We start from the raw sequence: 112,955 nt of genomic DNA, 5'->3' as shown, positions 1-112,955 counted from the left end.
GGCCGAAGCGGCTCGCGCACCGGGCACTGTGTCCCGTCGGGCAGGAGGCAGCCGTCGGCGCCGAGCTTCACGATCACTTCGCGGCAGCCCATGCGCTGCCAGTGGGCCGCGACCTCGAGCGCGCTGCCGGCGCCGCAAAGCTGCACCTCGTCATCCAGCGTGGGCAGGCCGATATCCGCAAAGGCGATCGCCTTGTCGCGCGCCCGGATCGCGGCTTCCGGCGTTTCCCAGAGCCGAGGGCGATAATTGCCATCGAACGCGACGATGCCGCCACGATCGCGCACCTTGCCGGCCAGGCGAAGCAGATCCTGCCTCCCTTGCGGCGGAAGGACCGCCAGCGAGATCAGCGAGAAATAGAAAAGGTCGGCCGTTTCAGCCGCCGCGATGGCCTCGTCGATGGCGTAAACCTCGAACATGGCCCGGGCGGCGCTGTTCTCACGCCAATAGGTGAAGCTGCGCTCGCCATCGGCGTCCGTGGTGATGGCGTAAAGGCCGGCCTGCCGCGTCGGGTGCGTGACGATCAGGTCGCAATCGATCCCCTCCGCCTGCCAGCGCGATCGCAGTTCCTCGCTGAAGGGATCGCTGCCAAGAGCAGTCATGTAGCCCACCGTGTGCCCGCCGCGGGCGAGGTGAACCGCCGTGTTGAGCGTATCGCCCCCATAGCCCATCTGCCAGAGCTCGCCCGCGCGGGAGAGTTCCAGCATGGCCTCACCGAGGCAGACGATCCTTGCCATTCGTCAGGCGCCCCAGTCCAGGCTCACCAGTTCCACATCGTTCCGTCTTCGAGCCGCGCGACCGGAAGGTATGCGGGCTTGTAGGGATACTTCGCGGCGAGATCCTCGTCGATGTCTACACCGTGGCCCGGCGTCTCGCCGCAGATCAGGTGCCCGTCCTCGAAGCGGTAATCGTGCGGGAAAACCGCGTCGGTTTCCTCGGTATGGCGCATGTACTCCTGGATGCCGAAGTTGGGTACCCAGGTGTCGAAATGCAGCGCGCAGCCCATGGTCACCGGCGACAGGTCGGTGGCGCCGTGGCTGCCGGTGCGCACCTGATAAAGCGCCGCGAGGTCGGCGATGCGGCGCATGTGCGTGATGCCCCCGGCCCCGACGATGGTGCAGCGGATATAGTCGATGAGCTGGTTCTGGATCAGGTCCTTGGCATCCCAGATCGTGTTGAAGATCTCGCCCACCGCAAGCGGGGTCACGGTGTGCTGGCGCACCAGCTTGAACGCCTCCTGGTTTTCCGCCGGCGTGCAGTCTTCGAGCCAGAAAAGCTGGTAGGGCTCCAGCATCTTGCCCAGGTTTGCCGCTTCCTGCGGCGTATAGCGGTGGTGTCCGTCGTGCAGGAGGTGATGGTCGAAGCCATACGTCGCGCGCAGCTTCTCGAACATTTTGGGGACGTAATTGAGCGCCTTGCGGGTCTCCCAGCCGGTGACCGATGGCAGCGCCGCGTCCGCCGGTTCGTAGTACAGCTTTCCGCGCCCCACGCCATAGGCGTCCTTGATGCCGGGTACGCCGGTCTGTGCGCGGATCGCCTTGTAACCCATGTCGATGTAGTGGCCCACGGCCTCCACGGTTTCGTCGATGTCCGACCCGTTGGCGTGACCATAGACCATCACCCGGTCACGGCTCTTGCCGCCCAGCAGGTCATACAGGGGCATGCCGGCCATCTTGGCCTTTATGTCCCAGAGAGCCATGTCGACCGCCGCGATCGCCCGCATCGTTACCGGGCCGCGCCGCCAGTAAGCGCCGCGGTAGAGATATTGCCAGATGTCTTCGATCCGGCGCGGGTCCATGCCGATCAGGCACGGGATGACATGCTCTTCCAGATAGGCCACAACCGCGTGTTCGCGGCCGTTGAGCGTTGCATCGCCGATGCCGTATACCCCCTGATCCGTATGGATCTTGAGCGTGACGAAATTACGTCCGGGGCTGCAGACGATGACTTTGGCTGTTTCAATCTTCATGTTCGTTCTCTAGTCAATCAAGCAGCCGGGGCCGGCGCCTTACGCATAGTGCATTTACCACTTGCAAGAAAGTGGTCCGACCGCAATAGGAAGATTATGTCGATGTTGGATCCTGACGGGAAACTGCGTGGGGGGAGCGCTGGATTTCAGGCGATTGCTCGCAATGAATCGCGGCTCTACAAGCGTATTGCCGGCGGGCTGATCGAAGAGTTCCAGTCAGGGGTCTATGCGGTCGGCGACAAGATGCCGGCCGAACGCGATCTGGCTGTCCGCATGGGCGTGAGTCGCCCGGTGGTGCGCGAAGCAATGCTCGCTCTCGAAGTGCTGGGCCTCATCGAAGTCCGCATCGGCGCCGGGACGTTTGTTGTCCGCTTGCCCGGCGAAAGCGATGCACCGAAATTCACGATCAGTCCGTTTGAACTGCTTGAGGCACGGCTGCTTTTCGAAGGCGAAGCCGCGGCGCTCGCTGCCCTGCACATCACGGATGAGGAAATCGCCGAGCTTGACGGGCTGGTCGAGGCAATCCAGCAGCAGAACGAGCACCGCCTCGCCGAGGAAAACGCCGACATGGCGTTTCACATGACGATCGCACGGGCGACCCGCAACCTTGCGGTCGTGAAGACGGTTGAATCGCTCTGGTTGCAGCGCTGGAGTTCGCCGGAGTGCAAGTTACTGCTTGAACACGCGCGGACGGCAAATATCCTGCCGGTCGTGGAAGAGCATTCGGCCGTTGTCGAGGCTCTGAGGACGCGCGACCCGAAAGCAGCCCGGGCGGCGATGCGCGCGCATCTTGAAGCGGTTATCAATCACCTGCTGTTCGCGGTCGAGGAACAGGCCCTGGCCGAGGCCCGCAGGTCAGTTGACAGCCAGCGGCGGCGTTTTGATGGCATGTCGCAGATATGATGAGAGTACAGGTGTGACAAACAAGGCGCTCAGTCTCGATCCCGACCGGCTGCTTCCCGTCGAAAGCCGGACGCGGGCTATTGCGCGCGCGCTTTACAAGGAAGTGCGCGATCTCCCCATCATCAGCCCGCACGGCCACACCGACCCGGCGTGGTTCGCGACCGATGCCCCGTTCGGCAATGCCAGCGAATTGCTGCTGCAGCCTGATCACTACGTATTCCGCATGCTCTATTCGCAGGGTATCGCGCTGGAGGCTCTGGGCATCGGATCGGGCGGTGAAAGCGTTGATCCCCGCGAGGCATGGGGCCTGCTGGCGGCGAACTATTACCTGTTCCGGGGAACGCCCTCGCGCATGTGGCTCGACTGGGTCTTCGCAGAGGTATTCGGCCTTGATGTACGCCTCACGGCGGAAACCGCCGATCTCTATTACGACACCATAACAGAGGCGCTGGCCCGGCCGGAATTCCGCCCTCGGGCCTTGTTCGAGCGCTACCGGATCGAAGTTCTAACGACGACCGAAAGCCCGCTGGATACGCTCGAGCACCACCAGACAATCCGCGACAGCGGTTGGCGGGGGCGTGTGCTCACGGCGTATCGTCCCGATCCGGTGATCGATCCCGAATTCGAGGGCTTCCAGGCCAATCTCGATCGTCTTTCGGAACTGACCGGAGAGGATTGCCGCACGTGGCAGGGCTATCTTGCCGGTCATCGCCAGCGCCGCGCATTCTTCGCGCGGATGGGGGCGACTTCAACCGACCATGGGCATCCCAGCGCGGCCACAGCGGACCTTTCCCCCCCGGAGGCAGAAGCGCTGTTCGCGGTGGTGTCCGCCGGCCGGGCGACGCCGGCACAGGCCGAGCTGTTCCGCGCGCAGATGCTCACCGAGATGGCGGGCATGAGCCTCGACGACGGGCTCGTGATGCAGATTCATCCCGGATCGTTCCGCAACCACAACACGTCGCTGTTCGAACGCTTCGGGCGGGACAAGGGCGCCGATATTCCGGTGGCGACCGAATATGTCCGGGCACTGCAGCCGCTGTTGTCGCGTTACGGCAACGAGCGCGAACTGACGATCATTCTCTTTACGCTGGACGAGACCGCCTATTCGCGCGAACTGGCGCCGCTGGCAGGCCACTATCCGGCATTGCGTCTCGGCCCGTCCTGGTGGTTCCACGATAGCCCGGAAGGCATGCGCCGCTTTCGCGAGCAGGTGACCGAGACGGCCGGCTTCTATAACACCGTGGGTTTCAATGACGACACGCGCGCCTTCCTCTCGATCCCGGCGCGGCACGACGTCGCCCGCCGGATCGACTGCGGCTTCCTGGCGCGCCTGGTGGCCGAGCACCGGATGGAGGAGGAGGAGGCCGCGGAAGTCGCGGTGGATCTCGCCTACAATCTGCCCAAGCAGGCGTACAAGCTGTGAGGCTTTCGTCAGCGAACGCCGCCCGGCTGAGCGCAGCCGTTTCCCGCTTCGATTACGACCGCGATGCCCAGAGAGTCGGCATCGTCCATTTCGGTATCGGGGCATTCCACCGCGCTCATCAGGCCTGGTACACGGACCGGGCCATGGATGCGGGAGACCGCGACTGGTCGATCCTGGGCGTGTCGCTGCGCTCGGCAGGCGTCGCGGAGCAGTTGAACCCGCAGGATGGCCTCTACACCGTAACCGAACGTTCGGGCGCCGGAGCCGCGACGCGGCTGGTCGGTGCGGTCCGGGAAGTGCTCGTCGCGCCGAGCAGCCGAGCCAGCCTCGCCGCCAGCCTGATTGCGCCTTCGACGCGGATCGTCAGCTTCACCGTCACGGAAAAGGGCTATTGCCGCGCGCCTGACGGTTCGCTCGACATCGCCTTGGCCGATGCCGGGAGCTTCTATCCTATCCTTGCCGACGCCATGCGCGAGCGCCGCGCTTCCGGCATTGGCGGGCTGACGTTGATGAGCTGCGATAACCTCTCGGAGAACGGCAGGCAGTTGCAGCGGCTGATGGCCGAGTATCTGGCCGCGCGGGAGCCCGGTCTGCTCGACTGGTTCGAGGCGGAATGCTCCTGTCCATCGACGATGGTCGACAGGATCGTTCCCGCGACGACCGGCGAAGACCGCGACACGCTCGCCGATACGATCGGCCTCGTCGACGAGGCCGCCGTCTTCACCGAACCGTTCAGCCAATGGGTGATCGAAGACAGCTTCGCCGCGGGCCGGCCCGGCTGGGAAGCCGTCGGCGCGCAGCTCGTTGCCGATGTGGCGCCCTATGAGACCGCCAAGCTGCGCATGCTCAATGGCGCGCATTCGGCACTCGCCTACATCGGTCTGGAGCGCGGCCACGAATTCGTACACCAGGCCGTCGCCGATCCCGCGATCCGGCCCGTTGTCGAGCAGCTGATGCGCGGAGAAGCCGCGCCGACGATCGCGGCGGGGCCGGGGCAGGATCTCGGTGCCTATGCGGGTTCGTTGCTCGAACGCTTCGCTAATCCGGCGCTCAATCACAGGCTTGAGCAGATCGCGATGGACGGCAGCCAGAAGATTCCGCAGCGCTGGCTGGAAACGCTGGCGGCGCGAAGTTCAGCAGGTCAGGCTTCGCCTTCGGTCATGATCGCGCTTGCGGCCTGGCTGCGTCACGTGCGCGGCGATGCCCGCAGGGTGGATGATCCACTGGCGCCCAAGCTCGCCGAAGCATGGCGCCAACACGGTGCCGAAGGGATCGTCGGGTGCCTTTTTGCGCCCGGCGGGATCATGGCCGGGAAGTGGCAACCGAGCGAGGGCGACAAGTCAGTCCTGACGGCGTCCCTGACCGGTATGAGATAACGGGTGTGGCCGGCCCCGCTCAGGTGCGGGGCCGCCCAGGACTATTTCACCACTACGCGGACCCGGTCGAGATCGCTTATGCGGGCATAGGGCGTGGCCTTGTCGCCTCGCCGCTGGGATGTACCTTTCAGAACAGGAAAATACACGCCCGGCTTGTCGAAGGTGTGCGTCACGGAAACCGTAACCTTGTGTTTTCCTGCGGGCACTTGCGACTGGACCGGGAAGGTTCCTTCCCCATCGAAATCCCATTCCGCAGCGATGATTGACCCTGCGCTCGGCGGGACGGCGATCGTGCCGGTCAGCCGCACCGTTTCGCCGACAGAGACGTCGGCCCGCTCTCCGCCGCCGACGGTGAGTTGAACGGTCAGCTGAATGCCCTTGCGTTCGGCGGCTGTCTCGGGCGTGATCACCTGACCATCGACAATCCGGTATTGCGTGCTGGCCGGGGGCTTCACACCTTGCTCGGCCCAGGCCGCTACGTCGCGCAGCGCCTGCTGCAGAACCGGGACGTAGCTGACGATTTGTGTCTTCGCCTCGGTGGTCGGCTCGTCGCCGTGCAGCGCATGACCGGTGTACCAGAGACGGACCTGATCGTCGGCCTTGTCCCCGTGATAGGCCGCAACGCGCTTGCGGTACCAGTCAGCTTGCCACGGCATCGCTTCGCGGTCCCACAACGAGGCGACGATTATCAGCTTCTCGTCCACTTCGCCCGTCATCCGCGAACCCGAGGTTGACTGAACGAAGAGCGGTCCCAGCAGCATGGGCCGCTGCGGATAAATGGGCTTGCCCTGAGCGTCGCGGAACTGGTCCCATACCGGGAAATCGGGGCCGGGCACCTGATGGCGGTGGTAGCTTTCCATCGCCAGAAAGTTGGAATTGTCCACGGTCACCTTGTCGCCCGCGGCAATCTGGCTGGCGATCGCGGGGTTCACGATGCCCAGCATCACGACGTCGCCCCGCAGTGTGTTCAGCATCAGCCGCTGGCCTTGCCCTGCTCCGCTTTCCACGATCAGTTCGCCGCCGAGCATGTACTTTGGCGGTGGCGTCTCGGAGAGCCGGTATCCCACAATCCGTCCGGCTTCTTCGGGCGGTCCCTTGAACGCGGTGTCGACGCCTCCACGATCCTGTGGCGCAAAGGGATCGTCCGACAGTCCCATCCTGGCGGCCTCTGCGGCCGTTATGGGCTCGGCAATCGAACTGGTGAATTGGATGCGGTCCTGCGCAAAGTACTCAGGATGATCGCGGCCGAGATAGCCCGGCTTGGTCCAGAAGTCGGTGAAATAGGTGGGGTCTGCAGCGGCCACCCCGCCATAAAGCGCCGCAAAGCCGTGCAGGCCCATGGTCTTGTAACCGAACCAGGACTTCATCGGGAAGCCCATCTTCTCGATCTCGCGCAGAACCGACGCTTCGTAGTCGGTCAGGCCGGCGTAAGGATCACCGCTTCCGCCCGGTTCCAGCGCGTCGATGATCGGCGGGAACTTGTCCCTGAGAACGCGTAGCGCCTGCATCCGGACAGTGAACATGTTGGGGATCGCCATTGTCGAGCCCACCACATAGGGGACCGCGCCGTCCCACACGCCTTGCGTATTCTCGACCGATCCTATCGTGCGGAACGCTCCCCCGGAACCGCCGTAGACATAGCCGTAGGGGCGCTTTGCGGTGCCATAGACCTGAGCGGCGACGTGGCGTGAGAACTGCGCTGCGGCGGCGTTCGCGCGGTACGCGGTGATCGTCGGATCGGGCAGCGCATTCGCGCCCTTGGTCAGGTCGATGGTTCCGCCGCCGTTCGTCTCGACGAAATACGCGCCGCTGTCGGCGGAAAACCCGATCTTGTTGAACTCGCCTGCTGGCATCTGCTGGGCGAGGTTTTCACTGTCGGGAACCGGCGTCACGTGCTGGAAGAAGCGGCCCTCGTATTGGGGAGAGGGCGGAAAATAGAAGGAAAAACGCGTATCGGTGCCGGTGAAGCCGCCATGGATGTAGCGGTGCCGGACCGGGGTATCGCGCCATTCGTCAACGTCGATATATGGCTTTGCGAACAACTCGTCATCGGCCTGGAAGCCGGCCGTGGAAAGGCGCGCGGATGCCTGTTCTGCATCGCTCTGAGCCGTGGCTTCCCTGGCCGTCCCGGCGGTTCCCCACCCTGCGATGGCAAGCATGGATGAACTTGCAAGAACTGCGCGCGCGATTATCGAGGTTGTCGTACGCATGGTGTTGCCGTTTCTCCCGTTATGCGCTGTTCAAGGTTTCGAAACGCACAGGGCCGCCACGCATCAGCGCGGCGGCCCTCATAACATTTCAGAACTTCTTGGACACACCGATTACGAACATCCGTCCGAAGGTGAAGCCGTTTGCGTAACCGTTTTCATTGGGACCGGTTCCGAAAAACACCGGCGGCTCTTCGTCGAGGACGTTCTTGACGTTGAGCGTGAACGCAACATCGCGCAGCAGGGCGCCGCTCGCCGGCACTTCGTATTTGAAGAACAGGTCGAGAGTGGTGAACGAGCCGACATGGTCCTGCACCGGATCGGTCTGCAACGGCTCGATGTCGTATCCTGCGGTATGGTTCACCGTTGCCTGCGCCCGAAGGCTACCGACATCGACCCCGGCCGAAGCGCGCAAATTCAGCTTCGGAGTGTCGAACTCGAGATCGTCAACCACCGGTGACTCCGCGCTCACCTGCGACTTGCGGTTGAGCTGGTAGTTGCCGGCGACGGAAAAATCGACCCCGCCGAACCCGGTGGCGGTGCGGTAGTTCACGCCGAAATCGAGACCGTCGACCTTGAGGACGCCAAAGTTGCCTGTCCGGAAATCGACCAGCTCATACACGAGGTTGCCGTTCTGGATCAGTGCTTCCACGACAGCGCTGCCGCCCGGGGCGAGCATCCCGAAGGCACGAAGGTCATCGGGGCTGATGCCTCCGACATCGGTCTGGATGTTGTCGGGGAAGTTCGTGAAAATCCCCACACCTGGTGTAGGCGTGGAAAGGATGTCCTCGAACTTGACGTTATAGTAGCTCAATTTGAGGTTGAGGCCGGGAATGAAGGGCGGCTCGGCATCGAAGCCGACCGACCAGGTTTCCGCCTCTTGCGGCTGCAGATCGGGTTGCGAACCTGCCAGCGCGACCGTGAAGGAACCCGGGGCCGTCGTATCGCCCGGCCTCGTGAATGCGACGAACGGAAAAGCGCTGATCGTATTGCCCGCAGAGCGAAGCTGATCGAGCGGCGTCGGCGCGGTGAAGGACGTGCCCCAGTTGCCCCGGAACGACAGCCAGTCGATCGGCTTCCAGGTGGCACCGATTTTCGGATTGAACGTGCTGCCGAAGTCTTCGTAGTTGTCATAGCGGGCCGCGAGCGAAATCTCGAGAGCGTTGAAGCCGCCCATGGCGTTGCCCGGGCCGAAGATCGGGATCAGCAGCTCGCCGAAGGCCGAGTAGACGTTACGGTTGTAGGTATCGTAGGGAGTCGACGACAGCGTGCCGATGCGAATATCGTTGCCGGTGCGCAGCTTGAAGGCGTCGTACATGTACTCCACGCCAGCCGCCATGCGCACGTCGCCGCCCGGCAATGACACAACCGATCCTTCGGCGATGAGGCGGAGATTGGTCAGATCGTCGATGGCCTGACCTGCACGCTCGTTGTCGACAATATCGGCGATTACCGCAGGGTCGGACCCGGCAATGTTGAAGGGATCGATCGTCCCAGCCTGTCCCGCCGCATTCAGGCGTGTCGTGTTCGGCGCGATTAACGAAAATTCGCTGTTGCTGCGGCTGTAGTTGAAAAGCCCGCGAAGCTCCCATGTGCTCGTCAGTTCTTTTCTGAACTCGGCATTGACGCCCCATTCCTCGATTTTCGTGATCGATCGGCCGGCGTCGTCTCCGAGCGCCGGTGTGAAGCTAAACGCGCCTGACGCGGTGGGGGTGGCGAAGGCCCCGCCACCGATCGGAATTGCGGGCGGGAAACCAGCCGGTACCGGGAAGGTCGCCGGAAGCCGCGCCTGACCTGTCAGCGGAGATGTCGCAAGAGTGTCGCGGCGACTGTAGAATGCGCGGATATCGACACTCGTGGTGTCATCCAGATCCTGCGACAGGCTCACCAGGCCGCCGTGTCTTTCGACTTCGGGGATGATCGCACTATCGTCGGTCGTATCACAGGCATTGACGCTGCCAGGCACAAAATTCGGGGCGCCGGCTGCGAGGCTAAGAACATTGAAGCCGAAAATGGTGTAGTTCACCGTCAGGTTCGGCAGCTCACACTCGCGGCCGAGCGGCACATAAGGCATGGAGCTGTAGTCGAGACGGCGAATGAAATCCCTGTCGCGTCCGAACAGTTCGTCCGACTTGGAAAAGCTGTACGCGATGTAGGCCGAGCCCGAACCCCAGTCCTTGCCGACCGTGGCGTTCACCGCGGTCTGCCAGTAGTCGTCGGCGAAGCCGTACTGGCCATCGACTTCAACGCCGTCAAAACGGCGCTTTGTGACGAAGTTGATCACGCCGGCAACCGCGTCTGCGCCGTAGATTGCCGAACCGCCTTCCGTGACGACGTCGACGCGCTGAATGGCACCGAGCGGAATGACGTCGGGATCAACAGATGCCTGGCTTGTGCCTGCGGTCGCGATCCGGTGACCGTCGACCAGGATAAGCGTGCCGGAGCTGGCGGCGGCGTTGGGCGAGATGTTGCGGATATTGGGCCGCGTGATCTGGATCTGGTTTACCGCAATCGCCAGGTCGGCCGCGGGTACGCTGTTGAAATAGTTTGTGACCTGCGGCACCGAGGCCAGCAGCTCGTTGGCCGATGAGGAGGCGGTTTCCTCGATACGCTGTTCGCCCAGGTCGATAAGGTTGGAGCCGACCGGCGCCTGACCGCGGATCAGTGTGCCGGTGACGACGATTTCCATGTCGTCCTGCTGCTCGTCCGCACTCTCCTGCGCCAGGACGAGCCCCGGGACGAGAGCAGCAACGGCAACGCTGCTGATCGCTGAAATACGTAATCCAAGACCAATGGAGCTGGTGAACATATTGCCTCCCTCATGTTCTTTCCCTGGCGCGGGCCGGTGCACTTGCAGCCGCTGCTTCGTCTGACAGGCTTGAGATCCCTGCGCCGTGAAATGGCGCTATGGCGGAGTTACGATCCTGTCAAATTTATTTTGCGTCGTAAAATAAAACAGACGCCGCGCTTGTTCCTCTTCGCAAAGTCTGGAAAGCAGCGCCATGCGCATGTCAGATCACGCATTCAATCGCCTGTCCGTGCTCAAGAAGCTGCGTGCCGCGGAGCCCGTGTCGCGAACGGCGCTTGCGCGGCTTACGGGTCTCAACGGGGCCACCATCACTTCCATAGTACGGGACCTGGTCGCGCGCGGCCTGATTGTAGAGGAACAGCTGGCTTCACCCGGTCGCGGGCGGCCCAGGATCAATCTCAGGATCAATCCCGAAGGTGCATTCGTAGTCGGCGCGACGATGACCGATGACGGGGATCTGCTGGCAGAGATCGCCGACCTCAGGGGACATATCGTCTCGTCTCATCGCGATGAGTTGAATTCAAACGGCACCTTGACGGATCTGGCGCAAAAATTCGCCGAGGCGATAGCCAACGCGATCGCGGCGAGCCCGATCCCCGCTGATCGCGTTGCCCAGATTGGCATTGGCCTTCCGGCAATAGTGGACAGCCGCAATGGAACGGTGGAGCATCTTCAGACGTTTACGGGCGCGCCGTTTCCGTTTGCGCTGACAGTCGAACGTGAACTCGGAATTCCGACGCGGGTGGACAACAGCATCAATCTTCTTGCCCGGGCAGAGCACTGGTTTGGCGAAGGCACCGGTGTGGCCGACTTCATGGTTGTTCTGCTGGACCTGGGACTAGGCGCGGCGCGTTATCACGAGGGCCAGCTTCTTCTCGGCAGCCACGGTATCGCAGCGGAGCTCGGCCACACCAAGATCGTGCCGGAAGGGGGGCGGCCGTGCGGCTGCGGAGCGCATGGCTGCCTGCAGGCCTACAGCTCCATCAGCGCGATCGTGTACCAGGCAGCCGAGATTGCGGGCGAAGCGCGCCCGGGGATTCCCGCAATCCGTAACCGGTTCGCGGCGCTGATAGACAGGGCGAGGTCCGGCGACAGGGAGGTCGTCGATCTGATCGCACGCGGAGGGCGCTATCTGGGCCGTGCACTGGCGAACCATATCAACATGCGGGCCCCCGAACGCGTCATCGTTCTCACAAAGAGCCCCGATCTGGTTGACTTCGTTTCCGGCCCGTTCTTCGAGGCGCTGCACCGGGACACGCTTCCGCTTCTGCGGGATCTGGGCAGGGTGACGTTCAAGGAAACTGACGACAGCGCCTTTGCGAGAGGCGCTGCGGCCATGGTTCTGGAGCAGCTCTATGGTTCCTGGTGAGGGCCAAGGGGCGGATGGCCCCATTCAAGCACGGCAAGGAGCGGGCGCGATCTACCGCGCCCAAGGGCCGAGCGTGCCGCGTTCGGGCAGTACCGCCGGGTTCTCGCAACGCACCAGCAGTCGGCGCCTGTCGAAGGGGCCGGGCAGGTCCCAGCCGCCGGTCCACTCGTTGGTAAAGCCCCAGAACCGACCGTAATACTCGGGATCGCCGACCATGACCTGCGGCAGCGGCGCACGACTGTCTATGCCTGCCATGCTTGCCGCCATCAGCGCCCTGCCAAAGCCCATGTTCTGCTTATCGGGCAGAACCGCGACGGGGCCGACCATGATCATGGGATGGGCGCGGCCCTCCGGGTCGGTCAGCGCCACCGGCCAGCACTGGATCGTGCCGGCCAGCATCTCGTTCGCGTCGAGCGCGGCGAAGCTCAGCGCCGGAAGCCAGTCCTGGCCCTCGCGCACCTTGTAGGCGGTGCGTTTGTGTCGCTCGGGTTCGAACGCGCGGTCGAGGAGTTCCTCGATGAGAGCGGGGTCGACATTGTCGAGCGGGATTATGGTGGCATGGTCGGACATCGCGCGCGCCGATAGGTGGGGCACGCGGTTTTGTCGATTCAATTTGCGCTTGCTCAGGCCGCCGGAGTCAGCCTGAGCAAGCGGCCGGCACCCGCTTCATCGCCGTCCTCGAGCAGCCAGAGCGCGCCATCAGGCCCCTGGCGGATCTCGCGAATACGGTGGTCGAAGGGATGGCGCGCTACCTCGACGGCCTTTTCGCCTTCTATCCTGACGCGGACAAGGCCTTTCGCGACCAGCCCGGTGATGATCGCTTGGCCTTTCCATTCGGGGAACGCCTCGCCCGAGTAGAAGATGAAGTCTCCGGGCGCGATAACCGGGGTCCAGCTTATCGCCGGCGCGGCAAGGTCCGGCCGCGTGCGATGGTCGGGGATCGGCCTGCCATCGTAATGTACGCCGTTCGAGACGAGCGGCCAGCCGTAGTTCCGTCCGGGTCTGATCAGGTTGAGCTCGTCACCGCCTCTGGGGCCGTGTTCGAGTCCCCAGAGGCGTCCTTGCTCGTCGAAGTCGAGACCGAGCACGTTGCGGTGCCCGTAACTCCAGATCTGGTTCGTCGGCGAAGGCTTGTCCGCCCAGGGGTTGCCCGGTGCCGGCGCGCCGTCAGGCAGCAGGCGCAGGATCGTGCCGAGCGTGTTGGAAAGGTCCTGCGCCGGCGTCAGCTTCTGGCGGTCGCCCGAGCTGACGAAGAGGTATCGGCCGTCCGGCGAGAAGGCGATGCGGTGCGAGTAATGGCCGTGCCCCGTCACCTTGGGCACCTGACGCCAGATCACCTGCAGGTTCTCCAGGGAGCATTCGGTCTCGCGGGGGCATGCCAGCGTCCCCCTGCCGAGCGCCGCGCCGCGTGTATTGCTTTCGCCTGCCTCGGCCCAGCTCAGGTAGACCACGCGCCCGTCGAGCGTCGGTCCGCTCTGTCCGGGAGCGAACCTGATGTCACCCAATCCGCCCTGACCGCGATCCTCGACGTCGGGTGCGCCGGCAACCGTGCCCAGTCTGCCGTCGGCAAGGCGCAGGCGGATGTTTCCGCGCTTCTCGGTAACGATCAGGGCGCCCGTCGTTTCGTCAAAATCCATGGCCCACGGTTCGTCGAACCGCGCCATCTCTTCCACGGCGAAGGGTGTTCCGGAGGCGGCTTCCGGCCCGGCATTATCCCCGGTCGCGGCCGATCCGCAGCTTGCGACGAGGAGAGGGGCGGGCGATAGCAGGGTCAGGAATGTTCCGAATCTCATGGGCACCTGAATGAGCATTGTTTCGCGACTGGCGGCTCGCACCGGAGGCATCGTCATCGGAGTCGACGAGGCCGGGCGCGGGCCTTTGGCTGGTCCGGTTGTGGCCGGCGCGGTCGTGCTGTGCAAGCCGCGTCCGTCCGGCCTGGACGATTCCAAGAAACTCTCAGCGGCCAGAAGGTTGCAGCTCGAGGAAGTTATCAAGCGTCGCTGCCGCTGGGCGGTGGGAGTGGTCGAAGTCGAGGAGATCGACCGGCTCAATATCTTCGGGGCGACGATGCTGGCGATGACCCGCGCCGTGGCGGCCATTTGCGAGCAACTGGGCGAGGAGCCCGACGAGGTGCGTGTCGACGGCAACCTCACGCCGCAGGGGCGCTGCACGGATTGGCGCTGGAAAGCCCGCCCGATCGTCGGCGGCGATGCGCTCGAACCATGCATTTCCGCAGCCTCCATCATCGCCAAGGAACACCGCGACAGGATGATGCGCGAACTTGCCGAAGCGCACCCGCACTACGGTTGGGAGCGCAATGTCGGCTATGGTACGCCGGAACACGTGGAGGCGCTTCGCCTGCACGGTCCCAGCGTGCACCACCGGCGCAGCTTCGCCCCCGTCGCGCAGCTGGAGATGCCGCTGTAAGCGAGACACGGCATGGTTTCGCCGGAACGGATCGCGCGCGGTTCTTCTGATCTTTTGAGGTCCGAGAATATTTTTGCGTCCGGGTCCTGCCTGCCGCAGTCACCATATATTGAGTCGCATTTCTCTGCCGACACGCAACATGAAGTGCCGGATTCGTTTTGTTCTTCGGCACGGTCCGCCTGAATCGTAAGGGATTCAGGCGAGTCGCGACTTGACGGCGAGTCCCGAAAGACTCAAACCAGAGGCTATCCACAATCTGGTTACATGAGGAACTTCGGAAAAACGCCATGGGGCAGGTACTCGTCAAGGAGAAGATCCGCGCGCGCGCGCCTGCGCCGGTGCCGAAGGAACTGCTGCCGCTGGGCCAGATCATCCCGGGCGACTGCGTGGAGGCCATGCGTACCATCCCGGACGCCAGCGTGGACATGGTGTTCGCCGACCCGCCGTATAACCTGCAGCTTGGCGGCGACCTCTCTCGGCCCGACGGCAGCCAGGTCGATGCCGTTACCGACGAATGGGACAAGTTCGCCAGCTTCGCCGTCTATGACCAGTTCACCCGCGACTGGCTTACCGAGGCGCGGCGCGTGCTCAAGCCAGAGGGGGCGATCTGGGTCATCGGCTCGTATCACAATATCTTCCGTGTCGGCGCGATCATGCAGGACATGGGGTTCTGGATTCTCAACGACGTCGTTTGGCGCAAGGTCAACCCGATGCCCAACTTCAAGGGCACGCGCTTCACCAACGCGCACGAGACGTTGATCTGGGCCTCCATGGGCGAAAAGTCGAAGTACACCTTCAATTATCGCGCGATGAAGACGCTCAATGACGAGTTGCAGATGCGCTCCGACTGGGTCCTGCCGATTTGCGGCGGTCAGGAACGTCTGAAAAAGGGTGGCACCAAGGTTCACCCGACGCAGAAACCCGAAGCGCTGCTCTACCGGGTCATGCTGGCGACGACCAACAAGGGCGACGTGGTGCTTGATCCGTTCTTCGGCACCGGAACTACCGGCGCGGTCGCGAAGCGCCTTGGCCGCGACTGGATTGGCTGCGAGCGCGAAAGCGTCTATCGCGATGCCGCCGTGGAACGCATCGAGATGGCGCTGCCGCTCGACGAATCCGCGCTTCGGACGATGCAGTCCAAGCGCACCGCCCCCAAGGTCGCCTTCGGCACGCTTGTCGAAACCGGCTGGATCGCGCCGGGTACGCAAGTCATGGACAAGAAGCGCCGCTTCGTTGCCACCGTGCGGATCGACGGTTCGCTCGTCGCGGGCGATGCCAACGGCTCGATCCATGGCCTCGGCGCGCAGCTTCAGGGTGCGCCGTCGTGCAACGGGTGGACCTTCTGGCATCTGGAGCACGAGGGCGAGGTCAAGCCGCTCGATGCGATCCGCCAGCTCTACCTGCTCGCGACGGAGCCTTGAGGAAACCCTGCGATACTTCGTCGTGCTGAACCTGTTTCAGCATGACGGACCGAATGGCTAAGGGAGAGCTCATGACCCGCAAGCTCTACATCCGCCCCATCGCCCTTGCCGAAAGCCCGCAGAGCGAGGAGGGCGAGGCCGTGCGTCTCGGCGGCTCGATGGTCTGGGCCAGCCGTTTCGGGGTGATCGTCCGTGAAAATGGCAAAGTCGTCTCGCGCATTCGGACCTCGGCCGCCGGTATTTCCGACGTCATGGCGTCGCTACCCGCCGATCTCGGCGCCGAAGCGCAAGCGCAGTGGACCAACCTGCGGAACGCCCATGCCCCCCTCAAGTGCGGACAGCGCACCATCCGGCTGGATCAGCCGCAGGTCATGGGCATCCTCAACATGACGCCCGACAGTTTTTCCGACGGCGGCGAGTTTCTCGATAACCCGCAAGTTGCCGGCGATCACGCATCCGCCATGCTGGAAGCCGGGGCGGCGATCATCGACGTGGGCGGCGAATCGACGCGGCCCGGTGCAGCTGCCGTCTGGGAAGGTGACGAGATCAAGCGCGTTGTGCCGATGGTGGAGCGGTTGGCGGCAATGGGCGCGGCGATCAGCGTCGACACGCGCCGTCCTGCCGTCATGGAAGCGAGCCTTGCCGCTGGCGCACATATCATCAACGACGTTTCGGCCTTGCGCTACGATCCGCGCAGCCTGGAACTGGCGGCGACTTCCGGCGCGCCGGTCGTGCTCATGCACGCGCCGGGCAAGGGTGAGAACCTGCATGCCGGCGGCGATTATGCCGATGTCGTGCTCGACGTCTTCGACTGGCTGCGCGAATGCCGCGACGGTGCGCTCGCCGCGGGGATCGCGCCTGAAGGGATCGTGCTCGATCCCGGCATCGGCTTTGGCAAGACCCTGGCCGAAAACCTTGCGCTGATGAATGCGCTGCCGCTGTTCCATGCGCTTGGCCATCCGCTCCTTGTAGGCGCAAGCCGCAAGCGGATGATCGGCGCCCTGTCGAACGAAGCGCCCGCGCACCGCAGGCTGGGCGGCTCGATCACGCTTGCGCTCAGGGCCATGGATGCCGGGGCGCATATCCTGCGTGTCCATGACGTTCCGGAAACCGTTCAGGCCGCGCACGTCTGGCGGGGCATGCGCGATGCGGCCCTGACCGATTTTTCCCAGTTGCCGGACGACTGAGGAATTTTCAGCACGCTTCGTTCCGGGCGCGGGATGAAAGCGGCCGGCTTCATCGTTCCTCATCCCTCTATAGGCTGTACCCGCCGTCGCTTACCAGCACTGCGCCGGTGATCGTCGCGGCAGCATCGGAAAGCAGGAAGCCGACCTGCGCGGCGATCTCATCGGCCCGCGCATAGCGGCCGAGCGGCGTTGCCATCTGGCCCATCGCAGAGATTGCCGCCTCCCTGCTGCCCTGCTGCGTGACGAGATCCTGGAACATCGGCACCTGATCCCAGATCGGCGTGTCGACCCCGCCGGGTGCGATGGCATTGACGCGAATGCCCTGCGGCGCGCCTTCCCTGGCGGCAACTTTCGCAAGCTGGATCACGCCGGCCTTGCTCGCGCCGTAGGCGGCTGTTCCCGGCTCGGCCTTGATGCCGCTGACCGAAGCGGTCAGCACGATGCTACCGCCTGTCGCGGCCATGGCGCGCATCGCGCATTGCAGCGAGAGTATCATGCCGTCGAGGTTGGCGGAAAGCACGCGCCGCCACTGCTGGAAATCGATATCCGCGATCGGCGCGGCGTCGGCGCACCCCGCGTTGAGCACCGCGAAGTCGACTACGCCGTGGCTGTCCGCCACCTTCCGCCATAGTCGGGGGTCGGCGACATCACCCGCGAAGCGAAGAACCTCGCCGCCGGGATTGATCCGGTCCAGCCCGTCCGCATCGAGATCGACGAGCAGGAAGCGTGCGGTTCCCCGCGCAGCAAGCCACGCGACGCAGGCCGCGCCTATGCCTGATGCCGCGCCGGTGACGAGGGCGGTCTTGCCACTGAAACAGGGCATGGAAATTCCTTCGAATGACATGGTCCGTAGCGCGGCCATCGGCCGCGGCGGTGAAAAAGTGGCCGCCGTGGCGGTGTCACTGGACCAAGTCTGGAAACTCCCTCGCAGATTATGGCGGATTATCGCGCGATCACGCGGCGTTGTCGATCCCGAGTTCGCTCAGCTTGCGGTAGAGCGTCGATCGGCCGATGCCCAGGCGCCGTGCGACTTCGGTCATTCGTCCGCGATAGAGACCGATGGCGAGGCGGATCACGTCGGCCTCGATTTCCTCGAGCGGGCGCAGGTTGCCGTCTGGCGTGTAGAGCATGACGCCCGAGCTTTCCTGCATCGGGTTGCCGGCCACTGTGGACAAGCCTGTGCCCAGAATGTTGAGAAGCTGTGGAAAGTCTTCCGAGGTGAGCGCGTCGCCGTCGCAGAACACCGCCGCGCGGAACAGCACCGCCTGGAGCTGGCGCACATTGCCCGGCCAGTCGTAGGCGGCCAGCAGCGAGAGCGCGCCCTCTGTGATGCCGAGCTCGCGCAGGCCTGGCTGCTCGCCGATGCGGGCCAGAAAGAAACGGGTGAGCGCGGGAATATCGCCGGTCCGCTCGCGCAGGGGCGGCAGGTCCACCTTGGTCGGCGAAAGGGCCTCGAGCAGTTCGGGCAGAAAGTGGCCGCCGGAGACAAGGTCCTGGAGCGGCAGGTTGCTGGCGGCGATGATCCGCACGTCTATCCGGAAGGAATGACGCGCTCCGATCGGGCGTACGTCGGAGCGCCGTATCGATTCAAGCAGGCGTTCCTGGACGGCGAGCGGCAGGCGATCGACCTCGTCGAGAGCGAGGGTCGCGCCATCGCAATGCTGGAGGGCGCCGATCTGCCGGTCGAAGGCGCCGGGAAACGCGCCCTTTTCATGGCCGAACAGTACCGATTCGATCGAGTTTCCGGGCATTCCGCCGATATTGACGATCCTGAGCGGCAGTTTGGCGCGTGGACTGGCCGCATGCATGGCGCGAACCAGTATTTCCTTTCCCGTGCCGCTTTCGCCCTCGATCAGCACATGGCCGTGCCCACGCGCGGCCTTGGCGGCGACGGCGAGTGCCTTGCGGAAATTGGGCGAGGCCCCGATCATCGATTCGAAATCGGGGTTCGAAGGCATTTTCTCGGTCAGCGGCGCCAGCTCGTCGCGCGGCGTCTCGCGCGTGGTGGCCGAACGGAGGGCCTGCATGAGCCGGTCGGGCGCGACCGGCTTGACGAGATAGTCGGCTGCCCCCGCGCGCATCGCTTCGACCGCAAGCAGCGGTGATGTGCTGGCGGTCAGCATCAGGATGGGAAGGGCCGGACGGCGCGATTTCAGTTCCGAAATCAGGGCGCAGGCGTCATCGCCGGGCACCCACTGGTCCAGGATGATCGCCGAGAGCAACATGCCCTCGCGCGTACCCAGCGTGGCGATCGCGGTCTCCGCGTCGCGCGCGACGATTGTGCGCCAGCCCTCGCGCGAGGCCAGCGCCGAGATCAGTCGGCTTTGCGCAGGCTCATCGTCGATGAGCATGAGAAGGCGCTGTTCCAGGTCCGCCATTTACCCGTTTTCCGTCCTGACCAATTCGGTGTGGTCGCCCAGTGATAGGGCAATCGGGTAAAGACGGGATTAAGCCTAGCATCTGTTTGAAAATTCGTCGTTCGGACAAGTTTCGACTGTATTCGGCTGCTGCGCCGCCCCCCCATCTTGGATCGCGGAAACCGGATCACATGGCTTGGTACTTGAGCCTTGCGTCACTCACGGCTAGAGGACGATCCCGTAATTCACACTTCTATTGGGGGAATGGGTTTCATGGCCTCGGGTAACCACATGAAAGCGGCGCAAGAGACGTATAACGGCTTTATCAAGGCCACGACCTGGGGGACGGCCATCTGTATCGTGGTCGTGGCAGTCGTCGTTGCCCTGATCGCCTGATTTGCCGGTGTCACAAAGCCGGCGGATCGCCGTTCTGAAGGAACGGGCGGCAGGAGAGACGCGTGTTTCGGCAACGCCCGAAACGGTGAAGAAGCTTGTTGCGCTCGGCGCCGAAGTAGCCGTCGAGGCTGGCGCGGGCGCTATCGCCAGCTTCTCGGATGAGGACTATCGGGCGTCCGGGGCGCATGTCGGCCCGGCGGACGAGGTGCTGCGCGGCGCGGACATCGTCTTCGGCGTGCAGGGACCGGAAGCGGGCCTGCTGTCGGGCGTGAAGCCCGGCGCCTGGGTGGTTGCGATACTGGATCCCTTTGTTCGGCGCGATCGGATCGATGCCTACGCGGCGGCGGGTCTGGAAGCGCTGACGATGGAATTCATGCCGCGCATCACGCGCGCGCAGTCGATGGACGTTCTCTCGTCGCAGTCGAACCTTGCCGGCTACAAGGCGGTGATCGCCGCCGCCGATACCTACGGCCGCGCTTTTCCGATGATGATGACCGCCGCCGGCACTGTCAGCGCCGCCAAGGCATTCATCATGGGGGTGGGCGTCGCGGGTCTTCAGGCCATCGCCACCGCCCGCCGCCTCGGCGCCCAGGTCTCCGCGACCGACGTGCGCGCGGCGACCAGGGAGCAGATACTTTCGCTCGGCGCCAAGCCGATCTTCGTCGAGAACGTCGCCGGGATCGAGGGCGAGGGCACTGGCGGCTATGCCACGGAAATGTCGGAGGAGTACCAGAAGGCGCAGGCCGAGCTGGTATCCGGCCATATCGCCAAGCAGGACATCGTCATCACCACCGCGCTGATTCCCGGCCGGGCCGCGCCGCGCCTCATCACCGACGCGCAGATCGCGACCATGAAGCCGGGCAGCGTGATCTTCGACCTCGCGGTCGCCCAGGGCGGCAACGTCGAGGGCAGCGTGGCCGATGAGGTGGTCGAGAGGCACCGCGTCAAGATCATGGGCTTCTCGAACACGCCCGCGCACCTGCCGGCGGATTCCTCCGCGCTTTATGCGCGCAACCTGTTCAACTTTGTCTCGGCATTCTGGGACAAGGAACAGGGCGGGCCGGTGCTCGACGAGGAAATCGGCGATGCCATCCGGCTGACCCGGGGCGGCAAGGTTGTGAATGCGAGGCTTTTGGGGTGAGATGTCCAGCACGCCCGATCCTCCCCCACCGGGGGAGGGGGACCGCCGCGAAGCGGTGGTGGAGGGGGTGCGGCTGCGCGCTCGCATTGAACTGATGCGCAACCATACGGAAAAGGCCCTGCGTTCGGACAAACGGCTTTGGTCGGAGATGTCGCTGCCCGAGGTGCTGCTTTGGCGTGTTCTCAGAACCATGCCGCTGGGTCTCAAGTTTCGTCGCCAGCACCCGATCGGGACATTCGTGGCCGATTTCTACTGCGATTCCGCCAGAACCATCGTCGAAGTTGACGGTATCGCGCATGACATGGGCGCCCGGCCTGCACGCGATGACGTTCGCGACGCCTGGTTGCAGGCAACCGGACTGACTGTGCTTCGAATCCCCGCATCCGACGTTCTGCGCGACCCGCAGCGTGTTGCCGAGTCGATTGTCACGATGTGCGTGGCCGCGCCCCCGCCGTCAGCGCTGCGCGCTGCCACCTCCCCCGAGGGGGGAGGATCTGTTCGGAGCTTTTGAATGGACTTCATCTCGATCCTGTCGATCTTCGTGCTTGCCTGCTTCGTGGGCTATTACGTTGTCTGGTCGGTGACCCCGGCGCTGCATACGCCGCTCATGGCGGTGACCAACGCGATCTCCTCCGTCATCGTCGTCGGCGCACTGGTGGCGAGCGCCGCTGCCGGTAGCCCGCTGGCGAAGTGGCTGGGCCTGGGCGCGGTGGTGCTGGCCAGCGTCAATATCTTCGGCGGCTTCGCCGTTACCGAGCGTATGCTGGCGATGTACAAGAAGAAGGACAAGGGGCCGGCGCAGAATGGCGCGAAGGGGGGCAAGTCCTGATGGAACATGCGGTCAATCCCTGGGTCGCCGTCGCTTATCTGATCGCCGGCGTCTGTTTCATCGTCGCGCTGCGCGGCCTCTCTTCACCGGCGACTTCGCGGCGGGGTAATCGCTATGGCATGATCGGCATGGCCATTGCCGTCGCCACAACGCTGATCACGCATGACATCGCCAGCCTGCCCGAGATCGTCGGGGCCATCGCGATCGGCGGCGGGGTGGGCTTCGTTATCGCCCGGCGCATCCAGATGACGGCGATGCCGCAACTCGTCGCTGCATTTCACTCGCTGGTCGGGCTTGCCGCCGTGCTCGTCGCGGTGGCGGCGTTCCTCAACCCGGGCGCCTTCGACATCCTGGGCGGTGACGGCAACATCCTGGCCGTCAGCCGCGTCGAGATGGCGCTGGGCGCCGCGATCGGCGCCATCACGTTCTCCGGTTCGGTAATCGCCTTTGCCAAGCTCAACGGCAACATGAGCGGCGCACCGATCCTGCTGCCGGCGCGCCATGTCATCAATCTCGGTACTCTGCTGCTGATCCTCGCGCTGACCGCCGGTTTCGCCGTGGCCGCGAACGCGGGACCGGGCGAGAACGGGATGTTCTGGGCAGTCGTCGCGCTGTCCTTCCTCATCGGTTTCCTGCTGATCATCCCGATCGGCGGTGCGGACATGCCGGTGGTCGTTTCGATGCTCAACTCCTATTCGGGCTGGGCGGCGGCGGCGATGGGCTTCACGCTGCACAATACGGCGATGATCATCACCGGCGCGCTGGTCGGTTCCTCGGGCGCGATCCTCTCATACATCATGTGCCGGGCCATGAATCGCAGCTTCATTTCGGTGATCGCCGGCGGTTTCGGGGCCGAGAACGGCGGCGGAGGCGGCGGCTCGGCGGAGCAGCGCCCGTGGAAGCGCGGCTCGGCCGAGGACGCGGCCTTCCTGATGAAGGAAGCCGGAAGCGTCATCATCATCCCCGGATACGGCATGGCCGTCGCCCAGGCGCAGCATGTGCTTCGCGAGATGGGCGACCTGCTCAAGGAGGAAGGCGTCAACGTGAAGTTCGCGATCCATCCGGTCGCGGGCCGCATGCCGGGCCACATGAACGTCCTGCTCGCCGAGGCCAGCGTGCCCTATGACGAAGTCTTCGAGCTGGAGGACATCAACGGCGAATTCGCGCAGGCGGACGTGGCGTTCATCATCGGCGCCAACGACGTCGTCAATCCGGCCGCCAAGACCGACAAGTCCTCGCCGATCTACGGTATGCCGGTGTTCGACGTGGACAAGGCCAAGACGATCTTCTTCATCAAGCGCTCGATGGGCGGACAGGGCTATGCCGGTGTCGACAACGACGTCTTCTACATGGACCAGACGATGATGCTGCTGGGCGATGCCAAGAAGATGGTCGAGGAAATCATCAAGGCGCTTTGACGGGTTCATGAAGCTGGTGATCCGCCTCGCCGTCCTCGCGGGCATTCTGTTCATGGTCTGGCGGTTCGCAGTGCCGGTGTATGCCGAATGGCGGATCCGCAGCGCTTTGACCGAAACGGGGATGAGCGAGAAGGGTGCGGATTGCACGGCCCGCCGTATCGCCAGGCGCCTCAGCCCACCGCAGCTTGCCAATCTGCAGGCGCTCGACGGCGAAAAGGAACGGCTCGGTGACTGGGTTAATGCGGTCGAACAGATCGACGACCGCGAAGTCATTGTCGTGGCCACCACGTCGCTGGCCTTGTGTTCCACCGGTCTGGCTCGCTAGGGCGGAGCTGCGAATACGCCAATTCCGACTCCGGGAAAGACTTGCGCTTGACCCTCGCCCCCTATGCCTCGAACCCCGCAAAGTCGCGCGGCCGTGAATTTCCGGTCGAGAACGCTCTCGCGCGCGGGCCGCGCAGCGATTACCAGCGCGACCGCGATCGCATCATCCATTCGATCGCGTTCCGCCGCCTGCGTTACAAGACCCAGGTCTTCATCGCTCCCGATGGCGATCACTACCGCGTACGCCTGACGCACAGTCTGGAAGTAGCCCAGATTGCCCGCGTCATCGCCCGCACGCTGGGGCTGGACGAGGATCTGGCCGAGGCGCTGGCGTTGGCGCATGACATCGGCCACGCGCCCTTCGGCCATGCCGGCGAGGATGCGCTGGATGCCGCGCTCCACAAGGCGGGCGGTTTCGATCACAACGCCCATTGCCTGCGCACGCTGATGCGTCTCGAAAGCCCCTATTGCGAGCACGACGGACTGAACCTTACCTGGGAGACGCTGGAGGGGCTCGCCAAGCACAATGGCCCCGTGGCCGAGCCCAACTGGGCGCTTTCGGAGCTCAACGAGGCCTACGATCTGGATCTCGGCACATATGCCTCGCTTGAGGCGCAGGCCGCCGCGCTTTCGGATGACATCGCCTATGACAACCACGACATCGACGATGGCCTGCGCGCCGGCTTTCTCGACCTCGACGAGGTGCTCGCGCATTCCTTTGTCGCGGATCACTGGAAGGAAGTGGAACGCCGCTATCCGGGTGTCCCGCGCGAACGCCAACTTGCGGAGCTGATCCGCAGCCAGATCGGCTTCATGGTCAACGATCTCCTGGCCGAGACGCAAAAGCGGCTTGTTGGCGTGGGCAGTGTCGAGGAAGTGCGCGCCGCCGGCCGTCCGCTCGTCGCCTTCTCGCCCGAGCTTGCCGAGGCAGAGCGCGGCTTCAAGCGCTTCATGTACGAGAAGCTCTATTATCACCCCGAGCAGCTTGAAACCGCGCGCCGTGCCCGCGCCGTGCTGGCCGAGCTATATTCTGCCTATTCGCAGGAGCCGGTGCTGATGGAGGAGAGCTGGATCGACACCCTGCCGCGTCAGGAGCCCGAGCGGAGCCGCCACATCGCGGACTATATCGCCGGCATGACAGATCGATATGCGATCACCTGCCACGCGCAGATCTACGGCAGCACGCCCGAGGGGCTGCGCAATGTCTGACCTGTTCGATGCGCTCAAGCCCGCCGTGAAGGCGGAGCTGCCGGTGCATCGGATCTGCCTTGTCGGAGCGAGCGGGCTGATCGGTTCGGCGGTGCTGGAGGAAAGCATCGGTCGGTCCGACATGCGGGTTGTCAGCATCGCCCGCCGCGAAGTTCCCTTGCCGCAGGGCGCGCGTACCGAGGTTCTGGTCGGCCGCACCGAGGACTGGCCGGCGCTGATCGGCGCGGCACATGCGGACGTCTTGGTCTGCGCGCTGGGAACGACGATGAAGGCGGCCGGCAGCCAGGAAGCGTTCCGCGCGGTCGATCATGACCTTGTCCTCGAAGTCGCACGTGCGGCGCGCGCTGCCGGGATCGGGCACATGGTCGCCGTCTCCGCAGTCGGCGCTGACCGGATGAGCCGAAATTTCTATCTGCGCACCAAGGGCGAGGTTGAGGAGGCCCTGGGCAAGGTCGGGTTCCGGAGGCTCGACATCCTGCGTCCCGGTCTGCTGCGAGGCAGGCGCAAGGAACGACGCGGGCTCGAAGGCGTGGGTCAGGTCGTCGCGCCGCTCGCGGATCTCCTTGTCCTGCACGGCAAGTACCGACGCTTTCGCTCGGTTCGGGCATCGATGGTGGCGCGCGCGATCTTTGCGCTGGTGCGGGAAAAGCCGCAAGGGCGCTTCGTGCACGATTTCGATGGCATGCGCCGCGTCATGCGCCGGGCCGGGGAATAACGCCGCGGCGCGGGGCCAGCCCCGTTGACTCGCCCCCAAGGCTTCACCAAGGGTGATGGCCTCGCTGACAACGCGGAAGAGACCTGCCGATTCGGTTTACCGAGGGGGCAGGCGCCGAAGGAGCAACCGCCCCGGAATCTCTCAGGCAAAAGGACCGCGCCCGTCGATAGCGATGCTCTGGAAAGTGCCCCGTCCGTTCGGGTGTGGCCGCCGAAGGTGTAACCCCGCAAGGCCGGGGGAAGCTCTCAGGCTTCCGTGACAGAGGGGGCACCTGAAACGGTGTGCCAATGTTGTGCGGAGTTATGCCTTGAGCGAAATATCAAATCCCGACGACGATATGGACCTCGACGTCGTCGAGCCATGGCTGCTCCCGCTCGATGTCTGGCACCGCGCGAAGGGCGGCCGCATGGTCGAGTTCGCCGGGTACATGATGCCCGTCCAGTACGAAGGCATTATCGCCGAGCATCTCTGGACACGCGAGAATGCCGGCCTGTTCGACGTCAGCCATATGGGGCAGCTGTTTGTCTCGGGCGAGGGCGCCGAGGCCGCGCTCGAAGCGGTGTTGCCGATCGACCTTTCGACGCTTCTGCTCGGCGCCGTGCGTTATTCGCTGCTGCTCGACGAGAACGGCGGCATTCTCGATGATCTGATGGTCGCACGCTGGGCGCAAGGCTTCTACCTAGTCGTCAACGGCGCCACGAAGTGGGACGACATCGGCACGTTTCGCGAGCTCCTTCCCGATGAAGTGACGCTAAACCACCTCGACGACCGCGCGCTTTTGGCCATTCAGGGGCCGAAGGCGTTCGCGGCGCTCGATCGGCACGTTTCAGGCGAGCATCCGCTGTCCGCGCTCACATTCATGAAGGGGGGGCGGTTCAGCCTTGGCGGCGTCGAGGCGTGGATCAGCCGTTCGGGCTATACGGGAGAGGACGGGTTCGAGATATCCCTTCCGTCCGAAGCGGCCGGGCACGTCGCCGACCTGCTTTGCGGTGAAGCAGAAGTGAAGCCGGCTGGCCTGGGTGCGCGCGATTCCCTCCGTCTCGAAGCCGGGCTGCCGCTCTATGGACATGATCTGAGCTCTGAGACCGGGCCGGTCGATGCCGGGCTGCAATTCGGGGTGAACAAGCGTCGCCGGGTAGAGGGCGGCTTTCCCGGTGCTGCCCGCGTACAGGCCGATCTTGCGAACGGAACTGCTCGCCGGCGTATCGGCCTCGCGCTCGAAGGGCGCATGGCGGCGCGCGAAGGGGCGAAGATTTTTTCCGGTAATCAGGAAGTTGGGATCGTAACCTCGGGTGGATTCTCGCCCTCGCTGCAACACCCCATCGCCATGGCCTACGTCGATACCGCGCTCGCGGCCGAGGGCACGGCCTTGTCCATAGAAATGCGCGGCAAGCGGCTCGATGCGAAAGTCGTGTCCATGCCTTTCGTCCCACATCGCTATCATCGCTGAGGAGCCCGCCCCATGACCCGATATTTCACCGAAGATCACGAATGGATCGATGTCGAGGGCGATACCGGCACGGTCGGCATCACCGACTATGCGCAAGGCCAGCTTGGCGACATCACCTTTGTGGAATTGCCCGAGGTTGGCGCGAGCGTGTCCAAGGGCGATTCCGTTTCGGTCGTCGATTCGGTCAAGGCGGCCTCGGACGTCTATACCCCGGTCTCAGGCGCGGTCAGCGATGCCAACGCCGCGCTCGCCGACCAGCCGGAACTGGTCAATACCGATGCGGAGAAGGGCGGCTGGCTATTCCGTGTAACCCTTTCCGACCCTGCCGAACTGGGTGGCCTCATGGATGAGGCGGCTTATAAGGTTTACGTCGAAAGCCTCTGATTTTACGGAGTAAGGCCCCTTGCGCTACCTGCCCCTGACCGAAGCCGATCGGGCCGCCATGCTGGAGACGATCGGCGCCGCTTCGGTCGACGACCTCTTCGTCGACGTACCCGCCGAAGCGCGGCTTGCCGGCCCCGTCGATGGGTTGCCGATGCATGCGAGCGAAATGGCCGTCGAGCGGCACATGACCGCGCTCGCCGCGAAGAATATCAACGCGGGGTCGGTGCCGTTCTTCCTGGGGGCAGGGGCCTACCGCCATCATGTTCCGGCAAGCGTCGACCACGTGATTCAGCGCGGCGAGTTCCTGACCGCCTACACGCCCTACCAGCCGGAAATCGCCCAAGGCACGCTGCAGGTGCTCTTCGAGTTCCAGACCCAGGTTGCGCGCCTTTTCGGCACCGACATCGCCAATGCCTCGATGTACGACGGCTCGACCGCCTGCTGGGAAGCGATCCTCATGGCCGCGCGCATTACCCGCAAGGGGCGGACCGTGCTGTCCGGCGGCCTCCATCCGCATTATGGCGAAGTCGTGCGGACCATGGCCCGGTTCACGCAGGACAACATTGTCTCGCTGCCGACCGAACTGAGCGGCGAACCCGACGATGCGGCAGTGATTGCGGCGATCGGGGAGGACACGTCCAGTGTCGTCGTCCAGTATCCCGACGTTTTGGGCCGTATTCCGGACCTCGCGGCCATTTCCGACGCGGCACGCGCCAAAGGCGCCCTGGTTATCGCGGTTGTTACGGAGCCGGTCGCGCTCGGTCTGATCGAGGCGCCGGGCAACCTCGGCGCCGACATTGTTGTCGGAGAGGGGCAGTCGCTGGGCGTAGGCCTGCAGTTCGGCGGTCCCTACCTTGGCCTGTTCGGCTGCCGCGAGAAGTTCGTGCGCCAGATGCCCGGACGCCTGTGCGGCGAGACGGTCGATGCCGAGGGCAAGCGCGGTTTCGTGCTTACGCTCTCGACCCGTGAGCAGCACATTCGCCGCGAGAAGGCGACCAGCAATATATGCACGAATTCAGGACTTTGCGCGCTGGCCTTCAGCGTTCACCTGACATTGCTCGGCGGCGAGGGTCTGGCCCGGCTGGCGGCGGTGAACCATGCACGCGCGCAGGCCACGGTCGAGCGCCTGTCGCGGATTCCCGGCGTTTCGCTGCTCAACCAAGCCTATTTCAATGAGGCGACACTGATCCTGCCGCGCGACGCGCGCGAGGTCGTGCGGGAACTCGCGGAGCGCAAGGTGCTGGGCGGCGTGTCGCTCGGCCGCCTGTTCCCCGAGGCCGACGGGCTTCACCATGGCCTGCTCGTGGCAGCGACCGAGACCACCACCGACGAGGACATCGAGTCCTTCGCCAAGGAACTGGAAGGAGTGCTGGCATGAACGCGGTGAATGCGGCGGGCTGGCGTCCGGCCATGGGCGGGGCGGAGGAGCCGGCGGAGAAATTCGCGACGGCCAGCGGCGATTACGGCCTGATGCTGGAGGAACCGCTGAGTTTCGAACTGGGGGCGACGGACAAGTGCGGCGTAGATATCGACGCGCCCGATCGCGCACCTGCTCCGGGCCTTTCGAAGTTCCTGCGCAAGGCGGCGCCGAATCTGCCGGGCCTGACCGAGCCGGAAACCATGCGCCATTACACGCGCCTTTCGCGCCAGAACTATGCGATCGACCTGGGGCCATTCCCGCTCGGTTCGTGCACCATGAAGCACAATCCGCGCCTTAACGAAAAGATGGCGCGCCTGCCCGGTTTCGCCGACGTCCACCCGCTGCAACCGCAGAAATCGGTCGAAGGCGCGCTGGAAGTGATCGAGCAGCTTGCCGACTGGCTCACCCGCCTCACCGGCATGGCTTCGGTGGCGATGAGCCCGAAGGCCGGCGCGCATGGCGAACTGTGCGGCCTGCTCTGCATTCGCGCCGCGCTGGACGCCCGGGGGGAAACGCGTGACGTCGTGCTGGTTCCGGAAAGCGCGCACGGCACCAACCCGGCGACCGCTGCTTTCGCCGGATTCAAGGTGGAATCGATCCCGGCGACGCCTGCCGGACGCGTCGATCTGGAAGCGCTGAAGGCCAAGCTGGGGCCGAACGTCGCGGGAGTGATGATCACCAACCCGAACACCTGCGGCCTGTTCGAGCCCGAGATGAAGGCGATCGCCGACGCCGTCCACGCGGCGGGCGGCTACGTCTACTGCGACGGCGCCAACTTCAACGCCATCGTCGGCAAGGTGCGCCCCGGTGATCTCGGCGTCGATGCCATGCACATCAACCTGCACAAGACTTTCTCAACGCCGCATGGCGGCGGCGGGCCGGGCGCGGGGCCGGTGGTCCTTTCCGAAGCACTGGCGCCGTTCGCGCCGCTGCCTTTCGTGACGCGGGGCGCGGACGGCTCCATCCACCTCGTCGAGGAGGAGAACCGCGGCGAGGGGCATGCGCGGTCCTTCGGGCGGATGGTCGCGTTTCACGGCCAGATGGGCATGTTTACCCGCGCGCTGACCTACATGCTCAGTCACGGCGCCGACGGCCTGCGGCAAGTCGCCGAGGACGCAGTGCTCAACGCCAATTACGTCCTGCGCGCCTGCGAGGACCTGCTGCCCGCGCCTTTCGCGAAGAGCGGCCCGTGCATGCACGAGGCGCTGTTCAGTGACGCCGGCCTCGCGGAGGGCTTCTCCACGCTCGACATCGCCAAGGGCCTGATCGACGAAGGCTTCCACCCGATGACGGTCTACTTTCCGCTGGTGGTCAAGGGCGCGATGCTGGTCGAGCCGACCGAGACCGAGAGCAAGGCCGGGCTCGACCGCTTCATCGCCTCCCTGCGCAGTGTGGCCGAACGGGCGAAGAACGGCGATGAAAGCCTGCACACGGCGCCGCATTTCGCCCCGCGCCGCCGTCTCGACGAGACGCTCGCCGCGCGCAAGCCGGTGCTCGTGTGGCGGGGCGACGCCGGCTGACGGGACAGGGGGGACGAATGATCGACCGCGTGACGAGGCTCTTCGCCTTGTGGACCGTACTGGGCGTCACCTGGGCATGGTTTGTGCCCGATCATTTCATCTGGGTTGCCGACGGGCGGTTCGCGCCTTTCGGCCAGCCGCTCATCAGCGTCATGCTCGGCGTAATCATGCTGGGCATGGGCATCACTCTCAGCACCGATGACTTCCGGCGGGTGCTGGCACTGCCTTCGCAGGTGCTGGCGGGAGTCGCGTTGCAGTTCACCGTCATGCCGCTGGCTGGTTTCGCCATCGCCTGGGCCTTCGCGTTGGAGCCGGGGCTGGCGGTGGGGTTGATCCTGGTGGCGTGCTGTCCGGGCGGCACCGCGTCCAATGTGGTGAGCTATCTCGCTCGCGCCAATGTCGCGCTGTCGGTGACCATGACCATGGCCTCCACACTTGTCGCCATCGCGCTGACGCCGGTGCTGACGGGCTGGCTGGCGGACGTCTTCATCGAAATCGACCGCTGGAACCTGTTTCGCGGAATGTTGACCGTCGTGCTGATCCCGGTCGTGGTCGGAGTCGCCATGAACCGGTACCTCCCGCGCCTGACCAGCGCGGTAACCAGGGTTTCCCCGCTTGTGTCCGTCCTTTTCGTGGTGGTGATCGTCGCGGGGATCATCGCCGGTTCCAAGCCGCTGATCGAAGCGCACGCCAATGTCCTGCTGGCCGCCGTCTTTGCGCTGCACTTCACCGGTTTCGGCCTCGGCTATGCCCTGAGCAGACTGTTGAGATTGAGCGAGGCGTCGTCGCGCACGATCAGCATCGAAGTGGGCATGCAGAACAGCGGGCTGGGCGCGAGCCTTGCTTCCACCCCGACTTTCGCGCGCCAGTTCCCGGACGCGCTACAGGCCGCGCTCGCGCCGGTCCCGTCGGCGATATCGGCCGTTTTCCATGTGCTGATCGGCAGCTTGCTGGCTTCGTTATGGAGCCGCCGGCCGCCGGAACGCTCCGGGAGCGAAAGCGTGGTTTCCCGCGTGGAGGCCTGAGGCCTCAGGTCGCATTGTCTACTGTATTCGCCGCGGATTCAAGGTCCTGTCCGACGCCGCGCACCGTGTTGCAGGCCGAGAGGCCAAGCGCGATGCCGCTTGCCAGAAGGGTAAGTACGAGCTTCCTGATCATTGCTTCTTCCTGTTGAACGGATTTCGCGCTCGGTCGTCCGGAACCTGTCGCCAAACGATTAGGCCACAGTTTCCGGGAAAGGAAGCATTCTCATCAGGGACGGGCAGGCGGATGGTCTCCGCCTGCCCGTGGCGAATTGCTCAGATCTCTTTGTCAGCGGCTTCGCCGACTGACTCGATGTCCTGCCCCGCGCCCTTCACGGTGTTGCAGGCTGTCGCGGAAAAGGCGATTCCGCCGGCGATGAGAGCCAACAAGAGTTTCTTGGCCATAAAGAGTTTCCTTTCTGCATCTGCCCGGTTCGGACTCTCGGGATGCGGACAGGAACGCTTAGGCCTGCCTCAGGTTCCCCGGGGGGCGGCTTCCTCGATGGCACCTTCATCGATCGCCGAAGCGGGCGAGATTTGCCGTGCAAGCCTCTGCTCGCGCCCGATGATGATCAGGCCGGCGCCGATGATGGCGGGGGCGCCCAGCCAGGTGGTGCTGGACGGAAGCTGGTCCCAGATCAGCCAGCCATAGAGCGTGGCCCAGATCAGCGCGGTGTAGTCCATGGCCATCACGGTCGCGACCTGGCCGTGGCGCAAGGAGGCGGTAATCAGAAACTGTGCCGCGGTACCCGCCAGGCCGACACCACCAAGCAGAAGCCAGACGTCCAGGGTGTGCGGCGTCATGTAGAGGGGAAGGAGGATCGCCGTCATCAGGGAGCCGAAAAAGGCGAACCAGAAGACGCAGGCGATCGGTTCGTCGGTGCGGGTGAGATCGCGTATCTGGAAGCTGATGGCAGCCACGATCACACCCGCGCCCAGGCCCGCGGCAAGGCCGAGCACTGGAATGGGCGCCTGGCCGGGCTGGGCAATGATCACGACACCGAGAAAGCCGAGAATAACGGCCGTCCAGCGCCATATGCCGACTTTCTCCTTCACAATGAGCGCTGTGATAAGCACGGCGAACAGCGGGGCGGTAAAGCCCAGCGTTGTCGCTTCGGCCAGCGGCAGGAGCATGGCGGCCGAGATGTTGCAGAACAGGCCGAGCGTACCCGTCGCGGCGCGCCGCGCATGGCTGGCGGTGCGGCGGGTGGCGAGCACTTTCATATTGCCCGTTGCCATCAGCCAGACGAACAGGATCATTACGCTCATCGCTTGCCGCCAGAACATCATCTCCGGCGCCGAGACGCCCCGCTGACCGGCGTACTTGATCAGCATGAACATGGTCGAAAGCATCACCATGGCGGCGACGCGGAGCGTGATGGCAAGGAAGGGGCGGTCGGGGCGGGTCACTGGGAGGCGCTTTAACTTGCCGGCAGACCGAGGCAAGGGCGGGTGATGAACGATTCGACTCATATGATGACAATCGCCGGCGGTATCGCGGCCCTGGTCGCGGCCGTCGCCTGGATCGGCGACCGCCGGCGCATGAGGCGGCGAAACCTCGATCAGGTCGGCTTCATGCCCTGGACGATGATCTTCTTCTGGTCACTGCTGGCCGCCGTGCTGCTGATCGGGCTGGCGGGCAGGGCGTTGCTGGCGGGGTAGGCGAGAGCGGCGAATCCCCTGTTTGCGACTGTGCGCGAACCTGCCTTGCCGATCAGAGGCAGGCTTCGAGGTAGGCCTGATCGAAGCCGAACTGGCGCGCTTTTTCCAGCGTATAGGGGCGCAGGCCCGAAGCGCGGAACTCGCCCAGGATTTTGCCGTCGTCGGTCTCGTCCATGTACTCGAACTTGAAAAGTTCCTGGGTGACGATGACATCGCCTTCCATGCCGATCACTTCGGTGATGTTGGTGGTGCGGCGCGAGCCGTCGCGCAGGCGCTTTACCTGGACGATGAGGTCCACCGATTCCGCGATCTGGCGCGAAATGGCCTCCTTGGGGATCTTGATGTCGCCCATCAGGATCATGTTTTCCATACGGCCGAGGCACTCGCGCGGGCTGTTGGCGTGAAGCGTACACATCGAGCCGTCGTGGCCGGTGTTCATGGCAGCGAGGAGGTCGAAGCACTCGGCGCCGCGAATTTCGCCCAGGATGATGCGGTCCGGGCGCATTCGCAGCGCGTTCTTGACGAGGTCGCCGATGGTGATCGCGCCCTGGCCTTCCAGGTTCGGCGGGCGGGTTTCGAGCGGCAGCCAGTGCGGCTGCTGCAGGCGAAGCTCAGCCGCGTCTTCGATGGTCAGCACACGCTCGCCCGGATCGATCATCTTTGAAAGGGCGTTGAGCATCGTCGTCTTGCCCGAACCCGTGCCGCCGGAGATGACGATGTTCATGCGGCAGGCGCCGGCGATCTTCAGGCAGGTCGCCATCTTTTCGCTCATCGAACCGAAGTCCTTGAGCATGTCGATCGTGATCGGCTTCTCGGAAAACTTGCGGATCGAGATCGCGGTGCCGCGCAGCGAAAGCGGCGGCACGATCACGTTGACGCGACTGCCGTCCTTGAGGCGGGCGTCGGCGAGCGGCGTGGTCTGGTCGACACGGCGGCCGACCTGGTTGACGATGCGCTGGGCGATCTGGAACAGGTGCTGCTCGTCGCGGAAGCGGATGCCGGCAAGCTGCAGCTTGCCCTTCTTTTCGATGTAGGTCTGGTTCGGCCCGTTGACCATGATGTCCGACACGTCGGGATCGTTGAGCAGTTCCTCCAGCGGGCCGAAGCCGAGCAACTCGTCGATCAGCACCTTTTCCAGCGCGAACTGTTCGCGGCGGTTGAAGGTGATCTTGAGCTCGGCGAGGACCTCGACGATGATCGGGCGAAATTCTTCGGACAGCTCGTCCTTGGTCAGGGTCGCCGCAGCCTCGGGATCGACGCGTTCGAGCAGGCGGGGAAGGACCTGTTCCTTGATCTTGTGGATCGAGGCTTCGAAGCCGCCTTGTCCGGAATCCGAAGTGTGAACGGCGTTGGCGCGGTCCGCCAGCCTGCTCATGGCGTCTTCGCGCATGTTCGGCGGCGATGCGGCCGGGCTCTCGCCGGGGAGCGGCGGAAACTGGTTGCCTCCTGGCACCGGGGCGCCGCCGGGCGCGGGAGACGGCGCTTTTTCGGCTGCCGAACCACCCGTGAGGGGCTTGGCCACGCCGAAGGCGGGCCGGGCGCCCTGACCCAAACCGCCAATTCCGTTCCGCCGCCCAAATGCGCTCATGAAACTCTCAACCTTGTCAGTGCCCGCATGTGCCGGACGGGCTCGATCGCTTGCGAATGACACGAAGATTAAGGTTGAAACTTTGATAACTTCCTAATGGGCGGCAAATTGTGACGGAGATTTCCGACAGGCCGCCGCACGAACGGAAACGGGGCGCCGCGAAAATTTTCGCGACGCCCCGTTCGGTAATTCGTGCCGGTCAGGTCAGCCTTCGACGCGTTCCGCCAGAACCGTCAGGCCCGCATCCCCGACTTCGGCGAAACCGCCGATGATGCGGATCTCTTCCGGGGCTGCGTTCTCGGTGCGGTAGACCTTGAGCGCGCCGTCGGCGATCGTCGACATGAAGGGCGCGTGGCCCTGAAGCACGCCGAACTCGCCTTCCGTGCCCGGGACGACCACCATGTGGACGTCCTCCGAACGGACGAGCTTGGCCGGAGTTACGAGTTCGAAGTGAAGTGCCATCTGTCAACCTTTGCCCCGCGCAGCCGGGGCTCCTCAATCTCCCCTCCCGCTTGCGGGAGGGGCCGGGGGAGGGCTTGTTACGCCAGGGAAGGGATGCCCAACATGCCCTCCCCTGACCCCTCCCGCGTGCGGGAGGGGAAATCGGGTGCCCGACCCTTCGGCCGGGCGGGTTCTTTACGCCTCTTCAGCCAGCTTCTTGGCCTTCTCGACCGCCTCGTCGATACCGCCGACCATGTAGAAGGCGGCTTCGGGCAGGTGGTCGTATTCGCCCTCGACGACGGCCTTGAACGACTTCACGGTGTCCTCGAGCTGGACGAACTTGCCCGGAATGCCGGTGAAGACTTCGGCGACGTGGAACGGCTGCGAGAGGAAGCGCTGGATCTTGCGGGCGCGGGCGACGGTGAGCTTGTCCTCTTCCGACAGCTCGTCCATGCCCAGGATCGCGATGATGTCCTGCAGCGACTTGTACTTCTGCAGGGTCTCCTGGACCTTGCGGGCAGTCTCGTAGTGCTCCTGGCCGACGACGCGCGGTTCGAGCACGCGCGAGGTCGAGTCGAGCGGGTCGACCGCCGGGTAGATGCCCAGCTCCGAGATCGCGCGGTTCAGCGTGGTCGTCGCGTCGAGGTGGGCGAACGAGGTTGCCGGGGCAGGGTCGGTAAGGTCGTCGGCCGGAACGTAGATGGCCTGCACCGAGGTGATCGAGCCCTTGGTGGTCGAGGTGATGCGCTCCTGCAGCTGGCCCATGTCGGTCGACAGGGTCGGCTGATAGCCCACCGCCGAAGGAATACGGCCGAGAAGGGCCGACACTTCGGCGCCCGCCTGGGTGAAGCGGAAGATATTGTCGACGAAGAAGAGCACGTCCTGGCCTTCCTGATCGCGGAAGTACTCGGCCATGGTCAGGCCCGAGAGCGCGACGCGGGCACGGGCGCCCGGGGGCTCGTTCATCTGACCGAACACGAGCGCCACCTTCGAACCTTCCGAGGTCGCGTTGCCCTCGGCGTCCTTGGCGATGACGCCGGCGTCGAGGAACTCGTGATAGAGGTCGTTACCCTCGCGGGTACGCTCACCGACGCCCGCGAAGACCGAAACGCCGCCGTGGCCCTTGGCGATGTTGTTGATGAGTTCCTGGATCAGCACCGTCTTGCCCACGCCGGCGCCGCCGAACAGGCCGATCTTGCCGCCCTTGGCGTAAGGCGCGAGCAGGTCGATGACCTTGATGCCGGTGACGAGGATAGCCGCTTCGGTCGACTGGTCGACGAACGGCGGGGCTTCGGCGTGGATCGGCGCGAACATGTCCGAACCGACCGGGCCGCGCTCGTCGATCGGATCGCCGACCACGTTCATGATGCGGCCGAGCGTCTTCGGGCCGACCGGCACCGAGATCTGCTTGCCGGTGCTCGCCACGTCCTGGCCGCGCGTGAGGCCGTCGGTGCCGTCCATGGCGATGGTGCGGACAGTGTTCTCGCCAAGGTGCTGGGCGACTTCAAGGACCAGCTTCTGGCCGTTGTTCTCGGTCTCCAGCGCGGAGAGGATGGCGGGCAGCTCGCCTTCGAAGGTCACGTCGACGACGGCGCCGATGACCTGGCTGATCTTGCCGGTAGTGGTCTGGTTGAGCACGGGTGCGGTGGCCATTTGGGTTTCCTTGCCTGCGATGTCTTAGAGCGCTTCCGCGCCAGCGATAATTTCGATGAGTTCGGTGGTGATCGCAGCCTGGCGGGTGCGATTGTAGACGATCGTGAGCTTGCCGATCAGATCGCCCGCATTGCGCGTGGCGTTGTCCATGGCGGTCATCGACGCGCCCTGTTCGCTCGCCGCGTTTTCCAGCAGCGCGCCGAAGATCTGGGTCTTCAGGTAGCGCGGCAGCAGCGCGGCGAGGATTTCCTCCTCGTCCGGCTCATACTCGACCACCGCCTCGCTCTGGGTCGCGGCGGCCTTGGGCGTGGGGACCGGGATGATCTGCTGGCCGGTCGGTTCCTGCACGAGCGCCGAGCGGAACTTCGAGTAGAACAGGTGCGCGACGTCGAACTTGCCGGCCTCATACATGGCGACCAGTTCGTCGGCGATCCGCTCGGCCTCGGTGAAGCCGGGATCGCGTACCTCGGTGGTGTCGAACATGTGGGCGATCTGCTTGGGATATTCGCGCCGGATCACCGCGCGGCCCTTGCGGCCGACGAGGTAGAACAGCACGGTCTTGCCCTGCGCTTCCAACTCCTTCGCCTTGAGGCGCGCGGCCTTGACGATGTTGGCGTTGAACGCGCCGCACAGGCCCTTGTCCGAGTTGGCGACGACGAGCAGGTGGACCTGATCGCTGCCGGTGCCGGCAAGCAGTTTGGGGCTGCTCTCGCTGACCGTGACCTTGCTCGCGAGCGAGCCCATCACTTCGGCGAGCCGGGCGGCATAGGGACGCGCGGATTCGGCCGCCGACTGCGCCTTGCGCAGCTTGGCTGCGGCGACCATCTGCTTGGCCTTGGTGATCTTCTGGGTCGACTTGACCGAGTTGATGCGGCCTTTGAGTTCCTTGAGGCTAGCCACTTGCGGTTTCCTATCTCGTCATCCCGGACTTGCTCCGGGACCGGTGGCATTCTTGAGGAGAGGCCTCTCGGCGAGGCTTTTCCTGAAGATTTGCCAGCGGTCCCGGCTTTTGCCGGGACGACGGTTAACTCCTTAAGCGAACTGCTTGGCGAACTTGTCGAGCGCGGCGATGGTCTTCGACTTCGCCTCGTCGCCGAAGTCCTTGGTTTCGCGGATCAGCGTGAGGACGTCGGCATGCTCGGAGCGCATGTAGCTGAGCATCTCGGACTCGTAGCGCGTGACCTGATCGACCGGGATCGAATCCAGATAACCGTTGGTGCCGGCGAAGATCGACATGGTCTGCTCCTCGAACGAAAGCGGTGAGAACTGCGCCTGCTTGAGCAGCTCCGTCAGGCGCGCGCCGCGGTTCAGCAGCTTCTGGGTCGAGGCGTCGAGGTCCGAACCGAACTGCGCGAAGGCCGCCATTTCGCGGTATTGCGCGAGTTCGAGCTTGATCGAGCCGGCGACCTTCTTCATCGCCTTGGTCTGCGCCGCGCCGCCGACGCGCGACACCGACAGACCGACGTTGATGGCCGGACGCACGCCCTGGTAGAACAGGCCCGTTTCAAGGAAGATCTGGCCGTCGGTGATCGAGATCACGTTGGTCGGAATGTAGGCCGAAACGTCGCCTGCCTGGGTCTCGATGATCGGTAGCGCGGTCAGCGAGCCGGCGCCGTTATCGTCATTGAGCTTCGCGGCGCGTTCCAGCAGGCGGCTGTGCAGGTAGAACACGTCGCCCGGATAGGCTTCGCGGCCCGGCGGGCGGCGCAGCAGCAGCGACATCTGGCGATAGGCGACGGCCTGCTTGGAAAGGTCGTCATAGACGATCACGGCGTGCATGCCGTTGTCGCGGAAGAATTCGCCCATGGCCGCACCGGTGTAGGGCGCCAGGTACTGCAGCGGGGCCGGCTCCGAAGCGGTGGCGGCCACGACGATGGAATATTCCATCGCGCCGTTCTCTTCGAGCTGGCGCACGATCTGCGCGACGGTCGAGCGCTTCTGGCCGACGGCGACGTAGATGCAGTAGAGCTTCTTGCTCTCGTCGTCGCCCGCGTTGGGGCCCTTCTGGTTGATGAAGGTGTCGATGGCGACGGCGGTCTTGCCGGTCTGGCGGTCACCGATGATCAGCTCGCGCTGGCCGCGGCCGACGGGGACGAGGGCGTCGATCGCCTTGAGGCCGGTCTGCACGGGCTCGTGCACCGACTTGCGCGGAATGATGCCGGGCGCCTTGGATTCGACGCGGGCGCGCTGGTCCGAAACGATCGGGCCTTTGCCGTCGATCGGGTTGCCCAGCGCATCGACCACGCGGCCGAGCAGGCCCTTTCCGACGGGAACGTCGACGATGGTGCCGGTGCGCTTGACGGTGTCGCCTTCCTTGATCTCCGAGTCCGAGCCGAAGATCACGACGCCGACGTTGTCGGCTTCGAGGTTGAGGGCCATGCCCTGAACGCCATTGGCGAATTCGACCATCTCGCCGGCCTGAACTTTGTCGAGGCCGTGGATGCGGGCGATGCCGTCACCCACCGAGAGCACGGAGCCGACTTCCGAGACCTGGGCCTCGGTGCCGAAGCTGGCAATCTGGTCCTTGATGACCTTCGAGATTTCTGCGGCGCGGATATCCATTGCTTAGCCTTTCATCGAATCTTTTAAGCGGGCGATTTCAGCCCTTCATCGCCTGGGCGAGGGAATTGAGACGGGTGCGGATCGAGCTGTCGATACGCTTGGAACCGATGGTGACGACAAGGCCGCCGAGCAGGTCGGGATCGACGCTCGTGCTGACCTTGACCTTGCGGCCTTCGCGCACTTCCAGCTTCTGGCGCAGCTGCTCGACCTGTCCGTCGGACAGCGCGTGGGCGGAAGTGACTTCGGCGGTCGCCTCGCCGCGCTGGGCGGCGGCGATCGCGGCGAAGGCGCGAATGATCTCGGGAAGGGCGGAAAGCCGGCGATTGGCCGCCAGCACGCCCAGGAATTTCCTGGAAAGGTCCGAAAGACCGAGCACGCCCGCGATGGCTTCGACCGCCTTGCCGGCCGCCTCGCGGCTGACCTGCGGGTTGCGAATCAGGGCCGCGAAGTCGGCGTTTTCACCGATCGCCTGGCCGACCTTTTCAAGGTCGGTCTCGACCGCCGAAACGATACCGTTCTCGCTGGCAAGATCGAAAAGCGCCGAGGCGTAGCGCCCTTGCAAGCTGGCCTTTATACCGCCGGAATTCTCCACGCGTGTCCTATCCTTACATCGGGTGGGCTGAGGCACTGATTATGGATGCGCGAAGTGCACATCCCGGCCCGCAGACGGGGCGCGCATAGCGACGATATTGTTGCGATGCAAGGCTCCCATGCCGCCCGCCGATAATGCCCGCCCGGGCGGTTTGAGCGCAACGGGCGGGAAGCCGAAGCGCGGCCCTTGCGCAATACCCTTGTGCAATACGAAAAAGGAGTTGCTCATGGCTTATGGAATCGCCGGTCCGCCACGTGCGGACTACACGCGCTATTTCGCGATGGATTCGTCGGACCTTGCGCGAACGGCGGCAAGGCGCGTGGTCGCCGACGTGGATCACGGTTTTCCCTGCCGGGCAAGTCTCGGGGATGCGCGGTCGGGAGAGGACTCGATCTTGCTCAATCATGTGAGCCATGATGTCGCCAATCCCTATCGTACCGCGTATGCGATATATGTGCGCGAGCAGGCGGCGCGGAGCGATCAGCTGCTTCCGGTCTTCATCGGTCGCACGCTTTCGCTGCGGGGATTCGGCGGTGACGGCATGCGAAGATCGAGCGTCATGGAGACTGAGCGATGAAGGTTGCACAGACCGAAATCGATGACGATCGGGCCTGGCGGGCCGTGCTCGCGCGAGACCGCGCCTTCGACGGGTGCTTTGTGACGGGCGTGCTGACGACGGGAATCTATTGCCGCCCATCCTGCTCGGCGCGTCACCCCCGGCGTGAGAACGTGCGATTCTTCAGCGAGCCGGCGGGAGCCGAAGCGACGGGGCTGCGGCCCTGTCTGCGCTGTCGTCCCAACGAGGTGTCGCGCGATGAGGAAGCGGTTTCGCGGGCGCTTGAATTACTTGCGGATGTCGAGGAAGCGCCGGCGCTGGCTCAGCTGGCCGAACGGGTCGGGTATAGTCCGGCGCATTTTCAGCGCGTGTTCAAGCGCGCGGTGGGGCTGTCACCCACGGAATACCTGCGCGCCCGGCGGGTCGACGTGGCGGTCAACGCGCTCAGTGCGGGATCGAGCGTTACCGATGCCGTATATGAAGCCGGGTTCGGTGCCTCGTCGCGATTCTATGAAGCAAGCGAAGGAAGAATGGGCATGGCGCCCTCGGCATGGCGCGACGGCGGGCGGGGCGTGACGATTCGGTGGGCATCGGTGCCCACTACGCTGGGGCAGATGCTGGTCGCCGCCACCGACAAGGGTGTGTGCCGGCTTTCCTTCGCGGAAGGCCGCGAGGACCTGGCGGCACGCTTTGCGAACGCGCGGCTTGTCGAGGGCGGGGAGGCGTTCGCAAGCCTGCTGGAGCAGGTTGTGTCCGCCGTGGAGCGGCCGGGCGTTTCCCGGGCCATCCCTCTCGACGTCCAGGGAACGGCCTTTCAGGAAGCCGTCTGGCGCGAACTCCAGCGTATTCCGCCCGGCGAGACACGCACTTATGCGCAGATCGCGGCCGGCATCGGCAGGCCCGGCGCGGTTCGCGCGGCCGGCTCGGCCAACGGCGCGAACAATGTGGCGGTGCTGATTCCCTGCCATCGGGTGATCCGCTCCGACGGTTCGGTCGGCGGATACGCCTATGGCGAGGAGATCAAGCGCGAACTGCTCAGGCGCGAGGCCGATCAGACGAAGCTGTAGGGATCGACGTCGATGCCGACGCGCACACCGCGCGGGAACTGCAGCGGATCGAGCCACTCGCGCAATACCTTCTGCAGTTCCGCAGAGCGCCGCGCGTTGATCAGCAGGCGGAAGCGGTGCCGTCCGCGCAGCAAGGACAGCGGGGCGGGGGCCGGACCGAGCACGAGCATGTCGGGCAGGTTCGGTGCGGTGCCGCCGATGGCTCGCGCTGCGGAGAGCGCTTCGGCCTGGTCTTCGGAACTGACGATGATCGCGGCCCACCGTCCGAACGGCGGCGCGCCCGCGTCGCGCCGGGCTTCGGTTTCCGCCGCGTAGAAGGCGTCGCGATCGCCGTTCGCCAGCGCCGCGATTACCGTGGCCTCCGGATGCCGTGTCTGGATCAGAACCTCGCCCGGTTTCTCGCCGCGTCCGGCGCGTCCCGCAACTTGCGCGATCTGCTGGTAGGTTCGCTCCGCCGCGCGCAAGTCTCCGCCTTCGAGGCCGAGATCGGCATCGACCACACCTACCAGCGTAAGCTCGGGAAAGTGGTAGCCCTTGGTGACGAGCTGCGTGCCGATAATGACGTCGATCGCGCCGCCCTCGGCCATGGCGACGAATTCGGCGATGGCTTCGGGGCTGTTCATCGTGTCGGATGTGACCAGCGCCGTGCGCGCTTCGGGCAGGATCTCGGCCACTTCGTCGGCGATACGCTCGACGCCGGGACCGCAGGCGACAAGGCAGTCCCCGGTGCCGCAATCGGGGCAGGCCTCGGGAACCGGCGTTTCGTGCCCGCAGTGATGGCAGGCGAGGCGCTGGCTGAAGCGGTGCTCGACCAGCCAGGCAGTGCAGTTGGGGCACTGGAAGCGGTAGCCGCAGTTCCGGCACAGGGTCAGCGGTGCATAGCCGCGCCGGTTCAGGAACAGCAGCGATTGCTCGCCGCGCGCGAGGCGTTCCTGCATTTCCTCGACCAGCCGGGGTGCCAGCCAGCGTCCGCGAGGAGGCGCTTCCTTGCGCAGGTCGAGTATCCTGATGTCGGGTAGCATGGCGCCGCCGAAGCGGTCCGGCAGCTCGATCTTGCGATAGACGCCCGATTCGGCGAGCTGCATCGATTCGAGCGCGGGCGTGGCACTGGCGAGAATCACCGGGATGCCTTCGAACCGGGCGCGGATCACCGCAACGTCGCGGGCATTGTAACGCACGCCGTCGTCCTGCTTGAACGAGACTTCATGCGCCTCATCGACGATGATCAGGCCGAGCCGGGCGTATGGCAGGAACAATGCCGAACGGGCACCGACCACGACTTGCGCCTTGCCCAGCACGATCGCCCGCCATGCGCGCCGCCTCTCGCTCGCCTTGAGCGAGGAATGCCATTGCAGCGGCGCCACTCCGAAGCGCTGCTCGAAGCGGCGCAGGAAGTTCTCGGTCAGCGCGATCTCGGGCAGGAGCACGAGAACCTGCTTTCCCAGCCGCAAGGCTTCGGCCACGGCTTCGAAATAGGTTTCGGTCTTGCCGGAGCCGGTTACGCCGTCGAGCAGGAAAGGGGAGAACGTGCGTCCCCGTACCGCTTCGACGAAGGTTTCGGCTGCCGATTGTTGCGCTTCGCTGAGTTCGGGCGCGGCAAAGTCCGGCTGTGCCGGCGGATAGGGCCGGTCCAGATCGACGATTACCGGCTCGAGCAGCCCCGCGTTCACCATGCCGCGCAGCACGCCTTCGGAAACGCTCGCCAGCTCTGCGAGTTCGCGGATCGACGCCTGTTCCCCCTGAAGCGCGTCGAGCGCGGCGGCGCGCTGCGGGGTGAGGCGCGCGGGTTCCTCCCCGGTCAGCCGGTATTCGGTCGTGGTTCCACCGCCGCGCAGCGCCGCCATGCTGCCTAGCGCCATGCGCGCCACGGAGAACAGCGGGGCGCAGTAGTAGTCGGCCGTCCATTCGATCAGGCGCCGCAGCCGTTCGGGGAGGGGAGGGACCGGCAGGACCTCCAGCAGGGGCCGCAGTTTCGATTCCGGCACTTCCTGCGCGCCAAGCCGTTCTGCTTCCCAGACGATGCCCAGGACCTGCCGGGGGCCGAGGGGGGCGATGACCACCGAGCCGAATTCGATCGTCATCCCTTCGGGCACGCGGTAGTCAAGGACGCCGAGCGCGGCGTTGAAGACGAGGAGTCGGACACGGTTCATCTGGAGGGCCATATAGGCACCCCCGATCAGGCTCGTGAAGGAGGCGAATGCGGTGAACAGGGGATCATCCGAAAATCGAGGGGTTTCCGGCGGCGTCGCGATCGGCCGCCGCGCCGCGCTGGGGGGCTTGCTGGCGTACGGTGTGCTGGCGCTGCCGGGCTGTACGTCGATGGGCCGGACCAGCCATGTCGAGGTGGTGCGCCGCCTGCTCGAAGCCTCGACGCGGCAGGCTTTCGCGCAGCTTACCCGGCCCGACGGCTTCTGGGACAGCGCGGTCGCGCGGATCGAGCTGCCCGTGCTGTTCGGCAGGACCGGCTCGATCGCGGCCGGAGTGCTCAAGTCGCGCCCGTTTCGCGAACAGCTTCAGCATCAGCTCAACAACCTGGCCGAGGACGGCGCCCGCAAGGCCGCGCCGCTCGTCGCCGAGGCCGTGCGCCATATGTCCATCCCCGATGCCCTGGCACTGCTGAAGGCGGGCCGCACCGGCGCTACAACCTATTTGCGCGACCAGATGGGGCCAGCGCTGGTCAATGCGATGATCCCGGAACTCGGCCGCGTCATGCGCCTGACCGACGATCCCTTCCTCGGGCAGGCGCTGGCGCTCCTCGCGGGCGTCGATGTGATGGATGCGGCCCATGCTCTCGCGCTCGAGGCGGACAATGCGATATGGTACGAGATCGGCGCCGCCGAAGCCGCGATCCGCGCCAATCCCGAGATGACGCGCGATCCTGTGCTGATTGCCGGCTTGAAGCTGCTGTAGGGCCAGCTTCCGGTTTGCGCCGGCCGCACCTGCCGCGGATATTGAGACCGGCCGGGACCTGACCGTCAGGAAATTGAATCACTCCGGGCCATCACACGACCTAGCCGTGCCGCGCGCGGTTCCCTATAGCGCTCCAGAATCGCCGCACAGGCCAAAATCGTCGCCATAGGAATGCGCCATGAAGTTTTTCGTCGACACCGCTGACACCGCCGAAATCGCTGAACTTGCCGAGACCGGCCTGCTCGACGGCGTCACCACCAACCCCTCGCTGATCCACAAGTCGGGCCGGGACTTCATGGAAGTCACCAGGGAAATCTGCGACCTCGTCGATGGCCCGGTTTCGGCCGAAGTCGTCGCGCTGGACCACGAAGGCATGATGCGAGAGGCGGAAATTCTCCGCAAGATCGCCGATAACGTCTGCATCAAGGTGCCGCTGACGATTGACGGCCTCAAGACCTGCAAGAAGCTGACCGGCGATGGCACGATGGTCAACGTCACGCTTTGCTTCTCGGCCAATCAGGCGCTGCTCGCGGCCAAGGCGGGCGCGACTTTCATCTCGCCCTTCATCGGCCGCCACGACGACAACGGCTTCGACGGCGTGCAGGTGATCGAGGACATTCGCCTGATCTACGACAACTACGCTTTCGAAACCGAGATCCTTGCCGCCTCGATCCGCCACCCGATCCATCTGCTGCAATGCGCGAAGATCGGCGCCGATGTCGCGACGATGCCGCCGGCGGTCATCAAGGGCCTGTTCAAGCATGTCCTGACCGACAAGGGCATCGAGGGCTTCCTGGCCGACTGGGCGAAGACGGGCCAGACGATCTGACAATCCCCGTCATCCCGGACTTGATCCGGGACCGGTGACGGTCGTTCGGCGCGGCCTCTCGCGGGCTCCTACGCGATCTTCCGCAGGGCCTTGCCGAGAGGCGGCTTGTAAATAACGCCAGCGGTCCCGGGGCGAGCCCGGGATGACGGGGATTGTTGGATCTTCCGCAGATCTCCGATTTGTTGCCGGTGCCATCATGCGCTAGCGAGTGCAGTTAATGTCCGACGAATCCCCCTCTGACCGCTTCAAGTCCGTCCTCGCCGGCGCCAGCCGCGCGATCGCGCACGAGAAGGAGATCGAGGTCAACTGGACGGCGGACGCGCCGAGTTCCACGGGGGGCACTTTCCGCGTGCCCATGCCGGGGCGCAGCGTGCCGCGCGGAGCGGCGATGCAGGCGCGCGGCTATGCCGACAGCTTCGCGCTCAGGATGCGGCATCACAATGACAGGCTGCATACCCGGCATGCGCCGTCGGAGCCATCGGCGCGGGCCTGCTATGATGCGATCGAGCTGGTGCGCTACGAGGCGCTGGGCTCGAATCGCTATTCGGGCATGCGGGAGAACCTCGACGCCGCGCTTGAGGCGCGTATTGCCTCCGATCCGATCGCGCGGGCCGAAACGCCCGACCAGGTCCCGGTGCAGACGGCGCTTTCGCTGCTGCTGCGCGAAAAACTGACGGGCGAGCCGATCCCCGAGGTCGCGCGGCCCGGTGTCGACATGCTTCGCGGCTGGATCGAGGAGAAGGCCAGCGGCGATTTCGAGGCGCTGGCAAAGTCCATTGACGATCAGCAGGCGTTCCAGAACCTCTCGCTGGACATGCTCCAGCACCTGGAACTCACCCGGCCGGAGGATTTCGAACAGCCGCCCGACGAATCCGAGGATCTCGACGGCGACGAGGAGACCGAGGAGGAGCAGGAAGGCGACGATTCCGGCGAGGAACAGCAACCCTCGGAAATGGCGGCCGAGCCCAGCGAAGGCGAGGATCAGGGCGAAAGCGAATCCGAAGGCGAAGCCTCGGACGACATGCAGGAGGCCGAGGAAGGGCAGGAAGGCGAGGAGGGCATGCTCCCCGTGCGCCCCAACCGGCCCTGGACGGACATTCCCGACACGTTCGACTACAAGGTCTTCACCGAGGCTTTCGACGAAGTCGTGGGCGCCTCCGAACTGTGCGACGACGAGGAGCTGACGCGCCTTCGGGCCTATCTCGACGCGCAGCTCAAGGGGTTGCAGGGCATCGTGACGCGGCTCGCCAATCGGCTTCAGCGTCGCCTCATGGCGCAGCAGAATCGTTCGTGGGACTTCGATCAGGAAGAGGGCCTGCTCGACGCCGCCCGGCTGGCGCGCGTCGTCGTCTCGCCGGGCCAGTCGCTGTCCTACAAGGTCGAGCGCGACGTCGAATTCAAGGACACCGTCGTCACGCTGCTGCTCGACAATTCGGGCTCGATGCGCGGGCGGCCGATTTCCATCGCGGCGATCAGCGCCGACGTGCTTGCCCGCACGTTGGAGCGTTGCGGCGTCAAGGTGGAGATTCTCGGCTTCACCACCCGCGCCTGGAAGGGCGGACAGAGCCGCGAGGCCTGGCTGGCCAGCGGCAAGCCCGCGCAGCCCGGCCGCCTCAACGATCTGCGCCACATCATCTACAAGAAAGCCGATGAGCCCTGGCGCCGCGCGCGCAAGAACCTTGGCCTGATGATGCGCGAGGGCCTGCTCAAGGAAAACATCGACGGCGAAGCGCTGCTCTGGGCGCACAGCCGCATGCTTGCGCGGCCCGAGGACCGGCGCATCCTGATGGTCATTTCCGACGGCGCGCCGGTCGACGATTCGACGCTCTCGGTGAACAGCGCGGGCTATCTCGAGGCCCATTTGCGCAAGGTGATCGAGTGGATCGAGGACAAGTCACCGGTCCAGATCGTTGCCATCGGCATCGGGCATGACGTGACGCGGTACTACCGCCGCGCCGTGACCATCATGGACGCAGAACAGCTCGGCGGCACGATGATCGAGCAATTGGCGGGCCTGTTCGAGGTAGAGTGACGCTCTCTGACCTCTGGATTCCCTTCACGTTGCTTGCCGCCGCCTCGCAAGTGCTGCGAAACGGCGCTCAGGCGAACCTTACCGGAAAGATCGGCACTCTCGGCGCGACGCAGGTGCGCTTCATCTTCGGCTTTCCCTTCCCGGTGCTGTTCCTGCTGGCGGCCATGCGGCTGACGGGAGAAGCACTGCCATCCCTTAACGTGTCGGCGCTGGGATGGGGCGTCCTCGGCGCGGTTTCGCAGATCGCTGCGACGGCGCTGATGCTGATAGTCATGCAGGCGCGGACCTTCGGCGTCGCTTATGCCTATATCAAGACCGAGCCGGTTACCGTCGCGGTATTCGGCGTGGTCCTGCTGGGGGACAACCTGCCGGTCGCGGGCTGGCTGGCCGTGGCGATCGTGACTGCCGGCGTGATGCTGGCGGCGACCCGGCCCGGCGATCTCGGCAAGCTGCTCGACGAATCCCGCCCGGTGCTGATCGGCACCGCGGGCGGGGCGCTGTTCGGCTTGTCCGCCATTGCCTTTCGCGGTGCCATCGACAGCCTGCCCAGCGGCAGTTTCGTGATGCGCAGCCTGACGATGCTCGTGGTGTCGCTGGCCGTGCAGACGGCGATGCTGGGAACATGGCTCGCCTTGCGCGACCGCGCGGCGTTTCTCGGCTCGCTGCGCGAATGGCGCTCGAGCCTGGGAGCGGGGTTCCTCGGCGCGCTGGCTTCGGCGGGCTGGTTCGCCGCCTTTTCACTGACCGCCGCCGCCAATGTCCGCACCCTGGGGCTGATCGAAATGCCGATCGCCGCGCTGGTATCGCGCCGCATATCCGGGCGCGGCGTTGCGCGTAGCGAGGCGCTGGGTTTCGTGCTGATCCTGTGCGGCGTGGCGTTGCTGCTGGCGTCCCAACTCGCTTGACTGGGCACCCGTGCCGCCTAAAGCCTGCCGCCATGACCGACGCCGCACCGCTTACGCTCTTCAACAGCCTCACCCGCCAGCTCGAGCCGTTCCGGCCCGTCCATGAAGGCGAGGCGCGGGTCTATACCTGCGGGCCGACGGTCTATAACTACCCGCACATCGGCAACATGCGCGCCTATGTCTTTGCCGACATTCTCGGGCGCACTCTCAGCTTCAAGGGCTACAGGCTCACCCACGTCATCAATATCACCGATGTCGGCCATCTTACCGACGATGCCGATGCCGGCGAGGACAAGATGGAGAAGATGGCGGCCGAGAAGGCCCAGTCCATCTGGGACATCGCGAGGCACTATACAGAGGCCTACTGGGCCGACATCAAGGTGCTCAACATCCGTCAGCCGGCTGCGTGGTCGGTCGCCACCGACTACATCGATCAGATGATCGAGTTCGCGAAGCAGATCGCGGACAAGCACTGCTACGAACTCGATAGCGGGCTCTACTTCGACGTTTCGACGGTAGACGATTACGGCCGCCTCGCCCGCGCCGTCACCGAGCAGGGAGAGGGCCGCATCGAGGCCGTCGAGGGCAAGCGCAATACGGCCGACTTCGCGATCTGGCGCAAGACCCCGCCGGGCGAGAAGCGGCAGATGGAATGGGATTCGCCCTGGGGGCGGGGCGCGCCGGGCTGGCATCTGGAATGCTCGGTCATGTCGGGCAAGCTGCTGGGCTTTCCCTTCGACATCCACACCGGCGGCATCGACCACCGCGAGATACACCACCCCAACGAGATCGCGCAGAACCAGGCGTTCTGCTGCACCAATGGCCTGGACCTGCCCGCCAACTCGGGCGCGCGCGTGTGGATGCACAACAACTTCCTCGTCGAACGCTCGGGCAAGATGAGCAAGTCGGCGGGTGAGTTCCTGCGGCTGCAACTGCTGATAGACAAGGGCTACCACCCGCTCGCCTACCGCATGATGTGCCTGCAGGCGCATTATCGCTCGGAGCTGGAGTTCTCATGGGAAGGGCTGGGCGCGGCGCTGACGCGGTTGAAGCGGATGGTGATGCAGGTGGAAACCCTCAAAGCCCGTCATGCTGAACTTGTTTCAGCATCCATTTCGCCGTCGCAGGCGGATGTCGATTCCGAGGGATGGACCCTGAAACAAGTTCAGGGTGACGAGGAGTTGATGAAAGCGCAGGGAGTCAACCTGCTGGCGTTCGACAAGGCAATTTCCAACGATTTGGCGACGCCGGATGCGTTGACGGATATGGATCTGATCCTGGCCGCCAGGAAGCAGGCGCCGTCGGTGCGATTGAAGGCGATCGCGGCTATGGACTCGGTGCTTGGCCTCGACCTCCTCAACCTGACCCGCGCTGACCTGCGCATCCGGCCCAAGACCGCCACCATCACCGAGGACGAGATCGAAGCCGCGCTCGCCGCCCGCAAGGAGGCCCGCGCTGCCAAGGATTTCGCCACCTCCGACCGCTTGCGCGACGAACTTGGCGCAAAGGGCGTCGAGGTCATGGACGGCGATCCGCTCGGCTGGGAGTGGAAACTCGGCGCCTGATGGGGCACCTTGTTGCTCCAACGGAGAGCAAGCATGACCGTCACCGTCCTCAATGCCCACGGCCGTTCGCTGCTTGAACGCCGCCTGCCTCGCTGGGTCGAGCCGCGCTGGTTCGGCTCACCGGAGGAACTGCTGGCGCTTGCGCCCGGCGCGGAGATAGGCTGGTTCGACACTTTCGATTTCGGCCACACGATCGAGGCATACCATCTCGCGGAAAAGGCGAAGTGGCTGAACACCATGGCGGCCGGCGTCGACTCTTTCCCGCTGGATGTCTTGCGCGAACGCGGCGTGACTTTCACCAATGGCGCCGGGCTCAACGCCGTCGCCATCGCCGAATACGCCGTGATGGGCATGCTGACGATCGCCAAGGGCTGGCGCGAGGTGGTGCGGGCGCAGGAGCGGCGCGAATGGCTGACCGACGCCCCCGGGACGATGAGCCTGCACGGCTCGCGCGCACTGGTCGTGGGCGCGGGCGGTATTGGCGGGCGGATCGCCAGCCTGCTTCGCGGCCTTGATGTGGACGTCACCGAGGCGCGGCGCAGGGCGGCGCCGGGTGTGCTGGGCGCGAACGAGTGGCGCGGCGCGCTCGGCGAGGTCGACTGGGTGATCGTCGCGGTGCCCTCCACGCCCGATACCGGTCGCTTGTTCGGTCCCGCCGAATTCGCCGCCATGAAGCGCGGCGCGGCGATCCTCAACTTCGCGCGCGGCGCCGTGCTCGACCAGCAGGCGCTGATGGCGGCGCTCGATTCGGGGCAGGTGGGGGCCGCCTTCCTCGATGTCACCGACCCCGAACCGCTGCCGCCCGGCCATCCGTTGTGGAACTACGATCAGGTTCACATCTCCATGCATTTGTCCGGCCGTTCGCAGGACACGCTCTATCGCCTGGGTGCGGAGCGCTTTCTGGAGAATCTGGATCGCTATGCCCGGGGCGAGCCGCTCGTTTCGGAGGTCGACCTCGTCGCGGGCTACTGATCCCGGGATCGACGAGGATGACTCCGGCCACTCCGGCGCCCCGGGAGTGAGGTTCAGCAATCCTCCAGCAGGAGCAGTTCGGCCTCTACCGTCATGCGCGGCTCGGGGCCGTTCTCGTATTCAACCGCAGCGATCGTCGCCTCGGCGACGAGTTGCCCCGGAAGCGTGAATTCGTGATCGGGCAGGGCGGCGATGAACTGTTCGCCGCAGTCCACCGCTATGCGGCCGGTGAAGGCCAGGGCGATTACATGCCGTGCGCCGGTGAAGGTGGCGCTGCTCCACGGGCGTTCCGAGTGGCGCAGGAATTCCACGTCGGGGCCGCCCAGCGCGACGACTTCCGACAACAGCTTCAGCCACGCCCCGCGCCGGCCCGTTCCGCCGCGCAGGGTCTCGATCATCGTCCGGTCGGCTCCGGAATCAATGCGCATGGGTGTTCTCCTGATAGTTTCTCATGAATTTCTCGATCCGGGCCGCCGTGCGGGCGCGCGGCATGCGGCCGTTGCGCAAGTCGGCCACGAAGCGCGGGTCCTGCGCGGCCAGCCGCCCGAACCTGGTCCAGGGCATGTCCGTCTGACGCAGGAAGCGTTCGATCTGGCGCAAGAGCATTGATCCTGACCTTTCTGTATTGGATTCGCTGTATATGTTCATGGTATGTTCCATTCAAAATCCTACTTGTCTAGGAAATTTCCTTCGACTAGGTGTTACAAATTGGACAATCCCGATCCCCGCGCGAAACTGCTCGAGCTGGCCGAGGCGCGCGGCGTCAGCCTTTCCGCGCTCTCACGCATGATCGGCAAGAATGCGAGCTACTTGCAGCAGTTCGTGCGCAAGGGTAGCCCGCGAAAACTGGAGGAGCTGGACCGGGGAAAGCTGGCGCGCTTCTTCGGGATCGACGAGTCCGAGCTGGGGAAGGTAAAGGAAAATTCCTCGGCTGACTGGATCGATGTACCGCGGCTCGCGATCGGGGCGTCGGCGGGCGCGGGTGCGCTTCCCGCAGACGAGGAGGTCTTTGCCGCGATCCGGTTTTCGCCCCGCTGGCTGCGCGGCATGGGGCTGGATCCAGAGATGCTGTCGGTCATCGTCGTGACCGGCGATTCGATGGAGCCGACCTTGCGCGACGGCGACGAGATTCTCGTCGACCGGACGATGCGGGCGCTGCACGACGGTATCCATGTGGTGCGGCTGGGCGAAAGCCTGCTGGTCAAGCGAATCGAAACCGGGCGGGGCGGCCGGCTTGTGCTGTTGAGCGACAATCCCGCCTATCGTCCGATCGATTGCGGGCCGGAGGAAGTGCAAGTGATCGGCCGCGTCGTCTGGAAAGGCGGGCGGCTCTGAACGGCGAAGGTTGCATTCGCGGCAGGAGGCCGCCATTTCCCCCGGCATGACCGACACCAATCCCCCGATGCGGGTAGGAATCATTCCCGTCACGCCGTTGCAGCAGAACTGCACGTTGCTCTGGTGCACCAGGACCATGCGCGGGGCGCTGGTCGATCCGGGCGGCGATCTCGACAAGCTCAGGGCGGCGTTGAAGCAAACCGGGGTCACGCTCGAAAAGGTGCTGGTGACCCATGGGCACCTCGATCACTGCGGCATGGCCGGGGAACTGGCGAAGGAGATGGGCGTGCCCATCGAAGGGCCGCAGGAGGAAGACCGTTTCTGGATCGCGCAGCTCGACGATGACGGGCCGCGCTGGAACATGGAGGCGCATACCTTCGAGCCGGATCGCTGGCTGGAAAACGGCGACCGGGTGCGGGTGGGCGAACTCGAACTCGACGTCTACCATTGCCCGGGGCACACGCCGGGACACATCGTCTTTCATCATGCGCCCAGCAGGTTCGCGATAGTTGGCGACGTGCTGTTTCAGGGCGGGATCGGGCGGTGGGACTTCCCTCGCGGCAATCTGGAGGATCTGGTCAATTCGATCACGGAAAGGCTCTGGCCCCTGGGTGACGAGGTCACCTTCGTGCCCGGCCACGGCCCGGTCAGCACATTCGGTCAGGAGCGGCGGACGAACCCTTACGTCAGCGACGCCGCCCTGAAGCGTGGGCTGCCCGCCTAGATCTGGCCCAGCGCGATCAGCACCGCGACTGCGGCCAGCCCGATTTCCAGCAGCAACGTCACGAGCATCCCTGCGCCGCGAAGGATGTTGGCGCCGGCGTTTTCCATGCCGAACGCGTGCGAGACGCGAGCGAGCATGAATACGGCCCCGGCGATCGCCAGCCAGGTGCCACCCTTGCCCGTCATTTCGATCACGCCGACCAGAATCAGGAACAGCGGCGCATTCTCTATGAAGTTGGAATGCGCGCGTATGCGGCGGAAGAGATGTTCGTCCCCGCCGTCACCGTGGACGGCCTTGACCGCGAAGCGCCGCTGCGTGACGCGTACGAACAGCCAGAAGTGGATGAGCGCGGCGGCCGCGGCAAGGCTCAGCGTCGTTTGCAGAATCATTTCCGGGCTTCTCCCCCCATTGACGTGCGGCGTACATGCGGCAGGGAGGAACGGGTTGCAACTCGCCAGAAATCAGTTATAGGCGCGCCTTCGCAAGCCGCCGGTCCCGAAATCGGTTTCCGGCGGCCTTTTTGACATTCACGTATTGTGCAGGAACAGGTGCCGAGATGGCTGTCCCTAAGAGAAAAACAACCCCGTCCCGCCGGGGTATGCGCCGCAGCCATGATGCCCTCAAGGCTGAAGCGTTCCACGAGTGCCCGAACTGCGGCGAGCTGAAGCGTCCGCACAACCTCTGCAACGCTTGTGGTCACTACAACGGCCGCGAGATCGTCGCGGTTGAAGTCTAAGACCGCGACCGTTTCCGGAGATTGCCCATGAGTTTGCCGCGTATCGCCGTTGACGCGATGGGCGGCGATGAGGGCGTGCGCGTCATGATAGAAGGCGCGGCGCTTGCGCGCCGTCGCCACGATCGTTTCAAGTTCCTGCTCGTCGGTGACGAGACGCGGATCAAGGCCGCGCTCGAAAAGCATCCGAACCTGCGGTCTTCTTCCGAGATACTCCATTCCGACGGCGTGATCAGCGGCGAGGACAAGCCGAGCCAGGCCCTGCGCCGCGCGAAAGGCACGTCCATGGGCCTCGCCATTGCGGCGGTGAAGGCTGGCGATGCGGGCGCTGCGGTCAGCGCCGGCAATACCGGCGCGCTGATGGCGATTTCCAAGGTCACGCTGCGTACGATGCCGGGGATCGACCGGCCGGCCCTGGCCGCATTGCTGCCGACGCTTGGGGACAATGACGTCATCATGCTCGACCTCGGTGCAAACACCGAGTGCGATAGCCGCAACCTTGTGCAGTTCGCGGTCATGGGCGCGGCCTATGCCCGGGTCGCGCTCGGGCGCGAGCAGCCGCGCGTACGGCTGCTCAACATCGGCACCGAAGAGATCAAGGGCACCGACCTGCTGCGCGATGCGGCGGCGACGCTAAAGGCGGCCGCCAAAGACCTTTCCATGTCCTTCGATGGTTTTACCGAGGCGGACAAGCTCTGCCGCGGCGACGTCGATGTGGTCGTTACAGATGGTTTTTCGGGCAACATCGCCCTGAAGTCGGTCGAGGGCACGGCGCGTTTCGTCGCGGACCTCCTGCGGCGCGGTTTTACCAGTTCGCTGCGGTCGAAGATCGGATTCCTCATCTCGCGTCCCGCGACAGAGTTGCTTAAACACCACCTAGACCCCAATAATCATAATGGCGCCGTGTTCCTGGGCCTCAACGGCATTGTCGTGAAAAGCCATGGCGGCGCGAACGCGGCGGGGGTGGCAAACGCCGTTGCGGTTACCGCGCGGCTCCTGGAGGAAAATGTGACGGAGCGGATCACTGCCGACCTTGCGCGCGTGGGCGAAGCCTCGCTGCGTATGCCTCGTGCCCAGGAGGAACGGGCGTGACGCGTCGTTCCGTCATCATCGGCACCGGCTCGGCCCTTCCGCGTCAGGCGGTGAGCAACCAGGAGTTGGCGGCCAGGGTCGATACCAGCGACGAATGGATCGTTGAACGGACCGGCATCAGGAACCGGCATATCGCCGCTCCCGACGAGACGACTTCCAGCCTTGCGACCGCGGCCGCGCTGAAGGCGATCGAGGCGGCCGGTATCGAGGCGTCATCGATCGGCCTCATCATTCTCGCGACCGCAACGCCCGACCAGACCTTTCCCGCGACCGCGACGATCGTGCAGGACAAGCTGGGGTGCAGGGGCGGAATCGCTTTCGACGTCGCTGCTGTCTGCTCGGGTTTCCTTTACGCGCTGGGCGTTGCCGATTCGATGCTGCGCTCAGGCATGGCGCAGCGCGCGCTGGTGATTGGTTCCGAAACCTTTTCCCGCATCCTTGACTGGGAAGACCGGGCGACTTGCGTGCTGTTCGGCGATGGCGCCGGCGCGGTGGTGGTTGAGGCGCAGGAACAGGGCGGCGACAAGCCGCGCGGCATCCTGGCCACCCAGCTCCATGCCGACGGCGCGCACAACGAACTGCTCTATGTCGATGGTGGCCCGTCCACCACCGGTACGGTGGGCAAGCTGCGCATGAAGGGACGCGAAGTGTTCCGGCACGCGGTCGTGAATCTCTCCGAGGTTCTCAAGGAAGTCCTTGAAGATGCAGGACTTGAGACGACGGATATCGATTGGCTGGTGCCCCATCAGGCCAATGCGCGCATTCTCGAAGCAACCGCGAAAAAGCTCGGCCTGTCGTCTGAAAAGGTGGTGATGACGGTCGGCCAGCATGCCAATACATCGGCTGCATCGGTTCCGCTCGCCCTTGATCAGGCTGTCCGCGACGGGCGAATTCGGGAAGGCGATCTCGTCGTTCTGGAGGCAATGGGCGGCGGTTTCGCTTGGGGCGCCAGCGTCGTCCGTATGTAGTTTCTACCCATTATGGTTGATATGTGTCCATTATTGGACGCAGCATTGCCTTTTTCCTTGTTATTTCATATGATCAGCCTTGGGGTTGGCGCTCAGAGGGGAAATGGGCTTGATGCGCTCCATGGATACATTGACACGGGCGGAGATCGCGGAAGCGATACACAAGAAGCTTGGGCTTTCGCGGGCGGAATCGCTCGCGATGGTTGAATCGATACTCGGGCACATGACGAATGCGCTCGGGTCCGGCGAAAATGTGAAGATTTCCGGTTTCGGCACGTTCCTGCTACGGGACAAGGGCGAGCGGATAGGGCGCAACCCGAAGACGGGTGTGGAAGTGCCGATCACGCCGCGTCGGGTCCTGACCTTCCGTGCGAGCCAGATGCTGAAGGACAGAATCGCCGAAAACTGAAGGAACGGGAGCACATGAAGGCTTTTTCCGACGTCCCGGCTTTCGATGACGGCAAGGATCCGGAAGCTCTGCGGACGATCGGCGAAGTTGCCCGGGCACTGGGCATTCGCCAGCATGTCCTGCGTTATTGGGAAGAGCAGTTTCCCACGCTGAGGCCGGTCAAGCGCAGCGGCGGCAGGCGCTATTATCGGCCCGCGGATATTGCCCTGGTGGCCGAGATCGACCGCTTGGTCCATCGTGAAGGCTACACCCTGCGCGGTGCGCGCAAGGCGATTGAAGGCGGCGCTTCAGTTCCGGATGCAGCAAGACCCGAACCGCTGGTCGTTTCTGACAGCGGCGCTATCACTCATGAATTGCGCCGAATTCGCACGCTGCTTGCCGGGGCGCTGACCGCCGCCTGACGCGCTCAGTCCGGGAGGCCGGGGCCGAGCGCGGGGTCCAGATCGCGCGGCCGTGTGAGATGGACGAGGCGGGCGCAGTTTTCCTCGATGTCCGCCCACCGTTCGACATCGAGTTCGAGCACGGCATAGGCCGCGGTCGGGAACTTTTCCTCCACCATATCGCGCAAGGGATTCGTTCCGTCATCCGGAACGAGATCGAAGATCAGGTCCTCAAGGCCCGGATTGTGCCCGATCAGCATGAGGGATTCCGGATTGCCGTCCTGCTCGCGCAGAACGTCCATCAGCGTCGCCGAATTGGCGAGGTAAATCCTGCGGTCCCAGGTGACCGGAGGCGCCTGGCCGACCGCCTGCGAGGCAAGCTCGATCGTCTGCGTCACCCGCACCGCAGGCGATGCCAGGAAGCGTTGCCAGCCGACGCCGTGACCGCAAATGTGCTTGCCCATGACCCCGGCTCCCTTGCGGCCGCGTTCGTTGAGCGGGCGGTCGAAGTCGCGCAGACGTGCATCATTCCAGTCTGACTTGGCGTGGCGGAATATGCCGAGGATCTTCATGTACGCGGTGAACTCACGGTCGGGACTGGGCACGGTCGTCTTGCTTGATGGCTTCTTCTGAAACATCGCCCGCGATGCGTTGTAAAGCCTCGTCCAGAGAAATTCGCCGCACAGGCGTGCCGTTCGGAAAGGCGCTGAGCAGGCGTGAAGGAAAGGCCGAAGACAGTACCACGAAATGCCCCCGGTCTTCGCGGCTGCGGATCAGGCGGCCGAATGCCTGGGCGAGGCGGGCGCGAATGATGCTGTCGTCGTAGGCCGATCCGCCGCCGGCGAGGCGCCGGGCGCGATGCAGGATCGTCGGGCGCGGCCAGGGAACCTGCTCCATCACCACGAGGCGCAGCGAATGGCCGGGTACGTCGACACCGTCGCGCAGGGCGTCGGTCCCGAGCAGGGATGCGCCCGGGTCGTCGCGGAAGATGTCAACCAGCGTCCCCGTATCGATCGGGTCGACGTGCTGGGCATAGAGCGGCAGGCCGGTGCGGGCGAGGCGGTCGGCGATGCGGCCATGGACCGCGCGCAGTCGGCGGATCGCCGTGAACAGGCCGAGCGCGCCGCCTCCGGAGGCTTCGATCAGGCGGGTATAGGCGGCGGCCAGCGCCGGAATGTCGCCGCGCGGAATGTCGGCGACGATCAGAACTTCGGCCTGGTTGGCGTAGTCGAACGGACTGGGGTGCGTAGAGAGTCGAGGGGCGACGCCGATGTGCTCGGCGCCCGAGCGGGCAATCGCCTTGCCCCAGTCCTCGCCGTCGCGCAGGGTTGCCGAAGTCATCACCACGCCGTGAGACGGTTCGAGCACGACCCTCGCGAAAGGCTTCATCGGATCGAGCCAGTGGCGATGGATGCCGATGTCGTATTCGCGAGCTTCCGAGCGGTCGACCGCCAGCCAGTCGACGAACTCGGGATCTGCCGGGCCGCCGAGCCGGTCGAGCAGCGCTTCCCACGCCGCGAGCGTATCGATGCGCCAGGACAGCGAATGGCGGGCGCCTTCGATGCGGGCACGGCCGGGGCCGTCCAGCCAGTCCGGCGGGTCTTCCAGCAACGCTTCAAGTCTTCCTCCAAGCCGGATCAGCGGTTGACGCAAGGCGGCGAGCGCGACGCGGGCCTCCTGGGCGACCTCGACGAAAGCGCCGTCGAGATTGGCTGCTTCGGTTTCGAGGCCGTATCCTGCTTCCTGCCCGCCGCTCTCGTCGCGCGCGTAGACGGTGGCCCGAACTGCCGCCAGCAGCTCTTCCACCGGTCCCGACGGCGCGCCTTCGGTCAGACGTTGCATCCAGCCGTCGCCCGGAAGCGCCTCGGCGGCGGCGCGGGCGGCGGTGATCGCCTTGGCGCCGGCCTCATCGTAGCTGGCAAGATCGGCAAGCCGGGCCGCAAGGCCCCGGCGGCGCCCGCGCGAGGCTTTCTCGGGGCCGATCACCCAGCGTCGCAGTTCGATCGTCTCGGCGCCGGTCAATGCCGCCGCGAAGGTCGAATCCGCCGCGTCAAAGACGTGGTGCCCCTCGTCGAAGATGATGCGGGTCGGACGCGCGGCATGGTCGCGGCCGCGCGCGGCGTTGACCATCACGAGGGCATGGTTGCCGATCACCAGGTCGGCATTGGCGCTGGCGCGGGCCGAGCGTTCGATGAAGCACTTCCGGTAATGCGGACATCCGGCATAAACGCATTCGCCGCGCCGGTCGGTAAGGGCGGCGATGCCGCGTTGGCGGAACAGCGTGCCGAGCCAGCCGGGCAGGTCGCCGCCAATCATGTCTCCATCGCGCGTGTAGGCGGCCCAGCGCGCGACCAGTTGTGCAAGGATCGCCGCGCGCCCGGAAAAGCCGCCTTGCAGCGCGTCCTCTAGATTGAGCAGGCACAGGTAGTTTTCGCGCCCTTTGCGCACCACCACGGGCTGGCTGCCGTCGTCGCGGCGGTCGGGCCAGGCGCGCCGGCTCTCACGCCGAAGCTGGCGTTGCAGGGCCTTGGTGTAAGTGGAGACCCAGACGGTGCCGCCCGAAAGGTTGCTCCAGAGCGAGGCCGGCGCAAGATAGCCAAGCGTCTTGCCGATCCCGGTGCCGGCCTGGGCGAGCAGCACTCTGGGTTGCCCCGAAGCCTGGCGCGGCGAAAAGGCCGAGGCGGAATCGACTGCGTAGGCGCGCTGTCCGGTCCTGCTTTCCGCTTGTGCGCCGGTAAGCTGGTCCAGACGCTGAAGCACGCTTGGCTCGTCCAGCTCGACCTGCCGGGGCTGGGCCTGTTCAGCCGCTTCCTCCCATTCCGGCAGGCGGGTGAACAGCCATCGCTCGGCGCGCTGCGGCCTGGCGATGCGCCCTCCCAGCAGCGACGCCCATGGCCAACGCAAGCGCGTGAGCGACTCCAGCGTCGTCCAGGCGCCTTCGCGCTCCGGCCAGTCAGGACTCTCGCAGGTCTCGATCAGGGCGCCGGCGGCTTCCTGCAAAAGGCGCGGAACATCGGCATCGCTTTGCGGCTCGCTCAGGCCGAGAGCGTGGGCAATGCCCTTGGGCGTCGGCACCACGAAGCGCGCGGGGTGAACGAAGGCAAAGAGTTCCAGCAGGTCGAGTCCCGACAGGTCGGGATAGCCGAGACGCGTTGCCAGCAGCGGTGCGTTGAGGATGAGCAGGGGCGTGTCCGCCGCCGCCATGACCGCTTCGCCCTTGGAGATGGTGCGCGTGCCCGCGGCGCCGTCGCGAAGCCAACTGCCGCCATGGCTGGCGTGAAGGGCAGGGAGAGGCAGCGCGGACATGGACGTGTCTTAAGGAGATGGCCGGCAATTTGGAAAGGGCTCTCTATGGCTGCCCGCAGGATAATACATCCTGATACATTTTTCGCGTTGCTATGCGAGCAATACGATATATCGTAGAGCCATCATGAGACGTTTTGGAAAATATCGATGCCTATGAATGTAAATCAGCGCCGCAGTCGCCATCGCGGCAAGCACGGTTTCGTGCGCGGACCTTCCGGTTCCGGACGGGATGGATTTGCCGAAGGTCTCTTCGGCGGGCGCGGCCGCTTCGGAGGTGGTACCGGAGATGCGGGGTTTGGAGGGCGCGGGATGCACGGCGGTCGCCGCAAGCGCCTGTTCGACCAGACCGAGCTGCAGACATTGCTCCTTGCGCTGATCGTAGAGACGCCGCGCCACGGCTACGACCTGATCCGGGAGATCGAGGCGATTTCCGGCGGCGAATATGCGCCCAGTCCCGGCGTCGTCTATCCGGCGCTCACGTATATGGAGGAGGCAGGGCTGATCGCAGTCGGTGCTGACGAGGGCGCGCGCAAGTCCTACGAAGCAACCGACGATGGCCGCAGGTCGGCCGAAAGCTGTGCCGCCAAGTCGGAAGCGCTGAAGCAGCGCCTCTCGGCTCTCGCCGAAGCGAGGGAGAAAGTTGATCCCGCCCCGGTGCGCCGTGCCATGCACAACCTCAAGACCGCGGTGTTTGACCGCCTGTCCGTGGAAGGTGCGGACCGCGAATTCATCCTCCGGGTCGCGGAAGCGATCGATGAGGCCGCCCGCAAGATCGAAAGGATCGAGAAGTGAATACCATTGCAGCGAAAGTCGCGACGGCAAATGGCGGCAAGTACGTCCGCCAGCTTTGCAAGCACTGGAGCCACAAGCTCGAGGTCGAACTGGATGGCGATACCGGCAAGGTGACGTTCCCGGGCGCCATCGCCACCATGGCGGCCGACGGGGAAGGCATCGCCATCCGCATCGCCGGCGAAGACCGCGAGGCGGTCGAAGGGCTGAGCGAGGTGGTAGCCAGACACATCGACCGCTTTGCCTTCCGCGAAGACCCCCTGAGTTACGACTGGGCCTGGCAGTAATACCGTCAGGGCAGGTAGCGCTCGGTGCAAATCTCTTGCAGCTAGACGCTTGCGAAACGCGCTCGTTTCGAAGATGAGCCCTGCATGACCGAGAATGCCCTGATCGAAGCCGCCCGCGTGTCCAAGGCCTGGCCCTTCCAGGAGGCCCAGAAGCTGCTCAAGCGCTATCCGGACGGCAAACCGGGGGGCGAACCCGTGCTGTTCGAGACCGGGTATGGCCCCTCAGGCCTGCCGCATATCGGCACGTTTCAGGAAGTCCTGCGCACGACGCTGGTGCGCCGGGCCTATGAGACGCTGACCGGCGGCGCGGCCACCCGGCTGGTAGCCTTTTCGGACGACATGGACGGTCTGCGCAAGGTGCCGGACAATATTCCCAATTCACAGATCCTTGCCGAGAATCTCGGCAAGCCGCTGACGCGCATCCCCGATCCCTTCGGCAAGTTCGAAAGCTTCGCGCATCACAACAACGCGATGCTGCGCGACTTCCTCGACCGCTTCGGATTCGAGTACGAGTTCGTTTCGGCCAGTGACCGCTACAAGTCCGGCGCATTCGACAAGGCGCTGACGAACGTCCTGTCGCACTACGAAGCGATCATGGGCGTCATGCTGCCGACCCTGCGGGAGGAGCGCCGCAAGACCTATTCGCCGGTCCTGCCGGTTTCGCCCCGCTCGGGCGTCGTTTTGCAGGTCCCCGTGGAAGTCCTCGATCCGGCGACGGGCATGATCCGTTTCACCGACGAGGAGGGATCGGTCGTCGAGCAGTCGGTTTTCGGCGGGCAGGCCAAGCTGCAGTGGAAGGTCGACTGGGCGATGCGCTGGGTCGATCTCGGCGTCGATTACGAGATGTGCGGCAAGGACCTGACCGATTCCGTCACCCAGTCGGGCAAGATCTCGCAGATCCTGGGCCGCCGCCGCCCGGAAGGGCTGATCTACGAGCTGTTCCTTGACGAGAATGGCGAGAAGATCTCCAAGTCCAAGGGCAATGGTCTCACCATCGAGCAGTGGCTGACATATGGCACCGAGGAAAGCCTTGGCTTCTACCTCTTTCGCGAACCGAAGAGCGCCAAGCAGCTCCATGTCGGCGTGATCCCCAAGGCGGTCGACGAATACTGGCAGTTTCGCGGCAACCTTGCCGGCCAACCGCTCGACAAGCAGCTCGGCAATCCGGTCTGGCATCTGCTGCGCGCGAACGGCGATGGGTCGGGTGCGGGCGACACGCTGCCTGTGACATTCTCGCTGCTGCTCAACCTCGTTGGCGTGCTCGGCGCCGACGCATCGGCGGAACAGGTCTGGTCCTATCTCGGCAACTATGTCGCCGATGCGACGCCAGAGGCGCATCCCGAGCTGGGCGAGCTGGTTCGCGCGGCGCTTGCCACGAACCGCGATTTCATCGCGCCGACCCTGATCCGCCGCGCTCCGAGCGCCAACGAGGGCGAGGCGCTCAGGGCGCTCGACGCCGAACTGGCGAAAGCGGGGCCTGAGACAACAGCCGAAGAATTGCAGAACGTGGTCTACGAGATCGGCAAGAACGAGGCCTACGGCTTCGAAAACCTGCGCGACTGGTTCAGGGCGCTCTACGAAACGCTGCTGGGATCCAGTCAGGGGCCGCGCATGGGCAGCTTCATCGCCCTCTATGGCGTCCCCGAGACGCGCAAGCTGATCGACGAGGCGCTTGCGTCGGCCTGACTTATACCAAGCTGCTTGGTATCACTGCCATTCGCGTACCCGGTACCACTTGGTGACGACGTATTTGACGCCGCGAACGACGGGTCTTGCCGCGTGCATGGTCAGCGGGTTGGGGGCCCCGTCGGGCAGCGCGTTGTTCCAGAGCAGGAGACTGCCGGGCTGTGGCGGAATGCTGAGGCCGAGGTGGATGAAGTCGGTCCGGCCGCCTTCATCAACGGTATTGAGATAGATCATCGCGGTCCAGCTGCGCTGGCCGCCGCAGCGGCGTTCCTTGCGCCAATAGCCGGCGGCGGTATCGAACCAGTCGCAATGTTCGTGGAAGTACTGCCCGCACTGATAGCGCTGACCCTGCGCGGATTCCCCGCAGGCGAGGGCGATGCCGGTGAACTCGCTGAGGCGTAGTTCAAGAGCGTGAACGGTCTCGTCATCGGTGTCGATATCGCTGGAGTAGCTCGTGCGATAGCCTTCCCAGTTCTCCTCGTCGATGAGACGGGAAGGGGACGCCCGGCTCTCTATCAGCGCGATGAGATGGCGGCACTCGTCGGTGCTCAGGAAAGCGTCGGCGGAGTAGATTTCGACATTGTCGACCGGGAAGCGTCTGACCGACGGATCATGCGCCAGCCGTTCGCGCACTGAAGCGCCAATTCGCGCAAGCGCCCGACGGTCGGGATGAGGCGTGGCCGGCATTGTAAAGACGAGACTACGCGGGCCGCCGCGCAAATCAATCGCGTTTTGGATTTCGGAAATGGCGTGAGGTATTCCCGCAAATTCGCGGGGGTAGCCCCCGGTCCGCCGGACCGGGGACTTTGCGACCCTCCGGGTTACCAGAAGAAGTCGTAGATCACGTCGACCACTTCGCCGGTGTAGATGTTCACCAGCAGGACGTCGTCGTAGTAGCGCACCCAGCGATAGGGGCCGTAGACTTCCGGGAGCCTGTAATACCACGGATCGCTGATCCAGTAGCGCGAGCCGTAGAACACCGAGCCCAGAGAGAAGCCGATGCCGAGGCGCCGGTAGGAATAGCCGTGGTACGGGGCGTAGTAGCGGCCGATCCGGTAGACGGAGCGATTGCGATCACGGTACCGCTTCCAGTCGTAGCGATTGTCGCGCCGCCATTGGGTGCGGTCCCAACGCCTGGCATCGCGATAGTCGCGGCGGTCATCGCGGTTGCGCCAGCTTGACCGGTTGCGATCGGAATCGCCGCGCCAGCTGTCGTGGCGGTTGGTCCGGGTCTCGGCCCGCCTGTCGTTGTCGCGGTGGTTGTTCCGGGACTCGGTCCGCCGATCGTTGTCGCGCCGATCGCCGTCACGCCTGTCCTGACGCCATGCCGGGGTGCTGCGTTCGGAGCGATTGCCCGACCACGACCGGTTGCCGTCGCGGCGATCGGTACGCTGCGCTTCGCGCGAAGGCCGTTCGTTGGCTCTGCGGTTCGCACTCCAGTCGCGGCTGGAAGAGCGATTGGTTTCGGCGCGCGATCGGTTGCCTTCGCCTCGCGACCAGTTGCCGCGCGTTTCGGCCTGGGCCCGTTGGGGCGCTGCCGGCCGCGCGCTGCGCTCCCTGGCACTTGGGGAAGCGGCGCGTTCATTGCTGCGGGCACGGAACTGTTCGCCGCGATTATTGTACGAACGGGCTTCGCCGCGCTCGTTACCGGGGCGGGCGGCCGCTTCGGCCATGGTAGGGGCGATCAGCCCGGCGATGGTAACGGCCATCGCGGTCCATGTAGCGGCCGAGAACAGTAGTCCCGTCTTCATTCTTGTCTTTCTTGCCATATCCGGTCTCCAAACCGGACTTGCCGCACGGCGATCGCGGCTCATCCTCGAGAGGTTCTACGGCAAGCGCGCTGACTTCAACGTGAACCGGATTGCGGCTCGTTGTTAATTTTTGTCGGCGATAAAATTAACGGGCCGCCGTTCGTAAGTCCGAAACGGCGGCCCTGGCGATCCGGTCAGCGCGTCAGTTTCTTGTAGGCCAGTCGCGTCGGACGGTCGGCGGCGTCGCCCAGGCGGCGGCGCTTGTCTTCCTCATAGGCCTCGAAGTTGCCTTCGAACCATTCGACGTGGCTGTCCCCTTCGAAGGCAAGGATGTGCGTCGCCAGGCGGTCGAGGAAGAAACGGTCGTGGCTGATGACCACGGCGCAGCCCGCGAAATTCTCGATAGCCTCTTCCAGCGCGCCCAGCGTCTCGACGTCGAGGTCGTTGGTCGGCTCGTCGAGCAGCAGCACGTTGCCGCCCTCCTTGAGCATCTTGGCCATGTGGACGCGGTTGCGCTCGCCGCCCGAGAGCTTGCCGACGTTCTTCTGCTGGTCGGCGCCCTTGAAGTTGAAGGCGCCGACATAGGCACGCGTCGACATGTCGTGGCCGTTGACCTTCATGTAATCGAGCCCGTCGGAGATTTCCTCCCAGACGTTCTTCTTGGGATCGAGGTGATCGCGGCTCTGGTCGACGAAGCCGAGATGCACGGTCGAGCCGATGTCGATCTCGCCGGTGTCGGGCTGTTCCTTGCCGGTCAGCAGCTTGAAAAGCGTGGACTTGCCCGCGCCGTTGGGGCCGATCACGCCGACGATTCCGCCCGGCGGCAGGGTGAAGGAGAGTTCCTCGAACAGCAGCTTGTCGCCATAGGCCTTCGAGATGTTTTTGACCTCGATAACCTTGCCGCCCAGCCGTTCGGGCACCTGGATGACGATCTGCGACTTGCCGGGCTTGCGGCCGGCCTGCGCTTCCTGAAGCTGTTCGAACTTGCGGATACGCGCCTTCGACTTGGTCTGGCGCGCGGCCGGGGTCTGCCGGATCCAGTCCAGCTCTTCCTTGAGCGCTTTCTGGCGGCCGCTTTCCTCGCGGTCCTCCTGCTCCATGCGCTTGGCCTTCTTCTCGAGGTAGGTCGAGTAGTTGCCTTCGTACGGGAAGTACTTGCCGCGATCGAGTTCGAGGATCCAGTCCACCACGTGATCGAGGAAATAGCGGTCGTGGGTGATCATCAGCACCGCGCCGGCATATTCCTTGAGGTGGTTTTCGAGCCATTCGACCGACTCGGCGTCGAGGTGGTTGGTCGGTTCGTCCAGCAGCAGGATGGAGGGCTTCTGGATCAGCAGGCGCGTCAGGGCGACGCGGCGCTTTTCACCGCCAGAGAGCTTGTCGACGGCCCAGTCGCCCGGCGGGCAGCGCAGCGCTTCCATCGCGATTTCGAGCTGGTTGTCGAGCGTCCAGCCGTCGACCGCGTCGATCTTTTCCTGCAGCGTGCCCATCTCTTCCATGAGCGCGTCGAAGTCCGCGTCTTCCGGAGGATCGGCCATGAGCATCGAGATCTCGTTGAAGCGGTCGACCAGATTCGCCGTCTCGCGCGCGCCATCTTTGACGTTCTCGAGCACCGTCTTGGTCCGATCGAGGTCGGGCTCCTGCTCGAGGTAGCCCACCGTGATGTTCTCGCCCGGCCAGGCCTCGCCGGTGAAGTCCTTGTCGATGCCGGCCATGATCTTGATGAGGGTCGACTTGCCGGCGCCGTTGGGGCCGACAATGCCGATCTTGGCACCCTGATAGAACTGCAGGTTGATATTGCTCAGCACCGGCTTCTGGGCGCCGGGGAAGGTCTTGGTCATGTCCTTCATGACGAAGGCGTATTGCGCGGCCATCGGTTTCCTCTGGGGTCTGGCGTATTAGGGATTTGCGCGCCGCTCTACAGGGGCGGGCGGAGATTGCCAAGGGCGCTGCGAGCTCAGGACGGATGCCGCGATTTGTGTCGTCCCTCGTGCCGCATTGCCCGTTCGCGAGGGCGAAGCCGCGCGCGGGGCGGAGCAATGTTTGGCCTGCATCCCGGAGCAGGTCCGGGACGTACGCCGGGACTTACCGCGCCGCCCTGATCCGCTCGGCTACCGCCACCAGCCGCTTTGCCTGCTCAAGGTGCAGCAGTTCGACCATCTTGCCCTCTACCCGGATTGCACCCTTGCCCGCATTCTCCGGCAGGGCGAAGGCGTCGATCACTGCCTGCGCCCAGGCAAGTTCCGCCTCGCTGGGGCTGAAAACCGTATTGCAGGGTTCAACTTGCGCCGGGTGGATCAGGCTCTTGCCGTCGAAGCCGAACATCAGGCCCTGGCGCGCCTCGGCCTCGAACGCTTCCAGATCGCGGAATTCGTTGCACACCCCGTCGAGGATCGCGACGCCATGCGCGCGCGCCGCGGCAACGGCCAACGACAGGAAGGGCAGGAACGGCGTGCGACAGGGCGTGAGCTGCGCGCGCATTTCCTTGGCGAGATCATTGGTGCCCATGATCCACAGCGAAAGGCGGCTCGAAGCCGTACAGGCTGCGATTTCGTGGAGGTTGGCCACGCTCGCGCATGTCTCGATCATGGCCCAGAGCTGCATTTCGCGCGGCGCGGTTTTCAGGGCGTCCTCGTAGCGGCCGATGTCGCCGGCCGAATTGACCTTGGGGACCAGCACGGCATCGGCCCCGGATGCGGATATCGCCGCAAGATCGGCGGCGCCCCATTCAGTGTCGATGCCGTTGGCCCTGATCGCGACCTCGCGGTGGCCGAAGCCGCCCTCGGCCACCGCCGCTACCGCAGCCGCGCGCGCTTCCGCCTTGGCTTCGGGCGCGACGGCATCCTCAAGGTCGAGAATTACGACGTCGCAGGGCAGGGTGCGTGCCTTGGCAACGGCCTTGGCATTCGACGCAGGCAGGTAGAGCGCGCTGCGGCGCGGACGATCCGAAGCAATCGGCATGGTGTTCCCCTCTGACTTGCAGCCTCCTTGCGATGAGGCAGTGCCGGCGGTCAAGGGGCCTCAGCAGCCGACCGTATCGAGTATCCGTTCGCTTTCTTTCCAGAGGCGCTCGGCGGCGGCATCGTCGCATGCCTGCGGGGCGGGTTCGGCTTCGGCGAGGTCGTGGAAATAGCGCCCGCCCTTGCGGCCGACTTCGGGGTCGGTCGCCATCCAGACGATCGTCCGGGCGGGCTGCTCAGGGGTGATGCATTCGTTCTGCGACATGTAGCTCTGCATCGCCTCGTCGCCATGACTGGCGAAGTTCGAACTGACCCGGCCCGGATGCATGGCCTGGGCGACGATGCCTTTGCCCGCCAGCCGCCGGTTCAGCTCTCGGGTGAAGAGCAGGTTGGCGAGCTTCGCCTGGCAATAGGCCTGGGCCGGGGCAAAATTTTCCAGCATCATGAGGTCGTCCCAGTTCATGTCGGGGCAGCCCATGTGTCCGCTTGATGAAACCGCGATCACACGGACCGTGCCGGCAGGCGATTTCGCGGCCGCCCGCTCAAGCTGAGGCAGCAGTTCCCGGGTGAGCAGAAAGGGCGCGAGGTGATTCGCGGCAAAGGTAGCCTCCAGGCCTTCCGAAGTGCGATAGAGGCCGTCGCGCACGCCCCCGGCGTTGTTGACGAGAACGTGGATGCGATCCGTCAACGCGGCAATCTCGCTCGCGACGCGCCTGACGTCGGCCATCTCGCTGAAGTCACCGCGCACGAAATCGACCCGGGCGCCGGGCGCCGCCATCTTTCGGAGCGCGGTCACCGCTTCCTCGCAGCGCTCCGGATTGCGGCCCGTGCCGATCACGTGCCAGCCCATGCGGGCGAAGGTCTCCGCGCTCGCCCGACCGATGCCGGAACTTGCGCCGGTCACAACAACGGTTCTTGTTTCGGCGGTGTTGGTCATGATGTTCTCCTCAAGCAGCCTGGGTGGCATTCGTGGAGGCAGGCGATATGTCGGGGCGGCTGCCGCGCCCGGTGAAGAAGAAGCAGAGCGCGCCTATCACGGTGACGGCCGCGGCCAGCACCAGGAAGACGTCGAAACGTTCCGTCGCGCTCAGCGTCATGCTCAGGACGACAGCGCCGACTGCCGTGGCGAGCCCCATCGAGGCGATCAGGAAGCTGTAGATCAGGCTGTAGTGACGCATGTCGAACGTACGCGAGGTGAGATAGGCGCCGATATCGCCCTCCGCTCCCTGCGCCAGCCCTACCAGCAGAACCGCGCCCACCAGAAGCCACGCCGCCTCGATCGGTGAGGCGAGCGCAAGAAAGCCGAGCGCCGGCAATCCCAGTGCGACGATGGCGACGAGCTGCGGAGAGACCCGGTCGAGCGCGAGCCCGCTCACGAACCGGCCGCACACGACGCTGATCGCATAGAGTGAGACCATCCATGTCGCGAGCTGGCTGGGCGCGCCGTTTTCCATCAGCACGAGCTTGAGTTGCGAGGACACGATCACCTGAGGCAGATTGCAGAAGAACATGCCGGCGATGATGAGGATGAAGGCCGGGTTCTTCAGGACCGCGATGAGTTCACCGCGCGTGATGCGGGCATGGGGCCGCGCGGGCGACGGTTCGGACGGATCTGGCTTGTGGCGCCCCCCGATGAGTGCGATCGCGGCGACCCCGCCCGCCGCCGAGATCGCGGCCAGCACGCGGTAGCCGGCGCGCCAGCCCTCGGCATCGACCACTACGCCGACGATCGGCACGACGAAGGCGCCCACCAGCGGCGCACCGCTCATCACTACCGAGAGCGCCATGCCGCGCGCGCGGTCGAAACGCTCGACGATCACCCGGCTGAACACCAGCGTAGTGGTGAGAACACCGAAGACGTGCTGGAAAATGGTGATGCCGAAAAATTCGTAGATATCCCCGCTCATGAAGCTGAGCAGCAGGAACGAGAGCGGGACGACGGTAAAGCCGATGCTTGCCGCGATACGCGCCCCGAAGCGGTCGGTGAAGCGGCCGGCCACAGGCACGAAGACCATGGTGGCGAGTCCCAGCGTCCCCACCAGCGCGAACCTTGATCGCTCCCAGCCGAACTCCTCGATCAGGGGAGGGGCGAACAGGTTCGTCATGTAGTGGTTCAGCGCCGCACCCAGCGCGAGGCCAAGCGTCGCGCCGAGCAGGTTGGGCCAGTGCGCCCGGAACTCTCCGAAATAGGTAAGGCCCTTCGCTGGCACGCTTTTTCTCCCTTGCCGCGCCATTTCAGCGCGGTCTGGCTCCTTGCAGGAATAACCTTACCGCAAAGACGACCCGGTTATCGACGTCCTGCTGTATCAGCGGGTTGCCCGAGGTGATGAAGCGAGCCGGGCCGCTGACAACCATGCTCATGAAGACATTGGCCGCCATCAGGGGATCGTCGATCGCAAGGTTCCCGGCTGCCGTCTCGGCTCGCAGCAGATCCGCGAGGAAGCGGACCGTCGGCAGCGTGGCGATCTGGTAATATGTGTTGAAGATGTCCGGGAAGCGATAGGACTCTGTGTTGATGATCCGTTGCAGCTTCAAGCCTTTGGGCGTTGCGATCAGCGCGATCCGCAGCTTCGCGATATTGACCAACGTGGTTTCGAGGTCGGTGCCGCGCCTCGCCTCGATCGTTTCGCGCGAGACGGCGTAGCGCTCCACCCCGCGCCGGACGGCGGCCCTGAACAGCGAAGCCTTGTCGGGATAACGCGCGTAGACAGTGCGCTTGGTCATGCTCACGTCGGCGGCAATCGCCTCGATCGTGGCCGGTTCGAATCCCTTTTCGAGAAAATGATCGAGCGCGCGTTCGAGCAACTCGTCGTGCCGCGCCTCGGCCTGCGCCTTTGTGGGGCGACCGGCACGGACGCGGTTTTTTGGGGGGCTCCGATCCGTTGCCCCATCGAAAGGGATTTCGCTTGCATCGACGGCGGAGGAGGCATTAATGAAACGCATGAGTTGCTATTAAGCGAGTCGCGCTTGAGTGGCAAGGACGAAAATAATCCCGAGGGAGAATGCCGATGGGAACCGCAACCGAGAAACTGACTTCACTGGTCGCCGACCCAGAACGGTTTTCGTTCTCGGCCGACCAACTGCGCGAGACGCAGATCGCCGCGCTCGACGAACGCTTCCAGGAGCGCAGGGACCGGATAAAGCTGCTTGGCATGCGCGCTCGGGATGCCGAACTGGAGCGGATCGGAGCGATCGAGGACATCGTTCCGGTGCTGTTCCCGCACACCGCCTACAAGTCCTATCCCGAAAGCTATCTGATGGAGGAGCGCTGGGACCGCCTGACCAAGTGGCTGGGCACGGTCTCGCCCTATCCGATCGAGGGTGTCTCGCTCGACGGGATCGCCGGTATCGACGAATGGATCGAGCGGCTCGCCGCGAAAGGCTATTTCATTTCGTGTTCGAGCGGCACTACCGGCAAGTCCGCGATGCTGATCGCTTCGCAGAAGGACATGGACTGGTCGAAGGTCGATACGGTCAACGTGTTCTCATGGGGATCGGGCGTGAAACCGGCGCAGGACCGGCTGATCGTCGGCTGCGCGCCAGTGGCCACCGTGCCCAAGAACGCCACGATAGCGCAGGCGCAGTACGAGGCCTTTGCCAATCCCGAGTGGCCGCGCTGGAACTATCCGGTGCCGCCCATCACCGTCGGCTCGCTGACCTCGATGGTGGTCATGCGCAAGAAGATTGCCGAGGGCACTGCCAGGCCCGAGGAAATCGCGCAGTTCGAGGAAACATCCGCGGCGCGAGCGAAGGCGGTCGAGGAGGCGGTGCCGGCCACTGCGCAGTTCATCATCGAGAACCGCGACAAGAAGCTGCAGCTCTCCGGCATGTGGAGCGGCTTGTGGCAGGTCGCGAAAGCGGTGCGCGACGCCGGCTATGGGCGTGACGACTTCAATCCCGACAATTCGATCTATGTCGGGGGCGGCCTCAAGCGTGCGCAACTCCCCGCAGACTATCAGGAATACGTTTTCGAGACCTTCAACATTCCCGAGGGCAGGCATTTCCAGAACTATTCGATGCAGGAACTCAACTCCGGCATGCCCAAGTGCCGCGAGGGTGGGCGCTACCACGTTCCGCCGTGGATAGTGCCGGTGCTGCTCGACAAGTCGGGCGATGCCGCGCTCGGTCACACCAGTGGCGAGATGGAAGGGCGCGCCGCGTTCTTCGATCTCTCGCTGGATGGGCGCTGGGGCGGTGTGATCACCGGCGATAGGATCTCGCTCGATTTCAGCCCCTGCGCCTGCGGCAACCATGGGGCATCGATCCGCGACGACATCGTGCGTTATGCGGATCTGGAAGGTGACGACAAAATCGGCTGTGCAGGCACGGTCGATGCTTATGTGCGAGGTGCGACATGACCGATCTGACAGAAACGACACCGGCCGAAGATCTGGTTTCGGCCCCGTTCTTCCTGCGAGGGGAAGTGCTTCACGGTACCGATGTGATCCAGACATCGCGTGACCTCGGGGTTACTTTCGCGACGCCGCGTATTCCCTTCGACCGGGCGGTGCCGCCGCGCACCGAAGTCCCGCCGCTGCTCAATGTGCCGCTGGCCGAGATCATCGATTTTCTCGTCGAGACCGGGCAGCGGATGGTGGCGAAGGACAACGATCACATGCAGGAGTGCATCGAGCGCATGTGCCGCACGCACATCCTGCCGCGCGCCGTTGTCGAGCACACCGCGCGCCATGCCGCCGCCTATCTCGACAAACGCACGCTGATGGCGGAGGTCGAGCAGAACTTTCCCGACCCGCGCGCGCTGGACGAGTGGATTCCCAAGCAGGACTACACCGGCCGCAAAAGCTTCGTGCGTGCCTTCGCGCCGCGCCTGATCCATGTGCTGCCGGGCAATTCGCCGGGTGTTGCGGTCAAATCCGTGGCGCAGGGATCGATGGTCAAGGCGATCAACCTGTTCAAGATGAGCAGCGCCGATCCGTTCACCATGGTCGCGATCCTGCGCACCATGGCGGACATTGATCCGCAGCATCCCATCGTGAAGTCGATGTCCGCGGTGTACTGGCGCGGCGGCGACGATGCGACCGAGCGCGTACTCTATCGTCCGCAATACTTCGACAAGATCGTGGCCTGGGGCGGCGGTGATGCGATCAACAACGTCATCAAGTACCTCGGCCCCGGCTTCCAGCTCGTCTCCTTCGATCCCAAGACCTCAATCTCGATGGTGGGCAAGGAAGCCTTTGGCGATGACGAGACGCTGGACCGCGTGGCGGACCTGTGTTCGGCTGACGTGATGACGCTCAACCAGGAGGCCTGCGTCGCCAGTCGCTACCAGTTCGTCGAAGGACCGCAGGAGCAGGTCGACCGCTTTTGCGAGCGTCTCCACCACCACATCGCCCGCCGCGCCGCCGAAAGCGGTGATATCCGTAAGCTCGATCCCGAAATGCGCGAGGCGGTGGAGATGATGAGCATGATGGACGACGAATTCGGCGTCTGGGGCCGCACCGACGGCAAGGGGCTTGTGGTTCGCTCCGAAGAGCCGGTCGACTTCCACCCGATCAACAAGACCGCCAATGTCGTGCGCGTCGACAGCCTCGACGACGCGGTGAAGTGGATCAACGTCGCGACGCAGACGGTGGGTTTCTATCCCATTGACCGCATGGCGGATTACCGCGACCGGCTGGCCGCCGGCGGGGCGCAGCGCATCGTCCATCTGGGAGAGGCCGGGCCGTCCACGATCGGCAATCCCCATGATGCCATGTACCCGCTGCACCGCTTCGTCCACTGGATGGCGCATGAGGACGGGTGCGCGCCATCGGGGAACTGATCGCATCCGGGATATTGCGCCGCCGTCCATTCCGGCGGCGGCGTATGGGCTTGCCAGCGGCGGTGTTTGCGCTAGGCAGCAAGCGTTGTCGCGAACCGTAGTGCGGACATTTGCCCGTCCGCGCCGGTCGACCCTGGAGGAACAAAAGAACCATGGCCGTTGAAATCCTGCTCCCGAAGATCGGCTTTTCGATGCAAGAGGGCCAAATCGCCGAGTGGCTCGTCAAGGACGGCGACCAGGTGAGCGAGGGCCAGCCGCTGTACTCGCTGGAGGCCGACAAGTCGACCAACGAGGTCGAGGCCCCTGCGTCGGGTACGCTCAAGATCGTTGCCCAGACCGGCGAAACCTACGAAGTCGGCACTGTCCTCGGCTACATCGAATAAGGACCGGCGGGGGCTGGACAGGCCCGGCTCGCGGCGTCAGAGTATCGCCATGAAACGTATTATGGCCTCCATCGCCGCCGTCGGGCTCCTTTCGGCGGCCTCCGCAGCCCTCGCCAGCCTGCCCATGGGGGCCGCCGCCCCCGCGTTTACCACCAAGGGTGCGAAGGCAGGCAAGGAGATCAGTTTCGATCTCAAGGAAGCGTTGAAGCGCGGCCCGGTCGTGCTTTACTTCTATCCCAAGGCCTTCACGCAGGGCTGTACGCTTGAAGCGCACGCCTTCGCCGAAGCAACTCCCGAATTCAACGCACTGGGTGCCACGGTGGTCGGTATGTCGGCGGACGACCTGCCGACGCTGAAGAAATTTTCCACCGAGGAATGCCGGGACAAGTTCGCGGTAGCCGTCGCCACGCCGAAGATTATCAAGGACTACGACGTGGCGCTCGTCCGCGAGGGTATGCCCCAGGGCATGACTGACCGCGTGAGCTATGTGATCGACCGGAGCGGCAGGATCGCTTTCATCCATTCGGACCTCGACTATCGCGATCACGTGAAGATGACCCTGGCGGCCGTGAAGGTGCTGGCGAAGTCGAAACCCTGAGGCGGCAGATTCGCCTGCGCCTTGCCGGATCTTGAACAATCCCGATCTTGCGGGGTATTGACGCCGGCTTCCAGAAGCGGTGCGCGGCGCCGCTTTACAATCGGCCCCACTTCGCTAAGCGATGCGCCGCTGTTTCATTGGAGTTTTCCGCCATGCGTGCCGAAGGGCAGGCCCACATTGATCGCATCGAAAAGGCGCTGGCGCTCGTGCGCAAGTTCCTCGACTGGGACCGCGCGCTGCGCCGGCTGGACGAGCTGAACGCGCGCGTCGAGGATCCCACGCTCTGGGATAAGCCCAAGGAGGCCGAGGCGGTCATGAAGGAGCGCCGCCGGCTGGAGGCATCCATCGGCGCGGTGAACGAGATCAGCCGGGAAATGGCCGATGCCATCGAGTTCGTCGAACTGGGCGAGATGGAAGATGACGAGGACACCGTCAACGAAGGCCTCGCGACGCTCGCCGCGCTTGCCGAGCGCGCTGATGCCGACAAGGTGCAGGCCCTGCTTGCGGGCGAAGCGGACTCCAACGATACCTATCTCGAAATCCACGCGGGCGCGGGTGGCACCGAGAGCCAGGACTGGGCCGAGATGCTCCAGCGCATGTATACCCGCTGGGCCGAGCGTCGGGGCTACAAGGTCGAGCTGGTCGATTACCACGCGGGCGAGGCCGCCGGGATCAAGAGCGCGACCCTGCTGATCAAGGGCGAGAACGCATACGGTTATGCCAAGACCGAGAGTGGCGTACATCGTCTGGTGCGCATCAGCCCCTACGACAGTTCCGCGCGCCGCCACACCAGCTTCTCCAGCGTGTGGGTCTATCCGGTGATCGACGACAGCTTTGAGATCGACATCAATCCCGCGGATCTGAAGATCGACACCTATCGCGCTTCGGGTGCCGGCGGACAGCACGTCAATACGACGGACTCGGCCGTGCGCATCACGCACCAGCCTTCGGGCATCGTGGCCGCCAGCCAGGTCGATCGTTCGCAGCACAAGAACCGCGAAATCGCGATGAACATGCTGAAGGCGCGCCTGTTCGAGGAAGAGATGCGCAAGCGCGAGGAAGCCGCCAGCGCAGAGCACGCCAGCAAGAGCGACATCGGTTGGGGGCACCAGATCCGTTCCTACGTTCTGCAGCCCTATCAGCAGGTGAAGGACCTGCGCACCGGGGTGATCTCGACGTCGCCGGGAGATGTGCTCGATGGCGCGCTCGATCCCTTCATGGCCGCTGCCCTGTCGCAGCGCGTGACAGGCGAGAGCGTCGAGGTCGAGGACATCGACTGACGCTCGGCGATGGGCTCCATCTCAGATTTTGCCAAGTCCCGGACGAGCCGCTAAGGGGCGCCATGTTTTTGTCGCGACGCCTTTCCTGCGCGGTTCTTGCACTCGTGCTTTGCGGCTGTGAGCAGCAGCCGGTCAACGACGGAAGGCTTGAGACCGCGCGCGCGTTTCCCACGGCCGACCGGCCTGTCTCGGAACTCGGTGGCAACTCGGTCGCCTCGGAAGTCGAGCGCGACAGCGTCAACGAAGCACAAGTTGTCATGGATCTCGCCGACATCCGCAAAGGGATGAGTATCGCCGACATCGGCGCGGGCGAGGGGTACTACACGGTTCGTCTCGCCGAGCGCGTGGGGAGTGAAGGCCGCGTCCTCGCCGAGGATATCGACAGGGATGCGATTGAGCGGCTCGGCCAGCGGGTGCTGCGCGAAAGGCTGGAGAACGTCTCGATCGCGCTGGGGACGGAGGACGACCCGCGCCTGCCGCCGGCCAGCTTTGACCGCATCTTCCTGGTCCACATGTATCACGAGGTCACCGAGCCTTACGCGTTCCTGTGGCGCCTGCGTCCGGCGATGCGCGAAGGGGGCAGGGTGATCGTGGTTGACGTCGACCGGCCGACCGATGAGCACGGCATTCCGCCGGCCCTGCTTTTCTGCGAATTCGCATCGCTGGGCTTTCGTTTGACGGAATTTGTTCGTAAGCCTGAGCTGCAAGGGTATTATGCGCAGTTCGAGGCGGGCAGTCCTAGGCCCGAACCGTCCGATATTGTACCTTGCCGTTTGGCTGGTGATCCCAAGTCTCAGATGAACTGACGCGTTTCACCAGGGGGAAAGATAGAGAATTTATGAGTTTCAAGGGTCTCAAGCCGATTGTTTATGGTGGACGTGAAGTCTGGCCGCTTATCGAAGGCGGCAAGGGCGTTTCTGCCACCAACCACTTAAGTTCCGGTGCCTGGGCAGCGGCGGGCGGAATCGGCACGGTCAGTGCGGTCAACGCCGACAGCTACGATGCTGAAGGCAAGATCGTTCCGCAGGTCTATCATGCCCTGACACGCAAGGAACGGCACGAGGAACTGATCCGCTACGCCATTGACGGCGCGGTCGAACAGGTGCGTCGCGCTTATGACATCTCCGGCGGCAAGGGTGCGATCAACATCAACGTCCTGTGGGAGATGGGCGGTGCCCAGCAGGTGCTCGAAGGCGTGCTGGAAAAGACCCGGGGCCTCGTTACCGGCGTAACCTGCGGTGCGGGCATGCCCTATCGCCTTTCCGAGATCGCGGAGCGCTTCAACGTCAACTACCTGCCGATCGTCAGCTCCGCGCGCGCTTTCCGTGCCTTGTGGAAGCGAGCCTATCACAAGGTGTCTCACCTGATGGGGGCGGTCGTCTATGAGGACCCGTGGCTGGCCGGCGGCCACAACGGCCTGTCGAACGCCGAAGATCCGCTCAAACCCGAAGATCCCTATCCGCGCGTCAAGGCGCTGCGCGACACGATGCGCAAGGAAGGCATTGCGGATACGGTGCCGATCATCATGGCCGGCGGCGTCTGGTACCTGCGCGACTGGAACGAGTGGATCGACAATCCCGAACTCGGCACGATCGCCTTCCAGTTCGGTACGCGTCCGTTGCTCACGCACGAAAGCCCGATCCCGCAGCAGTGGAAGGACGCTTTGCGCGATATCGAGCCGGGCGACGTCCTGCTCCACCGCTTCTCGCCGACCGGTTTCTATTCGTCGGCGGTGCGCAATACCTTTCTGCGCAATCTCGAGGCGCGTTCGGAGCGGCAGATTCCCTATTCAAAGGTCGAGGCCGGCGAACATACGGTGCGGCTCGATGTCGGCGTGAAGGGAAAGAACTTCTGGGTCACTCCCAAGGATCTGGAACGCGCGCGTTCCTGGTCGGCTCAGGGCTATACCGATGGCCTGCGCACGCCGGACGACACGATCATCTTCGTCGATCCCAAGGAACGCGACGAGATCCGCCAGGATCAGGCGGACTGCATGGGCTGCCTGTCGCACTGCGGCTTCTCGTCGTGGAAGGATCACGACGACTACACCACCGGCCGCCTCGCCGATCCGCGCAGCTTTTGCATCCAGAAGACCCTGCAGGACATCGCGCATGGCGGCCCGGTCGACAACAACCTGATGTTCGCGGGGCACGCGGCCTTCAAGTTCAAGCAGGATCCGTTCTATTCCAACGGCTTCACGCCGACAGTTAAAGAACTGGTTGACCGTATCCTCACCGGCGACTGACCGCGCCCGAGCCGCTCGAGTCCGGGAAGCGGCGCGGGACGTGCCCGCGCCGCTCCCTGTCCGTCAATCGAACTCCCACGCCCGTTCGCCGTGGCTGGTGATATCGAGGCCTTCGCGCTCGGCGTCTTCCGACACGCGCATGGGGAAGAGGACCGAGGCCATGACCGCGAGAATGACGCTGCCGATGACCGACCACAGTATGGTAACGCCCACGCCGACGAACTGAGCTGCCATCTGCGTGCCCATCGTCATGCGCTCGGCATAGCCGACGCCGCCGAGGCTTTCGGACATGAACACACCGAGCAGGAGCGAGCCGAGAATGCCGCCGACGCCGTGGACGGCGAAAACGTCCAGCGAGTCGTCGATCTCCAGCTTCTGTTTCACCAGCTGGATCGCGAAGTAGCACAGCACCGCGCCGGCCGCGCCTAACAGGATCGCGGCGCCCGGTGAGATGAAGCCCGCTGCCGGCGTTACCGTCGCGAGGCCGGCAATCGCGCCGGTGGCGAAGCCTACGCTGGTCGGCTTGCCGACGGTAAAGCGTTCCACGAGGAGCCAGACCAGCGCGGCGCTCGCCGCCGCCCCGTGAGTGGCGATGATCGCGGCAGCGGCATCGTCGTTGGCGGCGAGGGCGGAACCGCCGTTGAAGCCGAACCAGCCGACCCACAGCATCGCCGCGCCCGCCATAGTCAGCGACGGGCTGTGCGGCAGCATCAGCGTTTGCGGGAAGCCATTTCGCTTGCCCAGCATCACCGCAATTACCAGCGCGGAGATGCCGGCGGTGGTGTGGATGACGATACCGCCTGCCCAGTCGAGCGTGCCCATGCCCTGGCCCAGCCAGCCGCCGCCCCAGATCCAGTGCGCGACGGGTGCGTAGACGACAAGGCTCCACAATGCGCAGAAGGCGAGCACCCAGCCGAAGCGCGCGCGGTCAACCCAGGCACCCGCCATGAGTGCGGGCGTGATCGCAGCGAAGGTCATCTGGAACAGAGCAAAGGCGCTTTCGGGCACGGCGGTCGCCTCCCGAATGTTGCCGAGTTGGATCAGCATCCAGGCATTGCCGCCGCCGAGCCAGCCGTTGCTGACCTCGCCGAAGGCCAGTGTGTAGCCGACGACGATCCACAGGACGGAAGCGACCGCCGCGATGGCGCCGCACTGGACGAGTACCGAAAGGAAGTTCTTCGCACGCACCAGACCGCCGTAGAACAGCGAAAGGCCCGGCATCGCCATGAGCAGGACGAGCGCGGACGATGCAAGCAGCCAGGCCGTATCGCCGCTGTTGGCGACATCGATCCGGCCGTCCTGGGCGAATGCCGGGCCCGGCAAGGCTGCGAGCAGGGCGGCGAGCGGCAGCAGGCGCTGCTTGATCATGTGTGATTCCCCCTTCAGGCCGCGCCGGTGCGGGCGCTGCGTTCCTCCAGGGCGGAGGCTTAGAGCAGGAAATGGCCGCGAGACAAGCGCTTGCGTGATGCGGGCGGAATCAGGGCAGGTCGGGAAGGACCTGATCGGGCGGCCTGTGGCCGTCGACCCAGAAACGGATGTTGGCGATGATCCGCTCGCCGGCGGCGCTGCGCCCTTCGACCGTGGCGCTGCCGAGATGCGGCATGACGATGAGGTTGGGCGCCGCGAGCAGGCGTGGATTCACGTCCGGCTCGCGGGCGAAGACGTCGAGCGCGGCACCGGCGAGGTGGCTCTGGGTCAGGGCATCGACGAGAGCATCCTCGTCCACGATCTGGCCGCGGCTTGTGTTCACGAGGCAGGCGCCCGGCTTCATCAGCGAAATGCGGCGCTCGTCCATCAGCGATATCGTCTCTGGCGTGGCCGGGCAGTGCAGGGTGAGGATGTCGGACTGCGCCACAAGCCGGTCGAGATCTGGCTGGTAACGCGCGGAGCACATGTTCTCCAGCGACGTCGGGAGGCGATGGCGGTTATGGTAGTGGATTTCCATGCCGAAGGCGCGGGCGCGATGCGCGACGGCCTGGCCGATCCGGCCCATGCCGACGATGCCCAGGCGCTTTCCGCCGAGCGAATGGCCGAGCAGGGTAGAGGGCGCCCAACCTTCCCAGCGGCCCTCGCGCAGGATCTTCGCTCCGTCGGCGAACTTGCGCGAGACGAGGATGATCAGCGCCAGCGCCAGGTCGGCGGTATCGTCGGTGAAGACGCCGGGGGTATTGGTGACCATGATCTTGCGCGCGCGGGCGGCGGCGAGATCGATGTGCTCGGTGCCGGCGCCGAAACTGGCGATGAGGCCCAGCCGCTCTCCGGCCTGCGCGATCAGGTCGGCGTCGATCGAATCGGTGACTGTGGGAACCAGCACGTCGCAGTCCCGCATGGCCGCGACCAGTTCGTCCCGGCTCATGGGAACATCGTCCTGGTTGAGCGAGACGTTGAACAGTTGCGTCATCCGCGCCTCCACCTCCGGCAGCAGGCGCCGCGTGACGATCACGCGGGGCGGCCCGGGCAGTGGAGGGTGCGTGTGGGTATCGGTCACCAGAGTCATGTCGGAAATGGGCTATGCCTTCCACAGGGTCCGGGTCAAGGAACCTTGATGAAGAATATCGGCCGGGGGTAAGGAGCGGGGCATGATCCGCTGGAAATTCCTCTTGGCTTTCATGGTGCTCGGCGCGCTGCCCTTGTCCGCGCGCGCGGCGAACGAGGACAAGGTGCCCTACTGGGCCTCGATCGACACCGACCTTGCCAATATGCGCGTGGGGCCGGGCAACAGCTACCGGATCGCCTGGGTCTACAAGCGGCGTAACCTGCCGGTGAGGATCGTGCGCCGCGAAGGGCCGTGGCGCCTGATCGAGGACCCGGACGGCGACAAGGGCTGGATGCGCGACCTTCTGCTCTCGCGCGAACGCTCCGCGATCGTGATCGGGGAAGGCCTTGCGGAGATGTACGCGGAAGGGAAGGCCTCTTCCTCGATGCTCTGGCGTATCGAGCCAGGTGTCGTGGGCCTGCTTGGCAAGTGCGAGGCCGGCTGGTGCGCCTTTGATGTCGACGGCCACCGGGGCTTCGTGCGCGAGAGCCGCCTCTGGGGCGCTGGCGCGCCTGAGGCGCAGCGCCGCGAGTAGCCCTTCGCCTGCCTCGTTCCGGCGCGCGTCGACCGCGCGTCCGTCGCGGGGATTTCCTCCCTCGAATTCCGAGACAATGGCCGGTTAAGGAACGCGAAACCACGTTCCGCTATAAAAGTCTTCACCATGTCAGAAGTCTCGGCCTATCGCGTGCTGATCGACACGAACTCTGCAGACGAGAACGGCGTCCTGCTGTTTATCCGCGATCATCTTGTCGCCTGCGTGATGCGCCTCGATGATCCTTCCCATGGTCGGGATCGCGACCGATGGTGCGTTGAAACCGCCTATGGGTTTGACAGCCGCAAGTTGCCGGAGACTTTCCTGTCGATAGAGGCCGCGATCTCGGCAATCAGCGAAGAGATATGCGGCTCACCGCTTGCGGTGGTTGGGGAGCTTCCCGCCCTGCCGTGATGCAAGGTGGAAAGCGCCGCTTCATCGTAGCGGTTCGCAGATCGATACAAGGGTTCGTCGTTCCCAACCCCTGCACTCCTTGTTCGCCATGGCAGGGCGCCGAAGGCGGTGCGGCACTCCCGTGGCATTTGCACCGCTGGCGCCGAGCCGCGTTTGAGCCCTTTCGCCGGAATCCGGTTGACGCCGGAGCGTCAGCTGTCGCGCGATCTCTTCCCATGTCTCCGCCGAGAGAAGGTATTTCCGGCGAACGTTCTCGACTCGTGCCAGTTCGGCCTGCACGCGGTTCTCTAACGCGTGAGCGAGGCATTCCTCGACGGACTCGGACATGCGTACATCTCCTTGAGGGGGTCAAGATCTATCAACGGAAAAGCGGCTCCTGTCCGTCGCTTCAAAGCGAGAACGCACATGGCGGAAAGGTTCGCGCGTTCTTCGGCTTCGGACCGGGCGGCGGCGGAAGCGGCGAAGGCCCAGTCGAGCAACGCGATCTGATGGCGAGCAAGCAGTTCGTTGAGGTCCATGCCGCTCCTTGCCCGTCCGAGACCGGGGCGTTGCTGACGGGACGGTCAATGTACGGCGCAAGGCGCTCGCGCAGCCGGGTCCTTTGTCGAGAGAGACCGCAGCCTGCGAGTCAGTACATTAAGCTGCGCCTTATAGAGCATGGCAAGTTGCAGGTGTACTTCCGCAGCTTCCGGTCCGGGAGCTGCTTTCGCGCGCTGTTCCTCTTCCGCGATTTTCCTGGAACAGTATGCAATGTCTGTTTCCATTTTTGCCCTCCAACCCGAGTCGAGTCGTTAGCAGGTTAGTCATGTGGATAACTTCGGGTATAACTTATGTTAGACGGCTCTGGTCTTCGGTCAGAAAAGAATCGAGGTTCATCGAATGTCGCTGCCCACGGGCGAGGGGATCACCTCACGATGCGCCGGACGGGTTCGTCCCGGCGTGCAGATAAGTCGGGTCGAACCGGGCGAAGGCGCTCAATCGCTCGAAGTCCCGTATCTTGAGCCGGCCATGTCGCCATTCGATCAGTCCCTGCGAACGGAGCAGCGTGAGGCTTCGGTGAACATGCACGGACGTCATTCCGGTCAGGTCCGCGAGCTGACCATGTGTCAGTGGCAGATCGCATTCGTTCCCGCGCGTTCGCCTGACGTGTTGAAGGCGGCAGAATACCTCGCAGAAGAGATGCGCGATCCGCTCAGCTCCGCTCCTTCGCCCGAGGCTGAGCAGCAGCTCTCTGTTGTTGGAGAGTTGCTGCAGCCGCTCCCACGCGAACGCGTCGCGCAGGTGCGGGTGGCGGTCCGTCAGGCGTCGAAGCTGCAGGGTGGAAATTTTCGCGACGATGGAGTCGGTGATCGCGCGTAGCGAGTATTCGCATTCGTCTATCAGGTCGGCATTCAGATCGAATGTGTCCCCCGGAACGAACAGCGCGGTAAGTTGCATCCTTCCGTCATCGAGAAGCATCTCATGGGCGACCCAGCCGTCCACGAGTGCAAATCCCATTCCCGGCTCGCCTGCCGGGATCAGTTCCGAGCCCGCCCTGACCCTGAGCGCGGATTCGCCCAGGAAGGTTTCGATCGCGGAACGATCCGCGGCCGAAAGCGGGGCGTGCAGCCGGAGGTTGGCGATTACCGGGGACAGGTCGATGGCGGTTATGCCGGGACGGGAGGGCTGCGCCGGATGATTGCCGACGTCGTTGACCTCGCTTGCGGATCCTTCGGACATGGCCAGTCCTTTCGCGCTCGACTCCCGGTGAACGGTAATCATACAGCAAAAAAGGCTGGATACGGGATATTCCGTAGTCCCCTCCGGAAAACAGCACCACGACCGCTCGTACCCGAACAAGGAAAGGGCCGCTCCTTTCGAAGCGGCCCCCTAACCGGCCCTGCTTTGTCTCTGGTCTGTCCTGACGGACTTGGACCTTTTGATTCCTGTCGTTTGCTTGTGCTTACGACACTGGCGAGGGAAGCCTATCGCGGTCGATTCATTATATACCACTCGCGGGCGAGTCGGGCAAGAGGAAGACGCTGTGAATCCCCGCCGGGAGGCGGCGATTCACAGCGCCGAGCCCGGCCTCGCGATCAGGCCAGTTCAATCGCCACGGCGGTCGCTTCGCCGCCGCCGATGCACAGGCTCGCCACGCCCTTCTTCAGGCCCTTTTCCTTGAGCGCGTTGACGAGGGTGACGATGATGCGGGTGCCCGAGGCGCCGATCGGGTGGCCAAGCGCGGTGGCGCCGCCGTGGATATTGATCTTTTCGTGCGGGATGCCGAGGTCATGCATCGCGAACATGGCAACGCAGGCGAAGGCTTCGTTGACTTCGAACAGATCGACGTCGGAAAGCTGCCAGCCGGTCTTTTCCATCAGCTTGGTGATCGCGCCGACCGGGGCGGTCGTGAACTTGGCGGGCTCCTGCGCGTGGGCGGAGACGCCAACCACGGTGGCGACGGGCTTGAGACCCTTGGCCTCGGCCACGCTCTTGCGGGTCAGCACGACGGCGGCGGCGCCGTCGGAGATCGAGCTGGAGCTGGCCGCGGTGATCGTGCCGTCCTTGGCGAAAGCGGCCCTCAGCGTGCGGATCTTGTCGGGATTGCCCTTGCCGGGCTGTTCGTCGACGTCGACGACGACTTCGCCCTTGCGGGTCTTCACCGTCACCGGAACGATCTCGTCCTTGAAGGCGCCGCTGGTGATGGCTTCCTGCGCGCGGCGCAGCGACTCGATCGAATAATCGTCCTGCGCCTCGCGGGTGAGCTGATATTCGTCGGCGGAGCACTGCGCGAAGGAGCCCATCGAGCCGCCCTCGTAGGCGTCCTCCAGACCGTCGAGGAACATGTGGTCATAAGCCGTGTCATGGCCCGCGCGGGCGCCCGAGCGGTGCTTTTTTAGAAGGTAGGGGGCATTGGTCATGGACTCCATGCCGCCGGCGACCACAAGGTCCAGCGAACCGGCCGCCAGCGCCTCGGCGCCCATGATGACCGTCTGCATGCCCGATCCGCAGACCTTGTTGACGGTGGTTGCCTGCACCGACTTGGGAAGGCCGGCCTTGATCGCCGCCTGGCGGGCAGGGGCCTGGCCGAGGCCGGCGGGGAGCACGCAGCCCATGTAGATGCGCTCGATGTCCTCGCCCGAGACGCCGGCCCGCTCGACGGCGGCCTTGACCGCGGTGGCGCCCAGATCGGTCGCCGCGACGTCCGCGAACGCGCCTTGCAGGCCGCCCATCGGCGTGCGTGCATAGGAGAGGATGACGATCGGGTCGTTTGCCGAGATCTGGGCCATGGCTTCAGCCTTTCTGAGATTGGGATGATGTGGGCGTGATTTAATGTTGCAATGCGTCAAAAGCAATCGCCCCGGTCGAGCGCGGCTGAATTCCCCGATCCCGCGGACCGAATCGGGTGCGGGCCGGGCAGAGTTGGCGGCCGGGGTCGATTTGCGCGCCGGTGTTGGCGGATTTCGGCCGAAATTCGATGCGAAAGCGGGCGAATGCGCCGGGGTGGCGGGGAGCTTGTTGCGTTGCGGCGCGCAAAGGGCGGAATTATCGACCTGAACACCTTGCGATGGTGGGTAGGCTGGCCTAAGAGCGCGCCCAACGACCGGACCCGTCCGCGAGAGAGTCCGGCAGCCCTCACCGGTACGAGGCCATGACCATTGACTGATCTGTCGCAATATCTGCCGATTCTCATCTTCCTGGTGATCGCGCTCGCGCTTTCGGCGGTGATCGTGTTCCTGCCGATGGGCGTCGCTCGCCTGACCGGGACGCACAATCCGAACGCCGACAAGCTCAGCGAGTACGAATGCGGCTTCCCGGCCTTCGAGGATCCGCGCAGCCAGTTCGATGTGCGCTTCTATCTCGTCGCGATCCTGTTCATCGTCTTCGACCTCGAAGCCGCGTTCCTGTTTCCCTGGGCTGTTTCGCTCGACATGACGGGCTGGGCCGGATGGTTTACGATGATGGTGTTCCTGGGCGAACTCGCGGTCGGCCTCGCCTATGCATGGAAGAAGGGAGCTCTGGACTGGGAATGAGCACGCTCGTCGACAGCACCGGAAAGCCCCTGGCTCAGGGCGGCGCGGTGACGCCGCCCGATCAGGCGTTTTTCAGCGGTCTCAATCGGGAAGTCTCGGACAAGGGCTTTCTCGTCACCTCCACCGAGGAGCTGTTCCAGTGGGCCCGTACCGGCTCGCTGTGGTGGATGACGTTCGGCCTTGCCTGCTGTGCGGTCGAGATGATCCACGTCAACATGCCGCGCTATGACATGGAGCGCTTCGGCGCCGCCCCGCGCGCCTCCCCGCGCCAGTCGGACGTGATGATCGTCGCGGGCACGCTGTGCAACAAGATGGCCCCGGCGCTGCGCAAGGTCTACGACCAGATGTCGGACCCCAAATACGTCATCTCGATGGGATCGTGCGCGAATGGCGGGGGCTATTACCACTACAGCTACAGCGTCGTGCGCGGCTGCGACCGCATCGTGCCAGTGGACATCTACGTGCCCGGTTGCCCGCCGACCGCCGAGGCGCTGCTCTATGGCGTGATGCAGCTCCAGCGCAAGATCCGCCGCGTGGGCACGGTTGAGAGGTAATGGCCAGCATGCCCGTACTGCATTCTGCCCCGAAGTTCGCTTCGAACGAGGGCGTCATCGAAGCGCTGTCGGCCGCGCTCGGATCGATGCTGGTTTCCGCGAAGGAAGAGCACGGCGAAGTCGTGTTCACTGTCGCGCGTGACCAGATCGAGAACGCGCTGCGTTTGCTGCGCGACGAGCACGAATACCAGCAGCTCATGGAGATGGCCGGCGTCGATTATCCGTCGCGCGCGGAGCGTTTCGAAGTCGTCTACATGCTGCTTTCGGTGACGAAGAACCATCGCGTGATGGTGAAGGTGAGCGCGGCCGAGAACACGCCTGTACCGACCGTCACCACGGTGTGGCCCGTCGCCGGCTGGCTGGAGCGCGAGGTGTTCGACATGTACGGCGTGATCTTCGCCGGAAACCCGGACCTTCGCCGCATTCTGACCGACTACGGCTTCGAAGGGCATCCCCAGCGCAAGGATTTCCCGCTCACCGGCTATGTCGAGCTGCGCTATTCCGAAGAGGACAAGCGCGTGGTCTATGAGCCGGTCAAGCTGGCGCAGGACTTCCGCTCGTTCGACTTCATGAGCCCGTGGGAAGGCGCCGACTACGTGCTGCCAGGCGACGAGAAGGCGGACACGCCGCCGGTCGAGGAGCCCAAGACGACCGAGAAGAAGGGCGTCAGCGGCGCGGGTGAGCCGACCAACAGCGAGGCCGCGAAGAAGGTTTCCCCGCCTGCGCCGGCCACGAAAGATTCCGGCAAGCCCGAAAAGGACGCGCCTGCCCATACCGACAGCCGCCCTCACGAAGAGGACGAAGACGGAGACGACGGCAAGGGAGACAAGTCGTGAGCATGCAGCTCGAACAGTCGCCCACTACCGAGGGCGACGTCGTCACCAACTATACGATCAACTTCGGGCCCCAGCACCCGGCCGCGCACGGTGTGCTGCGCATGGTCATGGAGCTGGACGGCGAGGTGATCGAACGCATCGATCCGCACGTCGGCCTGCTGCATCGCGGGACCGAGAAGCTGATCGAGTATAAGACATACCTTCAGGCGCTGCCCTATTTCGACCGGCTCGACTATTGCTCGCCGCTCGCCATGGAGCACAGCTACGTCCTCGCTATCGAGAAGCTGCTGAACCTGCCTGTGCCCCCCAGGGCACAATATCTGCGCGTTCTATTCGCCGAGCTGACCCGCATCTGCAACCACATGCTCAACCTGGGTTCCCACGTCATGGATGTGGGCGCGATGACGCCGAACTTGTGGCTGTTCGAGATCCGCGAGGATTGCCTCAACTTTTTCGAGCGGGCCTCCGGCGCGCGCATGCACATGGCCTGGTATCGCCCCGGCGGCGTGCATCAGGACGTGCCGCTCAAGCTGCTGACCGACATCGCCGACTGGCTCGATACGCGCCTGCCGAGGCTGTTCGAGGACGCGATGAGCCTCGTGGTCGACAACCGCATCTTCAAGCAGCGCAACGTCGATATCGCGGTGGTCTCCAAGGAAGATGCGCTGGCCTGGGGCTTCTCCGGCCCGATGATCCGCGCTGCGGGCATTCCGTGGGATCTGCGCAAGAGCCAGCCCTACGACGTCTATGACCGCATGGACTTTGAAATTCCGGTGGGCACCAATTCCGACTGCTATGACCGGTTCGTGGTCCGCGTCGAGGAAGTGCGCCAGTCCGCCAAGATCATGAAGCAGTGCCTGGCCGAAATGCCCGAAGGTCCGATCGCGTCGAGCGACCGCAAGGTCGTCCCGCCCATGCGCGGCCAGATGAAGAGCTCGATGGAAGCGCTGATCCATCACTTCAAGCTCTATACCGAGGGCTTCCATGTGCCGGAGGGCGAAGTCTACGTCGCCACCGAAAGCCCCAAGGGCGAATTCGGCGTCTATCTCGTCTCGGACGGCTCCAACAGGCCCTACCGCTGCAAAATCCGCCCGACCGCGTTCAGCCACCTGCAGGCGATGGATTTCATGTCCAAGGGCCACATGCTGCCCGACGCAACCGCCATTCTGGGTGCGATCGACGTGGTGTTCGGGGAGTGTGATCGGTGAGCAAGCTGGCCATCGCCGAGCAGATGATCGCGCACTATAACGCGCAGGATGCCGACGCTTACGTCGCGCTGATGACCGAGGACGCCTGCGAGGCGAACTATCGCGGCGCTGTGGTGCGTGAGGGCAAGGAAGGCACGCGCAGCGGCCTCAAGGCCGCTTTTGCCAAGTGGCCTCAGAACAAGGCCGAGATCGTCGACCGCCAGGTGACCGACAACTATGTGGTCCTCCGCGAGCGCGTGACGCGCGGCCCGGCGACGGACGGTTCGGAACTGGTCGAGCCCTTCGACGTCCTCGCGGTCTACAGCTTCGAAGGCGACAAGTGCTCTCGCGTGGAGTTCATCCGTTGAGCTACCGTGCGACCCTCACCTCATCAAATGCCGTCACCCTGAACTTGTTTCAGGGTCCATCGCGCCGCGAGGGCGGAGCTATGAGGATGACAGCAAACCTTTCCGGGCGGCTTGCACACGCACGCGCCGCGCTCGGGGAGAAATGGATCCTGAAACAAGTTCAGGATGACGGGGAAGTCATGACCGGGATGTCGCGTTCTCGGGTGGAGTTTATCCGGTGAAATTCAACACGCTCGAACTGACGCGGGTCTGGGCCGCGGCGACCGGCATTGCGCTGGCGTTCTGGTACTTCGGCGCCCTCTACTTCGGTGCCAAACCCACGACGCTGCTGCCGATGCTGATCTCGGCCATCGGCGGCTTCGAATTGTTTCTGTTCGGCCAGGACCAGTGGCTGAAGCGCAGGGGTAAGCATGGCTGATCGCTATATCGAACCCGATACGCCCGAACTCAGGGCGCGTTGGGGCAATTTTGCCTGGACTCCCGAGAATGCGGAGAAGGCCAGGGACATCGTCGCGCGCTATCCGGCGGGGCGCCAGCGCTCGGCGGTGATGCCGCTGCTTGACCTTGCCCAGCGTCAGGTCGGCGCGGAACTGAACACGCAAGGCTGGTTGCCGATCCCGGTGATGGAATATGTCGCCGCCTATCTCGACATGCCGATCATCCGCGTGGTCGAGGTCGCGACGTTCTACACGATGTACAACATCGGCCCGATCGGCCGCTTCCACGTGCAGGTCTGCGGTACCACGCCCTGCATGCTGCGCGGATCTGACGAGATCATGGCCGCCTGCAAGGCGCGCGGCATGAAGAAGGGCCACACCACCGAGGACGGCCTGTGGTCGCTGACCGAGGTGGAATGCATGGGCAATTGCTCGTCGGCGCCGATGGTCCAGATCAACGACGACAACTATGAGGACCTGAAGGCAGAACGCCTCGACGCCGTGCTCGACGCGCTGGCGAAGGGCGAGACGCCGAGGGCCGGCACGCAGGAGCCGGGCCGCCACACCGTCGAGCCGCTCGGCGGGCCGACCACGCTGAAAGAGATGGTCACCGAAAACCACGATTACCGGGGGGAATGGTAAACGATGCCTATTCCGCACCCACATCCGTTCGTGTCGAGCGAAGTCGAGACACGCCGCGCAACGCCTCTCGACTTCGCTCGAGGCGAACGGGGAAGGATTGACCTGTGAGCCTTCAGGACAAGGACCGCATTTTCACCAACCTCTACGGCTACCAGCCGTGGAACCTCGCCGCCGCACAGGCGCGCGGGGCCTGGGATAACACCAAGGACATCCTCGCCAAGGGCCGCGACCTGATTGTCGAGGAGATCAAGGCCTCGGGCCTGCGCGGGCGCGGGGGCGCGGGTTTCCCCACCGGCATGAAGTGGTCCTTCATGCCCAAGGAACCGCCCAAGGACCATGCGGGCAACCCCAGGCCCAGCTTCCTCGTCATCAACGCGGACGAGTCCGAGCCCGGTTCGTGCAAGGACCGCGAGATCATCCGCCACGATCCGCACCTGCTGCTGGAAGGGGCGCTGGTCGCCGGCTTCGCGATGGGCGCGCGGGCGGCCTATATCTACATTCGCGGCGAATATATCCGCGAAGCCGAAGTGCTCTTCGCCGCGCGCGATGAGGCCTATGCGGCGGGCCTGCTGGGCAAGAACGCCTGCGGTTCCGGCTACGACTTCGACGTCTTCGTCCATCGCGGCGCGGGCGCCTACATCTGCGGCGAAGAGACCGCGATGATCGAGAGCCTGGAAGGCAAGAAAGGCCAGCCGCGCCTCAAGCCGCCGTTCCCGGCCGGTGCGGGGCTCTATGGCTGCCCCACCACGGTTAACAACGTCGAGTCCATTGCCGTGGCGCCCACGATCATGCGGCGCGGCGCGAGTTGGTTCGCCAGCTTCGGGCGCGAGAACAACAAGGGCACCAAGCTGTTCCAGATCAGCGGGCACGTGGACAAGCCCTGCGTGGTCGAGGAAGAGATGTCGATCCCGTTCCGCGAGCTGATCGAAAAGCACTGCGGCGGCATTCGCGGCGGGTGGGACAACCTGCTGGCGGTGATCCCCGGCGGCTCCTCGGTCCCGCTGGTCCCGGCCGCCGAGATCATGGACGCGCCGATGGACTTCGACGGCCTCAAGGCGGTCGGCTCGGGCCTCGGCACGGCGGCGGTGATCGTGATGGACAAGTCCACCGACATCGTGCGCGCCATTTCCCGCCTCTCGTACTTCTACAAGCACGAGTCCTGCGGCCAGTGCACCCCCTGCCGCGAAGGCACGGGGTGGATGTGGCGCGTCATGGAACGCCTGCGCACCGGCGACGCGGCGGTCGAGGAAATCGACATGCTGCAGCAGGTCACCAAGCAGGTCGAAGGCCACACGATCTGCGCCCTGGGCGACGCTGCGGCGTGGCCGATCCAGGGCCTCATCCGCCACTTCCGGCCCGAAATCGAGCGCCGCATCGAAGAGCGTCTCGCTAATACGGCGGTGGCTGCGGAATGAAGGGGCTCATTTTCTCCTTGTTAGCGTGTGTGAGTCTGGTTGCAGTGCCAGCGCATGCTGAAGACCGCAGAGACTATTCGCTGCAATATCGTGACGGCAATCCAACGTTCGTCGCGTCCGATACCGTTGCCGCTCGCAGATTCTGGGATTTTGTAAGGTGTGTCGTCGACCGAGATCCCAAAGGGGTCGACAGACTTCTTTCGCATTTTGGCCGCGGCAAAGACATGCGGGACGAGATCGGGCATTTCGCTCGCCGCAAATCCGTTTGTCTTTCGAAACCTCATGCCAGGGAATCGCCTGCGCTGAGTATGGGGACGATCATGTTCGTCGGTAGCGTCGGCGGGCTTCGTGTCGCGCGGCAATATGTTGACAAGCCGAAACCGGATCATTCATCGGTTCCGGTGATCTTTACAGCCGAGATCGTGGCAAATGGCGAAACGGTCGAGGAACGCAAGCGGCTGGTGCTGCATGCATTTGACGAGTGCGTAGTGCGCAGTGCTCCGGACTCTGTATTCGCCTTGCTTCAGACCTCCTATCTCAGTGCCGAGGAAACGCAGGCCTTCGCTTCGCTGAACGAAATCATGGGACATTGCCTTCCCAAGAAGGAAGGAGAGTCGGTGGAATTAAACCGATTTACCCTTCGTTCCGGGCTTTCTTATGCGGCGATGGCCTTGGAAGGGGAGGCCGCGAAAATGGGACTTAGCGTCCAAGGGAAGCCGCAATAATGCCTAAAGTAACCGTCGACGGCGTCGAACTCGAAGTCCCGCAGGGCGCCACCGTGCTGCAGGCCTGCGAGCTTGCCGGCAAGGAAATCCCGCGCTTCTGCTATCACGAGCGCCTGTCCATCGCCGGCAACTGCCGCATGTGCCTGGTCGAGGTGAAGCCAGGGCCGCCCAAGCCGCAGGCTTCGTGTGCGCTTCCGGCCACCGAGGGCCAGGAAATCCGCACCGACAGCGAGATGGTCAGGACGGCGCGGGAAGGGGTGATGGAGTTCCTGCTCATCAACCACCCACTCGACTGCCCGATCTGCGATCAGGGCGGTGAGTGCGACCTGCAGGACCAGTCGATCGCCTACGGCCGGGGCGCCACGCGCTATCACGAGAACAAGCGCGCGGTGACCGAGAAGTACATGGGTCCGCTCATCAAGACGCATATGACGCGCTGCATTCACTGCACCCGCTGCGTGCGCTTCTCCGAGGAGATCGCCGGCGTGGACGAGATCGGCGCGCTCTATCGCGGCGAGAACATGCAGATCACGACTTATCTCGAACATGCCGCGAAGCACGAGATGAGCGCCAATGTGATCGACCTCTGCCCGGTCGGCGCGCTCACCTCGCGTCCCTATGCCTTCGAGGCGCGGCCGTGGGAGCTCAAGAAGACGCTCGGTATCGACGTGTCCGACGCGATCGGCGCGAACATCCGCATCGACAGCCGGGGCCGCGAAGTCCTGCGCGTGCTGCCGCGTATCAACGACGACGTGAACGAGGAATGGATTTCCGACAAGGCGCGCTATCAGGTCGATGGCCTGACCCGGCGCCGCCTCGACAAGCCTTTCCTGCGCCGCGACGGCAAGCTGGTGGCCGCGACCTGGAACGAGGCTTTCACCGCGATCGCCTCGCTCAATCCGGGCAAGTCGATCGCGGCGGTCGCCGGCGACATGCTCGATTGCGAGACCATGTTCGCGGCGAAGAAGCTGGTCGGCGCGCTGGGTTCGACCCTGCTCGAAGGCCGTCAGACCGGCATGGACTACGATACGTCCAGCCTTGCCGCGGTGAACTTCAACACCACGCTCGCGGGTATCGAGACGGCCGATGCGATCCTGATCGTGGGCAGCAACGTGCGCTGGGAAGCGCCGCTGGTGAACGTCCGCCTGCGCAAGGCGGTGAAGCGCGGCGCGAAGGTATTCCTCGTCGGGCCGGAGTGGGAAACCACATTCTGCGGCGAGTTCCTCGGCAGCGATCTGTCGGTGCTCGGCAAGCTGCCGGGGCATGTGACCGAAGCGCTGAAGGGCGCGGCCCGTCCGGCGGTGATCGTCGGCGGGGCAGGGCTGGGTCGGGGCGGTCTCGAAGCCGCGCTGGCGCTGGCCGGTGAGTTCAAGCTGGTGCGCGATCTTGAGGACGGCACGAAGTGGAACGGCTTCAACGTTCTGCACATGGCCGCGAGCCGCATGGGCGGGCTGATGCTCGGCTATGCGCAGAAGGGCGGCATTGTCGACATCGTCGCGGCCAAGCCCAAGGTTCTGCTCTCGCTGGGCGCGGACGAGGTGGACTATACGAAGTTCGCCGATTCGATGATCGTCTATATCGGCCACCACGGCGACAAGGGCGCCCATGCCGCCGACGTCGTCCTGCCGGCCGCCGCCTATACCGAAAAGGCGGGCACTTACGTCAACACCGAGGGCCGGGTGCAGATGGCCGACAAGGCGGTCTTTGCCCCCGGTGACGCGCGTGAGGACTGGTCGATCCTGCGGGCGCTGGCCGATGCCTTCGGCGTGTCCGTGGGCTTCGACAGCTTCGACGAACTGCGCAGCGGTATGATTTCGGAGGTTCCGGCCCTTGGCATCGAGGGCCTGGCGGACTACGGGAGCGACCTGCCTGCCGGTGGCGGTTCCGCCGCTGGCGAAATCGCCTATCCGGTCAAGGACTTCTACATGACCAACCCCATCGCCCGCGCCAGTGCCGTCATGCAGCGCTGCTCGGCGGAATTGCTGCAGGGTCAGGAATTCGCGGAGGCGGCGGAATGATGCGGATGATGCACTCCGTCATCCCGGGCTTGACCCGGGACCGGTGCCGGTCGCTTGGCACAGCCCCTCGCGAGTCAGTGGGTAAACACCGCCAGCGGTCCCGGATCAGGTCCGGGATGACGAGGGGAGGTGCCCCGAAGTGACCGCCTTCTTCCAATCCCTCGGCATGTCCTACGAATGGGCGTGGTTCGTCGCCACCGTCAGCGGCATCCTGCTGATCGCGCTGCCGCTGCTGCTGGGCGTGGCCATGATAATCTACGCCGATCGCAAGATCTGGGCGGCGATGGCGCTGCGGCGCGGTCCGAACGTGGTCGGCCCGTTCGGCCTGCTGCAGAGCTTCGCGGACGGTCTCAAGGTCTTCCTGCAGGAAACCATCGTCCCCTCGGCCGCGAACAAGGCGATCTTCCTGATCGCGCCGGTGGTGACTTTCACCGTGGCGCTGATGGCCTGGGCGGTGATCCCGTTCAGCGAGCTGGCGGTGCTGGCGGACATCAACGTCGGCCTGCTCTACGTGCTCGCGATCAGCTCGCTGGGCGTTTACGGCACGGTGATGGCGGGCTGGGCCTCGAACTCGAAATACCCGTTCTTCTCGGCCATGCGCGCCTCGGCGCAGATGATCTCATACGAAGTCTCGATCGGCTTCATCCTGATCTGCGTCGTGCTCTGGGCGGGGACGTTCAACCTCAACGACATCGTCAGGGCGCAGCAGGGCCACGGGCTCGGCATTTTGAACGGCTTTGCGTTCAACATCCTGCTGTTCCCGATGTGGGTCATGTTCCTGATCTCGTCGCTCGCCGAAACCCAGCGCGCGCCGTTCGACCTGACCGAGGCGGAGAGCGAGCTGGTCGCCGGGTACCAGACCGAATACTCCTCGATGGCCTTCGCCGCCTACTGGCTTGGCGAATACGCCAACGTGCTGCTGATGTGCGCGCTCAACGCGACGCTGTTCTTCGGTGGCTGGCTACCGCCGCTCGACCTGCCGTTCCTGTACATTGTGCCGGGCTTCGTGTGGTTCCTGCTCAAGGTGCTGTTCTTCTTCTTCGTCTTCTCCTGGGTGAAGGCGACCGTGCCCCGGTATCGCTATGACCAGCTGATGCGCCTGGGCTGGAAGGTGTTCCTGCCGGTGTCACTCGGCTTCGTGGTGCTGGTTTCGGGCTACCTGATGCTGACGAGGTACACTGTATGACCGTCGCTCAACTCATCAAATCGTTCACCCTTTGGGAGTTCGTGAAGGCGCACTGGCTGACCTTGAAGTACTTCTTCAAGCCCAAGGCGACGATCAACTACCCGTTCGAGAAGAACCCGCTCTCGCCCCGCTTTCGCGGCGAGCATGCGCTGCGCCGTTATCCCAACGGCGAGGAGCGCTGCATCGCCTGCAAGCTGTGCGAGGCGATCTGTCCGGCGCAGGCGATCACCATCGAGGCCGCGCCGCGCGAGGACGGCTCGCGCCGCACCACGCGATACGACATCGACATGACGAAGTGCATCTACTGCGGCTTCTGCCAGGAAGCCTGTCCGGTCGATGCCATCGTCGAGGGGCCGAACTTCGAATACGCGACCGAAACGCGCGAGGAACTGCTCTATGACAAGGCCAAGCTGCTGGCGAACGGGGACAAGTGGGAGCGGGCCATCGCCGCGAACCTTGAAGCCGATGCGCCGTATCGCTAGGGGCAGCGCCGTGACTCGGGGCCACAACAATCAGCACCACGTTCCGTTCGCCTCGAGCGAAGTCGAGAGGGGTGGTGCGCGTGTCTCGACTTCGCTCGACACGAACGGAGGAAGGGCAACAAAGTGATCCACGTTTTCGCCTTCTACCTTTTCGCGGTGCTGACCGTCGGATCGGGCGCGATCACCATCCTTTCGCGCAATCCGGTGCATTCGGTGCTCTGGCTGATCCTGGCGTTCTTCAACGCCGCCGGCCTGATGGTGCTGGTCGGCGCCGAGTTCATCGCCATGCTGCTGGTCATCGTCTATGTCGGCGCGGTCGCGGTGCTGTTCCTCTTCGTCGTGATGATGCTCAACATCGACTTCGCCGAGCTGCGCGCCGGGTTCATCAAGAACTTTCCGCTGGGCGTGCTCGTCGCCGTCGTCCTGCTGGCCGAGATGGTGCTCGGCATCGGTGCCTACCGCGCCGGGGCGATGGAACTGGGAACGCCTGACGGCATCGGCGCGACGCCTGCCGGCATGACCAATATCGAGGCCATCGGCGCGCTGCTCTACGGGCGCTATCTCTTCCTGTTCGAGGCGGCGGGTATCATCCTGCTGATCGCCATGATCGGTGCCATCGTGCTTACGCTGCGCCAGCGTTCGGACGTTCGCGGCCAGAACATCGGCAAGCAGATCTCGCGCCGTCCGCAGGATGCGACGCGTAACGTCAACCCCGAAGTGGGCAAGGGGGTTACGCTGTGATGTCCACGCATCAGGGGGGCGCCGCATGATCGGCATCGAACACTACGTCGTCGTCAGCTCGATCCTCTTCGTGCTCGGCGTGCTCGGCATTTTCCTCAACCGCAAGAACGTGATCGTCATCCTGATGGCGATCGAATTGATCCTGCTTGCGGTGAACATCAACCTCGTCGCCTTCAGTTCCTTTCTGGGAGACCTGACCGGGCAGATATTCGCCATGTTCGTCCTGACCGTGGCGGCGGGCGAGGCCGCAGTGGGGCTTGCCATCCTCGTGGTCTATTACCGCGGACGCGGCTCCATCGCCGTCGACGATATCAACCGGATGAAGGGATAAGACCTTGTCCATTCTCCTCATCGTCTTCCTGCCGCTCCTGGCAGCCATCATCGCCGGGCTCGGCAACAGGCAGCTTGGCAATCTCGCCGCGAGGTCGGTCACGACCGGCGCGCTCATCATTGCCTGCGCGCTATCATGGCCGATCTTCATCCAGTTCCTGAACGGCAGCGCCGAGGCGACTGTCGTTCCGGTCCTGAAGTGGGTGCAGTCGGGCACGATGTCCTTCGACTGGGCGCTGCGGGTCGATGCTCTGACGGCGGTGATGCTCGTGGTGGTCACCACGGTCTCGGCGCTCGTGCACCTCTATTCCTGGGGGTACATGGACGAAGACCCGGACCAGCCGCGCTTCTTCGCCTACCTCTCGCTCTTCACTTTTGCCATGCTCATGCTGGTGACGGCCGACAACCTGGTGCAGATGTTCTTCGGCTGGGAAGGCGTTGGCCTCGCCTCGTACCTGCTCATCGGGTTCTGGTTCCGCAAGCCAAGCGCGAATGCCGCCGCGATCAAGGCCTTCGTGGTCAACCGCGTGGGTGACCTGGGCTTCATGCTGGGCATCTTCGGCACGTTCCTGGTCTTCGGCACCGTCTCCATCCCCGAGATTCTCGCCGCGGCGCCGGGCATGGCCGGATCGACCATCGGCTTCCTCGGCTACCGCTTCGACACCATGACGGTGCTGTGCATCCTGCTGTTCATCGGCGCGATGGGCAAGTCGGCGCAATTGGGGCTGCACACCTGGCTTCCCGACGCGATGGAAGGCCCGACCCCGGTTTCGGCGCTGATCCACGCCGCGACCATGGTGACCGCCGGCGTCTTCATGGTCTGCCGCCTCTCGCCCATGTTCGAGACAAGCGAGACGGCGATGGCCTTCGTCGCCGTGATCGGCGCCGCGACCTGCTTCTTCGCGGCGACGATCGGCTGCACCCAGTGGGACATCAAGCGCGTCATCGCCTATTCGACCTGCTCGCAACTCGGCTACATGTTCTTCGCGGCGGGCGTGGGCGCCTATGGCGCGGCCATGTTCCACCTCTTCACGCACGCCTTCTTCAAGGCGCTGCTGTTCCTTGGCGCGGGCTCGGTGATCCATGCCATGCACCATGAGCAGGACATGCGGTTCTACGGCAACCTGCGCAAACACATCCCGATCACCTTCTGGACGATGACGGCGGGCACGCTTGCCATCACCGGCGTCGGCATTGCCGGCTTCGTGGGCTTCGCGGGCTTCTATTCGAAGGACGCGATCATCGAGGCGGCTTTTGGCGCCGGGACTTCGGTGGGCCAGTTCGCTTTCTGGATGGGCATTTTCGCGGCGCTGATGACCAGCTTCTACTCCTGGCGCCTCGTGTTCCTGACCTTCTTCGGCGAGGCGCGCTGGGCGGGGTCGGAGCACATCCAGCACGCGGTTCACCATGAGCATGAAGACCCCTCCGAGGAGGCCGGGCACGACAATCATGTCGAAAACCCGGTCGGCACGGCGGGCTACCATCCGCACGAAAGCCCGTGGGTCATGCTCCTGCCGCTGGTCGTGCTCTCGCTGGGCGCGGTGTTCGCCGGATTCGTGTTCCATCACTCGTTTATCAGCGAGGGCACGGGCGAGTTCTGGAGGGGCGCGCTGGTCTTCCACGAGCACCTGATCGACGCGATGCACGAGGTGCCGACGTGGGTGAAGTGGTCGCCCTTCACGGTCATGGCCATCGGCTTCGTCATCGCCTGGTACGGCTACATCCGGAACACCTCGTTCCCGGCCGCCGCGGCCGAGCAGCTCGGGCCGATCTATACGTTCGTTTATCGCAAGTGGATGTTCGACGAGCTGTACCACTACCTTTTCGTGGTCCCGGCCTTCTGGTTCGGCCGCCTGTTCTGGAAACAGGGCGACGTCGGCCTGATCGACCGGTTCGGCCCGAACGGCGCCGCCTGGGTCGTGGCCAGAGGCTCCACGTACGCGCAGAAGGTCCAGTCGGGCTATCTCTATAGCTATGCTCTTGTCATGCTGCTGGGCCTTGTCGGCGCCATCAGCTGGGTGATCGCGGGATAAGATGATGGGTGGTTTTCCGATCCTCAGCGTGATGCTGCTCGTGCCGCTTGCGGCGGGGCTCGCATGCCTTTTCATGGACGCGAAGTCGGCACGGATGCTGGCGCTGTTCGCAACGCTCGTCGATCTCGCGCTGGGCGCCGTGCTCTGGGCGAACTTCGACATCGGGGGCGCGCAGTGGCAGTTCACCGAACGGGCAGAACTCTTCCCGGGCTTCTCCTACGCGCTCGGCATCGACGGTATCGCGTTGCTGCTGATCATGCTTTCGGTCTTCCTCATGCCGATCTGCATCGGCGCGAGCTGGAGATCGATCGACAAGCGCGTCGGCGAGTACATGGGCGCCTTCCTGCTCATGGAAACGCTGATGATCGGCGTTTTCGCGGCGCAGGACCTGTTCCTGTTCTACATCTTCTTCGAAGCCGGCCTGATCCCGATGTACCTCATCATTGGCGTCTGGGGCGGGGCGGACCGTATCTACGCCTCGTACAAGTTCTTCCTCTACACGTTGCTCGGCTCGGTGCTGATGCTGATCGCGATGTTGTGGATGGTGAACACGGCGGGAACGACCGACATCCCGACGCTGATGGCATACGACTTCGATCCGCAGGCGCAGACCTGGCTGTGGCTCGCCTTTTTCGCCAGCTTCGCGGTGAAGATGCCGATGTGGCCGGTCCACACCTGGCTGCCCGACGCACACGTCCAGGCGCCGACCGCGGGTTCGGTCATTCTTGCGGGCGTGCTGCTGAAGATGGGCGGTTACGGCTTCATCCGCTTCTCGCTGCCGATGTTCCCGGAGGCCTCGGTCCAGTTCGGTCCGCTGATCTGGGGTCTGTCGATGGCCGCCGTGGTGCTGACTTCGCTGATCGCGCTGGTCCAGCACGACATGAAGAAGCTGATCGCCTATTCCTCGGTCGCGCACATGGCGATCGTGACCATCGGCCTTTTCGCTTTCAACGCGCAGGGCCTCGAAGGTTCGATGATGGTCATGCTGAGCCACGGCCTCGTCTCGGGCGCGCTGTTCCTGTGCGTAGGCATCATCTACGACCGGCTGCACACGCGTGAGATCGACCGCTACGGCGGGCTTTCGATCAACATGCCGCGTTATGCGCTGTTCTTCATGCTGTTCACCATGGCCTCGGTCGGCCTTCCGGGGACCAGCGGTTTCGTGGGCGAATTCCTGAGCCTCGCGGGGATTTACCAGGTCTCTACGTGGACGACGCTGGTCTGCGCCACCGGCATCATCCTGGGCGCGGCCTACATGCTCTATCTCTATCGCCGGGTCGCCTTCGGCGACCAGAAGAATGCCGATGCCGCCGCCATGGCCGACCTCGATGCACGCGAACTGCTCATGGTGGTTCCCCTCGGCCTCGCGGTGCTGTGGATGGGCGTCTATCCCGAGAGTTTCCTCGCGCCGATGCGCGCCGATATTGCCGCGCTCGAAGCCCGGCTCGCCCGCGCGGCGCCGGAGGGGGATTCCAGGCTGGCAATGGCAAAGGAAAAGCCTGCGCAAGAAGAACATGCTGCGCATGAGGGGGCACACTGATGGACTGGTCGCAGTCGCTGCGCCTGATCGCGCCGGAAGAAACGCTGAGCATCGCGGGCCTCGTCCTGCTGCTGGTCGCCGCATGGAGCGGGGACAAGGCTAGCCGGTTGATCTCGATTCTCGCCGTGGCCGCGCTGGTGGCCGCCGCATTCCTCGTCGCGCCCGCGCTTTGCGCCGGAGCTATGGGGCCGGAAACCTCGGCGTTCTTCGGCCAGTTCCGCGCCGATGCCTTCGCGTCCTTCGCGAAGATCCTGATCTATCTCTCCGCCGCCGCCTCGCTGGTGATCGCGCCCGCCTTTTTCGAGCGGTTCAAGGCGATGCGCGCGGAATACCCAGTGCTGGTGCTTTTCGCCGCGCTGGGCATGGGCATCATGGTTTCGGCCGGCGATCTCGTCACGCTCTACATCGGCCTCGAGATGAACTCGCTCGCCGCCTACGTACTGGCCGCGTTCCTGCGCCCTGATGATCGTTCGGCGGAGGCCGGCCTCAAGTACTTCGTGCTGGGCGCGCTGGCCTCGGGCATCCTGCTTTTCGGCATGAGCCTGATCTACGGCTTTACCGGCACCGTCTCCTTCACGGGCATCAACGCGGCGCTGGCCGGCGGCCTGTCGCATGGCGCACTGTTCGGCGTGGTCTTCATCCTCGTCGGCCTGGCTTTCAAGGTCAGCGCGGTACCGTTCCACATGTGGACGCCGGACGTCTACGAAGGCGCGCCTACGCCGGTGACGACCTTCTTCGCCACCGCGCCCAAGGTTGCCGCGCTCGGCCTCACCATGCGCGTCATGCTCGATGCTTTCGGGGATCAGGCGGCGGCATGGCAGCAGATCGTGGTGTTCATCGCGCTCGCCTCGATCGTCGTCGGCGCGCTGGGTGCGATCGGCCAGAGCAACATCAAGCGACTGATGGCCTATTCGTCGATCAACAATGTCGGCTTCATCCTGATCGGTCTTGCCGTGGCAACGCCGCAGGGTGCCTCGGCCATGCTGGTCTATTTGGCGATCTACGTCGCGATGACGCTGGGCGGTTTCGTCGCGGTGCTGATGCTGAAGGACGAGAACGGCGCGTTCGTCGAGAATATTCCGTCACTGGCGGGCCTGTCGCGCACGCGCCCCGCGCTGGCGCTCGGCCTCGCCATGATCATGTTCAGCCTTGCCGGCATCCCGCCGCTGTTCGGCTTCTGGGGCAAGTTCGTGGTCTTCCAGGCTGCGGTGCAGGCGGATTTCATCGCGCTTGCCGCACTCGGTATCGCGGCTTCCGTGATCGGCGCATTCTACTACATCAAGATCGTCAAGATCATGTACTTCGATGAGCCCGCCGATGTGGTGAAGGGCGAGAGCGACATCTGGCACAAGATCATCCTCGTTGCCTGCGTCGTCTTCATCTCGCCGCTCGGTTACCTGCTGGCCAAGTGGCTTGGCGGTCTGGCTGACGTGGCGGCGGCGTCGCTGTTCTTCGCCCTTTGATCAGGACTGTCGCAGAGACCGGCTCCACCAACGCGGATCTGGCCGCGCGGCTTGCCGGCGGCGAATACCTGCCCGAGGGTGACTGGCTCGTGGCGGATCGCCAGATCGCGGGCAGGGGGCGGCTCGGGCGTGTCTGGAACGACGGCCTCGGCAATTTCATGGGCTCCACCCTGGTTCGCCCGGGCCCGGGCGACCCGCCGGCGTCCTCGCTGGCCCTGCTCAGCGGGCTTGCCGTTCACGAGGCACTTTCGGGATTTGTGCCCGATACCGATGCGCTTCGGCTGAAATGGCCCAACGACGTGCTGCTCGGCGGGGCCAAGCTGGCGGGAATCCTGTTGGAAATGGTAGCGGACACCGTCATCGTCGGTATCGGCGCCAACCTGAACATCGCGCCCGAAGTGGAGGGACGCCGCGTCGCCTCGCTCGCCGGCAACGGCATCACCGTATCGCGTGACGAATTCGCCGAAAAGCTGGCCATATGCTTTGACCTCGAACTTCAGCGCTGGCGCGGCGCCGGCCTTGCCCCCTTGCTGCGCCGCTGGCAAAGTGCCGCGCATCCCGAGGGAACCCGCCTCACGGTGCTTTCACCGGGAGAGGAGCCGATCGAAGGCGCATTTGCCGGGCTGACGGACGAAGGGAACCTTCTGCTGGGTCTCGACGATGGATCGATGCGGACGGTCCACGCGGGCGACGTGCTTCTTGCCGCAACTTCGCATTGAGGAAACCAAGGCCCATGCTGCTAGCCATTGATGCCGGCAATACCAACGTCGTTTTCGCGCTGCTCGATGGCCGCGAGATCAAGGGCCGCTGGCGCATCGCCACCGATCCGCGGCGCACCGGCGACGAATACGCCGTCTGGCTGATGCAACTGCTGGCGATACGCGGAATCGACCGCAAGCAGGTCGACACCGTCATCATCTCGACGGTAGTGCCGCGCGCGCTGCACAACCTCGAAATCCTGTGCCGCCACTACTTCAACGTCGAGCCGCTGATCGCGGGGCTCGGCAAGGCGGACTACGCCATCGACATCGACGTGGATGAGCCGCGCTCGCTTGGAGCCGACCGCGCCGTCAACGCCATCGCCGCGCATGCCAAGCATGGCGGGGATATTATCATCGTCGACTTCGGAACGGCGACGACGTTCGATGCGATCGATTTTCACGGCGCCTACAAGGGCGGGATCATTGCGCCGGGTATCAACCTGTCGCTCGATGCGCTGGTGGGCCACACCGCAAAACTGCCGCGTATCGCTATTGAAGTACCCAAGAACAGCAGCGTCATTGGTCGCAACACCGAGGACCAGATGCTGATCGGCGTGTTCTGGGGCTATGTCGCGATGATGGAAGGGTTGATCGCGCGGATGCGCACGCAGATCGGCAGGCCAGCAAAAGTGATCGCCACGGGCGGTCTTGCGGTCCTGTTCGACGAGGCGACCGACATTTTCGATTCGGTGGATCCGGACCTGACGATTGAAGGCCTCGCCATCCTTGCCGAAAGGGCAACTGCCAAGTGATTCCAGGTAACGAATTGTTGTTTTGCGCGCTCGGCGGCTCGGGCGAGATTGGCATGAATGTCAATCTCTACGGCTGCAAGGGCAAGTGGCTGATGGTCGATCTGGGAATGACCTTCGGCATGAACGAATACCCCGGCATCGACCTTGTCTTTGCCGACCTCGAATTCATCGAGAATGAGCGGGAGAACCTGCTCGGCATCGTGCTGACCCATGCCCACGAAGACCATATCGGCGCGGTCCCCTATTTCGCGGAAGAACTGGGCGTTCCGATCTACGCGACGCCGTTCACGGCCAGGCTCGTTGCCGCGAAGCTCGAGGAGGCAGGCATCCTCGACCGGGTCGAACTGATCGCCGTCGACAATTTCGACCGGTTCGAGATCGGCCCCTTCGGCATTCGCTATGTCCCGCTTGCGCATTCGATCGCCGAGGGCAATGCGCTTCTTATTGAAACGCCGTTCGGCCGGATCTTCCATACCGGTGACTGGAAGCTCGATGACGAACCGCAGATCGGAACGCCGGCAACGTCGGAGGAACTGACCGAGATCGGCGATCAGGGCGTGCTCGCGCTGGTCTGCGATTCGACCAACGTCTTCAATCCGGAGGCCTCCGGTTCGGAGGGCGAGGTCTATCGCGGCCTGCTCGCCGAAGTGAAGCGCCATAGCGGCCGGCGCGTACTGGTGACGACTTTCGCCTCCAACGTCGCCCGCCTGCAGACGCTCGGCGAGGTGGCACGCAAGACCAAGCGCAAGCTGTGCGTGGCGGGGCGTTCGCTCGATCGGATCATCGAGACCGGGAAGGCAAGCGGCTACCTCAAGGATCTGCCGGAAATCGTCGATCCCGAAACGGCCATGGACTTGCCGCGCAGCGAAGTGCTGATCGTGGCCACCGGCGGGCAGGGCGAACCCCGCGCGGCTCTGGCCCGGATTTCCGAAGGCAACCATCCGATCAAGCTGGAATCGGGCGATGTCGTCCTGTTCTCGAGCCGTCAGATTCCCGGCAACGAGATTGCCATCGGCAAGATCCAGAACCGCCTGTCGGATGCCGGCATTGTGCTCGTGACCGACCGGCAGAGCCCAATCCACGTCTCCGGTCACCCCGGAAGGCCCGAACTCGAGACGCTTTATGGCTGGCTGCGGCCGGAGATACTGGTCCCCGTGCACGGCGAAATCCGCCACATGCGCGAGCAGGCAAGGCTGGGGCTTTCCAGTGGCATTCCCAAGGCGGTCTTCCAGAAGAACGGCGATCTCGTGCGTCTCGCCCCCGGCGCACCGGGCAAATTCGGCGAAGTGCGGTCCGGACGGCTCATACTGGACGGCGACATCATCGCGCCTGCCGATGGCGAGGCCATGGTGATGCGGCGGCGTATCGCCCATAACGGCGTCGTTTCGGTCGCGGCTGACCGGCATGGTCATGTCGAGGTCGCGGCCATGGGCCTGCCGCTTGACGAGGATTACGGAGCGTTCCTGGAGGAAGCCCGGCGCGATGTCGCCGCCGCGCTCGGCAAGGCGAAGAAAGCCGACCACGCGGGCCGTATCGAAGCCGCTCGTCTGGCGGCACGCCGCGCTGCCACGCGCTGGTCGGGCAAGCGGCCGCAGGTGCAGGTCCTTCTTCTCGGTAACTGACGGGAGCCAAGCGATGCAGTGGACCTCGATGCTGGCGATCTATGGCCTGCTATGGGTGCTCAGCGCATTCCTGGTCATGCCTTTCGGCCTGCGCACGCCTGACCAGGTGGACGGACATGAGGTGGAGAAGGGGCACGCCGACAGCGCGCCGGTCAATTTCCGCCCCGGCATGATCGTCGTCCGCGCGACGGTGCTCGCCGCCCTCCTGACCGGGCTGTTCTATCTCAACTACGTCAATGGCTGGATAAACGTGGACGACATCAATTTCTTCGGCAAACCGCCGGTGGACGATCTCGGGTACTGATCGCCGTCACGCGCATCTACCCGTTTTCAGCTCCGAAACCGTTCGATCGCCTGCGCGAGCGCGACGTAGAGCTTGCCCATGTCGGAAGAAAGCAGCGTCACGCCCAGCGCATTCCCGTCGCGCGTCGAGAGTATCTGCCGCAGTATGGCCTCGAAGTCGTGGATGTAGCGGCTGACGTGCTCGCGGAACGCATCGTCGCGTTCGTAGACCTGCTGGATCGCCTTTGTCTCGCCGGCATCGAGCAGGCGCACGGCGCGGCGCGTAAAGATACCGCGATCGCCACGCAGATAGGCCGCCCACGCCGTATCCGAGACATCCGTCGATAGCGCGGACGCAATGTCGATTGCGTTGGAGTTGAGCGATTCGGTGATCAGCGCCACGCGGCGCGAGAAGTCGTTGTCGACCTGCTCCTCCGCGCGGTTGCGGGCATGGGCGACGCGGTTCTCGAGGTTGCCGACAAGTTCATCGACCTTGGCGAGCTGGTCGCGCAGCTGGATCGTGGCCTCGCGCGTGGCGCCCGCGGCATGGGCAACCGCCTGCTCGAGCTGGCCGGAGATTTCGGCAACGCGCGTGCGCATGGCCTTGTCGATGGCCTGGGCGCTCTCATTGGCGAGATTGTCGGCGACGGCGGAGACACGCGATGCGCTTTCGGTCTCGATTGCCGCTATGCTTTCGCCGATCGTCGCATTGAGCGCCTCGATCGAGGCACGCAGTTCGTCACCCGCCGCCCCTGCCGTGCGGCGCGTTGCGCTCTCGACCTCTTCCAGCGTCTTGCGCAGATCGGACAGCACCTCGCCGTGGGCGCTTCCCTGCTCGCTGATCGCGGCGTGACCGGACGATAGCGAATCGACCAGCGATTCGAGATGCGCGCCGGAACTGGAAATCTCGCCGGCGAGGACTTCGCTATCCCGACCCGCTTGCTGGAGCTGGCGGAGAAGCGCGGAAATGCCCTGGTTCAGGCGGTCGAGCCGATCTTCGGTGATAGACAGCGCCTCGGGCAGGGCCTCGTGCGCCTGCTTGGCGCTCGCCTGGATGAGTTCGAGCAGCCTGATGCTGCCGTCGGTCAGCTTTTCAATGTCGCCGTCGGTTGCCGCCAGCGTTGCGCGGGCGGCGGTCAGGCGCTCGGTCAATGCCGAGAGGCTGGAGGAGAGAACTTCCTCGCCTTGTGCGCTGTCTTCGGCAATCGCGCTGAGACGGGTTTCGAAATGTCCCAGCTCGGCGGTGATCGAATGGGCCGTTTCGCGCAAGGCTTCGGTCTGGCTCTGGTGGCTTTCCAGGCGCCGCGCGATGTCGCTGTCGAACTCGGCGAGAACCTCGCGGAAACGCTCCAGCGCGGCGCGTTCCTGCTCCTCATGCCGGGCGAGGCGTTCAGCGCATTCATCGGCCGTGCGCGCCGAACGCGCGGCCAGCGTCTCGTTGAGCCTTGCCGCTTCGGATTCAATTCGGGACACCTGTTCGGCCAGACCGTCGAGCGTCTTCTTCTGGACCTCGACGATCGCTTCGGAAGCCTCGGCCTGGGCGGCTTTCAGATCCGCGAGGCTCGTTTTCCAGCCTTCGAGGGCACGTCCCTCGGCATCGCGCAGGGCGCGCGACACCACGCCGCTTTCGTCGCGCAGCGCGCCAAGGCGGGCGCGCAGCGACGTGAGGCTCTCGGCCTCGTGCGTGTCGAGCTGGGTGCGCGTCCGCTCGATTTCCTCGCCAAGCGCCGATGCCCGCGTGCGGATCGCGGCCAAGGCGTCGACTTCGTGCTTGTCGAGTTCGGTCCGGAACGTCTCGCCGCGTTCGGCAAGTGCCGCGAAGCGCGTATCCGCAAGCTCTTCCAGCTTTTCGCACTGATGCGCGAACTCGCCCAGGGCGGTCTCAACGGCACCGCGCAGGGTCTGTACCTGGCGTTCGCTGGCCGTACCGAACTCGTTGAGCCTGTTGAAGCCGTTGATCATGTCCTCAAGCTGGGTATGGGCGGCGCGACCGGCATTGCCGATGTTGTTGGTGACGTCCTTGGCCGAGCTGGCGATGACCGGGAGTTGCCCGCGCAGCTTTTCCATGTTCTCCAGCGCCGCCTGGCTGACCGTGCTGATGGATTCCACTCGCGAACCGTTGTCTCGGATCAGGTCCTGGAGACGGCCCGCATTGTCCGAAAGGCGCTCGGCGGCGATGCGGCCCAGCGTTTCAAGATCGCGCGACTGCGAGGCGATGAACTCGCGCGCCAGGCTGAGTTCGCGGTTCACGTTGGTCAGGCGCTGCTCAAGAAGCGCGGATTCGGTGGAGAGCGCGCGCGCGATATCGCCAAAACGCTTTCCTTCGCGCGTGCTGTGGCGCAGCGCGAGCAACCATCCAAGGCCGACGATCAGGACCGGCACGCCCCATTCGGTAAGGAGCGTGGGCACCGCTTCGAGTGTTATGCCGGAACGCAATTGCGGCAGGCGGGCGATCACGAAGAGGGCCGACCATACCGCAACGGCAAGGATGGCGAGAGCGGGGAGCATCCATGCTTTCGGGCTGGCGTCGGCCCCGTCTTCCTCGGGCGCGATCCATGCCTCGTCCCAGGCTCGCGCGGGGGATGCGTCGGATTCGCTTCCTGGAGCGGGTTCGGCGCCGTGAACCGTGTCCGGATGTTCTCCGCCATCGTCGTTTCCGCCGGTGCCGAAGGCGATGATCCTGTTTTCCCCTGCCATTTGACCAGAATACCACGAGTGAGGCGGCAATAAACCCTCATTTAAGACTTTGCGGCTAACCGTGGAAAAATGGCGTATGAAGCAGGTGCCCTTGAAGCGACGCTCGCAGCCGCTGCTGGCGGAGATGCCACTCTTTTCGAGGAGTTGCGCGCGACCTTCGCGGAGAGCGTCACGCGTCAGGTCGACCTGCTGGAGCGTGCGCGCTGCGATGGAAACTGGGTCATCGCGGCCATGCGCCTCAAGGGCCTTGCCGCGAGTTTCCATTCGAATGCGCTGCACGACCTCGCCGAGGAAGCGCTTTACGCCGCGCCCGGCGAGCCTACCGTCGTTCGGCGGCTCAAGGTTTTCGTTGCGGAGTTTTCCGCCGACTGATTTCCTGGCGACGCTTGGCACCCCGCCCCCCTGTGCTAAATGGGCGCTGCTCGCTGGAGATTGAAAACTGCGCATCGCGTTGCTGGCCATGACCGAACCCGCCGGGGCGGGGCAGGCGCTCCCCCGCGCGTTTCTGAGGGTGGCCGGGGCGAGCGTGGCGCAGCATCAGCTCGGCCTGGTTCTGGCGCTCGATTGCCAGAGGGTGATCTGCGTTGCGCGCGGGATGTCCCCGGAACTCATTGCGCTCCAGCATGCGGCGGAAGACGCCGGCCTGCAATTCTATGTCGCCACGGACGCACGGCAGCTTTCCGGCCTCGTGACGGCCAACGACGAACTGCTGGTGATCGGCGACGGGCTTTTCGCCGACCCGGCCAAGGTCGTGTCGCTGTTCGAAAGCAGAGTGCCGCTGGTGCTGACATTGCCGGTGGAGAGCGCGCTTGCGGCCGGTTTTGAACGGATCGACCTCAACCGTGCTGCCGCGGGGCTGATGCGCGTGCCGGGCCATGTGGCAGAGAGCCTGCACGAACTGCCGGCCGACTGCGACGTTCCTTCCGCGCTCACCCGCATCGCGCTGCAATCGGGGGTTCCCATGCGGGACGTGCCGTCTGCCGCGCGAGTCGGAACGGGATGGCGCCTCATTCGCAGCGAAGCGGAGGCTTATGCTGTCGAAACCGAGTGGTTGAACGAGCAACTCGCGGAAACCGGCGGAACTTCGCCGGGACGATCGGTCGCGCGCCTTGCCGTGCTGTCACTGGGCTCGTCGCTGCTTCATGCCGGTAACGCCAGCAATGCATTGGCGATCGCGGTTCTCGCCGTGATCGTCATGGCCGGAGGGTTTGGCTGGTTCGGGCTGATCTGGGGGGGCTTCCTGTTCGCGGCCTTCGCGTCGCTTCTCGTGGAGGGCGTGCGGCTGCTGCGCCTTGCCGAGCGACAGGCGATGGGTCAGTTGCCGCCGGTCATCCCGCGATCCGATGCGCTCGCATGGCTCGTCGATGCCACGATCGGCCTGCTGAGCCTTGCCGCCATCTCACGGGTGCCGGAGGAGTCGCTGATTTCGTGGATATTCCCGCCGACCATACTCATGCTGCTACTCGTGCTGGTGCCCAACCTCCTGACCGGTAGCATAGCTGCCTGGATACGCGACCGCGCGGTGCTCGGCGTGGCGCTGGCGCTGGCGGCGCTTGTGGGGCAGGTGCAGATCACCATCGAAGTCCTGTCGATCGGTCTGGTCCTTGCCGCGCTGGCTCTGCCCATGCGCGGGCAAGACTAACCCGCGTTTAACCAAAGATGGTGTATAACCGGGCGATGATCGACCAAGCTGTTCACCAGGCCGACGCGCCAGACGTCGAGACTGCCCTGCGCGAAGAGCTTGCGCGCGGCGATGCCATGGCACGGACGATCCCTCCCATCCTGCGGCACCTCATCGCGGCGGAGGACAGCACCCTCTTCAGCGACGAGATTCTCGCGCGCATCCGGGGGATGCTGGCGGACCTTGCCCATGGCCTGCTCGATGCGGCCCCGGAGCGAGACGGAGGGGAACTTCCGGCGTGCGAAGCGGACGCCCTGACACGCGCCTTTCTCGATAATCCGGCGCTGCTCTCGCACCTTCACGCGCTGGCACTGGAATGGCAGTTGACCGAGCGCCTTCAGCTCTGGCTCGCGGTCGACCCCGTGGTTTCGCCGCTACTGCTCGAACTCGCTTCGTCGCGGGACAGTGCGGCACAAGAGCTGGCGACGAAGTTTCTCGCGGCACAGGCGCGCTGGTGCCAATCGCAAACGCGGATGAAACTGTCTTTTCGCGACCTGCCGGGCGAACTGTTCCAGACGATGCTCGCCCCCCTGCGCGCGCATTTTGGCGATGGCGCCGGCATGGCGGAGCGCGCCGCGAAAGCGGAGCACGAATTCCGGGTCAGCCATGATGAGAGCGCCAGCCGCCTTGGGCTGGCTTCCCGGTTGGTGATGAGCATGGGCACCGGAGCGTCGGCGGGCCTCTCGGTCAGCCATGCCGGCGCCGCGTTGTTCCTCACTGCGCTGGCGCAGGGGTCGGGGCAGGGCCGCGATGCGGTGGTTTTCTCCACCCACAAGGCACAACTCGCCAGGCTTGCTCTGGCGCTGCGCATCGCGGGTCTGGGGCCGAGGGCTGCCGAACGGGAACTCCTTGCGCTTCACCCCGACTTTACCCCGCCGCCCGGCTTTGACAGCCTCAGCGCCGATCAAGCCGCAGCCATTCTTTCCTCGAGACATCATGCCGGCTGATGACAAAAGGGGGAACCATTCTCGCGCGGGCCATAAGCGATCCACAAGATTGCCTGCTGAGCGCCGAGGAACCGCTTGCCGGCCTCCAGCTGCGCTGCGGCGGCGATCTGCCCGGTACGATCGCCGTGCCCCAGTTGCTGGAACTCGTCCGCAGGGCGAAGCGGTGCCGCTTTCGCGTGGCGCGGGCGATCTCGGCCTTTGACGGCGGGGATATGGTGACCGCCTGGGTTGAGGTGGAACCACGCGGAGGCGCGCAGGAGGGCGAGCAAGGCTGCGATATCGTCGTACGCAACTGGCAGGTTTCGCCAATACCGGTGGAGGATGCCGGGAGTATCGAACGCCGCCGGACGACCACCGAGCGACATGTCGCGGAACTAACGGCCCGGCTTGATGCGTCGCAGCGGGTTCTCGCGTTCGTGGCCGAGAGTCCGGAGCTTGGCGAACTCGCCGAAGCGATGGAATCCGGTCTTGGACGGCCGTGGACGGACTTCCTGCCGCCGGAAAACGTCGCGCACAAGCAGCCGCTGCACTGGCGCCTGCTCGATGGCGCAAGGGTCACGGTGAAAGGGTCGGACAGGCCCTGGCGCGTCACGCTGATCCCGCATATGCAGCCGGGCCTGGAGCCGGCGGGATTTGAACTCCTGCTGGTTTCGGACGAGCCGCCGGCCATAAAGACGGCGAGCAGCAAGGCAATCGAGCCGACCTTGCGGCGCAGCCTCGTCGGCCAGGATCTGTCACCGGTGCTGCGTCAGCCGGTCGCGCGCATCGTCGCCAATGCCGAGACGATCAGGGCGCGCCTCGCCGGACCGATCGCCGATGTCTATGCCGACTACGCGGGAGAAATCGCCAGCGCCGGCAAGCTGCTGCTCGACTTGCTGGAGGACCTTGCCGACCTGGAAGTGGTCGAATCGGAGAACTTCTCGACTGCGCCCGACCGCATCGACCTGTCCGAGGTGGCGCGTCAGGCGGCGGGCATCCTCAATGTCCGCGCCCGGGAAAAGAACATCGTCATCGAATCGCCGCAAACGTCGGAGAGCCTTCCGGCCATCGCCGAGTTCCGCCGTGTGCTGCAGGTGATGCTCAACCTGATCGGCAATGCCATCCGCTATTCGCCGGAAAAGTCGCGCATCTGGATTCGTCTGGAGCCGCTGGGCGAGACGGCGCGGCTGATCGTCGCCGATCAGGGGCCCGGACTTTCCGACGAGCAGCAGGCCAGGATCTTCGAGAAATTCGAACGTCTCGGTCGCAGTGGCGACGGCGGTTCGGGGTTGGGGCTTTATATCTCGCGCAGTCTGGCAAGAGCCATGGGCGGGGAACTCGCCGTCGAAAGCGCGCCGGGGCAGGGCGCGCGTTTCATCCTCGACCTGCCGGCCGATCCCGGCGCGTAGTTCAACGACCGCCGTTGCCGCGGCGGGCAAGCCACACGATGATGCAGCCGACCGCCGCGAGGATGGCGCCGCGAACGGCCCATGTCCTGTCGGCGAGCATGAAGCTTTCCTCGGGCCACATCACGACACCGGTCCCCTGACCGAGCCAGAGCAGCCCCATGGCGATGGCCAGAAGACCAAGCGTGAAGGCGACTATCCTGAGAACTATCATGGCAGGTTCCCCTCAGGTTCAAGATAGGTATGGCGCAGCGTGGTGGCCAGATTGTGGCTGGATGCTGTCAAAAAAAGCCCCCGCTTTCGCGAGGGCTTTTTCATATTACCACAATGGCTTGTTATCGTATCTTGCCATTTTACCTTCAGCGGCGGTCGAGCGGCACGTAGTCGCGCTGCGTCGGGCCGGTGTAGAGCTGGCGCGGACGGCCGATCTTCTGGCCGGGGTCCGAGATCATCTCGTTCCACTGCGCGACCCAGCCCACGGTGCGGGCGAGGGCGAAGAGCACAGTGAACATCGTCGTCGGGAAACCGATCGCCGAAAGGATGATGCCCGAATAGAAGTCCACGTTCGGGAACAGCTTCTTTTCGACGAAGTAAGGATCGTTGAGCGCGATTTCCTCAAGGCGCAGGGCGGTCTCGAACAGCGGGTCGTCGACCTTGAGCGCGTCGAACACCTCACGCACGGTCTTCTGCATGACCGCCGCGCGCGGATCGTAGTTCTTGTAGACGCGGTGGCCGAAGCCCATCAGGCGGAACGGGTCGTTCTTGTCCTTTGCGCGTTCGATGTAGTGCGGGATCTTGTCAGGCGTGCCGATCTCGCGAAGCATGTTGAGCGCCGCCTCGTTGGCGCCGCCATGCGCCGGCCCCCAGAGGCAGGCGATGCCGGCGGCGATGCAGGCAAACGGGTTCGCGCCCGACGAGCCGGCAAGGCGCACGGTCGAAGTCGATGCGTTCTGTTCGTGGTCGGCATGAAGGATGAAAATGCGGTCCATGGCCTTCTCGACCGCCGGGACCACTTCGTATTCCTCGGCGGGAACGCCGAAGGTCATGCGCAGGAAGTTGCCGGTGTAGGACAGCTTGTTGTCCGGGTACATGAAAGGCTGCCCGACCGCGTACTTGAAGGCCATGGCGGCGATCGTCGGCATCTTGGCGATCAGGCGGTGCGAGCTGATCTTGCGGTGCTCGGGGTCCGAAATGTCCGTCGAATCGTGATAGAAGGCCGAGAGCGCGCCGACCACGCCGCACATGATCGCCATCGGGTGCGCGTCGCGGCGGAAACCGCGATAGAACGTCGCAAGCTGCTCGTGCAGCATGGTGTGGCGGCTGATCGTGAGTTCGAATTTCTCCAACTCGCTCTTGCTCGGCAGTTCGCCGTTCAGAAGCAGGTAGCTGACTTCCATGAACGAGGAATGCTCGGCAAGCTGGCCGATCGGATATCCGCGGTGCAGAAGCACGCCTTCATCGCCGTCGATGTAGGTTAACGCGCTTTCGCAGCTTGCGGTCGACGTGAAGCCGGGATCGAACGTGAACTTTCCCGTCTGGGCGTAGAGCTTGCGGATGTCGATCACGTCCGGCCCGACGCTGCCTTTCAGCACGGGATATTCGAAATCCGCATTACCCGCGGACAGCTTTATCTGATCACCCACCAGTTCTTACTCCTTATACCTGCGACCCGGCGGCTACTTCGGCCTGCGCGGCGATGCGCGCCAGGCTCTCGTCCCGACCGAGCAGAACCAAAACGTCGAAAATTCCCGGAGAGGTCGTCTGACCCGTCAGGGCTGCCCGCAAGGGCTGCGCGAGCTTGCCGAGGCCCAATCCCAGTTCCTCGGCCATTGCCTTCAGCTTGGCTTCCAATGCCTCCAGAGTCCAGTCCGATTCCCCGGCAAGGCGCCCGTGAATGGCGGAGAGGCGCTCGCGTCCCTCACCGGTCAGCAGCGCCTGCGCCTTCTCGCTCATGGGGAGCGGACGGGTAGCGAAAAGGAAGGCCGCGCCTTCAGCAAGTTCGTTGATATCCCTGGCACGGACCTTGAGCACCGGCATGGCGCGTTCGAGCAGCGCCTCGTC

Annotated in this window: 111 protein-coding genes and 2 riboswitches (2 of these 113 running past the window's edge); of the genes, 73 read left to right on the top strand and 38 right to left on the bottom strand. The window is 64.6% G+C overall.

What is annotated here, in order from left to right; genetic code table 11:
* Both IEX32_RS01010 and manD read right to left on the bottom strand, forming a co-directional pair.
* On the bottom strand, positions 1–734 hold the 5' portion of the coding sequence (locus IEX32_RS01010) for a sugar kinase (protein WP_188767324.1). It extends 178 nt beyond the left edge of the window; only the first 734 of its 912 coding nucleotides appear in the window; it begins with the start codon at positions 732–734; its stop codon lies off the left edge, out of view.
* 23 nt (positions 735–757) lie between these two features.
* Complete coding sequence (manD, locus tag IEX32_RS01005) at positions 758–1,966, bottom strand: D-mannonate dehydratase ManD (protein WP_188767322.1); 1,209 nt, start codon at positions 1,964–1,966, stop codon at positions 758–760.
* Between manD and IEX32_RS01000 the strand changes: the two genes are divergently transcribed.
* The 3 genes from IEX32_RS01000 to IEX32_RS00990 are packed head-to-tail and all read left to right on the top strand — an operon-like array spanning position 1,898 to position 5,668.
* Positions 1,898–2,869 carry a FadR/GntR family transcriptional regulator gene (locus IEX32_RS01000; RefSeq protein WP_308421011.1) on the top strand — a complete coding sequence of 324 codons (972 nt, stop codon included), beginning with the start codon at positions 1,898–1,900 and terminating at the stop codon, positions 2,867–2,869. The two genes, manD and IEX32_RS01000, sit on opposite strands and share 69 nt — an antisense overlap.
* A 13-nt stretch (positions 2,870–2,882) precedes the next feature.
* On the top strand, positions 2,883–4,292 hold the full coding sequence (gene uxaC, locus IEX32_RS00995; protein ID WP_229735769.1) for a glucuronate isomerase: 1,410 nt from the start codon (positions 2,883–2,885) through the stop codon (positions 4,290–4,292).
* A complete protein-coding gene (locus IEX32_RS00990; RefSeq protein ID WP_188767318.1) occupies positions 4,289–5,668 on the top strand; it encodes a mannitol dehydrogenase family protein in 1,380 nt (459 codons plus the stop codon). Before uxaC ends, IEX32_RS00990 begins: the two co-directional genes overlap by 4 nt.
* A 41-nt stretch (positions 5,669–5,709) precedes the next feature.
* Here the strand turns inward: IEX32_RS00990 and IEX32_RS00985 are convergent, their stop codons facing one another.
* Both IEX32_RS00985 and IEX32_RS00980 read right to left on the bottom strand, forming a co-directional pair.
* On the bottom strand, positions 5,710–7,878 hold the full coding sequence (locus IEX32_RS00985) for a PKD domain-containing protein (protein WP_229735767.1): 2,169 nt from the start codon (positions 7,876–7,878) through the stop codon (positions 5,710–5,712).
* 88 nt (positions 7,879–7,966) lie between these two features.
* A complete protein-coding gene (locus tag IEX32_RS00980; protein WP_188767316.1) occupies positions 7,967–10,684 on the bottom strand; it encodes a TonB-dependent receptor plug domain-containing protein in 2,718 nt (905 codons plus the stop codon).
* Positions 10,685–11,123: 439 nt separating this feature from the next.
* Between IEX32_RS00980 and IEX32_RS00975 the strand changes: the two genes are divergently transcribed.
* Positions 11,124–12,053 carry an ROK family protein gene (locus IEX32_RS00975; RefSeq protein ID WP_229735766.1) on the top strand — a complete coding sequence of 310 codons (930 nt, stop codon included), beginning with the start codon at positions 11,124–11,126 and terminating at the stop codon, positions 12,051–12,053.
* A gap of 51 nt (positions 12,054–12,104) precedes the next feature.
* On the opposite strand, the gene IEX32_RS00970 is transcribed toward IEX32_RS00975, so the two are convergent.
* Positions 12,105–12,623, bottom strand: coding sequence for a GNAT family N-acetyltransferase (locus tag IEX32_RS00970; RefSeq protein WP_188767312.1), 519 nt, complete (start codon positions 12,621–12,623; stop codon positions 12,105–12,107).
* Positions 12,624–12,676: 53 nt separating this feature from the next.
* The gene (locus IEX32_RS00965) at positions 12,677–13,846 is read right to left on the bottom strand and encodes a PQQ-dependent sugar dehydrogenase (protein WP_188767310.1); all 1,170 of its coding nucleotides are present in this window, start codon (positions 13,844–13,846) and stop codon (positions 12,677–12,679) included.
* A 10-nt stretch (positions 13,847–13,856) separates the two neighbouring features.
* On the opposite strand from IEX32_RS00965, the gene rnhB reads away from it, so the two are divergent.
* The 3 genes from rnhB (at position 13,857) to folP (ending at position 17,088) form a co-directional block, all read left to right on the top strand.
* Positions 13,857–14,480 (top strand): ribonuclease HII, encoded by a 624-nt coding sequence (gene rnhB, locus IEX32_RS00960; protein ID WP_188767308.1) that lies wholly within the window; start codon positions 13,857–13,859, stop codon positions 14,478–14,480.
* A gap of 287 nt (positions 14,481–14,767) precedes the next feature.
* The gene (locus IEX32_RS00955; protein ID WP_188767306.1) at positions 14,768–15,901 is read left to right on the top strand and encodes a site-specific DNA-methyltransferase; all 1,134 of its coding nucleotides are present in this window, start codon (positions 14,768–14,770) and stop codon (positions 15,899–15,901) included.
* A gap of 71 nt (positions 15,902–15,972) precedes the next feature.
* The gene (gene folP / locus IEX32_RS00950; RefSeq protein ID WP_188767304.1) at positions 15,973–17,088 is read left to right on the top strand and encodes a dihydropteroate synthase; all 1,116 of its coding nucleotides are present in this window, start codon (positions 15,973–15,975) and stop codon (positions 17,086–17,088) included.
* Between the two features lie 67 nt (positions 17,089–17,155).
* Here the strand turns inward: folP and IEX32_RS00945 are convergent, their stop codons facing one another.
* Both IEX32_RS00945 and IEX32_RS00940 read right to left on the bottom strand, forming a co-directional pair.
* Positions 17,156–17,911 carry an SDR family NAD(P)-dependent oxidoreductase gene (locus tag IEX32_RS00945; protein WP_188767302.1) on the bottom strand — a complete coding sequence of 252 codons (756 nt, stop codon included), beginning with the start codon at positions 17,909–17,911 and terminating at the stop codon, positions 17,156–17,158.
* Positions 17,912–18,041: 130 nt separating this feature from the next.
* Complete coding sequence (locus IEX32_RS00940) at positions 18,042–19,466, bottom strand: sigma-54-dependent transcriptional regulator (RefSeq protein WP_188767300.1); 1,425 nt, start codon at positions 19,464–19,466, stop codon at positions 18,042–18,044.
* Positions 19,467–19,718: 252 nt separating this feature from the next.
* Here IEX32_RS00940 and IEX32_RS00935 point away from each other — a divergent pair, with 252 nt between their 5' ends.
* From IEX32_RS00935 to IEX32_RS00875, 13 genes are all read left to right on the top strand, one after another.
* A complete protein-coding gene (locus tag IEX32_RS00935) occupies positions 19,719–19,841 on the top strand; it encodes an aa3-type cytochrome c oxidase subunit IV (protein ID WP_188767299.1) in 123 nt (40 codons plus the stop codon).
* 7 nt (positions 19,842–19,848) lie between these two features.
* Positions 19,849–20,982 carry an NAD(P) transhydrogenase subunit alpha gene (locus IEX32_RS00930; protein WP_188767297.1) on the top strand — a complete coding sequence of 378 codons (1,134 nt, stop codon included), beginning with the start codon at positions 19,849–19,851 and terminating at the stop codon, positions 20,980–20,982.
* Between the two features lies 1 nt (position 20,983).
* Entirely contained in the window at positions 20,984–21,493 is a 510-nt protein-coding gene (locus IEX32_RS00925; protein WP_308421010.1) for an endonuclease domain-containing protein, read from the top strand.
* The gene (locus IEX32_RS00920) at positions 21,494–21,811 is read left to right on the top strand and encodes an NAD(P) transhydrogenase subunit alpha part 2 (RefSeq protein WP_188767294.1); all 318 of its coding nucleotides are present in this window, start codon (positions 21,494–21,496) and stop codon (positions 21,809–21,811) included.
* Positions 21,811–23,229, top strand: coding sequence for an NAD(P)(+) transhydrogenase (Re/Si-specific) subunit beta (locus tag IEX32_RS00915; RefSeq protein WP_188767292.1), 1,419 nt, complete (start codon positions 21,811–21,813; stop codon positions 23,227–23,229). Before IEX32_RS00920 ends, IEX32_RS00915 begins: the two co-directional genes overlap by 1 nt.
* Before the next feature lie 7 nt (positions 23,230–23,236).
* On the top strand, positions 23,237–23,554 hold the full coding sequence (locus tag IEX32_RS00910) for a hypothetical protein (protein ID WP_188767290.1): 318 nt from the start codon (positions 23,237–23,239) through the stop codon (positions 23,552–23,554).
* Between the two features lie 47 nt (positions 23,555–23,601).
* Positions 23,602–24,762: a deoxyguanosinetriphosphate triphosphohydrolase gene (locus IEX32_RS00905; RefSeq protein ID WP_188767288.1), complete on the top strand. Its 1,161-nt coding sequence runs from the start codon at positions 23,602–23,604 to the stop codon at positions 24,760–24,762.
* The gene (locus IEX32_RS00900) at positions 24,755–25,477 is read left to right on the top strand and encodes an NAD(P)H-binding protein (RefSeq protein WP_188767286.1); all 723 of its coding nucleotides are present in this window, start codon (positions 24,755–24,757) and stop codon (positions 25,475–25,477) included. The genes IEX32_RS00905 and IEX32_RS00900 overlap by 8 nt, the downstream gene beginning before the upstream one ends.
* Positions 25,478–25,540: 63 nt before the next feature.
* Positions 25,541–25,644: riboswitch (glycine riboswitch) on the top strand.
* A riboswitch (glycine riboswitch) is annotated at positions 25,645–25,749 on the top strand.
* A 65-nt stretch (positions 25,750–25,814) separates the two neighbouring features.
* Positions 25,815–26,927, top strand: coding sequence for a glycine cleavage system aminomethyltransferase GcvT (gene gcvT / locus IEX32_RS00895; protein ID WP_188767570.1), 1,113 nt, complete (start codon positions 25,815–25,817; stop codon positions 26,925–26,927).
* A gap of 12 nt (positions 26,928–26,939) precedes the next feature.
* Positions 26,940–27,311 carry a glycine cleavage system protein GcvH gene (gene gcvH, locus IEX32_RS00890; RefSeq protein ID WP_188767284.1) on the top strand — a complete coding sequence of 124 codons (372 nt, stop codon included), beginning with the start codon at positions 26,940–26,942 and terminating at the stop codon, positions 27,309–27,311.
* 19 nt (positions 27,312–27,330) lie between these two features.
* The gene (gene gcvPA / locus IEX32_RS00885; protein ID WP_188767281.1) at positions 27,331–28,689 is read left to right on the top strand and encodes an aminomethyl-transferring glycine dehydrogenase subunit GcvPA; all 1,359 of its coding nucleotides are present in this window, start codon (positions 27,331–27,333) and stop codon (positions 28,687–28,689) included.
* Positions 28,686–30,251: an aminomethyl-transferring glycine dehydrogenase subunit GcvPB gene (gcvPB, locus tag IEX32_RS00880; RefSeq protein WP_188767279.1), complete on the top strand. Its 1,566-nt coding sequence runs from the start codon at positions 28,686–28,688 to the stop codon at positions 30,249–30,251. The genes gcvPA and gcvPB overlap by 4 nt, the downstream gene beginning before the upstream one ends.
* Before the next feature lie 17 nt (positions 30,252–30,268).
* Positions 30,269–31,276 carry a bile acid:sodium symporter family protein gene (locus tag IEX32_RS00875; protein ID WP_188767277.1) on the top strand — a complete coding sequence of 336 codons (1,008 nt, stop codon included), beginning with the start codon at positions 30,269–30,271 and terminating at the stop codon, positions 31,274–31,276.
* Between the two features lie 4 nt (positions 31,277–31,280).
* Here the strand turns inward: IEX32_RS00875 and IEX32_RS20880 are convergent, their stop codons facing one another.
* The 3 genes from IEX32_RS20880 to IEX32_RS00865 all read right to left on the bottom strand — a co-directional run bounded on the left by IEX32_RS20880 (position 31,281) and on the right by IEX32_RS00865 (position 32,683).
* Complete coding sequence (locus IEX32_RS20880) at positions 31,281–31,409, bottom strand: hypothetical protein (RefSeq protein WP_268236693.1); 129 nt, start codon at positions 31,407–31,409, stop codon at positions 31,281–31,283.
* A 140-nt stretch (positions 31,410–31,549) separates the two neighbouring features.
* Positions 31,550–31,678 carry an entericidin A/B family lipoprotein gene (locus IEX32_RS00870; protein ID WP_188767275.1) on the bottom strand — a complete coding sequence of 43 codons (129 nt, stop codon included), beginning with the start codon at positions 31,676–31,678 and terminating at the stop codon, positions 31,550–31,552.
* 69 nt (positions 31,679–31,747) lie between these two features.
* Positions 31,748–32,683 (bottom strand): DMT family transporter, encoded by a 936-nt coding sequence (locus tag IEX32_RS00865; RefSeq protein ID WP_229735765.1) that lies wholly within the window; start codon positions 32,681–32,683, stop codon positions 31,748–31,750.
* A gap of 45 nt (positions 32,684–32,728) precedes the next feature.
* Between IEX32_RS00865 and IEX32_RS00860 the strand changes: the two genes are divergently transcribed.
* Entirely contained in the window at positions 32,729–32,935 is a 207-nt protein-coding gene (locus tag IEX32_RS00860) for a hypothetical protein (protein WP_188767272.1), read from the top strand.
* A gap of 52 nt (positions 32,936–32,987) precedes the next feature.
* Here the strand turns inward: IEX32_RS00860 and IEX32_RS00855 are convergent, their stop codons facing one another.
* The 6 genes from IEX32_RS00855 to IEX32_RS00830 form a co-directional block, all read right to left on the bottom strand.
* Positions 32,988–34,523: a TadA family conjugal transfer-associated ATPase gene (locus IEX32_RS00855; RefSeq protein WP_188767271.1), complete on the bottom strand. Its 1,536-nt coding sequence runs from the start codon at positions 34,521–34,523 to the stop codon at positions 32,988–32,990.
* 204 nt (positions 34,524–34,727) lie between these two features.
* Positions 34,728–34,985: an ATP synthase F1 subunit epsilon gene (locus IEX32_RS00850; RefSeq protein ID WP_188767270.1), complete on the bottom strand. Its 258-nt coding sequence runs from the start codon at positions 34,983–34,985 to the stop codon at positions 34,728–34,730.
* Between the two features lie 174 nt (positions 34,986–35,159).
* Positions 35,160–36,617 (bottom strand): F0F1 ATP synthase subunit beta, encoded by a 1,458-nt coding sequence (gene atpD, locus IEX32_RS00845; protein ID WP_188767269.1) that lies wholly within the window; start codon positions 36,615–36,617, stop codon positions 35,160–35,162.
* Between the two features lie 24 nt (positions 36,618–36,641).
* Positions 36,642–37,517, bottom strand: coding sequence for a F0F1 ATP synthase subunit gamma (locus IEX32_RS00840; protein WP_188767268.1), 876 nt, complete (start codon positions 37,515–37,517; stop codon positions 36,642–36,644).
* A 132-nt stretch (positions 37,518–37,649) separates the two neighbouring features.
* The gene (gene atpA / locus IEX32_RS00835; RefSeq protein WP_188767267.1) at positions 37,650–39,179 is read right to left on the bottom strand and encodes a F0F1 ATP synthase subunit alpha; all 1,530 of its coding nucleotides are present in this window, start codon (positions 39,177–39,179) and stop codon (positions 37,650–37,652) included.
* 37 nt (positions 39,180–39,216) lie between these two features.
* Complete coding sequence (locus tag IEX32_RS00830) at positions 39,217–39,771, bottom strand: F0F1 ATP synthase subunit delta (protein ID WP_188767266.1); 555 nt, start codon at positions 39,769–39,771, stop codon at positions 39,217–39,219.
* A 226-nt stretch (positions 39,772–39,997) separates the two neighbouring features.
* Between IEX32_RS00830 and IEX32_RS00825 the strand changes: the two genes are divergently transcribed.
* Entirely contained in the window at positions 39,998–40,348 is a 351-nt protein-coding gene (locus IEX32_RS00825; RefSeq protein ID WP_229735764.1) for a DUF1203 domain-containing protein, read from the top strand.
* The gene (locus tag IEX32_RS00820; RefSeq protein WP_188767264.1) at positions 40,345–41,394 is read left to right on the top strand and encodes a bifunctional transcriptional activator/DNA repair enzyme AdaA; all 1,050 of its coding nucleotides are present in this window, start codon (positions 40,345–40,347) and stop codon (positions 41,392–41,394) included. Before IEX32_RS00825 ends, IEX32_RS00820 begins: the two co-directional genes overlap by 4 nt.
* Here the strand turns inward: IEX32_RS00820 and IEX32_RS00815 are convergent.
* Complete coding sequence (locus IEX32_RS00815) at positions 41,379–43,544, bottom strand: primosomal protein N' (protein WP_188767566.1); 2,166 nt, start codon at positions 43,542–43,544, stop codon at positions 41,379–41,381. The genes IEX32_RS00820 and IEX32_RS00815 overlap by 16 nt on opposite strands.
* 52 nt (positions 43,545–43,596) lie before the next feature.
* Here IEX32_RS00815 and IEX32_RS00810 point away from each other — a divergent pair, with 52 nt between their 5' ends.
* The 6 genes from IEX32_RS00810 to IEX32_RS00785 all read left to right on the top strand — a co-directional run bounded on the left by IEX32_RS00810 (position 43,597) and on the right by IEX32_RS00785 (position 50,607).
* Positions 43,597–44,304, top strand: coding sequence for a DUF4197 domain-containing protein (locus IEX32_RS00810; protein WP_229735763.1), 708 nt, complete (start codon positions 43,597–43,599; stop codon positions 44,302–44,304).
* 178 nt (positions 44,305–44,482) lie between these two features.
* The gene (gene fsa, locus IEX32_RS00805; RefSeq protein WP_188767262.1) at positions 44,483–45,133 is read left to right on the top strand and encodes a fructose-6-phosphate aldolase; all 651 of its coding nucleotides are present in this window, start codon (positions 44,483–44,485) and stop codon (positions 45,131–45,133) included.
* Positions 45,134–45,350: 217 nt separating this feature from the next.
* Entirely contained in the window at positions 45,351–47,165 is a 1,815-nt protein-coding gene (gene cobT, locus IEX32_RS00800) for a cobaltochelatase subunit CobT (protein WP_188767261.1), read from the top strand.
* On the top strand, positions 47,162–48,070 hold the full coding sequence (locus tag IEX32_RS00795; RefSeq protein WP_188767252.1) for a DMT family transporter: 909 nt from the start codon (positions 47,162–47,164) through the stop codon (positions 48,068–48,070). The genes cobT and IEX32_RS00795 overlap by 4 nt, the downstream gene beginning before the upstream one ends.
* Positions 48,071–48,102: 32 nt before the next feature.
* Positions 48,103–49,635 carry a cysteine--tRNA ligase gene (gene cysS / locus IEX32_RS00790; RefSeq protein WP_188767250.1) on the top strand — a complete coding sequence of 511 codons (1,533 nt, stop codon included), beginning with the start codon at positions 48,103–48,105 and terminating at the stop codon, positions 49,633–49,635.
* Between the two features lie 33 nt (positions 49,636–49,668).
* The gene (locus IEX32_RS00785; protein ID WP_188767248.1) at positions 49,669–50,607 is read left to right on the top strand and encodes a D-2-hydroxyacid dehydrogenase; all 939 of its coding nucleotides are present in this window, start codon (positions 49,669–49,671) and stop codon (positions 50,605–50,607) included.
* 53 nt (positions 50,608–50,660) lie between these two features.
* On the opposite strand, the gene IEX32_RS00780 is transcribed toward IEX32_RS00785, so the two are convergent.
* Entirely contained in the window at positions 50,661–51,035 is a 375-nt protein-coding gene (locus IEX32_RS00780; protein WP_229735762.1) for a hypothetical protein, read from the bottom strand.
* Positions 51,025–51,213: a hypothetical protein gene (locus IEX32_RS00775; RefSeq protein ID WP_188767246.1), complete on the bottom strand. Its 189-nt coding sequence runs from the start codon at positions 51,211–51,213 to the stop codon at positions 51,025–51,027. Before IEX32_RS00775 ends, IEX32_RS00780 begins: the two co-directional genes overlap by 11 nt.
* Before the next feature lie 102 nt (positions 51,214–51,315).
* On the opposite strand from IEX32_RS00775, the gene IEX32_RS00770 reads away from it, so the two are divergent.
* Together IEX32_RS00770 and IEX32_RS00765 are read left to right on the top strand one after the other, a co-directional pair.
* On the top strand, positions 51,316–51,942 hold the full coding sequence (locus IEX32_RS00770) for a LexA family transcriptional regulator (protein ID WP_229735761.1): 627 nt from the start codon (positions 51,316–51,318) through the stop codon (positions 51,940–51,942).
* Between the two features lie 46 nt (positions 51,943–51,988).
* Complete coding sequence (locus tag IEX32_RS00765; RefSeq protein ID WP_308421009.1) at positions 51,989–52,666, top strand: MBL fold metallo-hydrolase; 678 nt, start codon at positions 51,989–51,991, stop codon at positions 52,664–52,666.
* On the opposite strand, the gene IEX32_RS00760 is transcribed toward IEX32_RS00765, so the two are convergent.
* Entirely contained in the window at positions 52,663–53,055 is a 393-nt protein-coding gene (locus IEX32_RS00760) for an MAPEG family protein (protein ID WP_188767242.1), read from the bottom strand. The genes IEX32_RS00765 and IEX32_RS00760 overlap by 4 nt on opposite strands.
* 167 nt (positions 53,056–53,222) lie before the next feature.
* Here IEX32_RS00760 and rpmF point away from each other — a divergent pair, with 167 nt between their 5' ends.
* The 5 genes from rpmF to IEX32_RS00735 all read left to right on the top strand — a co-directional run bounded on the left by rpmF (position 53,223) and on the right by IEX32_RS00735 (position 56,269).
* Positions 53,223–53,402, top strand: a complete 180-nt coding sequence (rpmF, locus tag IEX32_RS00755) for a 50S ribosomal protein L32 (protein WP_148627866.1) — start codon at positions 53,223–53,225, stop codon at positions 53,400–53,402.
* A gap of 27 nt (positions 53,403–53,429) precedes the next feature.
* The gene (gene plsX / locus IEX32_RS00750) at positions 53,430–54,491 is read left to right on the top strand and encodes a phosphate acyltransferase PlsX (protein ID WP_188767240.1); all 1,062 of its coding nucleotides are present in this window, start codon (positions 53,430–53,432) and stop codon (positions 54,489–54,491) included.
* Positions 54,488–55,459, top strand: a complete 972-nt coding sequence (locus tag IEX32_RS00745) for a beta-ketoacyl-ACP synthase III (protein ID WP_188767238.1) — start codon at positions 54,488–54,490, stop codon at positions 55,457–55,459. Before plsX ends, IEX32_RS00745 begins: the two co-directional genes overlap by 4 nt.
* Before the next feature lie 112 nt (positions 55,460–55,571).
* Positions 55,572–55,868, top strand: coding sequence for an integration host factor subunit alpha (locus IEX32_RS00740; RefSeq protein WP_188767558.1), 297 nt, complete (start codon positions 55,572–55,574; stop codon positions 55,866–55,868).
* Between the two features lie 14 nt (positions 55,869–55,882).
* On the top strand, positions 55,883–56,269 hold the full coding sequence (locus tag IEX32_RS00735; protein WP_188767237.1) for a MerR family transcriptional regulator: 387 nt from the start codon (positions 55,883–55,885) through the stop codon (positions 56,267–56,269).
* Between the two features lie 5 nt (positions 56,270–56,274).
* Here the strand turns inward: IEX32_RS00735 and IEX32_RS00730 are convergent, their stop codons facing one another.
* Positions 56,275–56,820, bottom strand: coding sequence for a SixA phosphatase family protein (locus IEX32_RS00730; protein ID WP_188767556.1), 546 nt, complete (start codon positions 56,818–56,820; stop codon positions 56,275–56,277).
* 13 nt (positions 56,821–56,833) lie between these two features.
* Positions 56,834–59,554, bottom strand: coding sequence for an ATP-dependent DNA helicase (locus tag IEX32_RS00725; RefSeq protein WP_188767235.1), 2,721 nt, complete (start codon positions 59,552–59,554; stop codon positions 56,834–56,836).
* A 147-nt stretch (positions 59,555–59,701) separates the two neighbouring features.
* On the opposite strand from IEX32_RS00725, the gene IEX32_RS00720 reads away from it, so the two are divergent.
* From IEX32_RS00720 to IEX32_RS00710, 3 genes are all read left to right on the top strand, one after another.
* Positions 59,702–60,346 carry a PadR family transcriptional regulator gene (locus IEX32_RS00720; RefSeq protein WP_188767233.1) on the top strand — a complete coding sequence of 215 codons (645 nt, stop codon included), beginning with the start codon at positions 59,702–59,704 and terminating at the stop codon, positions 60,344–60,346.
* Positions 60,343–60,630: a DUF2218 domain-containing protein gene (locus IEX32_RS00715; RefSeq protein ID WP_188767231.1), complete on the top strand. Its 288-nt coding sequence runs from the start codon at positions 60,343–60,345 to the stop codon at positions 60,628–60,630. The genes IEX32_RS00720 and IEX32_RS00715 overlap by 4 nt, the downstream gene beginning before the upstream one ends.
* 84 nt (positions 60,631–60,714) lie before the next feature.
* Positions 60,715–62,316, top strand: coding sequence for a lysine--tRNA ligase (locus tag IEX32_RS00710; RefSeq protein ID WP_188767229.1), 1,602 nt, complete (start codon positions 60,715–60,717; stop codon positions 62,314–62,316).
* Between the two features lie 21 nt (positions 62,317–62,337).
* On the opposite strand, the gene IEX32_RS00705 is transcribed toward IEX32_RS00710, so the two are convergent.
* From IEX32_RS00705 to IEX32_RS00675, 7 genes are all read right to left on the bottom strand, one after another.
* A complete protein-coding gene (locus IEX32_RS00705; protein ID WP_308421008.1) occupies positions 62,338–62,949 on the bottom strand; it encodes a 2OG-Fe(II) oxygenase in 612 nt (203 codons plus the stop codon).
* Between the two features lie 188 nt (positions 62,950–63,137).
* Complete coding sequence (locus IEX32_RS00700; RefSeq protein WP_229735759.1) at positions 63,138–64,067, bottom strand: RcnB family protein; 930 nt, start codon at positions 64,065–64,067, stop codon at positions 63,138–63,140.
* Between the two features lie 194 nt (positions 64,068–64,261).
* Complete coding sequence (gene ettA, locus IEX32_RS00695; RefSeq protein ID WP_188767226.1) at positions 64,262–65,941, bottom strand: energy-dependent translational throttle protein EttA; 1,680 nt, start codon at positions 65,939–65,941, stop codon at positions 64,262–64,264.
* A 211-nt stretch (positions 65,942–66,152) separates the two neighbouring features.
* Positions 66,153–67,028 carry an HpcH/HpaI aldolase/citrate lyase family protein gene (locus tag IEX32_RS00690; protein WP_188767224.1) on the bottom strand — a complete coding sequence of 292 codons (876 nt, stop codon included), beginning with the start codon at positions 67,026–67,028 and terminating at the stop codon, positions 66,153–66,155.
* A 60-nt stretch (positions 67,029–67,088) separates the two neighbouring features.
* Positions 67,089–67,964 carry an SDR family oxidoreductase gene (locus IEX32_RS00685; RefSeq protein WP_188767223.1) on the bottom strand — a complete coding sequence of 292 codons (876 nt, stop codon included), beginning with the start codon at positions 67,962–67,964 and terminating at the stop codon, positions 67,089–67,091.
* Positions 67,965–67,974: 10 nt separating this feature from the next.
* Positions 67,975–69,237: an MFS transporter gene (locus tag IEX32_RS00680; protein WP_229735758.1), complete on the bottom strand. Its 1,263-nt coding sequence runs from the start codon at positions 69,235–69,237 to the stop codon at positions 67,975–67,977.
* A 25-nt stretch (positions 69,238–69,262) separates the two neighbouring features.
* Positions 69,263–69,970 carry a TetR/AcrR family transcriptional regulator gene (locus tag IEX32_RS00675; RefSeq protein WP_188767220.1) on the bottom strand — a complete coding sequence of 236 codons (708 nt, stop codon included), beginning with the start codon at positions 69,968–69,970 and terminating at the stop codon, positions 69,263–69,265.
* 65 nt (positions 69,971–70,035) lie between these two features.
* Between IEX32_RS00675 and IEX32_RS00670 the strand changes: the two genes are divergently transcribed.
* From IEX32_RS00670 to IEX32_RS00640, 7 genes are all read left to right on the top strand, one after another.
* Complete coding sequence (locus IEX32_RS00670; protein WP_188767219.1) at positions 70,036–71,385, top strand: hypothetical protein; 1,350 nt, start codon at positions 70,036–70,038, stop codon at positions 71,383–71,385.
* Complete coding sequence (locus tag IEX32_RS00665) at positions 71,382–72,809, top strand: acyl-CoA reductase (RefSeq protein ID WP_188767218.1); 1,428 nt, start codon at positions 71,382–71,384, stop codon at positions 72,807–72,809. Before IEX32_RS00670 ends, IEX32_RS00665 begins: the two co-directional genes overlap by 4 nt.
* A 152-nt stretch (positions 72,810–72,961) precedes the next feature.
* Positions 72,962–73,192, top strand: coding sequence for a biotin/lipoyl-containing protein (locus IEX32_RS00660; RefSeq protein ID WP_188767217.1), 231 nt, complete (start codon positions 72,962–72,964; stop codon positions 73,190–73,192).
* Between the two features lie 49 nt (positions 73,193–73,241).
* Complete coding sequence (locus IEX32_RS00655; protein WP_188767216.1) at positions 73,242–73,790, top strand: peroxiredoxin; 549 nt, start codon at positions 73,242–73,244, stop codon at positions 73,788–73,790.
* Positions 73,791–73,942: 152 nt separating this feature from the next.
* Positions 73,943–75,070 (top strand): peptide chain release factor 2, encoded by a 1,128-nt coding sequence (prfB, locus tag IEX32_RS00650; RefSeq protein ID WP_188767215.1) that lies wholly within the window; start codon positions 73,943–73,945, stop codon positions 75,068–75,070.
* A 62-nt stretch (positions 75,071–75,132) separates the two neighbouring features.
* Positions 75,133–75,876 (top strand): class I SAM-dependent methyltransferase, encoded by a 744-nt coding sequence (locus IEX32_RS00645; RefSeq protein WP_188767213.1) that lies wholly within the window; start codon positions 75,133–75,135, stop codon positions 75,874–75,876.
* A gap of 32 nt (positions 75,877–75,908) precedes the next feature.
* Positions 75,909–77,315: an NAD(P)H-dependent flavin oxidoreductase gene (locus IEX32_RS00640; RefSeq protein WP_188767211.1), complete on the top strand. Its 1,407-nt coding sequence runs from the start codon at positions 75,909–75,911 to the stop codon at positions 77,313–77,315.
* Positions 77,316–77,378: 63 nt separating this feature from the next.
* Here IEX32_RS00640 and IEX32_RS00635 read toward each other — a convergent pair whose 3' ends face one another.
* Both IEX32_RS00635 and IEX32_RS00630 read right to left on the bottom strand, forming a co-directional pair.
* Positions 77,379–78,683 carry an ammonium transporter gene (locus IEX32_RS00635; RefSeq protein ID WP_188767204.1) on the bottom strand — a complete coding sequence of 435 codons (1,305 nt, stop codon included), beginning with the start codon at positions 78,681–78,683 and terminating at the stop codon, positions 77,379–77,381.
* A 109-nt stretch (positions 78,684–78,792) separates the two neighbouring features.
* Positions 78,793–79,812, bottom strand: a complete 1,020-nt coding sequence (locus IEX32_RS00630; RefSeq protein WP_188767203.1) for a 2-hydroxyacid dehydrogenase — start codon at positions 79,810–79,812, stop codon at positions 78,793–78,795.
* An 82-nt stretch (positions 79,813–79,894) separates the two neighbouring features.
* On the opposite strand from IEX32_RS00630, the gene IEX32_RS00625 reads away from it, so the two are divergent.
* Positions 79,895–80,386: an SH3 domain-containing protein gene (locus tag IEX32_RS00625; RefSeq protein WP_188767202.1), complete on the top strand. Its 492-nt coding sequence runs from the start codon at positions 79,895–79,897 to the stop codon at positions 80,384–80,386.
* Positions 80,387–80,512: 126 nt separating this feature from the next.
* Positions 80,513–80,797 carry a hypothetical protein gene (locus IEX32_RS00620; protein ID WP_188767201.1) on the top strand — a complete coding sequence of 95 codons (285 nt, stop codon included), beginning with the start codon at positions 80,513–80,515 and terminating at the stop codon, positions 80,795–80,797.
* 909 nt (positions 80,798–81,706) lie between these two features.
* Here IEX32_RS00620 and IEX32_RS00615 read toward each other — a convergent pair.
* Entirely contained in the window at positions 81,707–82,516 is an 810-nt protein-coding gene (locus IEX32_RS00615; RefSeq protein WP_188767200.1) for a Crp/Fnr family transcriptional regulator, read from the bottom strand.
* Between the two features lie 356 nt (positions 82,517–82,872).
* On the bottom strand, positions 82,873–84,066 hold the full coding sequence (locus IEX32_RS00610) for an acetyl-CoA C-acyltransferase (protein WP_188767199.1): 1,194 nt from the start codon (positions 84,064–84,066) through the stop codon (positions 82,873–82,875).
* Between the two features lie 369 nt (positions 84,067–84,435).
* On the opposite strand from IEX32_RS00610, the gene IEX32_RS00605 reads away from it, so the two are divergent.
* The 21 genes from IEX32_RS00605 to IEX32_RS00505 all read left to right on the top strand — a co-directional run bounded on the left by IEX32_RS00605 (position 84,436) and on the right by IEX32_RS00505 (position 104,206).
* Positions 84,436–84,810: an NADH-quinone oxidoreductase subunit A gene (locus IEX32_RS00605; RefSeq protein ID WP_188767198.1), complete on the top strand. Its 375-nt coding sequence runs from the start codon at positions 84,436–84,438 to the stop codon at positions 84,808–84,810.
* Complete coding sequence (locus tag IEX32_RS00600; RefSeq protein WP_188767197.1) at positions 84,807–85,364, top strand: NuoB/complex I 20 kDa subunit family protein; 558 nt, start codon at positions 84,807–84,809, stop codon at positions 85,362–85,364. Before IEX32_RS00605 ends, IEX32_RS00600 begins: the two co-directional genes overlap by 4 nt.
* An 8-nt stretch (positions 85,365–85,372) precedes the next feature.
* Positions 85,373–86,200, top strand: a complete 828-nt coding sequence (locus tag IEX32_RS00595; protein ID WP_188767549.1) for an NADH-quinone oxidoreductase subunit C — start codon at positions 85,373–85,375, stop codon at positions 86,198–86,200.
* 2 nt (positions 86,201–86,202) lie between these two features.
* Positions 86,203–87,408 carry an NADH-quinone oxidoreductase subunit D gene (locus IEX32_RS00590; protein WP_188767547.1) on the top strand — a complete coding sequence of 402 codons (1,206 nt, stop codon included), beginning with the start codon at positions 86,203–86,205 and terminating at the stop codon, positions 87,406–87,408.
* Positions 87,405–87,755 carry a nuclear transport factor 2 family protein gene (locus IEX32_RS00585; RefSeq protein WP_229735757.1) on the top strand — a complete coding sequence of 117 codons (351 nt, stop codon included), beginning with the start codon at positions 87,405–87,407 and terminating at the stop codon, positions 87,753–87,755. The genes IEX32_RS00590 and IEX32_RS00585 overlap by 4 nt, the downstream gene beginning before the upstream one ends.
* 217 nt (positions 87,756–87,972) lie before the next feature.
* Complete coding sequence (locus IEX32_RS00580) at positions 87,973–88,173, top strand: hypothetical protein (protein ID WP_188767194.1); 201 nt, start codon at positions 87,973–87,975, stop codon at positions 88,171–88,173.
* The gene (locus tag IEX32_RS00575; RefSeq protein WP_188767193.1) at positions 88,166–88,834 is read left to right on the top strand and encodes a complex I 24 kDa subunit family protein; all 669 of its coding nucleotides are present in this window, start codon (positions 88,166–88,168) and stop codon (positions 88,832–88,834) included. The genes IEX32_RS00580 and IEX32_RS00575 overlap by 8 nt, the downstream gene beginning before the upstream one ends.
* 104 nt (positions 88,835–88,938) lie before the next feature.
* Complete coding sequence (nuoF, locus tag IEX32_RS00570; protein WP_188767191.1) at positions 88,939–90,249, top strand: NADH-quinone oxidoreductase subunit NuoF; 1,311 nt, start codon at positions 88,939–88,941, stop codon at positions 90,247–90,249.
* A complete protein-coding gene (locus IEX32_RS00565; RefSeq protein ID WP_188767189.1) occupies positions 90,246–90,974 on the top strand; it encodes a hypothetical protein in 729 nt (242 codons plus the stop codon). The genes nuoF and IEX32_RS00565 overlap by 4 nt, the downstream gene beginning before the upstream one ends.
* Positions 90,974–92,992, top strand: coding sequence for an NADH-quinone oxidoreductase subunit NuoG (gene nuoG / locus IEX32_RS00560; RefSeq protein WP_188767187.1), 2,019 nt, complete (start codon positions 90,974–90,976; stop codon positions 92,990–92,992). Before IEX32_RS00565 ends, nuoG begins: the two co-directional genes overlap by 1 nt.
* A 139-nt stretch (positions 92,993–93,131) precedes the next feature.
* The gene (gene nuoH / locus IEX32_RS00555) at positions 93,132–94,178 is read left to right on the top strand and encodes an NADH-quinone oxidoreductase subunit NuoH (RefSeq protein ID WP_188767186.1); all 1,047 of its coding nucleotides are present in this window, start codon (positions 93,132–93,134) and stop codon (positions 94,176–94,178) included.
* The gene (gene nuoI, locus IEX32_RS00550) at positions 94,175–94,660 is read left to right on the top strand and encodes an NADH-quinone oxidoreductase subunit NuoI (RefSeq protein WP_188767184.1); all 486 of its coding nucleotides are present in this window, start codon (positions 94,175–94,177) and stop codon (positions 94,658–94,660) included. The genes nuoH and nuoI overlap by 4 nt, the downstream gene beginning before the upstream one ends.
* A 123-nt stretch (positions 94,661–94,783) precedes the next feature.
* Positions 94,784–95,401, top strand: coding sequence for an NADH-quinone oxidoreductase subunit J (locus tag IEX32_RS00545; protein ID WP_188767182.1), 618 nt, complete (start codon positions 94,784–94,786; stop codon positions 95,399–95,401).
* Between the two features lie 25 nt (positions 95,402–95,426).
* A complete protein-coding gene (nuoK, locus tag IEX32_RS00540) occupies positions 95,427–95,732 on the top strand; it encodes an NADH-quinone oxidoreductase subunit NuoK (protein ID WP_188767180.1) in 306 nt (101 codons plus the stop codon).
* A 4-nt stretch (positions 95,733–95,736) separates the two neighbouring features.
* Entirely contained in the window at positions 95,737–97,764 is a 2,028-nt protein-coding gene (nuoL, locus tag IEX32_RS00535; RefSeq protein ID WP_188767178.1) for an NADH-quinone oxidoreductase subunit L, read from the top strand.
* Positions 97,765–97,768: 4 nt separating this feature from the next.
* Positions 97,769–99,304, top strand: coding sequence for an NADH-quinone oxidoreductase subunit M (locus IEX32_RS00530; RefSeq protein WP_188767176.1), 1,536 nt, complete (start codon positions 97,769–97,771; stop codon positions 99,302–99,304).
* Positions 99,304–100,767 carry an NADH-quinone oxidoreductase subunit NuoN gene (gene nuoN / locus IEX32_RS00525; protein WP_188767174.1) on the top strand — a complete coding sequence of 488 codons (1,464 nt, stop codon included), beginning with the start codon at positions 99,304–99,306 and terminating at the stop codon, positions 100,765–100,767. The genes IEX32_RS00530 and nuoN overlap by 1 nt, the downstream gene beginning before the upstream one ends.
* Positions 100,764–101,486, top strand: a complete 723-nt coding sequence (locus IEX32_RS00520; protein WP_188767173.1) for a biotin--[acetyl-CoA-carboxylase] ligase — start codon at positions 100,764–100,766, stop codon at positions 101,484–101,486. Before nuoN ends, IEX32_RS00520 begins: the two co-directional genes overlap by 4 nt.
* Positions 101,487–101,500: 14 nt before the next feature.
* On the top strand, positions 101,501–102,280 hold the full coding sequence (locus tag IEX32_RS00515; protein ID WP_188767171.1) for a type III pantothenate kinase: 780 nt from the start codon (positions 101,501–101,503) through the stop codon (positions 102,278–102,280).
* Entirely contained in the window at positions 102,277–103,902 is a 1,626-nt protein-coding gene (locus IEX32_RS00510) for a ribonuclease J (RefSeq protein WP_188767169.1), read from the top strand. Before IEX32_RS00515 ends, IEX32_RS00510 begins: the two co-directional genes overlap by 4 nt.
* A 13-nt stretch (positions 103,903–103,915) precedes the next feature.
* A complete protein-coding gene (locus tag IEX32_RS00505) occupies positions 103,916–104,206 on the top strand; it encodes a DUF1467 family protein (protein WP_188767167.1) in 291 nt (96 codons plus the stop codon).
* A 26-nt stretch (positions 104,207–104,232) separates the two neighbouring features.
* Here the strand turns inward: IEX32_RS00505 and IEX32_RS00500 are convergent, their stop codons facing one another.
* Positions 104,233–106,881 (bottom strand): coiled-coil domain-containing protein, encoded by a 2,649-nt coding sequence (locus IEX32_RS00500; RefSeq protein ID WP_188767165.1) that lies wholly within the window; start codon positions 106,879–106,881, stop codon positions 104,233–104,235.
* A 69-nt stretch (positions 106,882–106,950) separates the two neighbouring features.
* On the opposite strand from IEX32_RS00500, the gene IEX32_RS00495 reads away from it, so the two are divergent.
* The 4 genes from IEX32_RS00495 (at position 106,951) to IEX32_RS00480 (ending at position 110,897) form a co-directional block, all read left to right on the top strand.
* Positions 106,951–107,253 carry an Hpt domain-containing protein gene (locus IEX32_RS00495; protein WP_188767162.1) on the top strand — a complete coding sequence of 101 codons (303 nt, stop codon included), beginning with the start codon at positions 106,951–106,953 and terminating at the stop codon, positions 107,251–107,253.
* Between the two features lie 88 nt (positions 107,254–107,341).
* Complete coding sequence (locus IEX32_RS00490) at positions 107,342–108,523, top strand: hypothetical protein (protein ID WP_188767161.1); 1,182 nt, start codon at positions 107,342–107,344, stop codon at positions 108,521–108,523.
* 35 nt (positions 108,524–108,558) lie between these two features.
* Complete coding sequence (locus IEX32_RS00485; RefSeq protein WP_188767159.1) at positions 108,559–109,509, top strand: hypothetical protein; 951 nt, start codon at positions 108,559–108,561, stop codon at positions 109,507–109,509.
* Positions 109,509–110,897 carry a sensor histidine kinase gene (locus tag IEX32_RS00480; RefSeq protein ID WP_188767158.1) on the top strand — a complete coding sequence of 463 codons (1,389 nt, stop codon included), beginning with the start codon at positions 109,509–109,511 and terminating at the stop codon, positions 110,895–110,897. The genes IEX32_RS00485 and IEX32_RS00480 overlap by 1 nt, the downstream gene beginning before the upstream one ends.
* Position 110,898: 1 nt before the next feature.
* Here IEX32_RS00480 and IEX32_RS00475 read toward each other — a convergent pair whose 3' ends face one another.
* The 3 genes from IEX32_RS00475 to gltX all read right to left on the bottom strand — a co-directional run.
* Positions 110,899–111,108 carry a hypothetical protein gene (locus tag IEX32_RS00475; protein ID WP_188767155.1) on the bottom strand — a complete coding sequence of 70 codons (210 nt, stop codon included), beginning with the start codon at positions 111,106–111,108 and terminating at the stop codon, positions 110,899–110,901.
* Between the two features lie 145 nt (positions 111,109–111,253).
* Entirely contained in the window at positions 111,254–112,537 is a 1,284-nt protein-coding gene (locus IEX32_RS00470; RefSeq protein WP_188767153.1) for a citrate synthase, read from the bottom strand.
* Positions 112,538–112,550: 13 nt separating this feature from the next.
* A protein-coding gene (gltX, locus tag IEX32_RS00465; protein ID WP_188767545.1) for a glutamate--tRNA ligase crosses the window boundary here: on the bottom strand, positions 112,551–112,955 show its 3' portion. Its footprint extends 1,050 nt past the window's final position; the window shows 405 of its 1,455 coding nt (coding positions 1,051–1,455); its start codon lies beyond the right edge, outside the window; the stop codon is at positions 112,551–112,553.

This window comes from Novosphingobium endophyticum, assembly GCF_014640675.1.
GTDB lineage: Bacteria > Pseudomonadota > Alphaproteobacteria > Sphingomonadales > Sphingomonadaceae > Novosphingobium > Novosphingobium endophyticum.
Note: the sequence above shows the minus strand (reverse complement) of the source record. Positions and strands in the feature narration are given on the sequence as shown.

Coding starts and splice junctions, on each gene's coding strand:
- IEX32_RS00825 (WP_229735764.1), top strand. CDS start 39,998: ATGGCTTATGGAATCGCCGGTCCGCCACGTGCGGACTACACGCGCTAT.
- IEX32_RS00920 (WP_188767294.1), top strand. CDS start 21,494: ATGGACTTCATCTCGATCCTGTCGATCTTCGTGCTTGCCTGCTTCGTG.
- IEX32_RS00915 (WP_188767292.1), top strand. CDS start 21,811: ATGGAACATGCGGTCAATCCCTGGGTCGCCGTCGCTTATCTGATCGCC.
- IEX32_RS00820 (WP_188767264.1), top strand. CDS start 40,345: ATGAAGGTTGCACAGACCGAAATCGATGACGATCGGGCCTGGCGGGCC.
- IEX32_RS00765 (WP_308421009.1), top strand. CDS start 51,989: ATGACCGACACCAATCCCCCGATGCGGGTAGGAATCATTCCCGTCACG.
- IEX32_RS00975 (WP_229735766.1), top strand. CDS start 11,124: ATGACCGATGACGGGGATCTGCTGGCAGAGATCGCCGACCTCAGGGGA.
- IEX32_RS00940 (WP_188767300.1), bottom strand. CDS start 19,466: ATGGCGGACCTGGAACAGCGCCTTCTCATGCTCATCGACGATGAGCCT.
- IEX32_RS00515 (WP_188767171.1), top strand. CDS start 101,501: ATGCTGCTAGCCATTGATGCCGGCAATACCAACGTCGTTTTCGCGCTG.
- IEX32_RS00615 (WP_188767200.1), bottom strand. CDS start 82,516: ATGTCCGAAGGATCCGCAAGCGAGGTCAACGACGTCGGCAATCATCCG.
- IEX32_RS00980 (WP_188767316.1), bottom strand. CDS start 10,684: ATGTTCACCAGCTCCATTGGTCTTGGATTACGTATTTCAGCGATCAGC.
- IEX32_RS00665 (WP_188767218.1), top strand. CDS start 71,382: ATGACCGATCTGACAGAAACGACACCGGCCGAAGATCTGGTTTCGGCC.
- IEX32_RS00645 (WP_188767213.1), top strand. CDS start 75,133: ATGTTTTTGTCGCGACGCCTTTCCTGCGCGGTTCTTGCACTCGTGCTT.
- IEX32_RS00660 (WP_188767217.1), top strand. CDS start 72,962: ATGGCCGTTGAAATCCTGCTCCCGAAGATCGGCTTTTCGATGCAAGAG.
- IEX32_RS00670 (WP_188767219.1), top strand. CDS start 70,036: ATGGGAACCGCAACCGAGAAACTGACTTCACTGGTCGCCGACCCAGAA.
- IEX32_RS00575 (WP_188767193.1), top strand. CDS start 88,166: ATGGCTGATCGCTATATCGAACCCGATACGCCCGAACTCAGGGCGCGT.
- folP (WP_188767304.1), top strand. CDS start 15,973: ATGACCCGCAAGCTCTACATCCGCCCCATCGCCCTTGCCGAAAGCCCG.
- fsa (WP_188767262.1), top strand. CDS start 44,483: ATGAAGTTTTTCGTCGACACCGCTGACACCGCCGAAATCGCTGAACTT.
- IEX32_RS00635 (WP_188767204.1), bottom strand. CDS start 78,683: ATGATCAAGCAGCGCCTGCTGCCGCTCGCCGCCCTGCTCGCAGCCTTG.
- IEX32_RS00590 (WP_188767547.1), top strand. CDS start 86,203: ATGCAGCTCGAACAGTCGCCCACTACCGAGGGCGACGTCGTCACCAAC.
- IEX32_RS00480 (WP_188767158.1), top strand. CDS start 109,509: ATGACAAAAGGGGGAACCATTCTCGCGCGGGCCATAAGCGATCCACAA.
- IEX32_RS00610 (WP_188767199.1), bottom strand. CDS start 84,066: ATGGCCCAGATCTCGGCAAACGACCCGATCGTCATCCTCTCCTATGCA.
- plsX (WP_188767240.1), top strand. CDS start 53,430: ATGAGTTTGCCGCGTATCGCCGTTGACGCGATGGGCGGCGATGAGGGC.
- IEX32_RS00500 (WP_188767165.1), bottom strand. CDS start 106,881: ATGGCAGGGGAAAACAGGATCATCGCCTTCGGCACCGGCGGAAACGAC.
- IEX32_RS00655 (WP_188767216.1), top strand. CDS start 73,242: ATGAAACGTATTATGGCCTCCATCGCCGCCGTCGGGCTCCTTTCGGCG.
- IEX32_RS00900 (WP_188767286.1), top strand. CDS start 24,755: ATGTCTGACCTGTTCGATGCGCTCAAGCCCGCCGTGAAGGCGGAGCTG.
- cysS (WP_188767250.1), top strand. CDS start 48,103: ATGACCGACGCCGCACCGCTTACGCTCTTCAACAGCCTCACCCGCCAG.
- IEX32_RS00625 (WP_188767202.1), top strand. CDS start 79,895: ATGATCCGCTGGAAATTCCTCTTGGCTTTCATGGTGCTCGGCGCGCTG.
- IEX32_RS01000 (WP_308421011.1), top strand. CDS start 1,898: ATGGATCTTGAGCGTGACGAAATTACGTCCGGGGCTGCAGACGATGAC.
- IEX32_RS00760 (WP_188767242.1), bottom strand. CDS start 53,055: ATGATTCTGCAAACGACGCTGAGCCTTGCCGCGGCCGCCGCGCTCATC.
- atpA (WP_188767267.1), bottom strand. CDS start 39,179: ATGGATATCCGCGCCGCAGAAATCTCGAAGGTCATCAAGGACCAGATT.
- IEX32_RS00815 (WP_188767566.1), bottom strand. CDS start 43,544: ATGAACCGTGTCCGACTCCTCGTCTTCAACGCCGCGCTCGGCGTCCTT.
- IEX32_RS00855 (WP_188767271.1), bottom strand. CDS start 34,523: ATGAGCGCATTTGGGCGGCGGAACGGAATTGGCGGTTTGGGTCAGGGC.
- IEX32_RS00710 (WP_188767229.1), top strand. CDS start 60,715: ATGACCGAGAATGCCCTGATCGAAGCCGCCCGCGTGTCCAAGGCCTGG.
- nuoK (WP_188767180.1), top strand. CDS start 95,427: ATGATCGGCATCGAACACTACGTCGTCGTCAGCTCGATCCTCTTCGTG.
- IEX32_RS00620 (WP_188767201.1), top strand. CDS start 80,513: ATGTCAGAAGTCTCGGCCTATCGCGTGCTGATCGACACGAACTCTGCA.
- IEX32_RS00875 (WP_188767277.1), top strand. CDS start 30,269: ATGATCGACCGCGTGACGAGGCTCTTCGCCTTGTGGACCGTACTGGGC.
- IEX32_RS00640 (WP_188767211.1), top strand. CDS start 75,909: ATGAGTTTCAAGGGTCTCAAGCCGATTGTTTATGGTGGACGTGAAGTC.
- cobT (WP_188767261.1), top strand. CDS start 45,351: ATGTCCGACGAATCCCCCTCTGACCGCTTCAAGTCCGTCCTCGCCGGC.
- gcvH (WP_188767284.1), top strand. CDS start 26,940: ATGACCCGATATTTCACCGAAGATCACGAATGGATCGATGTCGAGGGC.
- IEX32_RS00780 (WP_229735762.1), bottom strand. CDS start 51,035: ATGCGCATTGATTCCGGAGCCGACCGGACGATGATCGAGACCCTGCGC.
- IEX32_RS00700 (WP_229735759.1), bottom strand. CDS start 64,067: ATGAAGACGGGACTACTGTTCTCGGCCGCTACATGGACCGCGATGGCC.
- atpD (WP_188767269.1), bottom strand. CDS start 36,617: ATGGCCACCGCACCCGTGCTCAACCAGACCACTACCGGCAAGATCAGC.
- prfB (WP_188767215.1), top strand. CDS start 73,943: ATGCGTGCCGAAGGGCAGGCCCACATTGATCGCATCGAAAAGGCGCTG.
- rpmF (WP_148627866.1), top strand. CDS start 53,223: ATGGCTGTCCCTAAGAGAAAAACAACCCCGTCCCGCCGGGGTATGCGC.
- IEX32_RS00970 (WP_188767312.1), bottom strand. CDS start 12,623: ATGTCCGACCATGCCACCATAATCCCGCTCGACAATGTCGACCCCGCT.
- IEX32_RS00685 (WP_188767223.1), bottom strand. CDS start 67,964: ATGACCAACACCGCCGAAACAAGAACCGTTGTTGTGACCGGCGCAAGT.
- IEX32_RS00675 (WP_188767220.1), bottom strand. CDS start 69,970: ATGCGTTTCATTAATGCCTCCTCCGCCGTCGATGCAAGCGAAATCCCT.
- nuoI (WP_188767184.1), top strand. CDS start 94,175: ATGACCGTCGCTCAACTCATCAAATCGTTCACCCTTTGGGAGTTCGTG.
- IEX32_RS00475 (WP_188767155.1), bottom strand. CDS start 111,108: ATGATAGTTCTCAGGATAGTCGCCTTCACGCTTGGTCTTCTGGCCATC.
- IEX32_RS00565 (WP_188767189.1), top strand. CDS start 90,246: ATGAAGGGGCTCATTTTCTCCTTGTTAGCGTGTGTGAGTCTGGTTGCA.
- IEX32_RS00785 (WP_188767248.1), top strand. CDS start 49,669: ATGACCGTCACCGTCCTCAATGCCCACGGCCGTTCGCTGCTTGAACGC.
- rnhB (WP_188767308.1), top strand. CDS start 13,857: ATGAGCATTGTTTCGCGACTGGCGGCTCGCACCGGAGGCATCGTCATC.
- IEX32_RS00730 (WP_188767556.1), bottom strand. CDS start 56,820: ATGAAGATCCTCGGCATATTCCGCCACGCCAAGTCAGACTGGAATGAT.
- nuoG (WP_188767187.1), top strand. CDS start 90,974: ATGCCTAAAGTAACCGTCGACGGCGTCGAACTCGAAGTCCCGCAGGGC.
- IEX32_RS00530 (WP_188767176.1), top strand. CDS start 97,769: ATGGGTGGTTTTCCGATCCTCAGCGTGATGCTGCTCGTGCCGCTTGCG.
- manD (WP_188767322.1), bottom strand. CDS start 1,966: ATGAAGATTGAAACAGCCAAAGTCATCGTCTGCAGCCCCGGACGTAAT.
- IEX32_RS00925 (WP_308421010.1), top strand. CDS start 20,984: ATGTCCAGCACGCCCGATCCTCCCCCACCGGGGGAGGGGGACCGCCGC.
- IEX32_RS00775 (WP_188767246.1), bottom strand. CDS start 51,213: ATGCTCTTGCGCCAGATCGAACGCTTCCTGCGTCAGACGGACATGCCC.
- IEX32_RS00630 (WP_188767203.1), bottom strand. CDS start 79,812: ATGACTCTGGTGACCGATACCCACACGCACCCTCCACTGCCCGGGCCG.
- IEX32_RS00965 (WP_188767310.1), bottom strand. CDS start 13,846: ATGAGATTCGGAACATTCCTGACCCTGCTATCGCCCGCCCCTCTCCTC.
- IEX32_RS00490 (WP_188767161.1), top strand. CDS start 107,342: ATGACCGAACCCGCCGGGGCGGGGCAGGCGCTCCCCCGCGCGTTTCTG.
- IEX32_RS00725 (WP_188767235.1), bottom strand. CDS start 59,554: ATGTCCGCGCTGCCTCTCCCTGCCCTTCACGCCAGCCATGGCGGCAGT.
- IEX32_RS00740 (WP_188767558.1), top strand. CDS start 55,572: ATGCGCTCCATGGATACATTGACACGGGCGGAGATCGCGGAAGCGATA.
- IEX32_RS00955 (WP_188767306.1), top strand. CDS start 14,768: ATGGGGCAGGTACTCGTCAAGGAGAAGATCCGCGCGCGCGCGCCTGCG.
- gcvT (WP_188767570.1), top strand. CDS start 25,815: ATGGACCTCGACGTCGTCGAGCCATGGCTGCTCCCGCTCGATGTCTGG.
- ettA (WP_188767226.1), bottom strand. CDS start 65,941: ATGGCCGCGCAATACGCCTTCGTCATGAAGGACATGACCAAGACCTTC.
- IEX32_RS00495 (WP_188767162.1), top strand. CDS start 106,951: ATGGCGTATGAAGCAGGTGCCCTTGAAGCGACGCTCGCAGCCGCTGCT.
- IEX32_RS20880 (WP_268236693.1), bottom strand. CDS start 31,409: ATGATCAGGAAGCTCGTACTTACCCTTCTGGCAAGCGGCATCGCGCTT.
- IEX32_RS00485 (WP_188767159.1), top strand. CDS start 108,559: ATGATCGACCAAGCTGTTCACCAGGCCGACGCGCCAGACGTCGAGACT.
- IEX32_RS00945 (WP_188767302.1), bottom strand. CDS start 17,911: ATGCCCTGTTTCAGTGGCAAGACCGCCCTCGTCACCGGCGCGGCATCA.
- IEX32_RS00595 (WP_188767549.1), top strand. CDS start 85,373: ATGCCCGTACTGCATTCTGCCCCGAAGTTCGCTTCGAACGAGGGCGTC.
- IEX32_RS00505 (WP_188767167.1), top strand. CDS start 103,916: ATGCAGTGGACCTCGATGCTGGCGATCTATGGCCTGCTATGGGTGCTC.
- IEX32_RS00735 (WP_188767237.1), top strand. CDS start 55,883: ATGAAGGCTTTTTCCGACGTCCCGGCTTTCGATGACGGCAAGGATCCG.
- IEX32_RS00860 (WP_188767272.1), top strand. CDS start 32,729: ATGAACGATTCGACTCATATGATGACAATCGCCGGCGGTATCGCGGCC.
- IEX32_RS00935 (WP_188767299.1), top strand. CDS start 19,719: ATGGCCTCGGGTAACCACATGAAAGCGGCGCAAGAGACGTATAACGGC.
- IEX32_RS00985 (WP_229735767.1), bottom strand. CDS start 7,878: ATGCGTACGACAACCTCGATAATCGCGCGCGCAGTTCTTGCAAGTTCA.
- IEX32_RS00910 (WP_188767290.1), top strand. CDS start 23,237: ATGAAGCTGGTGATCCGCCTCGCCGTCCTCGCGGGCATTCTGTTCATG.
- gcvPB (WP_188767279.1), top strand. CDS start 28,686: ATGAACGCGGTGAATGCGGCGGGCTGGCGTCCGGCCATGGGCGGGGCG.
- IEX32_RS00600 (WP_188767197.1), top strand. CDS start 84,807: ATGAGCACGCTCGTCGACAGCACCGGAAAGCCCCTGGCTCAGGGCGGC.
- IEX32_RS00690 (WP_188767224.1), bottom strand. CDS start 67,028: ATGCCGATTGCTTCGGATCGTCCGCGCCGCAGCGCGCTCTACCTGCCT.
- nuoN (WP_188767174.1), top strand. CDS start 99,304: ATGGACTGGTCGCAGTCGCTGCGCCTGATCGCGCCGGAAGAAACGCTG.
- IEX32_RS00850 (WP_188767270.1), bottom strand. CDS start 34,985: ATGGCACTTCACTTCGAACTCGTAACTCCGGCCAAGCTCGTCCGTTCG.
- IEX32_RS00870 (WP_188767275.1), bottom strand. CDS start 31,678: ATGGCCAAGAAACTCTTGTTGGCTCTCATCGCCGGCGGAATCGCCTTT.
- IEX32_RS00720 (WP_188767233.1), top strand. CDS start 59,702: ATGCCTATGAATGTAAATCAGCGCCGCAGTCGCCATCGCGGCAAGCAC.